Raw genomic sequence first — 115,343 nt, 5'->3', positions numbered from 1 at the left:
TTATGCTGGCAATGGGACTTTTTTTGTTTATCTCCGATTAAATACAGAATATTATCTGTGCTTAATCGCCTGAAAAATAGAGGATTTAGTCTGGTTTTTGCCAAAAAACTGCGCTAAACCATTAAAGGCGCTGGTAAAAATAGCGTTGTGCATTAAAAGTACAGAATGCTTTTTAACCATAAAAAAACAAAATTATTACACGACATCACGAATGGGGATTTACAACAATGAGAAGGAACGCGAAGACATTAATCGCGGGAATGGTTGCACTTGCGATGTCTCACGCGGCCGTGGCGAAGGATATTAAAGTGGCGGTTGTTGGGGCGATGTCCGGTCCTGTTGCGCAGTGGGGCGACATGGAATTTAACGGCGCGCGCCAGGCTATCCACGATATCAACGCCAAAGGCGGAATCAAGGGCGACAAACTGGTTGCTGTTGAGTACGACGACGCCTGTGACCCGAAACAAGCCGTTGCCGTAGCGAACAAAATCGTTAACGACGGTGTGAAATATGTAATTGGCCATCTCTGCTCCTCCTCCACGCAGCCTGCATCTGATATCTACGAAGACGAAGGTATTCTGATGATCACGCCAGGCGCGACGAATCCGGAACTGACTCAGCGCGGCTATCAGCACATTATGCGCACCGCCGGGCTGGACTCTTCGCAGGGGCCGACCGCCGCGAAATACATTCTGAATTCGGTTAAACCGCAGCGTATCGCCATCATTCACGATAAGCAGCAGTACGGAGAAGGTCTTGCTCGTTCCGTGCAGGAAGGGCTGAAAGCTGGCGGCGCAAACATTGTCTTTTTTGATGGCATCACCGCCGGGGAGAAAGATTTCTCCGCGCTTATCGCCCGTCTGCAAAAAGAAAATATCGATTTTGTCTACTACGGTGGTTATTACCCGGAGATGGGACAAATGCTGCGCCAGGCGCGCGCCAGCGGACTGAAAACCCAGTTTATGGGGCCGGAAGGCGTGGGTAACGCTTCTCTGTCTAACATCGCGGGCAATGCGGCGGAAGGCATGCTGGTGACGATGCCGAAGCGCTATGACCAGGATCCGGCGAACCAGAGCATCGTCGATGCCCTGAAAGCGCAGAAGAAAGATGCGAGCGGGCCATATGTGTGGATCACATACGCTGCCGTGCAATCGCTGGCGACCGCGCTGGAGCGTACCGGCAGCGACGATCCGCTGACGCTTATCAAAGATTTAAAAGCCAACGGGGCTAAAACCGTGATTGGGCCGCTGAACTGGGATGAAAAAGGCGATCTGAAAGGATTTGAGTTTGGCGTCTTCCAATGGCACGCCGATGGTTCGTCCTCTGTGGCGAAATAACTGTCATCCCGCTTCCTGGGCGCAATGTCCGGGAAGTTTTAAGAAGGTTAAGTTATGTCCGAGCAGTTTCTCTATTTTGTGCAGCAGATGTTTAACGGCGTAACGCTGGGAAGCACCTATGCATTGATCGCCATTGGTTACACCATGGTTTACGGCATCATCGGCATGATCAACTTCGCCCACGGCGAGGTTTACATGATCGGTAGCTATGTCTCCTTTATGATCATCGCCGCGCTGATGATGATGGGCATCGACAGCAGCTGGCTGCTGGTCGCCGCCGGTTTTGTTGGCGCCATCGTGATCGCCAGCGCATACGGCTGGAGCATCGAACGGGTGGCCTATCGCCCGGTGCGTAACTCCAAGCGTCTGATTGCGCTGATCTCCGCCATCGGCATGTCCATCTTCCTGCAAAACTACGTCAGCCTGACCGAAGGTTCGCGCGATGTGGCGCTGCCGAGCCTGTTCAACGGCCAGTGGGTTGTCGGCAGCAGCGAAAACTTCTCTGCTTCTGTCACCACCATGCAGTTGGTGATCTGGATTGTGACTTTCGTGGCGATGCTGGCGCTGACGCTGTTTATCCGTTACTCCCGTATGGGTCGCGCCTGCCGCGCTTGTGCAGAAGACCTGAAAATGGCCAGCTTGCTGGGCATTAACACCGACCGCGTTATCGCGCTGACCTTCGTGATCGGTGCGGCAATGGCGGCGGTGGCTGGTGTGTTGCTGGGCCAGTTCTACGGCGTGATCAACCCCTACATCGGCTTTATGGCCGGGATGAAGGCGTTCACCGCAGCGGTGCTGGGCGGTATCGGCAGCATTCCTGGCGCGATGATTGGCGGGCTGATCCTCGGTGTTACCGAATCGCTCTGCTCTGCGTATCTCAGTACGGAATATAAAGATGTGGTTTCGTTCGCGCTGTTGATCGTGGTGCTACTGGTAATGCCTACCGGTATCCTGGGCCGCCCGGAGGTGGAAAAAGTATGAAACCGATGCATTTTGCGATGGCGCTGCTTTCCGCCGCGATGTTCTTCGTGCTGGCTGGCGTCTTTATGGGTGTCCAGCTTGAGCTGGATGGCACCAAACTGGTGGTGAACACCGCTGCGGATATCCGCTGGCAGTGGATCATCATCGGTACTGCCGTGGTCTTTTTCTTCCAGTTGCTGCGACCGCTGTTACAGAAAGGCCTGCGCGGCGTTTCCGGTCCGAAATTCGTTCTGCCGGCTATCGATGGCTCAACGGTAAAACAGAAACTGTTCCTGCTGGCGCTGCTGGTTATCGCCGTGGCGTGGCCGTTTGTGGTGTCGCGCGGCACGGTGGATATCGCCACTATGACGATGATTTATATCATCCTCGGCCTTGGACTGAACGTAGTGGTGGGGCTTTCCGGCCTGCTGGTGCTGGGCTACGGCGGTTTTTACGCCATCGGTGCCTATACCTTCGCGCTGTTGAACCACTATTACGGGCTGGGTTTCTGGACTTGCCTGCCGCTGGCGGGGCTGGTTTCCGCGGCTGCCGGGTTCCTGCTGGGCTTCCCGGTTCTGCGTCTGCGCGGCGACTATCTGGCGATTGTGACGCTCGGCTTCGGTGAAATCGTCCGCATCTTGCTGTTGAATAACACCGAAATTACCGGCGGCCCGAACGGCATCAGCCAGATCCCGAAACCAACGCTGTTCGGCCTGGAATTCAGCCGCACTGCGCGAGAAGGCGGCTGGGATACCTTCAGCAACTTCTTCCATGTGTCCTATGATCCGAATGACCGCGTGGTTTTCCTCTATCTGGTCGCGCTGTTGCTGGTCGTGGTCACGCTGTTTGTCATTAACCGCCTGCTGCGTATGCCGCTTGGCCGTGCGTGGGAAGCGCTGCGTGAAGATGAAATCGCCTGTCGCTCGCTGGGCCTGAATCCGACGCGCATCAAGCTGACCGCTTTTACCATCAGCGCCGCGTTTGCCGGTTTTGCCGGGACGCTGTTCGCTGCCCGCCAGGGTTTTGTCAGCCCGGAATCCTTCACCTTTGCCGAATCTGCCTTTGTGCTGGCGATTGTGGTGCTGGGCGGTATGGGCTCGCAGTTTGCGGTTATTCTCGCGGCCATCCTGCTGGTGGTTTCCCGCGAGTTGATGCGTGATTTCAATGAATACAGCATGTTGATGCTGGGTGGTTTGATGGTACTGATGATGATTTGGCGTCCGCAAGGCTTGCTGCCGATGACCCGTCCGCAGTTGAAATTGAAAAACGGGCAAGCGAAAGGAGAGCAGGCATGAGTCAGCCATTGTTATCCGTAAACGGTCTGATGATGCGCTTCGGTGGTCTGCTGGCGGTGAACAACGTCGCGCTGGATCTGCATCCACAAGAGATCGTTTCGCTGATTGGTCCGAACGGCGCGGGGAAAACCACCGTATTTAACTGCCTCACTGGTTTCTATAAACCGACCGGCGGCACCATTATGCTGCGTGATAAGCACCTCGAAGGGTTGCCGGGCCAGCAAATCGCGCGGATGGGCGTGGTGCGTACTTTCCAGCACGTGCGCCTGTTCCGTGAAATGACGGTGATTGAGAACCTGCTGGTTGGCCAGCATCAGCAACTGAAAACCGGCGTCTTCTCCGGCCTGCTGAAAACTCCGTCATTCCGCCGCGCACAAAGTGAAGCGCTGGATCGCGCCGCAGTGTGGCTGGAGCGTATCGGTTTGTTAGCCCACGCTAACCGCCAGGCCAGTAACCTGGCTTACGGCGACCAGCGTCGTCTGGAGATCGTCCGCTGCATGGTAACGCAGCCGGAGATCCTGATGCTCGACGAACCTGCGGCCGGCCTGAACCCGAAAGAGACCAAAGAGCTGGACGAATTGATCGTCGAGCTGCGTAACAACCACAACACCACCATTCTGCTGATTGAGCACGATATGAAACTGGTGATGGGGATTTCCGACAGGATTTATGTGGTGAACCAGGGGACGCCGCTGGCGAACGGGACGCCGGAAGAGATCCGTAACAATCCGGACGTGATCCGCGCATACCTGGGTGAGGCATAAGATGGAAAAAGTGATGTTATCTTTTGACAAAGTCAGCGCCCACTACGGCAAGATTCAGGCGCTGCACGATGTCAGTCTGCACATTAATCAGGGGGAAATCGTGACCCTGATCGGCGCTAACGGCGCGGGCAAAACCACCCTGCTGGGCACCCTGTGCGGCGATCCGCGTGCGAGCAGCGGGCACATTATATTTGACGGCAAAGAGATCACCGACTGGCAGACCGCGAAAATCATGCGTGAAGCGGTGGCGATTGTGCCGGAAGGGCGTCGTGTCTTCTCACGAATGACTGTGGAAGAGAACCTGGCGATGGGCGGTTTCTTCGCCGATCGTGAACAGTTCCAGAGCCGCATTGAGCGGGTTTATGCGCTGTTCCCGCGTCTGCATGAACGGCGTATTCAGCGTGCGGGCACCATGTCCGGCGGCGAACAGCAGATGCTGGCGATTGGCCGCGCGCTGATGAGCCAGCCGCGTTTGTTGCTGCTGGATGAACCGTCGCTGGGCCTGGCACCTATCATCATTCAGCAAATCTTCGACACCATCGAGCAACTGCGTAAAGAAGGGATGACCATCTTCCTGGTGGAGCAGAACGCCAACCAGGCGCTGAAGCTCGCCGATCGCGGTTACGTGCTGGAAAACGGCCACGTGGTGCTGGAAGATACCGGCGACGCGCTGCTGGCGAACGAAGCGGTGCGCAGCGCTTATCTCGGCGGGTAACTCCTTGAGGTAACAGTATTTAAACCGGCCTCCAGGGGCCGGTTTTTTTATCAAATTTTATGCGGGCAAGTATCCTGGCGGCTTGTCGATATACCTGACAAGCTGAGTCGCCGGGCGATTCATGTAATAAAAAGGCTTCTCTGCGACAGAGAAGCCTTTTTACCTTTACGGGCGGCATCATCGAATCGCCGATGAGCCGCCATTTTTCCGTCACCGTACCATCATCTCTTCGACATTTTCCTGACGCCTGGCTGTCATCTGATTGTAATTAAAAGGTTATTTTTCTGTAATTCGAGCGTGTCATGTTACCTCGCGAGCATAAAAACGCGTGATATCGCGCATCCCGCATAACAAGAGAGATCACAATGACAACGTTACGGCATACCGCTTTGGGTCTGGCTATGGGGTTAGTTTTTGCAGGCAACGCCATGGCTGCAACCACCATTCCGTTCTGGCATTCGATGGAAGGGGAGTTAGGTAAAGAAGTTGACTCCCTGGCGCAACGTTTCAATGACACACACCCGGATTACAAAATTGTTCCGGTCTACAAAGGCAACTATGAGCAGAGCCTGAGCGCAGGTATCGCTGCGTTCCGTACCGGTAACGCGCCTGCCATTTTGCAGGTTTATGAAGTGGGTACCGCCACCATGATGGCGTCCAAAGCTATCAAGCCGGTGTATCAGGTGTTTAAAGATGCCGGTATCAACTTTGATGAAAGCCAGTTCGTACCGACCGTTGCCGGTTATTACACCGATTCTAAATCCGGTCATCTGCTTTCTCAGCCGTTTAACAGCTCCACGCCGGTGCTGTACTACAACAAAGATGCCTTCAAAAAAGCCGGTTTAGATCCGGAGCAGCCGCCGAAAACCTGGCAGGATCTGGCCGCTTACACCGAGAAGCTGAAAGCGGCCGGAATGAAATGCGGTTACGCCAGCGGCTGGCAGGGCTGGATCCAGATTGAAAACTTCAGCGCCTGGCACGGTCTGCCGGTGGCGACCAAAAATAACGGTTTCGACGGTACTGATGCGGTGCTGGAGTTCAACAAGCCGGAGCAGGTGAAACATATCGCCATGCTGGAAGAGATGAACAAGAAGGGCGATTTCAGCTACTTCGGGCGTAAAGACGAATCCACCGAGAAGTTCTACAACGGTGATTGCGCCATTACCACGGCTTCTTCTGGCTCGCTGGCGGATATTCGTCACTACGCCAAATTCAACTACGGCGTGGGCATGATGCCTTACGACGCTGACGTGAAAGGCGCGCCGCAGAACGCCATCATTGGCGGAGCCAGCCTGTGGGTGATGCAGGGCAAAGATAACGCGACCTACAAAGGCGTGGCGCAGTTCCTCGACTTCCTGACGAAACCGGAAATTGCTGCCGAATGGCACCAGAAAACCGGTTACCTGCCGATCACCACTGCCGCTTACGATTTGACCCGCAAGCAGGGTTTCTATGACAAAAATCCGGGGGCTGATATCGCTACGCGTCAGATGCTGAACAAGCCGCCGTTGGCGTTCACCAAAGGTCTGCGTCTGGGCAACATGCCGCAGATCCGCAGTGTTGTCGATGAAGAGCTGGAAAGCGTGTGGACCGGTAAGAAAACCCCGCAACAGGCGCTGGATTCTGCCGTTGAGCGTGGTAACCAGCTGCTGCGCCGTTTCGAGCAGTCAACGAAGTCCTAATGTAGAAATGCCGGGTGGCGTCTTTGCCTTACCCGGCCTGCACATGCTTGCAGGCTGAATAAGCGGAGCGCCACCCGACACGGTTCAGGAAGCAAATCGCAATGTCATCATCCCGTCCGGTGTTCCGCTCGCGCTGGCTGCCCTATTTGCTGGTTGCCCCGCAACTGGTTATCACCATTATTTTCTTTATCTGGCCTGCGGGCGAAGCGTTGTGGTACTCGGTACAAAGCGTGGATCCGTTCGGGCTTTCCAGCCAGTTTGTCGGGCTGGACAACTTTATCGCGCTGTTTCATGACGGCTATTATCTGGATTCGTTCTGGACCACGATGCGTTTTAGCGCGCTGGTGACCTTTAGCGGCCTGTTTGTCTCGCTGTTTTTTGCGGCGCTGGTGGACAACGTGGTGCGCGGCAGCCGTATCTACCAGACGCTGATGCTGCTGCCTTATGCGGTTGCGCCAGCCGTTGCCGCCGTACTGTGGATCTTCCTGTTTAACCCCGGGCGCGGGTTGATTACCCATTTTCTGGAACAGTTCGGCTACAACTGGAACCACGCGCAAAACAGCGGCCAGGCGATGTTTCTGGTGGTTTTCACCTCGGTGTGGCAGCAGATCAGCTACAACTTCCTGTTCTTTTTCGCTGCGCTGCAATCGATTCCCCGCTCGCTGGTCGAGGCGGCGGCTATTGACGGCGCCGGGCCGGTTCGCCGCTTCTTCAAACTGTCGCTGCCGCTCATCGCGCCGGTCAGTTTCTTCCTGCTGGTGGTGAACCTCGTTTACGCCTTCTTCGATACCTTCCCGGTGATTGATGCCGCGACCGCTGGTGGCCCGGTGCAGGCAACCACGACGTTGATTTATAAGATCTACCGTGAAGGGTTTGTCGGCCTGGATCTTTCTGCTTCGGCGGCGCAGTCGGTGGTGCTGATGGTGCTGGTAATTGTGCTGACGGTTATCCAGTTTCGCTATGTTGAACGTAAGGTGCGCTACCAATGATTGAGAATCGCCCCGGACTGGCGCTGTTCAGCCATATCATGCTTATTCTCGGTGTCGTCGTGGTGCTGTTTCCGCTGTATGTCGCCTTCGTGACCGCGACGCTGGATATCAACGCCGTCTATGACACGCCGATGACCTTAATTCCTGGCACTCACCTGTGGGAAAACCTGCGCAACATCTGGATGAACGGCGTCGGCGTAAACAGCGCGCCATTCTGGCTGATGCTGACCAACAGCTTCATCATGGCGCTGGCGATCACGGTGGGCAAAATCACGGTGTCGATGCTGTCGGCTTTCGCCATCGTCTGGTTTCGCTTTCCGCTGCGTAACCTCTTCTTCTGGATGATTTTCATCACCTTAATGCTGCCGGTCGAGGTGCGTATTTTCCCGACGGTGGAAGTGATCGCCAACCTGAAGATGCTCGACAGCTACACCGGCCTGACGTTGCCACTGATGGCGTCGGCCACCGCGACATTCCTGTTCCGCCAGTTCTTTATGACCCTGCCGGATGAGCTGCTGGAAGCCGCGCGCATTGATGGCGCCTCGCCAATGCGTTTTTTCCGCGACATTGTGCTGCCGCTTTCCAAAACCAACCTGGCTGCACTGTTCGTGATCACTTTTATCTACGGCTGGAACCAGTATTTGTGGCCGCTGCTGATTATCAACGACGTTAACCTCGGCACAGCCGTAGCGGGCGTGAAAGGCATGATTGCCAGCGGTGAAGGCACCACGCAATGGAACCAGGTGATGGCAGCGATGCTGCTGACGTTGATCCCCCCGGTCGTTATCGTTTTAGCCATGCAGCGCGCGTTTGTGCGTGGTTTAGTGGACAGTGAGAAATAAGATGGCAGGTTTAAAATTACAGGCTGTAACCAAAAGCTGGGACAGCGGCAAAACGCAGGTGATTCAACCGCTGACGCTGGACGTCTCGGATGGTGAATTTATCGTGATGGTTGGCCCGTCGGGCTGCGGGAAATCAACGTTGCTGCGTATGGTTGCCGGGCTGGAGCGCGTCTCCAGCGGCGATATCTGGATCGACACCCAGCGCGTGACCGAAAAGGAGCCGAAAGATCGCGGTATTGCGATGGTGTTCCAGAACTATGCGCTCTACCCGCATATGAGTGTGGAAGAGAACATGGCGTGGGGGCTGAAAATCCGCGGTATGGGCAAAGCGCACATTGCCGGTCGGGTGGCGGAGGCGGCGCGTATTCTTGAACTAGATGGTTTGTTGAAGCGCCGTCCGCGCGAGTTGTCCGGCGGTCAGCGCCAGCGCGTGGCGATGGGGCGCGCTATTGTGCGCGATCCGGCGGTGTTTCTCTTTGATGAACCGCTGTCGAACCTCGATGCTAAATTGCGCGTGCAGATGCGGCTGGAGTTACAACAACTGCACCGCCGCCTGAACACCACTTCGCTGTATGTCACGCACGATCAGGTTGAAGCGATGACGCTGGCGCAACGTGTGCTGGTGATGAATAAAGGTGTTGCTGAACAAATCGGAACGCCAGTGGAAGTGTATGAAAAACCCGCCAGCCGTTTTGTGGCGAGCTTTATCGGCAGCCCGGCGATGAACCTGCTGGAGGGCCGCATCAATAGCGAGGGCACCCATTTTGAACTGGGAAGCGGTATGGCATTGCCGATCAACTGGTACTACCGCGGCTACGCCGGGCGCAAAATGACGCTGGGTATCCGCCCGGAACATATTGCGTTAAGCTCACAGGCCGAAGGTGGCGTTCCGCTGGTGATGGAGACGCTGGAGATGCTCGGCGCAGACAACCTGGCGCACGGCCGCTGGGGCGAGCAGAAGCTGGTGGTTCGCTTATCGCATTACGAACGCCCGGCTGCGGGCAGCACGTTGTGGCTGCATCTGCCGGAAAATCACCTGCACTTATTTGATGGTGAAACAGGACAACGCGTATGAGTAACTGGCCTTATCCCCATATTGTCGCCCATCGCGGCGGCGGGAAACTGGCTCCGGAAAACACGCTGGCGGCAATCGACGTCGGCGCGAGTTACGGGCATACCATGATTGAGTTCGATGCCAAATTGTCGAAAGACGGCGAGATTTTCCTGCTGCATGACGACAACCTTGAGCGTACCAGCAATGGCTGGGGCGTGGCGGGCGAACTGGCGTGGAGTGATTTGCTGAAAGTGGATGCCGGCGGCTGGTTTAGCGGCGAATTCAAAGGCGAGCCGCTGCCGCTGCTTTCGCAGGTAGCGGAGCGTTGCCGCCAGCACGGCATGATGGCGAATATCGAAATCAAACCCACCACCGGCACCGGTCCGCTGACCGGCAAAGTGGTGGCGCTGGCCGCCCGCGAATTGTGGGCAGGCATGACCGCGCCCTTGCTCTCTTCGTTTGAAATCGATGCGCTGGAAGCCGCTCAGCAAGCCGCGCCGGAACTGCCGCGCGGCCTGTTGCTTGACGAGTGGCGCGATGACTGGCAGGAACTGACCACACGCCTCGGATGCCTCTCCATCCATCTCAATCACAAACTGCTGGATGAAGCGCGGGTGCGCATGTTGCGCGACGCGGGCTTACGCATTCTGGTTTACACCGTAAACCAACCCGCGCGCGCTGCCGAGCTGTTGCGCTGGGGTGTGGACAGCATCTGCACCGATAAAATCGACGATATCGGGCCGAACTTCCGTTATTGAGAGGTGGTCGACGGCGGCGTGCTTTGCAGCATGTTGCCGTTTTGACTCTGCGGCAGCATATGCTGCTGCGTCGTCATCCCGCCAGAAGCCGTTCCGCCGCTTAACATTCCGCTACCGGTATTTGGCAGCACTTGCTGGCCCTGGTTAAGCGCGCCGGGCTGCGCCTGTTTAATCCGCTGTGAGTTGTTATTCATTTGCGTTTGCAGATTTTGCTGTTGCAGGCGGCTTTGCGTCTGCTGTTGCTGCCTCAGCATGCCCTGCTGCTGTTGCTGCTGGTTGAGCATTTGCGTCTGCATCCGCTGCTGGCTGGGGATCACATATCCCGGCTGGTTTGGGTTATTCGTCGGGTTTAGCGGCTGTGCAAAGGCGCTAAAAGGCAGCAGAGCCGCCAGAATCAGTAAATGTTTCATCGTTGTTCCCTCCTGTTGAGGCTTCCTTTCAGTTTACTTGCTTTCATTCATGAAAATGATTTTTTAAGAGTTGTGAACCAGGCTTAAGCGGGAACTGTAGCCCCTTACCTGGGAGTAACGACGATGATGAAACAGAAGTTTGCGCGTTGGATGCTGATTGCCGCGCTGACAGCGGGAGGGTGTTTTAGCGTTGCGGCTGCGCCGCCAGAAGGGCAGGCAACCGCGCCGCCGCCGGTCTCGTACGGTGTTGAAGCCGATGTCTTCCACCCGGTGGTTGCGAAGCAAGGCATGGTGGCTTCGGTAGATGAAGCCGCGACGCGCGTTGGCGTCGATATTCTGAAGCAGGGTGGTAATGCTGTTGATGCGGCCGTCGCGGTGGGATATGCGCTGGCGGTCACGCATCCGCAGGCCGGTAATCTCGGCGGCGGCGGTTTTATGTTGATTCGTACCAAAGAGGGGAAGGTCACGGCGATCGATTTCCGGGAAATGGCGCCCGCCGCCGCCACGCGCGATATGTTCCTCGACGATCAGGGTAACCCGGACAGCAAAAAATCCCTGACCTCACATCTGGCATCCGGGACGCCCGGCACGGTGGCAGGTTTCTCAATGGCGCTGGAAAAGTACGGTACGCTGCCGCTGAAGAAAGTGGTGCAGCCGGCCATTAAACTGGCGAAGCAGGGTTTTGTGGTCAACGATGCGCTGGCGAACGATCTGAAAACCTACGGCAGTGAAGTGCTGCCAAATCATGAAAACAGTAAAGCGATCTTCTGGAAGGATGGCGAACCGCTGAAAAAGGGCGACAAACTGGTGCAGAGCAATCTGGCCAGAAGCCTGGAGATGATTGCGGAAAAAGGGCCGGACGCCTTCTACAAAGGCGCTATCGCTGAGCAAATCGCCCAGCAGATGAGCAAAAACGGCGGGCTTATCACCAAAGAAGATTTAGCCAATTACAAAGCCGTGGAGCGCACGCCGATCAGCGGCGACTACCGCGGCTATCAGGTTTACTCCATGCCGCCGCCCTCTTCCGGCGGGATCCATATCGTTGAGATCCTCAATATTCTGGAGAACTTCGATCTGGCGAAATATGGCTTTGGTAGCGCCGATGCCATACAGGTGATGACCGAAGCGGAGAAATACGCCTATGCTGATCGCTCCGAATATCTCGGCGATCCGGACTTCGTCAAAGTGCCGTGGCAGGCGCTGACCAACAAAGCGTATGCCAAATCGATCGCCGCACAGATTGATCTCAATAAAGCCCGCCCTTCCAGCCAGATCCGCCCTGGCAAGCTCGAACCCTACGAGAGCAACCAAACCACGCACTATTCGGTGGTGGATAAAGAGGGCACGGCGGTGGCCGTCACCTATACCCTGAATACGGTTTTTGGCACCGGTATTGTGGCCGGTAATACCGGCATCCTGATGAACAACGAAATGGATGACTTCTCCGCCAAACCCGGTGTGCCAAACGTGTATGGTCTGGTAGGCGGCGATGCGAACGCAGTTGGGCCTGGCAAACGGCCGCTGTCGTCGATGTCGCCAACCATTGTGCTGAAAGACGGTAAAACCTGGCTGGTGACCGGCAGCCCTGGCGGCAGCCGGATTATTACCACGGTGCTGCAAATGGTGGTGAATTCCATTGATTTCGGGATGAACGTCGCGGAAGCCACCAACGCACCGCGCTTCCACCATCAATGGTTGCCGGATGAGCTGCGCGTCGAAAAAGGCTTTAGCCCGGATACGCTGAAACTGCTGGAACAGAGGGGGCAAAAAGTGGCGGTGAAGGAGGCGATGGGCAGCACGCAGAGCATTATGGTGGCGCCGGACGGTACACTGTATGGCGCGTCGGACCCGCGCTCGGTGGATGATTTAACGGCCGGATATTGAATGATTTCCCTCTCCCGCAGGGAGAGGGAATGGCTTAGGCTTTCATGCGCGCCATAAAGTACGAATCGACAAACTCACCGTTACGCAGCGCATAACGTTTTCCGGTGCCTTCAATTTCAAAACCGAATTTACGGTACACCGCCAGCGCCGGAGCATTATCGACAAACACGGTTAGCTCAATTCTGTCGATGCGCAGCCAGTTGTCGCACAGGTTGATCATCTCGCGCATCAACGCGCTGGCGACGCCACGGTTATGAAACGCCGACGAAACCGCCATGCCAAAGGTGGCAACGTGGCTGCGGCGCGGGTTTTGTTCCACCATCAGCGTCAGGTTTCCGGCCAGTTGATTATCAATGCAGGCGACCAGTTGACGGCGTCCTGGCTGTGGTTTCAGGCGATCTTCCCAGAGTTCTGCAGGTGGATGCGGTAGCTGTAGCAGGTTGTGATACACCTCAGGTAGCGCATAGAACTGACGTAAATCTTCGGCATCGCGCGCTTCGGCATGGCGTATCACTATCTCACTCATCCTGCTTCTCCATTTGGTTAGGTTTACCCATACCTTCCGGGCTTTCATAAAAAGCGTCAACTGCCATTTTTTGCAAAAAGGTGTAGACAAGTGCGAATGATAATGATTATTATTGCCATGCATTCAGGGAAACCGTTGCGGTAATCCTGAAAGCACGACATTGCTCACATTGCTTCCAGTATTTCTTAGCCAGCCGCGTGCTGGCTTTTTTTTGCCTGTCATTTGCCGAAGGCGGCCTTTTGAGAAAAGGGCGAGGGGCACGGCTTTCGAAGTTGCGCTATGGTAGTGACAGTCACCTCAACAAGGACTGGATCATGACTCTACATTGCGCATTTATCGGGTTTGGCAAAAGCACGACCCGTTATCATCTTCCTTATGTTCTCAACCGGAAAGCGAGCTGGAATGTGGCGCACATCTTTCGCCGCCATGCAAAACCGGAAGAACAACATCCCGCGTATCAACATATTCATTTCACCAGCGATCTGGACGACATCCTGCTCGATCCGCAGGTAAAACTGGTGATTGTCTGTACTCACGCCGACAGCCATTTCGACTATGCGAAGCGCGCGCTGGAAGCAGGGAAAAACGTGCTGGTGGAGAAGCCGTTTACCCCGACGATGGCGGAAGCGATCGCGTTGTTTGAACTGGCGAAAAGCAAGGGTCTGACGGTCTCTCCGTACCAGAACCGCCGTTTTGACTCCTGCTTCCTGACCGCTAAAAAAGCGATCGAAAGCGGTAAGCTCGGCAATATTATTGAAATTGAAAGCCACTTTGACTATTACCGCCCGGTGGCGGAAACCAAACCCGGCTTGCCGCAGGATGGCTCATTTTATGGCCTCGGCGTGCACACCATGGACCAGATTATCTCGCTGTTTGGTCGTCCCGATCATGCGGCCTACGATATTCGCAGCCTGCGCAACAAGGCCAATCCGGACGATACCTTTGAAGCTCAGCTCTTCTACGGCGATTTAAAAGCCATCGTGAAAACCAGCCATCTGGTAAAAATCGATTACCCGAAATTTATTGTGCATGGCACGAAAGGGTCGTTTATCAAATACGGTATCGATCAGCAGGAAACCAGCCTGAAAGCCAATATCATGCCGGGGGAACCAGGCTTTGCCGCTGACGACAGTATTGGCATTCTGGAGTATGTGAATGCGGCGGGCGAAACGGTTCGCGAAGAGGTTGCGCCGGAAACCGGCGACTATGGCCGCGTCTATGATGCGCTCTATCAAACGTTGACAACCGGGGCGCCAAATTACGTCAAGGAATCTGAAGTTCTCACCAACCTTGAGTTGCTCGAACGCGCCTTTGAGCAGGCCTCTCCGGCCACGATAACCCTCGCGAAATAAGTACAAATGGCTCCTCTGTGATTGTTCATTTTTTTTGAACAGAGGAGTCAATTTTCACCCTCTATGATTGCCTGTCGTTTGCGTCCACACTTACCCCATCGAAAACATACGGGGGTAAAAAAGATGATCTATTTACGTAAAGCAAACGACCGCGGCCACGCAAATCATGGTTGGCTGGATTCCTGGCATAGCTTCTCTTTTGCCGATTATTACGATCCGAATTTCATGGGTTTCTCGGCTCTTCGCGTGATTAACGATGACGTGATCGATCCGGGCCAGGGGTTTGGCACGCATCCGCACAAAGACATGGAAATCCTGACCTACGTGCTGGAAGGCGCAGTTGAACACCAGGACAGCATGGGCAATAAAGAGCAGGTGCCCGCCGGTGAATTCCAGATTATGAGTGCTGGTACCGGGGTGCGTCACTCTGAGTACAACCCGAGCGACACCGATCGTCTGCGTCTGTACCAAATCTGGATCATTCCGGAAAAAACAGGTATCACGCCACGTTACGAACAGCGCCGCTTCGACGCCCTGCAGGGCAAACAGCTTGTGCTTTCGCCGGATGCCCGCGACGGTTCGCTGAAAGTGAACCAGGATATGGAACTGTACCGCTGGGCGCTGTTGAAAGATGAGCAGTCTGTCCATCAGATTGCCGCTGAACGCCGCGTCTGGATCCAGGTGGTGAAAGGCAGCGTGACCATTAATGGCACTAAAGCGACCACCAGCGATGGTCTGGCAATCTGGGACGAGCAGGCTATTTCGGTTCATGCCGACAGCGACAGTGAAATTCTGCTGTTCGATTTGCCGCCGGTTTGATCTGATTTAGTTGAATAAATAACGCAACCTTTCGGTTATTACCGGAAGGTTGCGCATTGTCCGTGATAAACTGAGAAACTCTCACTCAGATAAAAATGTCAGGACGATGAAAAAGAAAAGACCCGTACTTCAGGATGTGGCCGATCGCGTTGGCGTGACCAAAATGACGGTCAGCCGTTTCTTACGTAACCCGGAGCAGGTTTCCGAGGCATTACGTGGCAAAATCGCCGCTGCGCTTGATGAACTGGGTTATATTCCCAATCGCGCTCCCGATATTCTCTCCAATGCCACCAGCCGGGCTATTGGTGTTCTGCTTCCCTCTTTGACCAACCAGGTTTTCGCTGAAGTGTTACGCGGTATTGAAAGCGTGACCGATGCGCACGGCTATCAGACGATGCTTGCCCACTACGGTTATAAACCGGAGATGGAAGAAGAACGTCTGGAATCGATGCTTTCGTGGAATATCGACGGGCTGATCCTCACTGAACGCAAACACACCGCGCGCACGCTGAAGATGATTCAGGTTGCGGGTATTCCGGTGGTGGAGCTGATGGACAGCCGCTCGCCGTGCATTGATATCGCCGTGGGTTTTGACAACTTCGAAGCCGCGCGGCAGATGACCGCCGCTATTCTCGCACGCGGCCACCGGCGCGTGGCATATCTCGGCGCACGTCTGGACGAACGTACTATCATCAAACAGAAGGGTTACGAGCAGGCGATGCTGGATGCCGGGCTGACGCCGTATAGCGTCATGATGGAGCAGTCATCCTCTTATACGTCAGGGATAGAACTGATGCGTCAGGCGCGCCGCGAGTACCCGCAACTGGACGGGATTTTCTGTACCAACGATGACCTTGCCGTCGGCGCCGCGTTCGAGTGCCAGCGTCTGGGGCTGCGGATCCCGGAAGATATGGCGATTGCCGGGTTCCACGGTCACGATATCGGCCAGGTGATGGAGCCACGTCTGGCGAGCGTCCTGACGCCACGTGAGCGCATGGGACGCATTGGCGCAGAGCGCTTACTGGCGCGCATTCGCGGTGAAGCAGTTACGCCGAAAATGTTAGATTTAGGTTTCACTTTGTCACCAGGTGGATCTATTTAGTCTGACAAATTTGAAGTAGCTCACACTTATTTATCTCTGGCACGAATGGATATTGCTTCTCCCAGACCCCGGCAGGACAATGTTACCGATAACAGTTACCCGTAACAATTCACTCTTGCACTTTGTGGGGGCTACCCTTGAGCACGACGAACTTTGATCACCACATTTATGTCCTGATGGGCGTTTCAGGCAGTGGCAAATCTGCTGTCGCCAGCGAAGTGGCGCATCAGTTACATGCCGCGTTTCTCGATGGCGATTTCCTCCATCCGCGCAGCAATATCATGAAAATGGCTTCCGGCGAGCCGCTCAATGACGATGACCGCAAACCGTGGTTGCAGGCGCTGAACGATGCCGCTTTCGCCATGCAGCGCACCAATAAAGTGTCGCTGATTGTTTGCTCGGCACTGAAAAAGCACTATCGCGATCTGCTGCGCGACGGTAACCCGAACCTCTCTTTCATCTATCTGAAAGGGGATTTCGAGGTTATCGAAAGCCGTCTGAAGGCGCGTAAGGGCCACTTCTTTAAAACGCAAATGCTGGTCACGCAGTTTGACACCCTTGAAGAGCCGGGTGCAGACGAGCGCGATGTTCTGGTCGTTGATATCGACCAGCCGCTGGAAGGTGTTGTTGCCAGCACCATTGAGATTATTAACAAAGGCAATGTGCAGTGAGTACATTAACACTGGTTTTAACAGCAGTCGGCTCCGTGCTGTTGCTGCTGTTTTTAGTGATGAAAGCGCGTATGCACGCTTTCGTCGCTTTGATGGTGGTTTCTATTGGTGCAGGGCTCTTTTCCGGTATGCCGCTGATTAAAATCGCGCAGACCATGGAAAAAGGGATGGGCGGAACGCTCGGCTTTCTGGCCATTGTGGTCGCGCTTGGCGCAATGTTCGGCAAAATTCTGCATGAAACCGGGGCGGTGGACCAAATCGCCGTCAAGATGTTGAGATCTTTCGGCCACAGCCGCGCGCATTATGCGATTGGTCTGGCCGGGCTGATTTGCGCATTGCCGCTCTTTTTTGAAGTGGCGATTGTGCTGCTGATCAGCGTTGCTTTCTCAATGGCGCGCCATACGGGCACCAACCTGGTGAAACTGGTGATTCCTCTGTTTGCCGGTGTTGCGGCAGCGGCGGCGTTTCTGCTGCCGGGGCCTGCGCCGATGCTGCTGGCTTCGCAGATGCACGCTGATTTCGGCTGGATGATCCTGATCGGCCTGTGCGCAGCCATTCCGGGCATGCTGATTGCCGGCCCGCTGTGGGGCAACTTCATCAGCCGTTATGTCGAACTGCATATTCCTGATGACGTGAGCGAGCCACATCTTGGCGAAGGCAAAATGCCGTCATTCGCGTTCAGCTTGTCGTTGATCCTGCTGCCGCTGGTGCTGGTGGGAATGAAAACCATCGCTGCGCGTTTCGTTACCGAAGGCAGCAACCTGTATGACTGGCTGGAATTTATCGGTCACCCGTTCACGGCGATCCTCGTGGCGTGCCTGGTGGCGATTTACGGCCTGGCGATGCGCCAGGGGATGCCGAAAGATCGCGTGATGGAAATCTGCGGCCATGCGCTGCAACCGGCGGGCATTATTCTGCTGGTGATCGGTGCAGGCGGTGTGTTCAAACAGGTGCTGGTGGACTCAGGCGTAGGCCCGGCTTTGGGTGAAGCGCTGACCGGTATGGGCCTGCCTGTCGCTATTACCTGCTTCGTGCTGGCGGCGGCGGTGCGCATCATTCAGGGTTCTGCAACCGTTGCCTGTCTGACGGCGGTCGGCCTGGTGATGCCGGTTATCGAACAACTGCACTTCAACGGCGCGCAGATGGCGGCACTCTCCATCTGTATCGCGGGCGGTTCCATCGTGGTGAGCCACGTGAACGACGCCGGTTTCTGGCTGTATGGCCGTTTTACCGGTGCAAGCGAAGCGCAAACGCTGAAGACCTGGACCATGATGGAAACCATCCTCGGCACCACCGGTGCAATTATCGGGATGATTGCTTTCACGTTGTTGAGTTAAGTTCTTCGTAAAGAAAAAGGCAGCGCCGTTTGGTCGCTGCCTTTTTTATGAATGTGTTTAGCTGTCTCGTCGATTGTTATCAATATCTGTAGGCCAGATAAGGCAAAACCACCACCCGGCGTTTCAGTCGTTAACCCTTCATCCACACCCGAATGCCGTCGAGGAACATCTGGGTGGCGAGCATCACCAGAACCAGCCCCATCAGGCGTTCCAGCGCGTTCACCCCTTTCTCGCCGAGCAGGCGTAAAAACAGCGTCGATTGCAGCAGAATGGCGACCGTTCCGCCCCAGGCGATTAACAGCGCAATCACCAGATGACTCATTTGGTTTGGATACTGATGTGAAAGCAGCATCAGCGTTGCCAGCAGCGTAGGGCCAGCAACCAGCGGAATCGCCAGCGGCACGATAAACGGTTCTTCACCGGCCGGCAGGCCGGAGCTGCTGCCGGTTTCGCTGGGGAAAATCATCTTAATGGCGATCAGGAACAGAATGATGCCGCCGGAAATCGACACCGTTTCCGCGCGTAAATTGAGCAGTGCGAGGATTTTCTCCCCGGCAAACAGGAAGATAAACATCACCAGCAGGGCGATCAGCAGTTCGCGGATCATGATCGCCCGGCGGCGTTTCGGCTCGGTATGTTTTAACACCGACATAAAAATGGGCAGGTTGCCTAACGGATCCATTATCAGGATCAACAACACCGCTGCGGAGATGATTTCACTCATTTATTATTATCCCTGACGCTGGCGGCCAACTTGCAGTAATTAGCCGCATTTCTGATGCATTCGCTATCATTGATTAATTTCACTTGCGACTTTGGCTGCATTTTGTAATGTGAGCACTGGCCCAGTGGGATACTGGTACACATCTTCAGCACATACCTCTGCAGGAACTTTCGCTATGAAAAATGTTGGTTTTATCGGCTGGCGTGGAATGGTCGGCTCTGTACTCATGCAACGCATGGTTGAGGAGCGCGATTTCGACGCCATTCGCCCTGTCTTCTTTTCCACTTCCCAGTTTGGGCAGGCTGCACCCGCGTTTGGCGGCCATGCAGCAGGTACGCTTCAGGACGCGTTCAACCTGGAAGCGCTGAAGGCACTCGACATCATTGTCACCTGCCAGGGCGGCGATTATACCAACGAAATCTATCCAAAGCTCCGTGAAAGCGGCTGGCAGGGTTACTGGATCGACGCAGCATCTTCTTTACGCATGAAAGATGACGCCATTATTATCCTCGACCCGGTTAACCAGGCGGTGATCAATGACGGCCTGAACAATGGCATCAAAACCTTTGTTGGCGGCAACTGTACCGTCAGCCTGATGCTGATGTCGCTGGGCGGTCTGTTCGCTAACGATCTGGTGGAATGGGTCTCTGTAGCGACCTACCAGGCGGCTTCTGGCGGCGGCGCGCGTCATATGCGCGAACTGCTGACGCAGATGGGCCAGTTGCACAGCCATGTGGCGGCAGAACTGGCGGATCCGGCTTCCGCTATCCTCGACATCGAGCGCAAAGTGACAGCATTGACCCGCAGCGGCGAACTGGCGGTTGATAACTTCGGTGTACCGCTGGCGGGCAGCCTGATCCCGTGGATCGACAAACAGCTCGATAATGGCCAGAGCCGCGAAGAGTGGAAAGGCCAGGCCGAAACCAACAAAATTCTCAACACGGCGTCCACCATCCCGGTTGACGGTCTGTGCGTACGTATCGGCGCGCTGCGCTGCCATAGCCAGGCGTTTACCATCAAACTGAAAAAAGATGTGTCAATTCCGACCGTGGAAGAGCTGCTGGCTGCGCACAACCCGTGGGCCAAAGTGGTGCCAAACGATCGCGAAATCAGCATGCGCGAACTGACGCCTGCGGCTGTCACCGGTACGCTGACCACGCCGGTTGGCCGTCTGCGCAAACTGAATATGGGGCCGGAGTTCCTCTCCGCCTTTACCGTTGGCGACCAGCTATTGTGGGGCGCAGCGGAACCATTGCGTCGAATGTTGCGCCAACTGGCGTAAGAGAAAAATAAAAAAAGGGTGCTTCGGCACCTTTTTTTATGAGTTTTTACCGGAAAATGTGGTTGATGTGTTTATTTTCTCAGGAGTTGAAAAGTGTTGGCTATGCTTTAAGTAAGGTGTCTGAACACCTTACCTGAAAGCGGGACGGAGCATAGAGGATGCGCACATTTGTGCTGCTCCGTTCAGGTTCAAAAAGTATCGCAACCGCGTGAAACGGCGGTGGAAAGCGCGATACCACCATAACAGGATGAAAGCCATGTCTGTTCATATCGACAGAGACGTGATTAACGCACTAATTTCCGGCTGTTTTGCCGACCCTTTCTCCGTTCTTGGCATGCATTGTACCGATGCCGGTATTGAAGTTCGCGCTCTGTTGCCTGACGCCACTGAAGTGTGGGTCATTGAGCCGAAAACCGGGCGCAAAGTAGGACAACTGGAGTGCCTGGATTCACGGGGCTTCTTCAGCGGCGTAATGGAGCGCCGCAAAAATCCTTTCCGTTATCAATTTGCTGTGATCTGGCATGGCCAGCAGAATCTGATTGATGATCCCTATCGTTTCGGCCCGCTGTTGCAGGATATGGATAGCTGGCTGCTCAGCGAAGGAACACATATGCGTCCCTATGAAACGCTGGGTGCGCATGCTGATACGATGGATGGCGTGGTGGGAACGCGATTCGCCGTCTGGGCGCCGAATGCACAACGAGTTTCGGTGGTTGGGCAGTTCAACTACTGGGACGGCCGCCGTCATCCTATGCGCTTGCGTCGTGAAAGCGGGATCTGGGAGCTGTTCATTCCTGGCGCGCTCAACGGTCAGCTCTACAAATTCGAGATCCGTGATGCAAACGGCAGGTTGAAGATTAAGGCCGATCCTTACGCCTTTGAAGCCCAGATGCGTCCGGACAGCGCCTCGCTGATCTGCGGTCTGCCGGGCAAGAAAACCCAGAGCGATGAGCGCAAACGGGCAAACCAGTTTGATGCACCAATCAGTATTTATGAAGTGCATCTTGGTTCCTGGCGTCGCCATACCGACAACAACTTCTGGCTCAGCTATCGTGAACTGGCCGATCAACTGGTGCCGTATGCCAAATGGATGGGATTTACCCACCTTGAATTGATGCCGGTGAATGAGCACCCCTTTGATGGCAGTTGGGGCTATCAGCCGACCGGGCTGTACGCGCCGACCCGCCGCTTTGGCACCCGCGATGATTTTCTGCACTTCATTCATACCGCTCATGCTGCCGGGCTGGGGGTGATCCTCGACTGGGTACCGGGGCATTTTCCGTCGGACGATTTTGGCCTGGCAGAGTTTGACGGGACGAAGTTGTATGAGCACAGCGATCCGCGCGAAGGCTATCACCAGGACTGGAACACGCTGATCTATAACTACGGGCGTCGCGAAGTGAGTAACTATCTGGTAGGCAACGCGCTCTACTGGATCGAACGCTTCGGTATTGATGCGCTGCGCGTCGATGCGGTGGCCTCAATGATCTACCGCGACTACAGCCGCAAAGAGGGTGAGTGGATCCCCAATGAGTATGGTGGGCGCGAGAACCTGGAAGCGATTGAATTTCTGCGCAACACCAACCGCATTCTCGGCGAGCAGGCGCCGGGCGTTGTCAGTATGGCGGAAGAGTCCACCGATTTTGCCGGTGTTTCGCGGCCGCCTTCTCAGGGCGGGCTGGGTTTCTGGTACAAGTGGAATCTGGGCTGGATGCACGACACGCTGGACTACATGAAGCTCGATCCGGTGTATCGCAAGTACCACCACGATAAACTCACCTTCGGCATTCTCTACAACTACAGCGAAAACTTTATCCTGCCGCTGTCCCATGACGAAGTGGTTCACGGCAAGAAATCGATCCTCGACAGAATGCCCGGCGATGCCTGGCAAAAGTTTGCCAATCTGCGTGCTTACTACGCGTGGATGTGGGCTTTCCCTGGTAAAAAATTACTGTTTATGGGCAACGAATTTGCCCAGGGACGCGAGTGGAACCACGACGGCAGCCTGGACTGGCATCTTCTTGAGGGTGGCGACAACTGGCACCACGGCGTACAGCGGCTGGTGCGCGACATGAACCATCTCTACCGTCACCACAAAGCGCTGCATGAGGTGGATTTTGACCCGTACGGTTTTGAGTGGCTGGTGGTGGATGATCATGAAGCGTCGGTGTTTGTCTTTGTCCGGCGCGACAAACAGGGCAACGAAATCATTGTCGCCAGTAACTTTACGCCGGTGCCGCGCTACGATTATCGCTTTGGTATCAATCAGCCCGGCCGCTGGCGCGAGGAGTTAAACACCGATTCGATGCACTACCACGGCAGCAATACCGGTAATGGCGGCGTGGTACACAGCGATGCAATTGCTAACCGGGGGCGTGAACACTCGCTACTGCTGACGTTACCGCCGCTGGCGACTATATGGCTGGTGCGGGAGGGGGAATGACGAAGCTGACGGTGGGGCAATCGTTGCCGCCCGGCGCAGAAGTGCAGGCGGACGGCGTTAATTTTACGCTGTTTTCCGCCCATGCGGAGCGCGTCGAGTTGTGCCTGTTCGATGACGAAGGTAACGAACAGCGCGTCGATCTGCCTGGCCGCACCGGGGATATCTGGCACGGTTTTCTCAGCGGCGCAAAGCCCGGCCTGCACTATGGCTACCGCGTACATGGCCCCTGGGAACCGGCGCGAGGCCACCGTTTTAATCCAGCAAAACTTTTGCTCGACCCCTGCGCGAAACGCGTCGACGGCGAAGCCGTTGACAGCCCGCTGTTCCATGACGGCTATGATTCGCCGGATCCTCACGATAATGCCTCGCTTGGCTTGCGCAGTGTGGTAGTACATGACGCGTTCGACTGGCAAGACGATGTGCCGCCGCGCACGCCGTGGGGCAACACCGTCATTTACGAAGCGCACGTCAAAGGGCTCACCTGGCTTCATCCTCAGTTACCGGAAAATATCCGTGGCACCTATAAGGCGCTGGGGCATCCGTTGATGATTGCCTGGTTTAAGCAGCTTGGCATCACCGCGCTGGAGCTGATGCCCGTCGCTCATTTTGCCAGTGAGCCGCGCCTGCAACGGCTGGGGCTTTCTAATTACTGGGGCTATAACCCGCTGGCGCTGTTTGCGCTCCATCCGCACTATGCCAGCGATCCGCAACAGGCCATCAATGAGTTCCGCGAAGCGGTGAGGGCGCTGCATCAGGCGGGCATCGAAGTGATCCTCGATATTGTGCTTAATCACAGCGCCGAAACCGATCTCGATGGGCCGACTTTCTCCCTGCGCGGCATTGATAACAGTACCTATTATTGGATCAGAAACGATGGCGATTACCACAACTGGACCGGATGCGGCAACACGCTGAACCTGAGCCATCCTGCAGGCGTGGACTATGCGCATGCCTGCCTGCGTTACTGGGTGGAGACATTCCACATTGACGGTTTCCGCTTCGATCTGGCGACAGTAATGGGGCGCACACCGGGTTTCGATCCGCAGGCGCCGCTGTTTAGCGCGATCAAAAACGATCCGCTGCTTTGCGATCTGAAACTGATAGCCGAGCCGTGGGATATCGGCCCTGGCGGCTACCAGGTGGGGAATTTCCCCGCACCGTTTGCCGAATGGAACGATCATTTCCGCGACGCGACGCGTCGTTTTTGGCTGGAACAGTCGTTGTCGCTGGGCGAGTTGGCCGGGCGGTTTGCTGCCTCCAGCGATCTGTTTAAACGTGCGGGCCGTTTGCCGTCGGCTTCGGTCAATCTGATCACCGCGCACGATGGTTTTACTTTGCGTGATTGCGTCTGCTTCAGCCACAAGCATAACGAGGCGAACGGCGAGGATAATCGCGACGGCACCGATAAAAACCACAGCAATAATCATGGACACGAGGGCCTGGGCGGCAGTTTTGATGTGGTAGAACGGCGGCGCGCCAGCGTGCATGCGCTGCTGACCACGCTGCTACTTTCTCAGGGAACGCCGATGCTGCTGGCCGGAGATGAACTGGGGCACAGCCAGCACGGTAACAATAATGCGTACTGTCAGGATAACGCGCTGACATGGCTGAGCTGGCAGCATGCGGATAGCGGGCTAATGCACTTCACTGCTGCGCTTATCCAGTTACGTCAACGGATCCCCGCTTTGACGCGCGACGTCTGGTGGGAAGAAGGAGACGGCAGCGTAGCCTGGCTGGATCACGCCGGACAACCGTTGACGGCGCAGGCGTGGCAGCACGGGGCTCTGCGCTTACAAATTCTGCTCTCCGATACGGTTTTAATCGCCATTAACGCAACCAGCGATGTTGCAGAAATGGTTTTGCCCCGAGGAGGATGGCACGCCATTCCTCCCTTTGCCGGAGAGGACAATCCGGTAGTGATAACTGCCTGGCATGGGCCTGCGCATGGAGTATGCGTATTTCAGCGGTCATAAAAACGGAGTCTGTCATGGTGAGATTAGATAAGAACGACCCTACAATGTTAGCGCGCCAGTTGCCCTTGAAATCCGTCGCCCTGATTCTGGCGGGCGGGCGCGGGACGCGCCTGAAAGATTTAACAAAAAAACGCGCCAAGCCGGCGGTTCACTTCGGCGGTAAATTCCGCATCATCGATTTTGCGCTCTCCAACTGCATCAACTCCGGTATTCGCCGTATTGGGGTGATAACTCAGTACCAATCCCACACACTGGTTCAGCATATTCAGCGCGGCTGGTCTTTCTTCAATAACGAGATGAACGAGTTTGTCGACTTGTTGCCTGCCCAGCAGCGTGTGCATGGCGAAAACTGGTATCGCGGCACGGCAGATGCGGTGACGCAGAACCTCGATATTATTCGCCGTTATCGCGCGGAATATATCGTCATTCTGGCGGGCGACCACATTTACAAGCAGGATTACTCGCGCATGCTGCTCGACCATGTCGAAAAAGGGGCGCGTTGCACCGTGGCCTGCCTGCCGGTGCCCATTCACGAAGCAACCGCTTTTGGCGTGATGGCGGTTGATGAGCAGGACAAGGTAGTCGACTTCGTCGAAAAACCGGCGAATCCACCCTCTATGCCCGGCGATGACAGCAAGGCGCTGGCCAGTATGGGGATCTATATTTTTGATGCCGAATATCTGTACGACCTGCTGGAGGAGGATGATAAAAACGAGAACTCCAGCCATGACTTCGGCAAAGACATCATTCCGCAAATCGTCAAATCTGGCATGGCCTATGCACATCCTTTCCCGCAATCCTGTGTGCAATCGGATCCGAATTCAGAACCATATTGGCGCGATGTGGGAACGCTTGAAGCTTACTGGAAAGCGAACCTCGATTTAGCGTCGGTGATGCCAGAACTGGATATGTACGATCAAAACTGGCCTATCCGTACCTATAATCAATCTCTGCCTCCGGCGAAATTTGTTCAGGATCGATCGGGCAGCCACGGCATGACGCTGAACTCGCTGGTGGCTGGCGGGTGCGTTATTTCAGGCTCGGTCGTTGTGCAGTCGGTGTTGTTCTATCGCGTACGCGTCAACTCCTTCTGCAATATCGATTCGTCGGTGGTATTGCCGGAGGTCTGGATAGGGCGCTCCTGCCGCTTGCGCCGCTGCATTATCGACAGAGGATGTGTGATCCCGGAAGGCACAGTGATCGGTGAAAACGCAGAAGAAGACGCGCGCCGATTTTACCGCTCCGAAGAGGGTATCGTGCTGGTAACGCGAGAGATGCTACGCAAACTGCAAGGCTGATAAGTGAATTGAAACCTTGCGCGGAAGAGGTCCGCGCGCTGTTTCCCCCCTGACGGCCATCCTTGCCGTATGGATTTGAACAGGAGCGATAATGCAGGTTTTACATGTCTGTTCTGAAATGTTTCCGTTGCTGAAGACCGGAGGTCTGGCGGACGTTATTGGTGCATTGCCTGCGGCGCAAATCGCCGGTGGTGTTGATACACGCGTACTGTTGCCTGCATTCCCGGATATACGCCGCGGCGTGAGCGATGCTCAGGTGGTCTCCCGCCGGGAGACCTTTGCCGGGCCCATCACGTTGCTGTTTGGGCATTTCAATGGAGTAGGGATCTACCTGATCGACGCGCCGCATTTATATGCGCGCCCCGGCAGTCCTTATCACGATACCAATTTATTTGCCTATACTGACAACGTATTGCGTTTTGCGCTGCTCGGTTGGGTGGGCAGCGAGATGGCCACCGGGCTGGATCCTTTCTGGCGTCCGGATGTGGTTCATGCGCACGACTGGCATGCGGGGCTGGCTCCGGCCTATCTGGCGGCGAAAGGGCACCCGGCAAAGTCGGTTTTTACCGTCCATAACCTTGCCTACCAGGGGATGTTTTTTGCCCATCATATGAATGACATCCAGTTGCCATTGTCATTCTTTAACATGCACGGGCTGGAGTTTAACGGACAGATTTCATTTCTGAAGGCGGGGCTGTATTACGCGGATCATATTACCGCCGTTAGCCCCACCTACGCCCGGGAGATCACCGAGCCGCAATATGCCTATGGCATGGAAGGATTACTGCGCCAGCGCCAGCAGGAGGGCCGCCTCAGCGGCATTCTGAATGGTGTGGATGAGAAGATTTGGGATCCGGCGACGGATCTGCTTCTCGGCGCGCGCTACACGCGGGATACGCTGGAAGAGAAAGCGGAGAACAAACGTCAGTTGCAAATCGCCATGGGGCTGAAGGTCAACGACAAAGTTCCGCTGTTCTCCGTGGTCAGCCGCCTGACCAGCCAGAAAGGGCTGGATCTGGTGCTGGAAGCTTTGCCAGGCCTGCTGGAACAGGGCGGCCAACTGGCGCTGCTGGGCGCGGGCGATCCGGTCTTGCAGGAAGGTTTCCTCGCGGCGGCGGCGGAGCATCCGGGTCAGGTTGGCGTACAGATTGGCTATCACGAAGCGTTCTCCCACCGCATTATGGGCGGCGCGGATGTCATTCTGGTGCCGAGCCGTTTTGAGCCGTGCGGCTTAACGCAGTTGTACGGTCTGAAGTACGGGACGTTGCCGCTGGTGCGGCGAACCGGCGGGCTGGCGGATACTGTTTCCGACAGTTCGCTGGAAAATCTGGCGGATGGCATCGCTACCGGTTTTGCTTTTGAAGACAGTAATGCCTGGTCGCTGTTAAGGGCGATCAGGCGTGCTTTCGTGTTGTGGTCCCGACCTTCGCTTTGGCGTTTTGTACAGCGCCAGGCGATGGCCATGGATTTTAGCTGGCAGGTCGCAGCGCAGTCTTATCGCGATCTTTATCTTCGGTTGAAATAGTTTTCCAGGAATCACTTATATGAATGCGCCATTTACTTATGCCTCACCGACGTTGAGCGTTGAGGCATTAAAACATTCGATTGCCTATAAACTGATGTTCACCATCGGTAAAGATCCAGCTATTGCTAACCGCCATGAATGGCTGAACGCCACGCTGTTCGCCGTTCGCGATCGTCTGGTGGAGCGCTGGCTGCGTTCCACCCGCGCGCAACTTTCCCAGGAAGTCCGCCAGGTCTACTACTTATCGATGGAGTTTCTGATTGGCCGCACGCTCTCCAACGCCATGCTTTCACTGGGTATTTATGACGACGTGAAAAACGCGCTGGAAGAGATGGGGCTCGATCTTGAAGAACTGATTGATGAAGAGAACGACCCCGGCCTCGGTAATGGCGGCCTCGGGCGGCTGGCGGCCTGTTTCCTGGATTCGCTGGCGACGCTGGGCTTGCCCGGTCGCGGCTATGGCATCCGTTATGACTACGGCATGTTTAAGCAAAATATCGTCGACGGTCGGCAGAAGGAATCGCCGGATTACTGGCTGGAATACGGCAACCCGTGGGAATTCAAACGCCACAATACGCGCTATAAAGTGCGCTTTGGCGGGCGTGTTCAGCAGGAAGGCAAGCGGAGTCGTTGGGTGGAAACCGAGGAGATCCTCGCGGTAGCCTACGACCAGATCATTCCCGGCTACGACACCGATGCGACCAACACTCTACGCCTATGGAATGCGCAGGCCAGTAGCGAAATCAACCTCGGTAAATTTAACCAGGGCGACTACTTTGCGGCGGTGGAAGATAAAAACCACTCGGAAAACGTCTCCCGCGTGCTCTACCCGGATGACTCCACCTATTCCGGGCGTGAACTGCGTCTGCGGCAGGAGTATTTCCTCGTTTCAGCGACCGTGCAGGATATCCTCAGCCGCCACTATCAATTGCATCAAACCTTCAGCAATCTGGCGGATAAAATCGCCATTCACCTCAATGACACCCATCCGGTGCTGTCGATTCCGGAGCTTATGCGCCTGTTAATCGACGAACATAAATTCGAATGGGATGAAGCGTTTGAAGTCACCTGTCAGGTCTTCTCTTACACCAACCATACGTTGATGAGTGAAGCGCTGGAAACCTGGCCGGTGGATATGCTGGGCAAAATTTTGCCGCGTCATCTGCAAATCATTTTCGAAATTAATGATTATTTCCTGAAAACGTTGCAGGAGCAGTACCCGAACGACACCGCGCTGCTGAGCCGGACGTCGATCATTGACGAATCCAGCGGCCGCCGTGTGCGCATGGCATGGCTGGCAGTGGTGATCAGCCATAAAGTCAACGGCGTGTCTGAGCTGCACTCCAACTTGATGGTTCAGTCGCTGTTTGCCGATTTCGCTGCTATTTTCCCGATGCGTTTTCTCAACGTCACCAACGGCGTGACGCCGCGACGCTGGCTGGCGCTGGCCAACCCTTCACTTTCCGGCGTGCTGGATGAACATATTGGGCGTACATGGCGTACCGATCTCAGCCAGTTGAGCGAGCTGGAGCAGCATATTGATTATCCGCTGGTTAACCAGGCTGTGCGGCAGGCCAAGCTGGAGAACAAAAAGCGGCTGGCGGAGATCATTGCCCATCAGCTTAATGTGGTGGTGAATCCAAAAGCGCTGTTCGATGTGCAGATCAAGCGTATCCATGAATATAAACGTCAGTTGATGAACGTTCTGCATGTCATCACGCGTTATAACCGTATCAAAGAAGATCCCACCGCTCAGTGGGTGCCGCGCGTCAATATCTTCGCAGGGAAAGCCGCTTCGGCGTATTACATGGCAAAGCATATTATTCACCTGATCAACGATGTGGCGCAGGTGATCAATAACGATCCGCAAATCGGCGACAAACTGAAAGTGGTGTTTATCCCGAACTACAGCGTTAGCCTGGCGCAGGTGATCATTCCGGCGGCGGATCTGTCAGAGCAGATTTCCCTGGCGGGTACGGAAGCCTCCGGTACCAGTAATATGAAGTTCGCCCTTAACGGCGCGCTGACAATTGGTACGCTGGATGGCGCCAACGTTGAGATGCAGGAGCATGTCGGCGCGGAGAATATCTTTATCTTCGGCAATACGGCGGATGAAGTTGAGGCGCTGCGACGCAAAGGTTATTCGCCGCGCGAATACTACGAGAAAGATCAAGAACTGCATCAGGTGCTGACGCAAATCGCCACCGGCCAGTTCAGCCCGAACGAGCCCGGACGCTATCGCGATCTGGTGGATTCGCTCATCAACTTTGGCGACCATTACCAGGTGTTGGCGGATTTCCGCAGTTATGTTGATTGCCAGGATAAGGTGGATGAGCTGTACCTCCACCCGGAAGAGTGGGCCACCAAAGCGATGCACAATATCGCCAATATGGGGTATTTCTCGTCGGATCGTACGATTCAGGAGTACGCCGAATATATCTGGCATATCGATCCGGTACGATTGTAACGATGCAGGCCCGGTAGCGTGATGCTTACCGGGCCTGCAAACATGCAGAACTCAGGCCGGATAAGGCGTAGCCTCCATCCGGCACAACCATTACGACGCCAGCGATAATTCCGCTTTGTTATGACGCGTTAACCACTGCGCCACGCGGGATTGCTCTTCGGCATTCAGCCACATTCCCAGCTTCGTTCGACGCCAGATCACATCATCAAGGCGGCGCGCCCATTCATGTTCAACCAGGTAACGCAGTTCGGCTTCATACAGCTCGTGACCGAAGTGTTCTCCCAAATCTTCAATGCGGGTGGCGTTTGCCAGCAGCAGTTCGCTGTTGCTGCCGTAGGTGCGGGCAAAATGGCGCGCCAGCGATTCGCTGATAAACGGATAGCGACGGCGCAGTTTCGCCGCGTAGTCGTCGCGATCGCCGCTGATATCGCCGCCTGGCAGTACGCAATTTTTTGTCCACGCCGGGCCAATGCCTTTGTAGTACGGCGTCAGTTTTTCCAGCGCATGCTCGGCAAGTTTGCGGTAGGTGGTCAGCTTGCCGCCGAACACCGACAGCAGCGGAGCCTGGCCGTTCTCATCATGAATATCCAGCGTATAGTCGCGGGTGATGGCCTGCGGCGAATCGGATTCGTCGTCGCACAGCGGGCGCACGCCGGAGTAAGTCCAGGCGATATCGTCGCGCGTGAGCTGTTTTTTAAAGTGCGCGTTATAGACTTTCAGCAGGTAGTTGATTTCGTTTTCATCGATCTCAACGTGTTTCGGATCGCCTTTGTACTCTACATCGGTGGTACCGATAATGGAGAACTCATCCATCCACGGAATAACAAAGACAATACGCTTGTCTTCGTTTTGCAGAATATAGGCCTGCTTCTGCGAGTGTACGCGCGGCACCACAATATGGCTGCCTTTGATCAGGCGGATACCGTACGGCGAAGGCAGATGCATACCGTCGTCAAAGAACTGTTTGACCCACGGACCGGTGGCGTTCACCAGACCGCGCGCCTTCCAGCTATATTTTTCTCCGGTGTCGATATCTTCCGCTTCAACAATCCACAGACCATTTTCACGGCGCGCGCTGGTGGCGCGGGTGCGGGTCAGTACTTTGCCGCCTTTACGCTCCACCATCTGCGCATTCGCCAGTACCAGACGCGCATCGTCCACCCAGCAGTCGGAATATTCGAAACCGCGCACGATTTCCGGTTTCAGCACCGATTCTGAGCCAAAACGCAAACCGGCTGAGGCCGGCAGGCTGGTGCGTTTTCCAAGGTGGTCGTACATAAACAGACCAATGCGGATCATCCACGCCGGACGCAGATGCGGGCGGTGCGGCAGACGAAAACGCATCGGGAAAGCGATATGCGGTGCCATTTTCAGCAGCACTTCGCGCTCGGCAAGCGCTTCGCTCACCAGGCGGAATTCGTAGTGTTCAAGGTAGCGCAAGCCACCGTGAATCAGTTTGGAGCTGTTGCTGGATGTCGCGCAGGCCAGATCCTGCGCTTCCAGCATCAGCACGGATAAACCACGCCCTGCGGCGTCTACCGCGATGCCGGCACCGTTGATGCCCCCGCCTATCACAATCAGATCTTTGGTTTCCATGCTGCCCTCACGCACTTTCGTTAAAGCTCATAAATGTTCGTTATCGCTCATGATAGCAAAGGAACGCGCTTTTGGTAACATCAAAAAAACAATTTAGAGTGATATGCATAACATAATGGCGTTTACCCGCCGTCACGACGTACACTTGACGGCAGAATAGCCATTTCCTGTGTCAATTAAGAGAACGTCATGGATCACTTTGAATGCATTAACGTAGAAGAAACCCATCAGAAATTGCATCAGCAGCAGGCGGTGCTGGTGGATATCCGCGATCCACAAAGCTTCGCGATGGGGCATACGCCGGGCGCATTCCATCTGACCAACGATACGCTGGGCGCGTTTATGCGCGACAACGACTTCGATACCCCGGTGATGGTGATGTGCTACCACGGCAATAGCAGCAAAGGTGCAGCGCAATACCTGCTCCAGCAGGGATACGATCAGGTCTACAGCGTTGACGGCGGTTTCGACGCCTGGCAACGTCATTTCCCGGCGGAAGTGGCGCACGGTACGCTTTAGGCATCCGTCCCGTGCCGCTATACTGTCTCTCTTTGTATGGATTAAGCGACGCCCGCCATGTTGATGATTACCTCTTTTACTAACCCTCGCGTCGCCCAGGCGTTTGTCGATTATATGCAGACCCAGGGCGTGATCCTCACCATTCAACATCACGAGCAAAGCGATATCTGGCTGGCAGATGAGAGCCAGGCTGAGCGCGTCAAAAATGAATTGGCGCGCTTTATCGAAAATCCTGCCGACCCGCGTTATCTGGCGGCGAGCTGGCAATCCGGGCAGGTCGACAGCGGTCTGCGCTATCGTCGTTTTCCCCTGACGGCGGCTATTCGCGAACGCGGCGGGCCATTGACGTTACTGATGACCGCGCTCTGCGTGTTTGTCTTCGTGGTGATGAGCGTGATTGGCGATCAGACCGTGATGATGTGGCTCGCCTGGCCGTGGGATGCCAGCGTACAGTTTGAGATCTGGCGTTACTTCACTCACGCAATAATGCATTTTTCGCTGGTGCACATCCTCTTCAACCTGTTCTGGTGGTGGTATCTTGGCGGAGCGGTGGAAAAGCGTCTCGGCACCGGCAAACTGGTGGTCATTACCCTGATTAGCGCCTTATTAAGCGGTTTTGTGCAGCACCAACTTACCGGCCCGTGGTTTGGCGGTTTATCCGGCGTGGTGTATGCGCTGATTGGTTATGTCTGGCTGCACGGTGTACGCGATCCGATTCCTCAGGTGGCGTTACCGAATGGGCTGTTTATTTTTACGGTCGCGCTGATGGTCGCCGAGTGGTTCGGCGCTATGGGCTTTGAGATTGCTACCGGTGCGCACACGGCTGGCATGGTGATTGGGCTGGCGATGGCGCTGGTGGACACGCAGAATGTGCGGAAACGAACATAATTATCCAGGGACATTTCATGAAACAAACACAGCGTCATGACGCGATTATTGAACTGGTTAAACAACAAGGATATGTCAGTACCGAAGAGCTGGTTGAACAATTTTCCGTCAGCCCGCAGACCATTCGCCGCGATCTGAATGACCTCGCGGATCAAAACAAAATCTTGCGTCACCACGGCGGTGCGGCGCTGCCTTCGAGCTCGGTGAACACCTCCTGGCACGATCGCAAATCAACGCTGACGGCGGAAAAAGAGCGCATTGCCCGCAAGGTAGCAGAACAGATCCCGAACGGTGCAACACTGTTTATCGATATTGGCACTACGCCGGAAGCCGTCGCCCATGCGCTGCTGGAACACAGCGATCTGCGCATTGTGACCAACAACCTGAACGTCGCGAATACTCTGATGAAGAAAGAGGATTTCCGCGTGATCCTCGCGGGCGGCGAACTGCGCAGCCGCGACGGCGGCATCGTTGGCGAGGCGACCCTCGATTTTATCTCTCAGTTCCGCCTCGATTTCGGCATCCTCGGTATTAGCGGGATTGATGCGGACGGCTCGCTGCTGGAGTTCGACTACCACGAAGTGCGCACCAAACGCGCGATCATTGAAAACTCGCGTCACGTCATGCTGGTGGTGGATCACTCGAAATTTGGCCGTAACGCGATGGTGAATATGGGCAGCATTGGCCTTGTGGATGCGGTGTATACCGATGCCATGCCGCCTGCCGGGGTATTACAGGTGATCAACCACAACAATGTGCAACTGGAGCTGTGCTAATTACACGCCGTAGCCCATCATTTTTAGCAGCCGCTGTGCGTGTTGCACGGCATCCTGACGATGGGCGACGCCCAGTTTCTGATAAAGATTGCGGATGTGAGTTTTAATGGTCGTCGCGGCAACATCCAGCTCGCCTGCAATCTGTTCATTGCTGTAGCCAGAGTAGATCAGCCCCAGCACCTGCCACTCGCGCTGGGTCAGCGGGCTGGTGCGGATAAGCTCCGGCACATCCGGGTGCGTCAGTAGGCGTTCGACGAAATTCTCATCGAAATGCGCAAACTTATGCCGGTGATGCTGGTTGATGTCGCGCAAAATACGCTGGGCGCGATGCTGTTCGAGCTCCGGCAGCGTATTCAACTGGATCAACTGGCGCAACTGCTGCGCCATCGCTTCGCCTTCAATCACAAAATGACTGATAAATCCGGTGCGGTTAGCCAGTTGCAGCGCTTCCAGCAGCACGCGCTGCGCGTCGTTTTTGCGCCCGGCCTGCCAGTAAAGCTGGTTGAGCAGCAACAAATTGCGGTTGATGTCGCTCATCAAACGCAGGCTGCGCGCGTTTTCATTTAACTCTTCCAGCACCATCTCTGCGGGATCAAACTCGCCCAGCAGGATCTGCGCACGGGCGATGTTGCGCCACTGGCTCTGCAGGAAATGGTTATTGGCAAACTCCGGTTTTGGCGTCAGGCGCAGCCACTGCGCGGCGGCCTTTTTGTCGCCGGTCATCTGCCAGTAGATCACCCGTACTTTATCGGCATTCGACACCCAGTCGCTGTGGTATTGACCGTTGCCGAGCAGATTCTCCAGGCGGTTCAAATGGCTGCGGGCATTATCCAGATCGCCGCGTGCCAGCGAGTTTTGCACCAGCAGCGCCAGACATTGCAACTGCTGCTGCGGCTGCATGGCAGAGAGCACTTCCATCCCCTGGCGCGCCGCCGCTTCGGACTCATCAAGCCGCGCCCACGCCCACAGTAACTGGGCGCGAATGCGCAGCAAAAATTCATGCATCGGCAGTTGCTCAAGGTGCTGCTCGCGGATCAGCGTAAAGGCTTTTTCCTGTGTCTCCCAGGCCGCCTGCAGAAACCCCTGCGCGAACAGGATTTCGCTTTGCTGGATCAAGCTCCACAGCGCGTAGTGCCAGACATCGTGACGACGCGCCATCTGTTCAGTTTGCTGCATCACCGACAGCGAACTGGTCAGTTCGCCTTTGCAGTGCAGCACTTCACCATGAACAGAGGTCGCCACGATACGGCTGTAATAGTTCGCCAGCGGCAACTCGTCGAGCGCCACCATCGCCAGCCGCTCTGCTTCCACCGGATCGCCATCATTAATCGCTACCTGGGCGCGCAGGGCGTTGAAATCACCGTGCAGCGAGGCGTCCATTTGTGTGGTCATCTCCTGCTCGGCGCGCGCCAGCAGCGTATTCACTTCGCTGTAGCGATGCTGGCTTTGCATCAGCCAGGCCTGCAACAGTACCAGACGTGGATTCTCCAGAAGGCTTTCCCACGGCAGCGCTTTCAGCGACTCTTCCAGCACGCTCAGCTCGCTGTGATTAAACAAACCCCAGGCGTGATGCAGCAGAATATCGCGCAGCATAATGCCGTCTCCGGCCGCCAGCGCGTGATGAATGGCTTCACTGGGGAAGCCTTGCGCCATCCAGCTTTCCGCTGCGGCGCGGTGAATATCCGGCAGCTCGGTTGCCAGTTCCCACTGACATCGCTGGCGCAGGAAATTGCCGAACAGCGGGTGGTAGCTGAACCATTCGCCGGAATCGTCCATACGTTGTAAAAACAGCCCCTGACGCTCAATCTCTTCGAGCCGCATTTGCCCATTCTCTTCACCGGTCACGCGGACGATCAGCGCGTCGTTCATCGAGCGCAGCAGGGCGCTTTTCAGCAGGAACTTACGCGTGTCGATATCGACATTATCCAGCACTTCATCCACCAGATAATCGGAGAGATGGCTGGCATTAATGCCGGAAAGGCGGCGTGCGGACTGATGCGGTGCGCTGTGGTTTTGCCGAGCGGAGAGGGCGATAAGCTGCAGCGCTGTCGCCCAGCCGGCAACGTCGTCGCACAGGCGGCTGCTTTCCGCTGCTTCAATCGGCGAGGTCAGGCGGCAGTCAAAAAATTGTTTTGCTTCCTGATGGGTAAAGGCGAGTTGCTGGCTACCCACTTCCAGCAGTTGTTCACGTACGCGCAGGTTGGCTATACCTAACTGCGGCAAATTACGTGACAGCACAATCAGCGTCAGGTTTTCCGGCTGATGGCGTAAAAAGAACCGCATTGCATCATGGATCACCGGGTTGGTGATCAGATGATAATCGTCGATGACCAGAAACAGCGGACGTTGCCACTCCATCAATTCAACGAACAACTGGGAAAAGAGTGACGGCAGGCTGGCGTACTGGCGTTTTTGCGCCATCGCCTCGCTGCGGGCGCAATGCCCGCCCGTCGCCTGCTGAACCGCAGCGATAAAGTAGCTGGCAAAACGTTCCTGCTGGTTATCACCTTCATCCAGAGAGAACCAGCCGACATCATTTTTTCCGGCTGCCCATTGCGAAATGAGCGTGGTTTTTCCGTAACCCGCAGGGCTGGTCACCAGCGCAAGGCGATAATTGTTAGCGCCGGAAAGTTTAGCCAGCAGGCGTTCCCGAACCACGGTGTGGTCGAGACGAACCGGGCGACTTAATTTTGACGGAATCAACATAGTTATCACTTCACTGTGCGAAAACGGAGGGTGTGATTTTTTTTGCGCTTCGTAATTAATCCTAATAAGGTCGGTCAGATGAGGAAATATTGCAAGTTATGTCCGGATCTAACGATTGTGAATTTGCACTATGTCACATTTCTATTTATTTCATGAATAGTTAAGGACAAAAAAGGGGAAAAATAGCCGGGGCACGGCTGGCGCGCTGCGCATGGCAGAAGGCTTAATAGCTATACATGTAGTAAGGGTTTGTTCGCATTATTAACCGGCATATCAGACAAAACGCACAAATAGCAAAAATTGATTAGTGATAGTGCAGTGAATATTATTTTTTCTGCTTTTAACGCGTTACTAAAATTAATTTCCTCCGAAACGATATTTCATTTTTACTGAACAATTTCCAGTCAATTTGATTGAATAACGTGCGAAAAAAACGCTACCTTTAGGTGGCGGCGATCACACTTTTTGCTCATCCCCGCTGCTCCTCCCCGGCTAATCCCTGGCAGGATGAGGAAGTCATAAACCGAGCCAGGCACACTAACGCAAACGTCGATTTACTTCATTACAGGACCCGGATTCTTTATGTCAAAGCCAACGTTTAATAAAGCGGAATTTGCAGCGGCGCTCACGCGCCAGCAGCAGCGTTTAGGGATTCAGGTTGCCGGTGACATGACAACCCGACAGTGGTGGCAAGCGGTGAGCGGTGCGCTGGCAGAACTGCTGGCGGCGCAGCCCGCGCCGAAAGCGGCGAAAGGGCAGCGCCACGTTAACTATATCTCAATGGAATTTCTGATTGGCCGCCTGACGGGCAATAACCTGTTGAACCTGGGCTGGTATCAGGATGTTGGCGCGGTATTGCAGGAACACAACATCAACCTGACCGACCTGCTGGAAGAGGAGATCGATCCGGCGCTGGGTAACGGCGGTCTGGGGCGTCTGGCGGCCTGTTTCCTTGACTCGATGGCGACGGTTGGCCAGTCGGCGACCGGCTACGGCCTGAATTATCAGTACGGCCTGTTCCGCCAGTCTTTTGTTGATGGGCAACAGCATGAAGCCCCGGACGACTGGCATCGCCGCAGCTACCCGTGGTTCAGCCATAACGAGCAGTTAGATGTGCAAGTGGGGATTGGCGGCAAAGTGAGCAAATCCGGACAGTGGCAGCCCGCTTTTACGCTGATTGGCGAAGCCTGGGATTTACCGGTTATTGGCTACCGTAACGGCGTGACGCAGCCGCTGCGTTTATGGCAGGCGACACATGCTCATCCCTTTAATCTGACCAAATTCAACGACGGTGATTTTCTGCGCGCCGAGCAAACCGGGATCGACGCGGAAAAGCTGACGAAAGTACTCTACCCGAACGACAACCACCAGGCCGGGAAAAAGCTGCGTTTGATGCAGCAATACTTCCAGTGCGCCTGTTCAATTGCCGATATTCTGCGTCGTCACCATCTGGAAGGCCGCAAACTGGCGCAGTTGCCGGATTTCGAAGTGATCCAGCTTAACGACACGCACCCGACTATCGCCATTCCGGAACTGCTGCGCGTGCTGCTCGACGAACACCAGCTAAGCTGGGACGATGCCTGGGCGATCACCAGCCGGACGTTTGCCTATACCAACCATACGCTGATGCCGGAAGCGCTGGAGTGCTGGGATGAAACGTTAGTCAAAGCGCTACTGCCGCGGCACATGCAAATCATCAAACAGATCAACGACAAATTTAAGCTGCTGGTCGAGAAAACCTGGCCGGGCGACGACGCAGTATGGGCAAAACTGGCGGTGGTGCATCACAAACAAGTACGCATGGCGAACCTTTGCGTGGTGGGCGGATTTGCGGTTAACGGCGTGGCGGCGCTGCATTCGGATCTGGTGGTCAAGGATCTGTTCCCGGAATATCACCAGCTCTGGCCGGGCAAATTCCATAACGTCACCAATGGCATCACGCCGCGTCGCTGGATCAAACAGTGCAACCCGCTACTGGCCGCGCTGCTCGACAAGACGTTGAAAAAAGAGTGGGCCAACGATCTCGATCAGTTGATCAATCTGGAGAAGTACGCCGACGACGCGGCATTCCGCAAGCAGTATCGCGAGATTAAACAGCAGAACAAAGTGCGACTGGCGGCGTTTGTCAAAGCCCGTACCGGTATTGAGATCAATCCGCAGGCGTTATTCGATATCCAGATCAAACGTCTGCATGAATACAAACGTCAGCATCTGGGGCTGCTGCACATTCTCGCCCTGTACAAAGAAATTCGCGAAAACCCGAAAGCCGACCGCGTGCCGCGTGTCTTCCTGTTTGGCGCCAAAGCTGCGCCGGGCTACTACCTGGCGAAAAACATTATCTTTGCCATCAATAAAGTGGCGGAAGTGATTAACAACGATGCGAAGGTCGGCGACAAGCTGAAAGTAGTATTCCTGCCGGATTATTGTGTCTCGGCAGCGGAGAAGCTGATCCCGGCGGCGGATGTATCCGAGCAGATCTCCACGGCGGGCAAAGAAGCTTCCGGTACCGGCAACATGAAGCTGGCGCTGAATGGCGCGCTGACGGTCGGTACGCTGGACGGCGCGAACGTTGAAATTGCCGAACAGGTTGGCGAAGAGAATATCTTTATCTTCGGCCACACGGTGGAGCAGGTGAAAGCGCTGAAAGCCAAAGGCTATGAACCGCTGAAATGGCGTAAAAAAGACAAGCTGCTGGATGCGGTGCTGAAGGAGCTTGAAAGCGGGAAGTACAGCGACGGGGATAAACATGCTTTTGACCAGATGCTGCACAGCATTGGCAAACAGGGGGGAGATCCTTATCTGGTGCTGGCGGACTTTGCGGCCTATGTGGAGGCGCAAAAGCAGGTGGATGTGCTCTATCGCGACCAGGAAGCCTGGACCCGTGCGGCGATCCTGAACACGGCGCGCTGCGGTATGTTTAGTTCTGACCGCTCAATCCGCGATTATCAAACCCGCATCTGGCAGGCAAAACGCTAAGGAAGCGCGATGGAGAGTAAACGTCTGGAACAGGCCGCACTGGCGGCGGGGATCAGCCCAAATTACATCAATGCGCACGGTAAACCGCAGTCCATTACGGCGCAGACAAAACAGCGTTTGCTGGCGGCAATGCACGCCGCAAACGCAACGGCGCTCAGCGTACCGCCGGTTCCTGCCGTGCAGGTGTTTATTCACGGCAAAAAGAAAACGTTGCCGGTGGCAGGCAAAGGGAGTTTCCAGTGGCAACTGGTCACAGAAGCTGGCAAGCAGTACCAGGGCCAGGTCAACGGCGGAGAAAATCTGCCGTTGCCAGGCGGTCTGGCGCTGGGCTATCACACACTGACGCTGGAACAGCAGACGCAGCGCTGGCAGTGCCGGTTGATCATCGCGCCCGCCCGCTGCTATGAGCCTCAGGCTCTGCTGGAAGGTAAAAAGTTGTGGGGCGCCTGTGTGCAGCTCTACACCCTGCGTTCAAATGATAACTGGGGGATAGGGGATTTCGGCGACCTGAAAAAGATGCTCGGCGATGTGGCGCAGCGCGGCGGGGCATTTATTGGCCTCAACCCGATCCACGCGCTCTACCCGGCAAATCCGGAGAGCGCCAGCCCCTATAGCCCTTCATCACGGCGCTGGCTGAATATTATCTACATCGACGTTAACGCAGTGGCGGATTTCCGCGACAGCGAAGAGGCGCAGGCGTGGTGGCAACTTCCCACTACTCAACAAACCTTGCGCGCCGCGCGCGATGCGGAGTGGGTGGATTACGCCTCGGTGACGGCGCTGAAACTGGCGGCGCTGAGCCTTGCATGGCGGCGTTTCCGCCAGCGTGCGGACGATGACGCGCAGCAAGCCGCTTTCCGCCGCTTTGTTGAGCAGCAGGGTGAAAGCCTCTACTGGCAGGCTGCATTTGACGCGCTGCATGCGAATCAGATGAAAGAAGATGCGCTGCGCTGGGGCTGGCCGGTATGGCCGGAAGGGTATCAATCTACCCGCAGCCCGCAGGTGAAAGCCTTCTGCAAGGCGCATGCTGACGAGGTCGATTTTTATCTCTGGTTGCAGTGGCTGGCTTACACCCAGTTTGCTGAGTGCTGGGAAACCAGCCAGTACAATGGGATGCCCATCGGCCTCTACCGCGACCTGGCGGTCGGTGTGGCGGAAGGTGGCGCAGAAACCTGGTGCGATCGCGAGTTGTACTGTCTGAAAGCTTCCGTCGGCGCGCCGCCGGATATTCTGGGGCCGCTCGGGCAAAATTGGGGGCTGCCGCCCATGGATCCGCACGTGATGCGGGCGCGCGCCTATGCGCCATTTATCGATCTGCTGCGTGCCAATATGACCAGCTGCGGCGCGTTACGTATCGACCATGTTATGTCGATGCTGCGTCTGTGGTGGATCCCGTACGGCGAAACGGCGGATCACGGCGCTTACGTGCAGTATCCGGTGGATGACCTGCTGGCCATTCTGGCGCTGGAAAGCCAGCGGCATCAGTGCATGGTGATTGGCGAAGATCTGGGAACTGTACCGGTAGAGATTGTCGGCAAGCTGCGCAGCAGCGGCGTCTACTCCTACAAAGTGCTCTACTTCGAAAACGATCATCAGAAAAACTTCCGCGCGCCGCAGGCCTGGCCGCAGCAGTCGATGGCGGTAGCGACGACGCACGATCTTCCGACCCTGCGCGGTTACTGGGAGAGCGGCGATTTAACCCTCGGCAAAACGCTGGGGTTATATCCCGACGAAGAGGTACTGCGCGGTTTGTATCAGGATCGCGAGCGGGCGAAGCAGGGGCTGCTGGATGCGCTGCATCAGCACGGTTGCCTGCCGAAACGCGCTGGTCATAAAGCGTCGCGCATGCCGATGACGGCGATCCTCAATCGCGGTATGCAACGCTATATTGCCGACAGCAACAGCGCATTACTGGGGTTGCAGCCGGAAGACTGGCTGGACATGCCGGGGCCGGTGAACATTCCGGGCACCAGTTATCAGTACAAAAACTGGCGACGTAAGCTGCCGGTGTCGCTGGAAGCGATGTTTAGTGATGAGAAGGTTAACAAGCTGATTAAAGATCTCGACCGTCGGCGCAAAGCCGGAAGAAAACGTTAATAAAAAAGCCCGGATATCCGGGCTTTTTGTTGTCCTGTAAGCGTTAGCGCCACCGGGCAATTGAAAATCAGACCACCATTCCCAGCAGCAGACAACCCACCAGGCCGCACACCGAGATAATGGTTTCCAGTGCCGACCATGAACGCATGGTCTCACCGATGGTCAGGTTGAAATACTCTTTGAACAGCCAGAAGCCCGGATCGTTAACGTGAGAGAAAATTACGCTACCGGAGCCAACGGCAATCACCATCAGTTCCGGGCTGACGCCCGTGGTGGCAATCAGCGGCGCGGCAATACCGCCTGCGGTAATCGCCGCAACGGTTGCGGAACCCAGCGCAATACGCAGTACCGCAGCAATCGACCAGGCCATAAACAGCGGAGAGAGGTTAGTGGCATGCATCATGGAAGCGATGTATTTATCCACGCCGCTATCAACCAGCACCTGTTTGAATGCGCCGCCGCCGCCGATGATCAACAGCATCATGGCGATGATTTTGATGGATGAAGTCAGCGTGTCATTGATGTCATCCATAGAACGGCCGCGGTTCAGACCGAAAGTGAAGACCGCAATCAGTACCGCGATCATGGTCGCCATCACCGGGTCGCCGAAGAACTCTGCATAAGGCAGAATCGCATGGCCTTTCGGCAGCAGCATTTCCGCGACCGCGCGCAGCGCCATCAGAATCACCGGCACCAGGGAAGTCCAGACGCTGACGCCGAAACCTGGCATCTCTTCTTCGGTAAAGGTTTTGGAGTTGTAAAGACCTTCCGGGATCGGCTTATCAATGCTTTTCAGGAAACGCGCATAGACCGGGCCTGCGAGGATCACGGTCGGAATACCGAGCAGCGTACCGTACAGCAGTGTTTTACCCATATCCGCGTGGAAGATGGTGGCGATAGCTGTCGGGCCCGGGTGCGGCGGCAGGAAGCCGTGTGTCACAGAGAGGGCTGCCGCCATCGGTACGCCAACATACAGCAGCGGAATGCGTGCAGAGGCGGCGATAGTAAATACCAGCGGCAGCAACAGCACGAAACCGACTTCATAGAACAGCGCGAAACCGACGGTGAAACCGGTCAGCACAACGGCCCATTGAATATGTTTACGACCGAACTTTTCGATAAGCGTAGTGGCGATGCGCTGTGCGCCGCCGCAGTCTGCCAGCAGTTTGCCGAGCATGGCGCCAAAGCCCATGATCAGCGCAAGACTGCCCAACGTACCGCCCACGCCCGCTTTAATCGATTTGATAACGGCATCCAGTGGCATGCCCTGCATCATCCCGACGGCGAGCGCCACCAGAATCAGAGCGATAAATCCGTTGAGTTTGAAACGGATCATTAACAGGAGTAAGAGGACAACACCGATAGCGACAATGACTAATGGCATGATTTACCTGGCCTTTAATTTGTTATGGGTAACGTCAGTGTTTCTTGGCAGCCGCTAAAAGCTCCCGAACCGGGAAGGGCGAACTGCGGCACCATTACGGCTGGACATCCATTGCTAAAAATTGTAGTCGGATGTTTTTATCTTGTTGGTGCTGGCTGGAATGATACGGGTAACATCTGTGAAAAGAGAATCACCCTGCCGATCTAAATGTGAGATCTGAGACCTGTGTCATATTAACGCCGGGAAACTAGTTTGCTTTAAAGGGCAGGAAACGCGCGCAAAGATACGGGTAACGTCTTGAGATGACAGGCACAAAAGGGATAGCGGGCGCAGGGAAGATCTTGCGAATACAACAATGGCCGGAGATTAACGGGCGGGTCAGCCGGGAATGAAAACGGGCAGGTGAAACAGGCCCGGCATGCTGTTACGCCACCGGGCAATGCTCTGCGGAACAGGCTTAGTAGTAGGAGTGCTCGCCGCGCTGGTGCTCAGTGAGATCGCGCACGCCTTTCAGTTCCGGGAATTCAGTCAGCAGTTGCTTCTCGATCCCTTCTTTCAGCGTTACGTCGACCATGGAGCAACCGTTACAGCCGCCGCCAAATTGCAGAATGGCGTAGCCTTCATCGGTGATCTCCATCAGCGTCACGCGGCCGCCGTGGCCAGCCAGCTGCGGGTTGATTTGCGATTGCAGCAGGTACTCAACGCGCTCCATCAGCGGCGCGTCGTCGGAAACTTTACGCATTTTAGCGTTTGGCGCTTTCAGCGTGAGCTGAGAACCTAATTGATCGGTTACAAAATCAATTTCCGCATCTTCCAGATACGGCGCGCTCAGTTCATCGACATAGGCAACCAGTTGTTCAAATTTCAGCGCGGTATCGGTCGCTTCAACTGCATCTGGCGGACAATAAGAGACGCCGCATTCAGCGTTTGGCGTGCCAGGGTTAATCACAAATACGCGAATTTGTGTCCCTTCTTCCTGATTTGCCAGCAGTTTGGAAAAGTGCGCCTGGGCAGCGTCGGAAATACGGATCATAGCAATGGCCTAATAGTTGACTATTTTACTTGGTTATAATACGCCCATCATCGAGGGTCTACAAGGTTCGACACAGGCACCAGACCTGAACAGTCGCTGCGCCGCTGCGCAAAAGCAGCCGGGAGATCTCCGCAACAGTACTGCCGGTCGTGACGACATCATCCACCAGAACGATATGGAGCCCGGCTATTGGCAATTCAAGGCGAAAAGCATTTTTCAGGTTCTGCCTGCGCAGCCTGGCGCTTAAATGATGCTGCACCGGCGTTGCCCGCAGACGCTTAAGCGCCACGCGCGAATAGCGGCACGACAGCCAGCGCGCCAGCGGTCGGCACAGCAAATCGCTTTGATTAAACCCGCGCCGCCACTGGCGTCGGGCATGCAGCGGAACGCTGAGGAGCAGGTCCGGTAACGGACGTTTACCGCGCTGTACCACCCTGAGCAGCAATAGCCGCGCCAGTGCGCTGGCAAGCTCCGGGCGAGGATGAAATTTAAACTGCTGTACCAGCGTACTGAGCGGCGGCGCGTAGTCACCCACAGCGATGAGCCGTTGCCAGGGCGGCGGTTTTTGCAGACAACGGCCGCAGGGCACATTTTCATGGGCAGCAGGTAAACCGCACAAAGGGCAAACTTTTCCCTGCGTTTGCATCGCGCGGGCGCAGCCCGAACAGATTCCCCAGTGGCTGAGCATTAACGGCATTCGGCATAGCCAGCACAAGCCCGGCACTGTTAGCATGTTCCACCTCCTTGTGTGAAGAAAGAGAACGATAGCGGATGAAAGACATCTGGTGGCAAACCAAAGGTGAAGGCGATTGTCATCTTGTGCTGTTGCACGGCTGGGGACTGAATGCCCAGGTATGGGATTGCATAACTCCGGAACTGAGTGCGCATTTTACGCTGCATCTGGTCGATTTGCCGGGCTACGGCAGAAGTACGGGATTTAGCCCTTTGTCGCTTGGGCAGATGGTTGATATTGTTCTGGCACAGGCGCCGGAACGGGCGATTTGGCTGGGCTGGAGCCTTGGCGGGCTGGTGGCCAGCCGCGTGGCGTTGCAGGCACCCGAGCGTGTAAGCACGCTGGTGACGGTTGCTTCCTCGCCGTGCTTCAGCGCACAGGGCGAATGGGCGGGCATTAAACCCGAAGTGCTGGCCGGTTTTCAGCATCAGTTGAGTGAAGATTTTCAGCGTACCGTCGAGCGTTTTCTCGCGCTGCAAACGCTGGGAACGGAAACCGCAAGGCAGGACGCGCGTCAGCTAAAAAACGCAGTGTTGTCGCTGGAAATGCCTTCTGCTGAGGTGCTGAACGGCGGGCTGGAGATCCTGAAGACAGCGGATTTGCGCGAAGCATTATCATCGCTGACGCTGCCGTTTTTACGCCTCTACGGGCGGCTCGATGGGCTGGTGCCGCGCAAAATCGTGCCGGTGCTGGATGAGATGTGGCCTGCAAGCGAATCGATTGTGTTTGCAAAAGCAGCGCATGCGCCTTTTATCTCGCATCCGGTTGAATTCTGCGAAACCCTGCTGGCGTTAAAAGCGAAGCTGTGAAAGCAGCCCGGTAGTGTGCTGCTTATCGGGCCTTCAGCACAGCGTCCACCACTCCTGCTGGCAGGCGCTTTTCCCTTCCGGACACTGTTTACAGCTACCGGTTAAACAACCGGTAGCATCTTCCTGAACACGCATCACTTTACCCATCGCTTCCATACGACCCAGCATGGCATCAATCATCGCTCTGGGCGTGCGCAGCGTGCTGCTCAACTGCTGCGCATCCATTCTTCCCCGAAGCGCCAGCAGATCGCGAATCTCAAGTAATGATGCCATCGCTTCACTCCTTAATGGCAGTCGCCCGCCGGGCTGTCACAGCAACTGGCGACAGTTTTACGTGTAGCCAGCGTACTGATATCCACCCGGCTTCTGGCCCGGCGCAGCGCGCCAATGACCACCACGTTAAACAGGAGAACCGCCAGAATGCAGGTCAGGCTGTAGAGTGGATGCTGGTTAAAGGTGACACTTTGATAGAACAACGTTGCCAGTGAGTAGGCGATATTCAGCCCCCACAGCACCGAGAATCCCATCCAGCCGCGGCTCGATTCGCGGGCGATTGCGCCCATCGCGGTAATGCACGGCACGTAGAGCAGGACGAAAATCAGGTAGCTATAGGCGGCGGCCGCGCTGCCGAATTTCTGGCTCATTACGCCCATCGTACCCGTCGCCATTTCACCGTCGCCTTTACTGGCTTCGATTGGGTTGGCCAGCACGCTCAGGCTGAAGGTATCGCGCACGCTTTTCACGGTGTCTTCCAGCGCGGCAATCAGCTCGTCGCTCAGGCTGAATTCCGCCGGATTAAAGCCAGCTTGCTCAATATTTTCGGCGGTATAGAGCGTATTCAGTGTACCCACCACCACTTCTTTCGCCATCGCGCCAGTGACCAGGCCGACAGTGGCCTGCCAGTGATCGCCATGCACGCCAATCGGCTCCAGCAGCGGTGTAAATACCCGGCTGATCGACGCCAGCGCAGATTCATCGATTTTATGTACCGTCCGGCCATCCAGCGAGAAACTGTTCATTGCGCTGAGGAAAATGCTGACGATGATGATGACTTTACCCGCGCGGATCACAAAGCCTTTCAGGCGCTGCCAGGTTTGCAGCAGCAGGCTTTTCAGATGCGGTACGTGATAGACCGGAAGCTCCATCACGAACGGCGAGGCTTCACCGCGCAGCAGGGTAAATTTCAACATCAGCCCGGTGAGGATCGCCATTACAATCCCCAGCACGTAGAGTGAGAAGACGGTGATCGCACCATGCTGGCCGAAAAAAGCCGCCGAGAAGACAGCGAAAATGGCCAGACGTGCGCCGCAGGACATAAACGGCGCCATCATGATAGTAATTAACCGTTCACGCGGGGCATCCAGCGTACGGGCGCCCATCACTGACGGCACGTTGCAGCCGAAACCAACAATCAGCGGCACAAAGGATTTTCCTGGCAGCCCCAGCGATTGCATCAGCCGGTCCATCACAAAGGCCGCGCGCGCCATATAGCCGGAATCTTCAAGGAACGACATAAACAGGTACATCATGCCAAGCTGCGGCACCAGCGGCAGTACGGTATTCACCCCGCCGCCGAGCCCCTGAGCAAGGAAGATTGTCAGCCATTCCGGAAAGTGCAGCGTGGCGCCCAGCCACTGAATGCCATGGATAAAAATCGCTACTGAACCGGCGTCGAAGATCGGCTGGAACGCGCCACCAATGTTGATGGCGAACAGAAACATCAGATACATGACAAACAGAAAGATCGGCAGACCCAAAAAGCGGTTGATCACAATGCGGTCAACGGCGGCGGTAAACTGGCTCGGCTCGGCCGTTAACGTGTTGCTGACGGTGTCGCAGATGGCGGCAATCGACTGGTAACGCGCATCGGCAATATGCAGCGCCGGATCGTCCATCCCGTCTTTCAGACGGGAGAGTGCAGCGTCGAATTGCTGGTTGTTGATGCCCGAGTTCGCGCGGCTGTAGATATCACCCTCGAGTATTTGCAGACCCATCCAGCGGCGCTGCTGTTGCGGAAGCTCCTCCGGCATCTGCGCGGCCAGCGCGTCGGCTTCACGGGAAAGCGGTTGGGCGTAATGCACCAGTTCGATATTGTCATTGGCGCGATGACGATCCACCGCCAGCTTCAGCGCTTCAATACCGCGACCACGTGTGGATACCAGCGGGATAACCGGGCAGCCAAGGCGGGCTGAAAGGGCATCAACATCGATGCGCACTTTTTGTTTTTCAGCGATATCCAGCATGTTGAGCGCGATGATGCATGGCACGCCCAGTTCCAGCAGTTGGAGTGTCAGATAAAGATTGCGTTCAAGGTTCGAAGCATCCACCACGTTGATCAGCAGATCGGCATCGCCACTCAAAATGTAGTGACAGGCAATCTGCTCATCCAGCGATGTTTGCGCCGAAATGGTGGTCAGCGAATAGGTGCCAGGCAGGTCAACCAGCGTAACCTGGTGATCGGTTGTGGTGAAAAAACCCTCTTTGCGCTCTACCGTCACGCCAGACCAGTTTCCCACCCGCTGGCGCGCTCCCGTTAACTGATTGAATAATGTCGTCTTGCCGGAATTAGGATTACCAATTAAACCAATGGTCAATTTTTTCATTTTACTTAGCACTCTATGTCATAGCTGACCGGTTAACGGGACATCGCTTCCAGTTCGAGAAAAGCGAGATCTTTTTTCCGTAACACTAAATTAACGCGGCGGGTCTCGATATGAATGGGATCGCCTAATGGCGCCACCCGCACCACATTAAAAGATGAGCCGGGCAACATACCTAATGACAGGAGTTTTTGCCGCCAGGCCGGGCTTATTTGCTGTGAGAAGCCGGTAATTTTCCACACACTGTCAGGAGAGAAATGCATAGTGCCTACTTATTTTTGCTGCGAGCCGATGTTTGCCGTACGTCATCACGACGCACCGTGAACCCATGAAGAGTAAAGAACAGCCAACGAGAACAATGATAATGAGAATAGTTTTTATCATCAATAATAAAAATGCGTCAGGACGGGAGAGGAAATAAAAATTCGATTTTGTTTTGACGTAGCTCAAAAATAAGTTGGGTTCTGAATTTTGCGCGGCGCAGTAACACATTAATGAGAAATAAATAATTGTTATTTATATCGGGATCTTAATCTTTTATTCATATTTGAAATGGTGCGCGGGCCGTAAGTCCGCTGATGTAAATTCCGATAAATAAATACGATATCAGTAAATTGATTAATAATTTTGAATATCAATAACCAGCAAAAATAATAGGTTAATAATTCTCTATGATTAACAGCACTAAGAAAAAGGCGCTTTTTCGACGGTGTTGCACCAAAAATAACCCCTCTCCCGCAGGCGCAAGAGAGGGGAGAGGATTAGCGTTTTTTACCCATCGCCGCCGCCAGTGCATCCATCATTGCGCTGTTGCCGCCGGGTTGAGGGCTGCGATCCCGCGGTGATTTTGCCGGACGCGCGCTACTCCGGTTACCAGCATCGCGACTACCGCCATTGCCACTGCCGCGACGGCTGTTACTGTCGCCTGGTTGTTCGTCCAGACGCATGGTCAACGCAATACGTTTACGCGGCAGATCGACTTCCAGCACTTTCACCTTCACGATATCGCCTGCTTTCACCACCGTATGCGGATCTTCAACGAACTTATCCGCCAGCGAGGAGATATGTACCAGCCCGTCCTGATGCACGCCGATATCAACGAACGCGCCAAAGTTGGTGACGTTGGTCACTGCGCCTTCCAGCACCATACCTGGCAACAGATCGTTCATGGTTTCGATGCCTTCGGCGAAGGTCGCGGTTTTGAACTCCGGACGCGGGTCGCGGCCCGGTTTCTCCAGCTCTTTGATGATGTCGGTGACGGTCGGCACGCCGAACTGCTCGTCGGTAAACTCGGACGGTTTCAGCTTACGTAACTCGGCGCTGTTGCCCATCAGATCGCGCAGGGACTGTGCGGTTGCCGCCAGAATTCGCTCGACCACCGGATAGGTTTCCGGGTGAACGGTGGAAGCATCCAGCGGGTTGTCGCCGTGGTTAATACGCAGGAAGCCCGCGCACTGTTCAAAGGCTTTCGGCCCAAGGCGGCTCACTTTTAGCAGTTGCTGACGGTTCTGGAACTGACCGTTTTCATCGCGCCAGGAGACAATATTTTGCGCCATCATGCGGGTTAAACCGGCCACGCGCGTCAGTAGCGGCACCGAGGCGGTATTCAGATCAACGCCGACGGCGTTCACGCAGTCTTCAACGACGGCGTCCAGTTTACGCGCCAGCTGTGTCTGGCTGACGTCATGCTGATACTGGCCAACGCCGATTGATTTCGGGTCGATTTTCACCAGCTCAGCCAGGGGATCCTGTAAACGGCGGGCGATAGACACCGCACCGCGCAGAGAAACGTCGAGATCCGGGAATTCCAGCGCCGCCAGTTCGGAGGCGGAGTAGACTGACGCCCCCGCTTCGCTGACAATCACTTTCTGCGCGGTCACTTTCGGGAACTGTTTCTGCACATCCAGGTAGAAACGTTCGGTCTCGCGCGATGCTGTACCATTACCGATCGCCACCAGTTCGACGTTGTGTTTCTCGCACAGCGCCGCCACGGCAACCGCCGCTTTCGCTGCCTGCCCGGTGTGCGGATAAATCGTGTCGGTTGCGACCAGTTTGCCGGTGGCATCGACTACTGCCACTTTTACGCCGGTACGCAGGCCCGGATCGAGCCCCATCGTTGCACGCAGCCCGGCCGGTGCGGCCATCAGCAGATCGTGCAGGTTGCGGGCGAAGACGTTAATCGCTTCATCTTCCGCGCGTTCGCGCACAGTACCCATTAATTCAGTTTCAAGGTGCATCAGGACCTTAATGCGCCACGTCCAGCTCACGACGCTGCGGCGCCAGCTATCTGCCGGGGCGTTATTCAGGCGCAGGCCGAGATGGTCGATAATAATCTGCTCGCAGTGGCTCTCTTTCGGCGGCTCGTCAAACTGCGGATCGGCATTCAGCGCCAGTTGCAGCACACCCTCATTACGCCCACGGAACATGGCCAGCGCGCGGTGCGAAGGAACGGTAGAAATCGGTTCGTGATGATCGAAATAGTCGCGGAATTTCGCGCCTTCTTCCTCTTTGCCACTGACCACCGTCGCCACGAGATGGGCGTTTTTCCACAGATAGTCACGGACTTTCGCCAGCAGGGCCGCATCCTCAGCGAAGCGCTCCATCAGGATATAACGCGCGCCATCAAGCGCCGCTTTGCTGTCGGCAACACCTTTATCTGCATCCACAAACGTGGCGGCCAGCGTTTCCGGATCCTGCGACGGGTCATTCCACAGTTGGTCTGCCAGCGGTTCGAGACCGGCTTCAATCGCGATTTGCCCGCGCGTGCGACGCTTCGGTTTGTAGGGAAGATAGAGGTCTTCGAGTTCGGTTTTGCTCAGCGTACCGTTGATGGCTTTCGCCAGCTCTTCGCTGAGTTTGCCCTGCTCGCCAATCGATTTCAGGATTGCCTGGCGGCGCTCTTCCAGCTCGCGCAGGTAACCAAGGCGGGTTTCGAGCTGACGCAATTGCGTGTCGTCCAGACCGCCGGTGACCTCTTTACGGTAGCGCGCGATAAACGGCACGGTATTCCCTTCATCAAGCAGGCGAACGGCGGATTCCACCTGTTCGGTCCGTGCCTGAAGTTCACCCGCAATAATGCGGCAGAGCGAATCATTCATCATTTCTTTCATCATCTTCTGAACAAAATCAGCGGATAGTTATACGGACTGGCACTGTAAAATGCCAGCCGCCGGGGTGGTTCCTGGATTGTTCTGTGGCGGTTATTTCACATATTCGATTTCATTGACGTACCAGGTAGCTTCGCCGCCCGGTGTTTGTACGACCGCCACATCACCAGCTTCTTTTTTCAGCAGGGCGCGGGCCATCGGTGAATCGATGGAGATGTAATCCTTGCGGCCAAAGATCTCATCGTAGCCGACGATGCGAAAGCGCAGAGTATCGCCATCATCGTTTTCGATCTCCACCCATGCGCCAAAGAAAACTTTGCCTTCCTGTTGCGGTGAATAATCAACGATTTTCAGGTTTTCCAGACATTTCGTCAGATAACGTACCCGGCGGTCTATTTCGCGCAGGCGTTTTTTGTTGTACTGATAATCAGCGTTTTCGCTGCGATCGCCCAGGCTTGCCGCCCAGGTCACTTTTTTCGTGACTTCCGGGCGCTCCTGACGCCAGAGAAAATCGAGTTCCTGCTTCAGTTTGTCATAACCTTCGCGGGTGATCAGGGGCGTTTTCATACTTCTGCCTTCTCTTTGTGACAGCTTTGATGTACAGACTTTACAAACGGTATTGCGTAAAGTGCGGATTAATCATGTTTTATGTGATGTTGAATGCATATAACTTGCTGTTAAATATGCTTTGTAACAATTTAGACTAGAATTTATACCAGATTTCGCTGGTCGTTAACGCGCACTTTTTTAGAATACGGAAACAGAAATTTCGGAACCTTTGGGAGTATAAACAATGCAAGAGAATTATAAGATTCTGGTAGTGGATGACGACATGCGTCTGCGCGCATTACTTGAGCGTTACCTTACCGAGCAGGGCTTCCAGGTTCGTAGCGTGGCTAACGCCGAACAAATGGATCGGTTGTTAACCCGTGAATCTTTCCACCTGATGGTGCTGGATCTGATGCTGCCGGGCGAAGATGGCCTCTCCATCTGCCGCCGCCTGCGTAGCCAGAGCAACCCGATGCCGATCATTATGGTGACGGCAAAAGGGGAAGAAGTGGACCGTATTGTTGGCCTGGAAATCGGCGCCGACGACTATATTCCGAAACCGTTTAACCCACGTGAATTGCTGGCGCGTATCCGCGCGGTACTGCGTCGTCAGGCGAATGAGCTGCCGGGCGCGCCGTCGCAGGAAGAAGCAGTAATTGCGTTTGGTAAGTTCAAACTGAACCTCGGTACGCGCGAGATGTTCCGTGAAGATGAGCCGATGCCGTTAACCAGCGGTGAGTTTGCCGTGCTGAAAGCACTGGTTAGCCACCCGCGCGAGCCGCTCTCTCGTGACAAGCTGATGAATCTGGCGCGCGGTCGTGAGTATTCAGCGATGGAACGTTCCATCGACGTGCAGATCTCCCGCCTGCGCCGCATGGTGGAAGAGGATCCGGCGCATCCGCGCTATATTCAGACCGTTTGGGGCCTGGGCTACGTATTTGTGCCGGACGGTTCTAAAGCATGATGCGCGTGCGCTTCTCGCCGCGAAGTTCATTTGCCCGAACGCTGTTGCTTATCGTCACCTTGCTGTTCGTCAGCCTGGTGACGACATACCTTGTGGTGCTGAATTTCGCCATTTTGCCCAGCCTCCAGCAATTTAATAAGGTACTCGCCTACGAAGTTCGTATGCTGATGACCGACAAACTGCAACTGGAGGATGGGACGCAACTGGTGGTGCCACCTGCGTTTCGTCGTGAAATTTACCGTGAACTGGGTATTTCTCTCTATTCCAATGAAGCGGCGGAAGACGCGGGCCTACGCTGGGCGCAGCACTATGAATTCTTAAGTCAGCAGATGGCGCAGCAGCTCGGTGGCCCGACCGAAGTGCGCGTTGAAGTGAACAAAAGCTCTCCGGTGGTGTGGCTGAAAACCTGGCTGTCGCCCAATATCTGGGTGCGCGTGCCGCTGACGGAAATCCATCAGGGCGATTTTTCGCCTCTGTTCCGCTACACGCTGGCGATTATGCTGCTGGCGATAGGCGGCGCCTGGCTCTTTATTCGTATTCAGAACCGACCGCTTGTTGACCTTGAACACGCGGCGCTGAAGGTTGGGCGAGGGCATATTCCGCCGCCGCTGCGTGAGTACGGCGCATCAGAAGTCCGTTCCGTCACCCGCGCTTTCAACCAGATGGCCGCCGGGGTGAAACAATTGGCGGACGATCGCACGCTGCTGATGGCCGGGGTGAGCCACGATTTACGCACGCCGCTGACGCGTATCCGTCTGGCGACGGAGATGATGGCGGAAGAAGATGGTTATCTCTCTGAATCGATTAATAAAGATATCGAAGAGTGTAACGCGATCATCGAGCAGTTTATCGATTACCTGCGTACCGGCCAGGAGATGCCAATGGAAGTGGCAGATCTGAATGCCGTGCTGGGCGAGGTCATCGCCGCCGAAAGTGGTTACGAACGTGAGATCGAAACCGGTCTGAACGACAGTGAGATTTTTGTACGCATGCATCCGCTCTCTATTAAGCGCGCAGTCGCCAATATGGTGGTGAATGCGGCGCGCTACGGTAACGGCTGGATCAAGGTCAGCAGCGGTACTGAACTGAATCGCGCCTGGTTCCAGGTTGAGGATGACGGGCCGGGGATTAAACCAGAACAGCGTGAACATCTGTTCCAGCCGTTTGTTCGCGGCGACAGCGCGCGTAGCACCAGCGGCACCGGTTTAGGGCTGGCTATCGTGCAGCGAATCATCGACAACCATAACGGCCTGCTGGAGCTGGGTACCAGCGAGCGTGGCGGGTTGTCGATTCGCGCCTGGTTGCCAATCCCGGTTGTTCGCCTGAATGGGCCCACCAAAGAAGCATAAAAAAACCCGCCGGAATATGGCGGGTTTTGTTTCTCTTGCGTAGCCGAATTACAGTTTCGGTCCGGCGCTGACCAGCGCGGCTCCGGCTGCGGTATCGGTATACTTATCAAAGTTCTCAATAAACAGCTTCGCCAGCTGTGTCGCTTTCTCCTGCCACTGTTCTGGCGATGCGTACGTATTGCGTGGATCGAGAATGCGCGAATCCACGCCATGTAATGATGTCGGCACGGCCAGGTTGAACATCGGCAGGGTGAAGGTTTCCGCATTATCCAGCGAACCATCCAGAATTGCGTCGATAATCGCCCGCGTATCTTTGATGGAGATGCGTTTGCCGGTCCCGTTCCAGCCCGTGTTTACCAGATACGCCTGCGCACCGGCAGCCTGCATCCGTTTCACCAGCACTTCGGCATACTGCGTCGGGTGCAGCGACAGGAATGCTGCGCCGAAGCAGGCGGAGAAGGTTGGCGTCGGCTCATTCACGCCGCGCTCTGTTCCGGCCAGTTTGGCGGTAAAGCCAGAGAGAAAATGGTACTGCGTCTGGCTGGCCGTCAGGCGGGAAACCGGCGGCAATACGCCGAACGCATCAGCAGTCAGGAAGATCACTCGCGTGGCGTGACCGGCTTTCGACACGGGTTTGACGATGTTATGAATATGGTAAATCGGATACGACACGCGGGTATTTTCCGTTTTCGACGCATCATCAAAATCGATGCTGCCGTCGTCGCGGACGCTGACGTTTTCCAGCAGCGCATCGCGGCGGATGGCGTGGAAGATATCCGGTTCAGCCTCTTCCGAGAGCCGGATGGTTTTGGCATAACAGCCGCCTTCAAAGTTGAAGACGCCGTCGTCATCCCAGCCGTGCTCGTCATCGCCAATCAGGCGGCGCTTCGGATCGGTGGACAACGTCGTTTTGCCGGTGCCGGAAAGGCCGAAAAAGACCGCAACGTCGCCTTTCTCGCCAACGTTAGCAGAACAGTGCATCGAGGCGATCCCCTGCAACGGCAGCAGGTAGTTCATGATCGAGAACATCCCTTTTTTCATTTCGCCGCCGTACCAGGTTCCGCCGATCAGCTGGATGCGTTCGGTCAGATTGAAGGCAACGAAATTCTCCGAATTGAGGCCCTGTTCCTGCCACTGCGGATTGGTGCATTTCGCCCCGTTCATCACGATAAAGTCGGGTTTGAAGCCTGCCAGCTCCTCATCCGTCGGGCGAATAAACATGTTTTTGACGAAGTGCGCCTGCCAGGCGACCTCGGTGATAAACCTGACTGAAAGACGGCTGTCCGGGTTAGCGCCGCAAAACGCATCGATAATAAACAGGCGCTTGCCGGAGAGTTGCTCCGTCACAAGGCCTTTTAAATGCTTCCAGACTTCCGGCGAGAGCGGTTTGTTGTCGTTCTTGCCTTTGCCTTTATCGGCCCACCACACGGTGTCGCGGGTGGTTTCATCTCGGACAATGTACTTATCTTTTGGCGAACGGCCGGTAAAAATACCGGTGTCGACGGCGACAGCACCAGAATTCGTCAGCACACCACGCTCATATCCTTCCAGATCTGGACGGAGCTCTTCCTGATACAGCGTATCGTAATCGGGGTTGTAGACGACTTCCTGAACATCGTTGATACCATAAGCCTTGAGATCTTGCGGGGTTAAGCTCTTAACGCGCATGTCACTACTCCTTAGCCAATTGTACTGCCTGAAATTGTAGGGTTGTTTATCGCCGCTTACCCGGACGATGTTCATAGATTTTCGAATCCCGATAAAGCTGACTTCCGCAAAACGCTGTCATTTGCGTCACTTAGCGAGATGTATTGTGGCAAAAACAGTGACAATAATCGGGAAAATGTCCCCAAAAGGCTATAAACCGATATTTTTAACCGTCACTTTGTGACTGTAATCGCTTTCATGAAAGAAAATTACGTAAGAATTACATTGAGGATTTTAGCGGAAACGTGACGTGTAATGCAAAAAATGCCGCCCGAAGGCGGCATGAGGGAAGGGGGAATTAATGAACTTGCGGGTCGGCCGGGGAGGCGTTATTACGGATCTCCGCAATATCCATCGCATTAAACAGATAGTGATTGCCGCAGTAATCGCAGTGCATGTCGATTTCACCTTCTTCGGCAATAATGCTGTCCACTTCTTCATCCGGCAGCGTTTTCAGCGCCGCAGCGCAGCGCTCGCGCGAACAGGTGCATTTAAATTCAACGTCCTGTGGATCGTACAGCGTGACCTCTTCTTCATGGTACAAACGCCATAACACATCTTCTGCCGCCAGGGAGAACAGCTCTTCCGCTTTTACCGTTTCGGTCAGTACCGCCAGGTGTTCGAAATCGTTGGCCTGGGTTTCCTGCGCTGGTAGCACCTGCAACAGCATCCCGCCGGCTGCCGGCTGGCCATCCACTTCACCCGTGCGGATGAACAGGCGGGTCGGCAGCTGTTCTGAACGCATAAAGTAATCTTCCAGGCACTCCGCCAGCGTATCGCCTTCGAGGCCAACCACGCCCTGATAACGCTCGCCCTCTTCCGGCGTAATGGTGATCACCAGATAGCCGTTACCCACCAGCGTTTTCAGATCGGCATCCGCCGGGACATCGCCCTGCACGCGGGCAACGCCGCGCATTTGCTGGCGGTTGTTACCGTTGATCACTGCAAGATTCATCGGACCGTCACCCTGCAACTGCACGGTAATATCGCCGGCAAATTTCAGGGTTGCGGTCAGCAGGCTGGTCGCAACCAACAGTTCACCGAGCAGCGTTTTTACCGGCAGCGGATAGTTATGGTTTTCCAGTACCTGCTTCCAGGTGTTGGAAACAGTCACCAGTTCGCCGCGCACGGCATAATTTTCAAACAGATAGCGGTGTAATTGGTCTTGATTGGCCATGATTATCTCTCTTGCAGGTGCGCGTTACTCGCTGCCACCAGATTTAAATTTCAGCAGATCGCGGCGCTCTTTTTTGTCCGGTCGGCGATCGGGGTGCGGCATTGTAAGCGCGTTCAGCTTACGCGCCAGCGCCATTTTTTCACGTTTCTCAATACTTTCTGCCGTTTCCTCATACAGCTCAACGGCTTCGGTTGCCGGACGGCGCTGATCCGTAACGCCTTTGACGACGACAGTACGTTCGTCATTTCCCTGGCGCAACGTGAGCGTGGCATTCAGCTCGACGATTTTACTCGGCTTGCTGCGCTGACCGTTGTAATGTACTTTGCCGCCTTCAATCATCTCGCGGGCGAGGGCGCGAGTTTTATAAAAACGCGCCACCCACAGCCACTTATCCAGACGGACTTCTTGTGCGGGCTGCTGTTTCATCACATCTCCTTGAGAAGTGAGGGGATCAGATAACGGTAGTCATTGGTTCCCGGGTGACGCAGATAGTGTTTATCTGCCAGCCCGGAATCCGGGTTCGTCACGCCAAGGCAGTAACGAATGCCAAAGGTTGCTGCCGCATCGAGAATCGGTTCGCTGTCGTCGATAAACAGCGTCCGTTCGGCGCATAGCCCGGTCTCTTCCGCTACGGCCTGCCACAGGCGCTGATCCTCTTTCGGATAACCAAATATATGGGTGGAAAGTAATAAATCAAGGTGCGACGCCAGGCCCGTGTGCTCAAGCTTGACGGCAAGATTATGTGGATGCGCATTGGTCAGCAGAATACGGCGCTTACCGCTTTTTTTCAGCGCATCCAGAAAAGGCACCGTATCTTCGCGCAGCACTGCGCGCGGCCCTTGCTGTGTCGTCATCGCACAAATATCCAGCCCGAGACGTTCGCTCCAGTAATCCAGACAGTACCAGTTTAGCGTATGCTGCACCGCGTGATACTCCTGGCGAAGAACGTTCTGTGCTTCCTCTGGCGTCAGCCCCTGTTGAGCGGCGAAAGTTTCTGGCACCAGTTTTTGCCAGAAAAAGTTATCAAACGCCAGATCAAGCAAAGTGCCGTCCATATCCAGCAGAACGGTATCAACGTCCTGCCATGCAATATCAAGGTGCATTAAAACTCCAGCCAGGGGAAAACGTGCGCGACAGATTAACACAGCTCACGTTGCGGGTGGTTATCAGGTAAGGCTGTCCTGCGTAGGAAGCAGGCGCGGATTCAGGCAGCTTTCGTAATACTGCGCAATCTCTTCGAGGCGTGTACGGTTACGCTGGTAGCGACGCAGCGCTAGCACACCGTTGTAGAGGCAACAAATGACCATGGCAAATAGTAACAGCGTTATACCGGTGTAACGCCACAAGCCCGTGGCATCCGGCATGCGGTGCAGGCTAATGTGTCGGGTACCGTTGGCATCGGTATAGATGTTGGTAATGATCCCTTCAGCGTGGAACGGCGTCTGCATCAGCATTTGCGCCAGCCGTTGGAACTCGGTCCACTGCTCTTGCGCCGGGTAGTCATACAGCGCGATTGGCGGCCACGGCTGATCCACCAGTTCGTTACCCTCTTCGCTAATAATCAGGAACCCGCCCGGCGCCGGGCTGTTCAGCGCCTGTGCGGCACGGGTTGTCTCGCGCAGGATAAAGGGCGCGGTTGAGGTGGTCACCAGATTATCCAGCGATTCGGCGCTTACCGGGCGCAGCAGCACGTTAACACCGGTCAGCTTGCCATCGCTGGCGCGTTTGGTCAGCGTATCCCAGTCTTTACTGTTTCCGAGGTTTACCAGTGCATTTTTCAACCTCAGACAATCGTCTTCTGCTGAGCATAAATCTTTTGTTTTCAGTACGATATCGGCAAAGTCGTCCAGCAAGACCATACCCGACTTTTGAATGGCTGAGCGTAACACCGGGCTAACGCGTGAATCATCTTCGGCTGTAGGGTGTAACTGACGGCTCACCGCTTGCGCAAGCGCAGTGGCTCTGGTCACGGTATCCGATTCCGGCAAGGGCAACGGAGGGGCGTTATTCCAGATAATCTGCGAACAGTCGAACGGCGTAAATGGCGATATCTGGCGCGATGACCAGTTTTGCGTGTGGATGTTGCACATTCCTGTACCGCTGATCCGCAGCGTATCGCCGATGCGCAACCCGGCGGATTCAAGTTGATTAACGCTACTGGCTTCGATAGTTTGCGCGCCTTTAATCCACGAAACGGTGAATTTGATCGGCATGTCCAGCGGCACCCAAATCAGCAGCATCGCCACCACCACCAGCGAACCGGTGGCGATTACCGCGCTGCGCACCCAGTGCTGCAACGGGAAATTTTTCACTTCGTCATGCAGGGACAAAAAGCGCCCCTGGCGAACAACGTGGCGATCCAGATAAATATCGATATCCGTTTGCTGACCGAGATCGCGGGTGATAAAGGGCTGCCAGTGGCGGGGATAAATCAGATCGATAATCCCCAGAGAGATGTTATTCATCTGCTCCTGATTGTTTTCACCGAACAGCCCCCAGCGCTTTGGCGTACCGCGCAGACAATGAATTTCGCGCAGTGTGTTTTTCGCTGGCGGCGCATACAGCCCCCACATTCCCGCGGCGAACAGCATCACGGCGCCGCCCGCCAGCCACGGAACGAAAACCTCCGGCGCCGCGAGGCAGAAGAAAAAGAGTAAAAAAGAGGCGCAGATCAGCAACGCTTCGCGCATACCGTCCGGGCGGCTTAACGCATACTCTTCCGGTGTTTCGCGGCGAATATTCAGCAGCTCGATCTGTTCCGTCTCTTCGCCGCGAATAGCGGAGCGCGTGGAAGATACGCGCTCCAGCTCTCCGCTGCGCTCTTCCTGCATATATTCGCTAAGCGTATGGCCGTTTAACGAAATGATAAGCGGCATGGAATCGGTGCGGATCAGCTCAACATTGTTCTCATCGGTAATGTATTGCTCCCAGGAGGGCGGCAGATGCACTTCGACGGAATCGAGATAGTAGCGCCATTTGTTGGGAGCATCGGTGGTGATGCCATAGCGCGTGATCGAGTGCGCGACAAACAGGACGGTATTGCTCTGAGCATTGAGTTTGATGGAGATCGGCGCAGCCGTAGCGCCCGTTGGGCCTGGCGTATTTTGTATACGGGAAAGCGTGTCCAGATAGCGCTCAACAGCATCGCGCTCCTCTGGCAAGAGTTTACGGGTTGTCGCGCCGGCAAATGCCTGTAAATGAGGCAACCTGTACCGGCGTTGAGACCTGAACCTGAAAATCCATCCAGCGAGGAATGCGCAGGCCAGCATAGCAGCGAAAAAAATCAAAATGGTGCTCATGCTTTCCCCATCTTACTTTTTCTAACAGGTGTAGTCAGTTGCACCCTTCCTGTAAACATTTAATGTGGCTGGCCGCTGTAAGCAAGAAATTACTTGAGAATTTTTAAGCGCATACCATTGCGAGAAAGAATAGCAAAACCACCCAAGCGGGAATATCAGCAAATTCTTATTTTTATATCAACCTATTGACTTTTGTGATAAATTGGGATTGCTTTTGGAGAGGTTACAAGAATGTAAATTAGCGGCGAATGACATTGCCGAAACAGTGCGTAGTGTCGCACAATAACGTAAGTTTCTCTGCAAAGACCGATAATAATGAGCAAATCATTGCAAAAACCCACCATTCTTAACGTAGAAACGGTTGCCTCTTCACGACTTTTTAACGTTGAAAGCGTGGATCTGGAGTTCAGCAACGGTGTGCGCCGTGTTTACGAGCGCATGCGTCCTTCTACGCACGAAGCAGTGATGATTGTACCGATTGTGGACGAGCATCTGATTCTGATCCGCGAATACGCCGTTGGAACCGAATCTTACGAGCTGGGGTTTTCCAAAGGGCTTATCGATCCCGGTGAGAGTATATACGAAGCGGCGAACCGTGAGTTAAAAGAAGAAGTAGGATTTGGCGCAAAAGAGCTTACTTTCCTGAAAAAACTCAGTATGGCCCCCTCCTATTTCTCCAGCAAGATGAACATTATCGTAGCGGAAGACCTTTATCCGGAGTCGCTGCCGGGTGATGAACCGGAGCCGCTACCGCAGGTGCGCTGGCCGCTGAAGCACTTAATGGATTTGCTGGAAGACCCGGATTTCAATGAAGCCCGCAATGTCAGCGCGCTGTTTTTAGTGCGTGAATGGCTAAAAGGGCAGGGTCGGCTCTGAAGGCACAAAATTATAAATAAAAAGGGCGCCACAGCGCCCTTTTTGCTTCTCTGGGTTCACGCGCTATCAGAACAGCTCGTGCGTTTCCCCGTTATCAATGATGGTCGTGCCCACTTCATGTACTGCTTGCTGCGTCGGCTGAGTTCCTTCGATGAAGTACTCCTGACGGCTACTGCCACCACTTGCCAATTGCCCGGTGCTGCGGTCGATATTGACGGTGACCACGCCTGGCGGCGGCGTTAACGGATCTTCCGGCACACCGTCCAGCACCGCTTTCATGTATGCATCCCAGGCTGGCTGGGCGCTTTTCGCACCGCCTTCGTAGCCGGAAATCTGATCTTTGATCGCGCCGGAAGCAGTGGTTCGCCCCAGATCGCGACGATGATCGTCAAAACCGATCCACACGGAAGTGACAACGCCCGGACCATAACCGGAGAACCAGGCATCTTTCGAGCTGTTGGTGGTGCCGGTTTTACCGCCGATATCGTTACGCTTGAGATCGCGTCCCGCGCGCCAGCCCGTTCCCTGCCAACCGGGTTCGCCAAAGATGTTGCTGTTCAGCGCGCTTTTAATCAGGAACGACAGCGGCGTGCTAATCACATGCGGCGCATACTCTTCGCCACCGCTGCGCTGAACCAGCGCCTGGTTTGCCTGCTCCAGTTGCGGTTGCGGCACCGAGCTGTTTTGCTGCTCCTGCGACGTGGCGACGTTTTCCATATCTTTGTTTTCCAGCACATTTGATTTCGGCGTTTCGCCGTAAATCACCGGAATGTCGCAATCGGCACAGGCTACTTTCGGGCGCGCTTCAAACAGCACATTGCCCTGATCGTTTTCGATTTTCGTGATGTAGTACGGATCGATCAGGAACCCGCCGTTCGCCATCACCGAATAGCCTCTTGCTACCTGCATCGGCGTAAATGAGGCTGAGCCCAGCGCCAGGGATTCGGTATGCACAATGTTTTGTGCCGGGAAACCGAAACGCTGCAAATACTCTGCGGCATAATCGACGCCCATCGCGCGCATCGCACGTACCATCACTACGTTCTTCGATTGCCCCAGCCCCTGGCGCAGACGGATTGGACCGGCATATTCATCCGGCGAGTTCTTTGGCCGCCAGTCGGAACCTGCACCCACATCCCAGCGGGAAATCGGGGCATCATTGAGGATGCTTGCCAGCGTCAGGCCTTTATCCATTGCCGCCGTGTAAAGGAACGGCTTGATGTTCGAACCCACCTGGCGCAGCGCCTGAGTTGCACGGTTAAACTTGCTCTGGTTAAAGTCAAAGCCGCCGACCAGCGCCAGTATCGCGCCATTATGCGGATTAATAGAGACCAGCGCAGAGTTCACATCCGGCACCTGCGCCAGCCACCAGGCGTTATCGACCTGGCGCACCCAAATCTGCTGCCCGGCCTGTATGGCATCCGTCACTTTACGTGGTGTGGCGCCTTGCTGCGTATCAGAGCGGTAAGGGCGAGCCCAGCGGACGCCGTCCATGCGCAATGAAACCGACGTGCCATCAGCCATCATCGCCACGGCTTCTTGCGGATTTGCGCTGGTGACGACCGCCGGAGAGAGCGGCCCGTACGTAGGCAGCGTTTTCAGCGAGTCAGTGATTTTTTTACTGCTCCATGCGGCTTCACCGATCTTCCACAACACATTTGACGGACCGCGATAGCCGTGGCGCATGTCGTAATCCATCACGTTATTGCGTACGGCATCCTGCGCAGCCTGCTGAACTTTACGCGTAATGGTGGTGTAAACGCGGTAGCCATCCTCATAGGCTTTGTCGCCATAACGGGCGACCATATCCTGACGCACCATCTCGGAAAGATAAGGGGCGGAGAAGGCGATTTCCGGCGCATGGTAGTTAGCGTCTATCGCCTCGCTGCGCGCCTGGTCGGCTTGCTGTTCGGTGATATAGCCTTCACTTTCCATACGCGCCAGCACAACGTTACGACGTGCGGTTGCCCGGTCAAGCGAGTAGAGCGGGTTAAAAGTCGATGGCGCTTTCGGTAAACCGGCAATCACCGCCATTTCACTTAGCGTCAGTTGATCGACCGACTTACCAAAATAGACCTGAGCTGCAGCGCCCACGCCGTAAGCGCGATAACCGAGATAGATTTTGTTGAGGTAAAGCTCAAGGATCTCGTCTTTGCTCAACAGTTGCTCAATGCGGATCGCCAGGAACACCTCTTTGATTTTACGCATCATGGTGCGTTCCGGGCTCAGGAAGAAGTTACGCGCTAACTGCTGCGTAATGGTACTGGCTCCCTGTGATGCATGGCCAGAGAAGAGCGCTACGCTGGCGGCACGGAAAATCCCCACCGGGTCAACACCGTGGTGCTCATAAAAACGGCTATCTTCAGTGGCGATAAACGCTTTTACCAGTTCTGGCGGAATTTGGCTCAGGGTCAGCGGGATGCGGCGCTTTTCACCATATTGCGCGATCAATTCGCCATCTGCGCTGTACACCTGCATTGGAATCTGTAACCGGACGTCTTTGAGCGTCGCGACATCGGGTAACTGTGGCTCAATATATTTGTACAGACCGTAAATCGAGCCTGCTCCCAGCAGAATGCAAAAGACTGCAAGGATGAATAAATACTTTACGAACTTCACTGGAGATTTCCCATTAAGAGTCATTTGGGCAGTTTATAAACAACCGCGCGGTAGTATAAAGGCAAGCCTGATGCATTGATATAGCGTCATCCCCGCAGACGATAAGGAGATCGTAACTTATGGCATTCAGGCACTGGCAAATTGGGCTGCATATTCAACAAGATGGAATCTTTATTGTGGCGCTTGCCGCCGCACGTGGCGGTCAGGCTTTACGCCGCTGGTGGCACTTTCCTTTACCTGCCGGAACGATTGTTCAGGGGCGTATTAAAACACCCGAGCCGCTTCTTGCCGCGCTGCGTCCCTGGCGACAATCTTTACCACAACGGCACTGTGTTCGACTGGCTTTTCCCGCCGTACAAACCCTACAAAAAAAGCTACCACGTCCGGCTATTGCATTGCGTGAAGAGGCGCTTAATCGCTGGGTATCACAGGCTATGGCGCGCGAACTGGAAATGGCGGAAAACGAGCTCTGCTTTGATTTTACGGAGGATGAGCCGGGAAAAACCTATGGCGTGACCGCAGCGCAGAATAAAGACGTGGCGGTGCTGCTCGATATGGCGCAGACCCTCTCACTACATCTCTCTTCTATTACGCCCGATGCCAGTGCATTGCAGGCTTTGCTGCCCTGGCTCGCGCCTCCTGCCCGTTGCCTGGTGTGGCGCGACGAACGGCAATGGTTATGGGCAACGAAAGAGAGCTGGGGTCGGCGTGCGCAGGAGGACGCCGATAGCGCTGTTCAGTTAGCCAGCGTGCTGGGGTTGCCTGCTGATGAAGTTGTGCAGTGCAGTGATTTACCCGGCGGCTTTGATTGCTGGAGTGCTGTACCTTCGCGTCAGCCGCCGTTGCCGACAGCAGGCGATCGCTATGCTGTCGCTCTCGGGCTGGCCGTCGCCAGGGGATATTGATGGCTGGCGTGAATTTTCTGCCCTGGCGGCAATACCGGCGGCGACGCAGCGTGCGTCTCTGGGCGAGCGTTTTTATCGCCAGCCTCCTGCTGACAGGTGGTGCTGGCTTGCTATGGCGAGCATCGGTAGCCGCCAATCTTCACGTGCGGGTTCTTTGGCAGCAAGCCGATGCCGCACTGCTGGCCTCGCTGAAGGCGGGTGAAAAAACTTTGCTGGCACGGCAAGACGCGTGGCGCAAGGCGCAGGTTCGCAGACAGCGGCGGCAGGATACGCAGGCCTGGCAGCCACGCTTGCTTAGCCTGGCCGCAAATCTTCCGCAGAATGCCTGGCTGACGCAACTGCGCTGGCAGCAAAACCAGTTGACGCTATCAGGCCTTGCCAGCTCGGTTCGGGCGTTAGGTGTGCTTGAACAGCAATTGCGCAACATCGCGGGGTTTCAGTTACAACAAACCGGCGCAATGGAACGGGATGCGCAGGGGCGCTGGCAATTCCACTACCAGCTTAATAAGGAGAACAGGGATGTCCCTGAACGCTGATTTCTGGTTTGCATTATCGCCGTGGCAACGTACGGCATGCTGGCTGCTGAGCGTTTTTTGCGGCTTGCTTTTGGTGTGGTGGTTAGCCATTTCCCCGCTTAGTGCGGCACAGGCGCAGTTAAATATTCAGCAAAGCGGTCAACAGGCCGCATTACAGGCTCAGTGGCGCACGCTACGTGCATTATTCCCGCCGACAGAAAGTGCGCCCTTACCCACAGCGCAGCCTTTTAGTCCTCTGGATTTTCAGGAGACCAACAGGCAACTCATCCGCTGGCAACCCGGAAAAAATGGGGGGGAGTTGGTACTGGAAACTCGCTGGGAACCGGTGACGGAAACTTTTGCGCGCCTTGCCAGTTGCGACATGCAGGTTCCGGCATTTTCGCTGGCAGTGGGCGCTGATTTGTTGCGTTTTACCCTGCAACTGGAGCATGACGATGATCGTTGAACGCGTGGTTTTTGCCTGTGCGTTATGCCTGTTGCTGAGCGGTATGCGCGACCCCTTCCAGCCGCCGCCGGATACCTGTCAGCTTACCCAACTGAACCAATGGCAGTTTCGCGGCATGATTCAGGGCAAGCAGGCGGTGGGCATATTGCGTGATGCCGGTGAACGCTGGCATCGGGTCGCTGCTGGCGAGTTGCTGCCAACGGGCTGGCTCGTTGTTTCTGTCACAGTGGATGAGCTGCAAATTTCCACGGGTAAAGATTGCATCCCGGCGCAGTGGCGCTGGAAACGAGAAGGAACTCAGAATGAAAAAATGGATAACGGGCCTCATGCTCTTCGCCCTGTCTTACGTCAGCACAGCGACAACGCAGCTCGTCACGCTGACCGTCGATGATGTGCCGCTGGTACAGGTGCTACAGACGCTGGCCGCGATTGAAAAGCAAAATCTGGTGATCCAGAAAGATGTCAGTGGCACGTTGTCGCTGCATTTAACCGATGTTCCCTGGCGGCAGGCATTGCAAACCGTGGTGGAAAGTGCCGGATTAACGCTCAGTCAGAAGGGGACAATCTGGCAGGTTCACTCCGCGTCGTGGCAGCAACAAAAACAGGCGGAACAGGATGCCCGGCAGGCCCGACAAAAACAGAATGCCCCGCTGCAAACGCGCAGTATCGTGTTGCGTTATGCGGACGCCGAAGAACTGGCAAAAGCGGGCGGAAAACTGCTTAGCCCGCAAGGTGCAATAACCGTGGACTCGCGGCTTAACCGCCTGCTGATCCGGGATAATAAAGAGGGGCTGGCAACACTCGAAAAATGGGTGGCGCAAATGGATTTACCGGTCGAGCAGGTTGAGCTGGCGGCGCATATTGTGACCATCAATGAAAAAAGCCTGCGCGAGCTGGGTGTGAAATGGGGTCTGGCGCAGAGCGCCGAAACAGCGCGTGGGCAGATAAACGCGCTATCTGCGGATCTCTCCGTTCCCGATGCCAGTACGCGCGTGGGGTTCAATATCGGCAGTATTAATGCCCGCTTGCTCGATCTGGAGCTTTCCGCGCTGGAGCAAAAGCAGCAGTTGGAGATTATCGCCAGTCCACGTCTGCTGGCTTCACACCGGCAGCCTGCCAGCATCAAACAGGGGAGCGAAATTCCTTATCAGGTCGCCAACGGCGAAAATAATACCTCGGTCGAATTTCGCGAGGCTGTGCTGGGGATGGAAGTGACGCCAACTGTGCTGCCTGATAAACGCGTTCGTCTGAAGCTGCGTATCAGTCAGAATATGCCTGGTCAGGTGCTGCAACAGTCCGGAGGCGAAGCCCTGGCGATTGATAAACAGGAAATTGAAACGCTGGTGGAGGTGAAAAGCGGTGACACGCTGGCGCTTGGCGGAATTTTTTCGCAAAAGCGCACCACGAATAAAAACCAAATTCCGGGGCTTGGGTCTCTGCCTGGCATTGGTCAGCTGTTTCGTCAGGATGGTAAGGATAGCGAACGGCGAGAACTGGTCGTATTTATTACCCCAAGGTTGGCGGCGGTACATTAAACCTGCCGTAATCCCCCTTTTTCTTCGGAACTTGGTTCAGGTGTTTGACGTGAGAGATGATTTAGCTTACAAGGAGTACCGATTTGAGCGTCAGTGGTCTCCGTCGTATAGCAAGCAGCGTGAAGGATAACGTGTTTATTCAGTTGCCAAACAAGCCGGAGTACTGAGATAATTTTCGATCTGACTCTCGCACTATCGCATATGAGGTTTCAGTTCATGTCCTGCTACGCTGGGTATCTGTGAAGCGGGTTTATCATCAACGAATAGTCTTAGTAGTACCGAAAAAATGGCAGAGAAACGCAATATCTTTCTGGTTGGGCCTATGGGTGCCGGCAAAAGCACTATTGGGCGTCAGTTAGCTCAACAACTCAATATGGAATTTTACGATTCTGATCAAGAGATTGAGAAACGAACCGGAGCTGATGTGGGCTGGGTCTTCGATGTTGAAGGTGAAGAAGGCTTCCGCGATCGCGAAGAAAAAATCATCAATGAGCTGACGGAAAAACAGGGCATCGTTCTGGCGACTGGCGGTGGTTCTGTGAAATCTCGCGAAACCCGTAATCGTCTCTCCGCCCGTGGCGTAGTGGTGTATCTGGAAACCACTATCGAAAAGCAATTGGCTCGCACTCAACGTGATAAAAAACGCCCGCTTCTGCAAGTGGACGCGCCGCCGCGTGAAGTACTGGAAGCACTGGCTGACGAACGCAATCCTCTGTACGAAGAGATTGCAGACGTGACCATTCGCACCGACGACCAGAGCGCTAAAGTGGTCGCAAACCAGATTATCCATATGCTGGAAAGCAACTAATTCTGGCTTAATACACAGGCCTGCGGGTTTAAGCAACTAAGGTGGATGTCGCGTCATGGAGAGGATCACAGTCACTCTTGGGGAACGTAGTTACCCTATCACCATCGCGGCTGGTTTGTTTAACGATCCAGCTTCCTTCTCGCCCCTGAAGTCTGGTGATCAGGTCATGCTGGTCACTAATGAAACACTGGCTCCGCTCTATCTTGATAAGGTTCGCCACGTTCTTGAACAGGCTGGCGTGAAGGTCGATAGCGTGATTCTTCCCGACGGCGAGCAATACAAAAGCCTGGCGGTGATGGATACCGTATTTACTGCTTTGTTGCAAAAACCGCACGGGCGTGACACGACGCTGGTTGCGCTGGGAGGCGGCGTAATCGGTGATTTAACCGGTTTTGCAGCGGCCAGCTATCAGCGCGGCGTACGCTTTATTCAGGTTCCAACCACGCTTCTGTCTCAGGTTGATTCCTCCGTTGGCGGTAAAACGGCGGTAAACCACCCCCTTGGCAAAAACATGATCGGCGCATTCTACCAGCCAGCGTCTGTCGTTGTTGACCTTGATTGCCTCGCAACCCTTCCCGCCCGTGAACTCTCCTCCGGTCTCGCGGAAGTGATCAAATACGGCATTATTCTTGACGGTGAGTTTTTTGACTGGCTGGAACAGAATATGGATGCGCTTTTGCGTCTCGACGGCCCGGCGATGGCATACTGCATTCGGCGTTGTTGTGAGCTGAAAGCCGAAGTTGTTGCTGCCGATGAGCGGGAAACCGGCTTACGTGCTTTACTGAATCTGGGGCATACCTTCGGCCATGCTATCGAAGCAGAAATGGGCTACGGTAACTGGCTGCACGGCGAAGCTGTTGCAGCTGGCATGGTGATGGCGGCACATGCTTCTGAGCGTCTGGGCCAGTTCAGCAAAGCAGACACGCAGCGTATCAAAACGCTGCTCAAACGTGCTGGCCTGCCAGTTCAGGGGCCGCATGAAATGGCGGCGGAAGCCTATCTGCCACATATGATGCGCGATAAAAAAGTGCTGGCGGGGGAAATGCGCTTAGTGCTCCCGTTGGCCATAGGGAAGAGTGAAGTTCGCGGCGGAGTGTCGCACGACGTAGTACTTGGCGCTATTGCTGATTGTCAGCAGGCGTAACTATTAGAAAGGTCTGGTCACCTGTTGCGTGACGTTTAACTTCGGGCGCTATGCATGTCGTGGCATACGCCTTTGTGTGGGGTGTTAAATGGATGAATACAAACCAGAAGACGAGCTGAAAACCGATCCCAGCGATCGTCGTACTGGTCGTTCTCGTCAATCTTCCGATCGTGTCGATGAACCGCAGATCAATTTCGATGATATTGATCTCGATGCCGACGACCGCCGTCCTTCGCGTACCCGCCGGGCGCGTGATGAGCGCGAAGAAGAGGGCTACGACGAAGAAGATGAAGCTCTGGACGAAGAGCGTGAAGAACGTCGTCCGCGCAAGCGTAAGAAAGCGGCTGCCGCGAAACCTGCTTCGCGCCAGTACATGATGATGGGCATTGGCGTTCTGGTTCTGTTATTGCTCATTATCGGTATCGGTTCCGCGTTGAAATCCCCTGCGCCCTCCACGGCCAATGAACAGAATGCTCCGGCAGAGAAGAATATCGATCTCTCCGGTAACAATGGCAGTGCGGACAGCTCCGCCGCCGCTAACCAGGCGAATAACGCACAGCCCGCTGCCGGTACATCGCCTGTCCAGCAACCTGCTGGCAATGTGCCTGCGCCGCAGGATGTTACCTTACCGCCGATCTCCTCGACGCCATCTCAGGGTGAATCGCCTGCAACGCCTGCGGGCCAGCAGCGTGTGGAAGTTCAGGGCGATCTGAACACCGCGCTGTCGCAGCCGCAAAGCCAGGCGCAGATTGACAATGCGGTAAGCTCCACGTTGCCAACAGAACCTGCAACGGTAGCACCGGTACATAACGGCAATGCACGGCAGACGGCAGAAAGTCATTCGGCGGCAACGCGTCCTGAGCGCAAGCAGATGGTGATTGAGCCGAAACCGGTCGTTAAAGCGCCGGTCGCGAAAGCCGAGTCAAAACCGGTTGCCCAGCCGCCAAAACGCACTGAAACTGCGGTAACCGCTCCGGTGAAAGCACCGGCGACAACGACAACTGCTGCGACTGCTGCGCCGGTACAACAGCCGAAAGCCGCCGCGCAGGCTACTGCACCCGCTGCAAGCAGCGCAGTCTCAACCGGGAATGTTGGCGCGCTGAAATCGGCTCCGGGCAGCCACTACACGCTGCAACTGAGCAGTTCCTCGAATTACAGCAACCTGAATTCGTGGGCGAAGAAAGAAAATCTGAAAAACTTCGTGGTTTATCAGACTACGCGTAACGGCCAGCCGTGGTATGTGCTGGTAAGCGGCGTATATGCATCAAAAGATGATGCAAAACGCGCAGTTGCTACGCTTCCCGCTGATGTACAGGCGAAAAACCCGTGGGCTAAGCCGCTGCATCAGGTTCAGGCCGATCTGAAGTAATGTTTAAAGCGCAGGATGCTGTCGGAGCTTTCTCCACAGCCGGAGAGAGTGTAAGTAATCAGTCAGCATGAAAAAGAATCGCGCTTTTTTGAAATGGGCAGGGGGGAAATACCCCCTGCTGGACGATATCGGAAGGCATCTGCCAGAGGGTGAATGCCTGATCGAGCCGTTCGTCGGCGCGGGTTCGGTGTTTCTTAACACCTCGTTCTCCCGCTATATCCTCGCTGATATCAACAGCGATTTGATTAGCCTCTATAACATCGTCAAAGACCGCCCTGATGAATACGTTCAGTATGCGCGGGAATTGTTCATGCCTGCGACGAACCAGTCGGTGATTTACTATCAGTTGCGCGAGGAATTTAACCAGTGCCAGGATCCGTTCCGGCGCGCGTTGCTGTTTTTGTACCTCAACCGGCATGGTTATAACGGCCTGTGCCGTTATAATCTGCGCGGCGAATTTAATGTGCCGTTCGGTCGCTATAAAAAACCCTATTTTCCGGAAGCGGAGTTGTATCACTTCGCGGAAAAAGCGCAGAATGCCTTTTTTTACTGCGAATCCTACGCCGACAGCATGGCGCGCGCTGACGAGAATTCAGTCGTCTACTGCGATCCGCCTTATGCCCCGCTTTCTGCAACGGCAAACTTTACGGCGTACCACACAAACAGCTTCAGTCTGGAGCAGCAGGCGCACCTGGCCACCATTGCCGAGAACCTGGTGCAGAACCGGATCCCAGTATTGATTTCCAACCACGACACCGCGTTGACGCGTGAGTGGTATCATCAGGCAAAATTGCATGTGGTGAAAGTGCGCCGCAGTATCAGCAGTAACGGCGGCACACGTAAAAAGGTGGATGAATTGCTGGCGCTCTATCGCCCGGCGACACCTTAACTCGCTTTCGCCGCGTTGCCAGGCCCTATTTTCTCAAGGAGATGCGGATGAAACAGTATTTGATTGCCCCTTCGATTTTATCGGCTGACTTTGCTCGCCTGGGTGAAGACACTGCCAACGCGCTGGCCGCTGGTGGCGACGTTGTCCACTTCGATGTAATGGACAACCATTACGTACCGAACCTGACTATCGGGCCTATGGTGCTTAAAGCGCTGCGCAACTACGGCATCACCGCACCTATCGACGTGCATTTGATGGTGAAACCGGTTGACCGTCTGGTGCCGGATTTCGCCGCCGCGGGTGCGAGCATCATTACATTTCATCCTGAAGCTTCCGAGCATGTTGACCGCACGCTGCAACTGATCAAAGAGCAGGGTTGTAAAGCGGGGCTGGTGTTTAACCCGGCGACGCCGCTGAGCTACCTGGATTATGTAATGGACAAGCTGGATGTGATCCTGCTGATGTCGGTGAACCCCGGTTTTGGTGGTCAATCCTTTATTCCGCATACGCTGGATAAACTGCGCGAAGTTCGCCGCCGCATTGATGCTTCCGGTTTTGATATTCGTCTGGAAGTTGATGGCGGGGTTAAAGCCAGCAATATCGGCGAGATTGCCGCTGCTGGTGCGGATATGTTCGTGGCGGGGTCGGCGATTTTTGATAAGCCGGATTACAAACAGGTTATTGATGAAATGCGTAGCGAACTGGCGAAGGTAAGTCATGGATAAATTGCAGTCGATTCAAGGTGTGGCTTTCGATCTGGATGGTACGCTGGTGGATAGCGCGCCGGGTTTGACGGCCGCCGTAGACAGCGCGTTGTATGCGCTGGAACTCCCCCAGGCCGGTGAAGCGCGCGTGGTGACCTGGATTGGTAACGGCGCGGATGTGCTGATGGAGCGAGCATTCAACTGGTCGCGCCAGGAACGTGCTATCCAGCGTGCGGCGCAGGGCAAGCCAGACATTGAAGAGCATGTTCCGCAGGAAGAGCAGATTCGCATGCTGCGTAAGCTGTTTAACCGCTATTACGAAGATACGGTGGAAGAGGGCAGTTTCCTGTTCCCGGACGTGGCAGACACCCTGGCTGCACTGCACGCTCAAGGTCTGCCGCTGGCGCTGGTGACCAACAAACCGACGCCGTTTGTCGCTCCGCTGCTGGAAGCGCTTGATATCGCACAATTCTTCTCTTTTGTCGTCGGCGGCGACGATGTGGTGAACAAAAAGCCGCACCCGGAACCGTTGCTTCTGGTGTGTAAAAAGCTCAATATTCAGCCTCACGAGCTACTTTTCGTGGGTGATTCGCGTAACGATATCCTGGCTGCGAAAGCGGCAGGCAGCGTTTCTGTGGGCCTGACTTACGGTTATAACTACGGCGAAGCGATCACCCTGAGCGAACCAGATCTCGTATTTGATCACTTTAAGGACTTACTGCCCGCATTTGGGCTTTCGCATATTGAACATCAGGAAATGAAACATGACTAAGCCCATCGTCTTTAGTGGCGCACAGCCCTCAGGTGAACTAACCATTGGCAACTATATGGGTGCGCTGCGTCAGTGGGTAAACATGCAGGACGACTACCACTGTATCTATTGCATCGTTGACCAGCACGCGATTACCGTGCGTCAGGACCCGCAGGCGCTGCGTAAAGCGACGCTGGATACGCTGGCGCTGTATCTGGCCTGTGGTATTGATCCGCAGAAAAGTACCATTTTCGTTCAGTCGCATGTGACTGAACATGCCCAGTTGGGCTGGGCGCTGAACTGCTACACCTATTTTGGTGAGCTGAGCCGTATGACGCAGTTCAAAGACAAATCCGCTCGCTATGCGGAAAACATCAACGCCGGTCTGTTTGATTATCCGGTACTGATGGCGGCAGATATTTTGCTGTACCAGACCAATCAGGTGCCGGTTGGGGAAGATCAGAAGCAGCATCTGGAACTGAGCCGCGATATCGCCCAGCGTTTTAACGCGATCTACGGCGATATCTTTAAAGTGCCGGAGCCGTTCATTCCGAAATCCGGTGCGCGCGTGATGTCGCTGCTGGAACCAACGAAGAAGATGTCCAAGTCGGACGATAATCGTAATAACGTGATTGGCCTGCTGGAAGATCCGAAATCCGTGGTGAAGAAAATCAAACGCGCGGTGACCGATTCCGACGAGCCGCCGGTTGTGCGTTATGATATCGCCAACAAAGCGGGCGTTTCCAACCTGCTGGATATTCTCTCCGCCGTTACCGGCCAGAGCATTCCGGAGCTGGAACAGCACTTCGAAGGCAAAATGTATGGACATCTGAAAGGCGAAGTGGCGGAAGCGGTTTCCGGTATGCTGACCGAGTTGCAGGAGCGTTATCATCGCTACCGCAATGACGAAGCCTTCCTGCAGCAGGTGATGAAAGAGGGGGCTGAGAAAGCCAGTGCACGCGCCTCTGAAACGCTGAAAAAAGTCTACGAAGCGATTGGCTTTGTCGCCAAACCGTAATTGATGATTGCCGGATGAGCGAAGCCGCCATCCGGCAATTTATTTCAAAACCATTTCAGTTTATCGCGTAGCGCCACGACGCGACCCACAATAATCAGCGCCGGGCTTTCCACCTGCTGCGCCAGTTCGCCGAGTTGCGATAAATCACCGCTCACCACACGCTGCTGCACCGAGGTGCCGTTTTCCACCAGCGCAACCGGCATATCGGCCTGCATGCCGTGTGCAATCAATTGAGCCTGAATGGTGGTGGCCTGATTTAAGCCCATATAAAACACCAGTGTCTGTTTTTCTGCCGCCAGGTTGGCCCAGTCCAGCTCGCTGCCGGTTTTCAGATGCCCCGTTACCAGCCGTACGCTTTGTGCATAATCGCGGTGCGTCAGGGGAATGCCTGAATAGGCCGAACAGCCGGAGGCTGCGGTAATCCCCGGTACAACGGAGAAGGGAATTCCTGCATGGCACAAGGTTTCCAGCTCTTCGCCGCCGCGGCCGAAAATAAACGGATCGCCGCCCTTCAGACGCACAACGCGTTTGCCCTGCTTCGCTTCTCGCAGCAGGATCTGGTTGATCTCTTCCTGCGGTACACAGTGATAACCTGCGCGTTTACCGACAAAGACACGATCGGCGTCGCGGCGCACCAGGTTCATGATCTCATCCGAAACCAAACGATCGTAGACCACCACATCGGCTTGCTGGATCTGCTGCAAACCTTTCAACGTCAGTAATCCGGCATCGCCAGGGCCCGCACCCACCAGCACAACTTCGCCGCGGTTATCCAGCGGCTCGGCCAGCAGCTGTTCGGTGATTTTTTCTACCGCTGGAGTGTTCTGGTTCGCCAGAGATTGCGCCAGCCGATCGTTAACAAACAGTTTTTCCCAGAAACGGCGGCGTTCACCGACGCTGGCGAACTGGCGCTTTACACGACCGCGTAGCTTGCCAGCAAAGTGTGCAACATGGCCGAGATGTTGCGGTAGCAGCGATTCCAGCTTCTCACGCAGCAAGCGTGCCAGTACCGGCGAAGTACCGCCGGAGGAGACGGCCACCATTAGCGGTGAGCGGTCAATAATTGACGGCATGATAAAACTCGCCTGCGTGGGAGCATCGACCACATTACAGAAGATGCGGCGCGCTTCAGCCGCAGTGCTGACCTGCTGGTTAACGGCTTCGTTGTCCGTGGCGGCGATCGCCAGCCAGCAATCATCAAGCAGCGTCTCTTCGAATGCGCCTTCCGCCAGCGTCAGCATGCCTTCTGCCGCCCAGACGGTAAACTGTGGCGTAAACGCGAGAGCGTTAACGGTCAGCCGGGCGCCTGCGTCCATCAGCAGCCGGGCTTTGCGTTCGGCGACATCGCCGCCGCCAACCAGCAGGCATGCGCGATCGCGTAATTGACAGAAAATGGGCAAATGATCCACGACATTACCTCGGTATTGTTGTTGTTCGACGTAGCATACCAGCAAGAGAACTGCGGAAGTTAAGGGAATCTTGAAGGAGCGGGAGCGTTGCGCTCCCGCTGGAGAGTCAGGCTTTGATCTGGACTTCACCTTCTTTGACTCGCGCGTCGAAATGCGCGATAGAACGGCTTTCATCCTCCATACACAGGCCATCACGCAGACGGAAGCGCTGTTTTTTCAGCGGGCTTGCCACCCACAGATCGCCCTGATGTTCGGCGATAATCCCACGAGAGAGCACACTGGCTTCAAAGAAGGGATCGATATTGCTGATGGCAAAAACCTGATCGTCATGGCGCGGGCGGAAAACGGCGACTTGTTTGCCGTTTACCAGCGCGCAAACACCGGTGACAGGCACAATGTCATCGATTTTGCAGATAGTGTTCCACTGGCTCATGCGTTTTCCTCCACTAATACGACCGGAATACGTTCATAGGGCGTTGCCGGGCGATGTTGTTCGCGTTCCGGCACCACTTGCACATTCGGGTCGCGGCGATCGCTGTTGATAAAGTGTTTGAAGCGCGTCTGGGCGGCAGGTGTGTTCACGGTTTCTGTCCATTCGCAAATTACTGCTTCACGCAGGCGGGTCATCTCTTCTTCCAGTTGCGCGTCAAAGCCCAGCTTGTCGTCGATAATCACGCTTTTCAGGTACTCAATGCCGCCTTCCATGCTTTCCAGCCAGGAGGCGGTACGGGTCAACTTGTCAGCGGTGCGGATGTAAAACATCATAAAGCGATCGAGGTAGTGCAGCAGGGTTTCGCGGTCGAGATCGGCAGCCAGCAGATCCGCATGGCGTGGTTTCATACCGCCGTTACCGCAAACATACAGGTTCCAGCCCTTTTCGGTGGCAATGATACCGACATCTTTCCCCTGGGCTTCCGCACACTCGCGGGTACAACCGGAAACGCCGAATTTCATTTTGTGCGGCGTACGGATGCCTTTGTAGCGATTCTCCAGTTCGACGCCAAAGCCAACGCTGTCGCCAACGCCGTAGCGACACCAGGTGGAGCCGACGCAGGTTTTCGCCATACGTAATGCTTTAGCGTACGCATGGCCCGTTTCGAAACCGGCGTCGATAAGTTGACGCCAGATTTCCGGCAGATCGTCTTTTTGCGCGCCGAACAGGCCGATACGCTGCGAACCGGTGATTTTGGTGTACAGGTTAAATTCACGGGCGATACGGCCCACTTCCATCAACCCTTCCGGTGTGATTTCGCCGCCTGCGGAGCGCGGGATCACCGAATACGTACCGTCTTTCTGGATATTGGCGAGGAAGTTGTCGTTGGTGTCCTGCAATGGCGTATGTTGCGGTTTCAGGATGTACTCGTTCCAGCAGGAAGCGAGCAGCGAACCAATGGTCGGTTTACATACTTCGCAGCCGTAGCCTTTACCGTATTTCGCCAGCAGCTCGTCGAAGGATTTAATCCCTTCCACACGGATCAGGTGATACAGCTCCTGGCGCGAGTAGGCAAAGTGCTCGCATAGGTTGTTGGTAACCTCGATACCCTGTTTTGCCAGCTCGGCGTTCAGCACGTGCGTCACCAGCGGGATACAACCGCCGCAGCCGGTACCGGCTTTGGTTTCAGCTTTCAGCGCAGCAACGGTATGACAGCCTTTATTGATGGCGGCGATCAGAGCGCCTTTGGTCACGTCGAAACAGGAGCAGATTTGCGCGCTGTCCGGCAGCTTATCGACACCGATTGACGGTTTGCCGCTGCTGGCATGTGCAGGCAGGATCAGCGCATCCGGATTTTCTGGCAGTTCGATGGCGTTAAGCACCAGTTGCAGCAGGTTGCCGAAATCGCTGGTGTCGCCCACCAGCACCGCGCCGAGCAGGGTTTTGTTATCCGGGCTGACGATCAGACGTTTGTAGACCTCTTTGCTTTCGTCGAGATAAACATAGCTGCGCGCGCCTGGCGTACGGCCATGCGCATCGCCGATACCGCCCACATCGACACCGAGCAACTTCAGTTTGGCGCTGAGATCCGCGCCTTCAAAGGCGTTTTGCGTACCCAGAATATGATCTACAGCGACCTGCGCCATTTTATAACCCGGCGCGACCAGGCCATACACGCGGTTATTCCAGTTGGCGCATTCACCGATGGCGTAGATGTTCGGATCGGAGGTCTGGCAGTTATCGTTGATCACGATACCGCCACGTTGCGCCACTTCCAGGCCGCACTGAGTCGCCAGCTTGTCGCGCGGGCGAATACCGGTTGAGAAGACGATAAAGTCCACTTCCAGCTCGCTGCCGTCGGCAAAGCGCATGGTTTTGCGCGCTTCTCTGCCTTCCTGCACGATCTCTTTGGTGTTTTTGCTGGTGTGAACGCGCACGCCCATGCTTTCAATTTTACGCTTCAGCTGTTCGCCGCCCATCTGATCGAGCTGCTCGGCCATCAGCATCGGGGCGAATTCGATCACATGCGTTTCGACGCCGAGGTTTTTCAGCGCGCCAGCAGCTTCCAGGCCCAGCAGACCGCCGCCGACCACGGCACCACGACGGCTACGACGCGCGCAGGCTTCAATAGCGTTTAAATCTTCAATGGTGCGGTAGACGAAGCAGTCCTGCGTTTCGGAACCTTTGATCGGTGGGATCCACGGATAGGAGCCGGTCGCCATGATCAGCTTGTCGTAATAGACCGTGCGCCCGGCGCTGGAGTGAATTACTTTTTCCTGCCGATTGATAGTGATGGCGCGTTCGCCTACCAGCACTTTCACACCGTGTTTTTCGTAAAAGCCTTCGCGAACCAGCGACAACTCTTCGGCGGTATGATGAGAAAAATAGGAAGAGAGATGGACGCGGTCGTAGGCTTTACGCGGCTCTTCACAAAAGACAGTAATATCGAACTGAGCGGCGTCGGTTTTATCGAGGAGATCCTCAATAAAACGGTGGCCGACCATGCCGTTACCGATAATAGCGAGTTTGACTTTGCTCATTTTTGCCTCGATTTCTTTTCTATTACCTCCTACCTTAACGATTCAGCCCCCCCACTTATTGATGTGCATCAAATACATCTTCGCCTACCACTTAATGAGTAGCTTATTGATTTTTCTTAGTTTTTATAAGTTGTGGATATCAATGGCTTTTATGGTTTGCGTTAAATGTGTGCAAAAAAAAGCGGGTTTTTGCTCGCGTCTCTGATACAAGATATCTGATGAAAACACGGAGGCATGCTATGTCGGCAACACCGCTTTGGTTGGTTCAGAATGTGCATTTACCCGATCGCGAAGGGCTGTGGCAAATCGCCATCGAGCAAGGGCGCTTTGGCGAAATTACGCCGATGGGCGCAACGCACAGCGATAGCCTCGAAGTACTGAATGCCCGCGGCGGCCTGGCGCTGCCACCTTTTATCGAACCGCATATCCACCTTGATACTACGCAAACCGCCGGTGAGCCGAACTGGAACCAGTCCGGTACGCTGTTTGAGGGGATTGAACGCTGGGCGGAACGCAAGGCGTTGCTTAGCCATGAGGATGTGAAAGCACGCGCCTGGCAGACGCTGAAGTGGCAAATGGCTAATGGCGTGCAGCATGTGCGCACCCATGTTGATGTCTCCGATCCCTCCCTGACTGCGCTGAAAGCGATGCTGGAAGTGAAAGCGGAGGTCGCGCCGTGGATCGATTTGCAGATTGTTGCGTTTCCACAGGAAGGCATTCTCTCTTACCCCAATGGTGCGGAGTTGCTGGAAGAGGCGTTACGTCTGGGCGCCGATGTTGTCGGCGCGATCCCGCATTTTGAGTTTACCCGCGAGTACGGCGTGGAATCGCTGCACATTGCCTTTGAACTGGCGCAAAAATATGACCGCCCGCTGGATATTCACTGTGATGAAATCGATGACGAACAGTCGCGTTTTGTTGAGACGGTGGCTGCACTGGCGCTGAAAATGGGGATTGGCCCGCGTGTGACGGCCAGTCATACCACCGCCATGCACTCTTATAACGGTGCTTACACCTCGCGGCTGTTCCGCCTGCTGAAGCTTTCCGGCATTAACTTCGTCGCCAATCCACTGGTCAATATTCATCTGCAAGGGCGTTTTGATGATTATCCGAAACGTCGGGGCATCACGCGCGTGAAAGAGCTGCTGGCGGCGGACATCAACGTCTGCTTTGGTCATGATGATGTGTTTGATCCCTGGTATCCGCTTGGTACGGGCAATATGTTGCAGGTGCTGCATATGGGGCTGCATGTCTGCCAGCTGATGGGCTATCAGCAAATTGATCAAGGGCTGCGTTTAATCACCCATAACAGCGCCAGAACTTTCGGTCTGACACAGTACGGTATCGTCCCCGGCAACCCGGCCAATATGATTATTTTGCCGGTGGAAAGCGGGTTTGATGCTGTGCGTTGCCAGGTGCCTGTGAGATGGTCTATTCGCCAGGGGCGAGTGATTGCCAGTACGCAGCCTGCGCAAAGTTGGGTGAAGATGGACAGCGGCGGTGAAGAGGTGCAGTTCAGCCGTTATCACGCACGATAACCTGCGGCGTCAGGCCGTATTCTTGCGGTTGTGAGCGACCTGACGTTACATATGTTTCCAAATACGTAAAATTAAGTAAAAGGCTGGCCTGCTGGCTGACTGCTCTTTAGAATCAAGCCACTCGCTTTCTTTACTGCACTTCGTTAAGGAAACCCTATGGTTAAATCGACTCTGGCGGCTGTTGTGGCTGTGTTTGCCCTTTCTGCTCTTTCCCCTGTTGCGCTGGCGGCAAAAGGCGACCCCCATGTTCTGCTCACCACCTCCGCAGGTAATATCGAACTGGAGCTGAACAACCAGAAAGCCCCTGTGTCGGTGAAAAACTTCCTTGATTACGTTAACAACGGTTTCTACAACAACACGACGTTTCATCGTGTGATCCCGGGGTTCATGGTGCAGGGCGGTGGTTTCAACGAGCAGATGCAGCAGAAACAGCCTAACCCGCCGATCAAAAACGAAGCTGACAACGGTCTGCGTAACACGCGCGGTACCATTGCAATGGCGCGCACTGCGGATAAAGACAGCGCGACCAGCCAGTTCTTCATCAACGTTGCGGATAACGCTTTCCTCGACCACGGCCAACGTGATTTCGGCTATGCGGTATTCGGTAAAGTTGTGAAAGGGATGGATGTGGCGGATAAAATTTCTCAGGTGCCCACGCACGATGTTGGCCCGTACCAGAATGTCCCGTCAAAACCGGTTGTTATCCTTTCCGCAAAAGTGCTGCCGTAACACCCCCTTCGCACGGGTTTTTCGCCCGTGCTTAGTTCGCTTCCCTGCGTAACGTTAAATTGCTGCTTATAATTTGGGCAACTACATGTGCCAACAGGGAGGCGCTATGCCGAAAAAACTCACCGACAGGCAAAAATCCCGTCTCTGGGAGCAGCAGCGCAATGTTAACTTTCAGGCCAGCCGACGACTGGAAGGCGTTGACAGCGCGCTGGTGACGCTCACCGCCGAAGAAGCCAACATCCGACTTGCAGAACTCCGGAGGCACTATGAGCGATAAATTTGGCGATGGCCGCGATCCTTACCTCTATCCAGGCCTGAATGTGATGCGCAACTTACTGGGTATCCGCCAGGCGCAGCGCCTTGAACAAGCTGCTTATGAGCTGACGGCATTACGTGCAGCGACGCTTGGACTGGGGCCGCTGGCACGCGGGCTTCCGCATCTTTGCGCTATTCATCATCACCTTTATCAGGATGTGTTCGACTGGGCCGGGAAGTTTCGGGAAGTAGACATCTACGAGGGCGATACGCGTTTTTGCCATTTCGAATACATCGAAAAAGAGGGCAACGCGCTGATGCAGCAACTGGAAGAAGAAGAGTGGTTGTGCGGCCTGTCTGCGGATGCGTTTATCGAACGACTTGCGCACTACTACTGTGAGATCAATGTGCTGCATCCATTCCGCCTCGGCAATGGCATCGCACAGCGCATCTTTTTTGAGCAGCTTGCGCTGCACGCTGGCTATATTCTGGACTGGCGCGGTATCGCTCCTGAACGCTGGAGCGCGGCGAACCAGGCCGGAGCGATGGGTGATTTAGATCCACTGTGCGCTATCTTCCGTAAAGTGGTAAGCGAAGCTGTCGAAAGCGAGTAAACTAGCGCGGTTTATTTTACCGAGGCCGCTATGATCCTGCTTATCGACAATTACGACTCCTTCACCTGGAACCTGTATCAATACTTTTGCGAACTGGGCGCAAGGGTGGAGGTGAGGCGTAACGATGAGCTTTCGCTTGAGGATATTGCCGCGCTGGCACCGCAAAAAATCGTTATCTCGCCAGGCCCTTGTACGCCCGATGAGGCCGGTATTTCACTGGAAGTCATTCGCCATTATGCAGGCAAACTTCCTGTGCTGGGCGTCTGTCTTGGTCATCAGGCGATTGCCCAGGCCTTTGGCGCGACGATCGTCCGTGCGGCAAAAGTGATGCACGGCAAAACATCGCCCATTACCCATAACAATAGCGGCGTGTTTACCGGGCTTAATAATCCGTTAACCGTCACCCGTTACCATTCTTTGGTGATTGATCCACCTACGCTACCCGCCTGCTTTGAAGTCACTGCGCGCACGGAAAGCGGGGAAATAATGGGGATTCGCCATCGGCAGTGGGATCTGGAAGGCGTACAGTTTCACCCGGAAAGTATTCTTAGCGAGCAGGGCCACCAGTTACTGGAAAACTTCCTCAAACGGTGATTTCTGGTTGCCATGCAGTGATTTTTTATGCATATTTCGTGATTATATTTTCATAATCAATGCAACAAAAAATTGGATGGGCAAGACATGGCAACTCAGCAAGACGCGGTAACGCGTGCAAACTTCGATGAAGTGATTCTGCCAATTTACGCACCGGCCGAGTTTATCCCGGTGAAGGGAAAAGGCAGTCGTGTGTGGGATCAGCAGGGTAAAGAGTATGTTGATTTTGCAGGTGGAATTGCGGTAACTGCTTTAGGACACTGCCATCCCGCGCTGGTAGAAACGTTGAAAACGCAGGGTGAAACGCTGTGGCATATCAGCAATGTATTCACCAACGAACCGGCTCTGCGTCTGGCGCGTAAACTGATTGACGCGACTTTTGCCGAGCGCGTGGTGTTTATGAACTCCGGCACGGAAGCGAACGAAACCGCCTTTAAGCTGGCGCGTTTTTATGCATCCACTCGCCATAGTCCGTATAAAACCAAAATTATTGCCTTCCACAATGCTTTCCACGGTCGTTCGCTGTTTACCGTCACGGTTGGTGGTCAACCGAAATATTCCGACGGTTTTGGCCCGAAACCAGCCGATATCATTCATGTGCCGTTCAACGATCTGCACGCGGTGAAAGCTGTCATGGATGATCATACCTGCGCGGTGGTGGTCGAGCCGATCCAGGGGGAAGGCGGTGTTACGGCAGCAACGCCGGAGTTTTTGCAAGGGCTGCGCGAACTGTGCGATCAGCACAAAGCGCTGCTGGTATTTGATGAAGTGCAATGCGGCATGGGCCGTAGCGGCGATCTGTTTGCTTATATGCACTATGGCGTGACGCCGGACATTCTGACCAGTGCGAAAGCGCTGGGGGGCGGTTTCCCGATCAGCGCGATGCTGACGACCAATGAGATCGCCAGCGTGTTCCACGCCGGTTCGCACGGTTCCACCTATGGCGGCAACCCGCTGGCCTGCGCGGTAGCGGGAACGGCTTTTGACATTATCAACACGCCAGAAGTGCTCAACGGTGTGAATGCTAAACGCCAGCTTTTCGTTAAGCATTTGCAGCAGATCGGCGAAAAATATCAACTCTTCAGCGAAGTTCGCGGCATGGGGTTGTTGATTGGCGCTGAATTGACTGCGCCGTTCAAAGGCCGCGCGCGTGATTTTCTCTATGCTGCCGCAGATGCGGGCGTAATGGTGCTGAACGCCGGTCCGGACGTAATGCGCTTTGCGCCGTCGCTGGTTATTGACGAGCAGGATATTGATGAAGGGATGCGCCGCTTTGCCAGCGCGGTAGAGAAAGTGGTTAATGGTTAAGGCGTCGGCTTAGCCAGATGCCATGATGCGGGCGCTGACGCCATGCCACTGACGAAATGGTGTGCATGGTGTTCAGATGCCCGATAACCCGTTGTAAATGCTGTTCAAGCGTGCTCATTGGCCCGTGGGTCAACGTTTCCGGCGCTTCAAGAATATTCACATCACCGGACTCTCCCGGTCCGTCATACTCCAGCCGCTGCTGACAACGTTGCAGCGCAATTTCGCAGGACTGTAAATAGCGCTGCGCCAGCTCCGGCGTCAGCATCGTATGCTCACGCGCCAGCGTGGTCATCGCATTGATATGTTCGACAATAAATTGACTGTGCGTCACCCACAACTTCATATCTTCCAGATAACGGGTGTTAAAGCCCGGTTCCTGCATTGCCTGATTGAGCGAGTTAAAAAGTGCATTATGTGCCTGGTTGACGCGCATACGCTGCCAGGCGAGCGGCGTGGGCTGCGGGTCATCGCTGAGGATCAGGCGAATCGCCTGCTGGTCTGTTTCCAGCGCGTCGTGGGCATTCTGGCGCAGCAAACCGCTTTGCCATTGCGGCCACAGCCAGACCATACCGCCAAAGGCGATCAGGCAGCCAATTAAGGTATCGATTAGCCGCGCGACAATAAATTCTTCGCCGTTTAAGGTCAGCAGTTGCAATGAGTACACCGCGGTAATGGTAAAGCCGACCATCGCCCAGCCGTAGTTTTTGCGGATAATCAGATAGCTGACCAGCGTAATCAATAACATGGCCGTCAGCGTAAAGCCGAGCGGAACATGAAAGTGCAACGTGATCCCGGCGATCACCAGCCCGGCAATGGTTCCTGCCGCCCGGTGGACAATGCGCACGCGTGTCGCGCCATAACCATTTTGCGTAACAAACATAATCGTCATCATGATCCAGTAGGGCTTTGGCAGATGCAGGGCGCTGCCCATCAGGCCGGCAATACTGAGCATCACACTGATGCGCGCCGCATTACGCAGCGCGGCGGATTTCAGGGACAAATAGCTTTTCAGCGCCGGGAGCAATGGCAATCGACGCTGCTTCTCTGCCATCAAATCGCGGATGTACAGAGGACGCTGCGTACGCAGTACGCGGGCGATGCGGCTAAAGTGCCAGGCGCAGAACTGGCCTACCGGATTGTCCGGATGCTGGCGGGCGATTTTTTCCAGCGCGCCAATTTGCTTCTCCATCGTGAAACGCGTCGGATACCGATGGTAGAGAATATCGTCCGCCAGCACGCGTAAACGGGCGGCAACGGTCTGCGCATTCCAGCGGATCACCTGCTCGGCATGGGTTTGTTCAACCAGTTTTTGTACCTCTTCCGGCTGGTGCAGGCTAACGGAAATATGCTCTTGCAAATCCAGCGCGACCTGGAAAACGCGCAGCAGGCGTTTGTAGTCGTTATGCTGATTGGCCGCCAGCATATGCAATTGTTGATAGCACTGGCTTATCATATCCACCGCTTTTTGCTGGCGTGCAAGCAGCGGCGGCAGGGCTTTTTCCGGATCGGCGTGCTGCGTCAGCAGGCTGTATTTGGCCTCGCAATAATCAGCCAGTTGCCGGTAGAGCAGGCTTAATGATTCGCGCAGCGGTTGTTCCCGCCACATCCAGAACCAGAACCAGTTAAACAGCCCGTACCACAGCGTGCCCAGCGCGTAGATCAGCAGTGGTTCCCACACCGGCATATTCCCGGCGAGGCTGAGCGTGAAGATGGCGGCAATCAGCGAGGCGGGCAGTAAGCGCGCGTGCAATGCGCTGATCTCGGCCGTGACGCCCAGTAGCAGGGTCAGCATGGTAAAGATCAGCGGCAGCGGAAGATCTTCCGCCAGCAGCAATTGCACAGCCAGGCTGCTACCCGCAAACAGACAGCCGCCAATAATCAGGCGTTTAAAGAAACGCTTATGCGGCGTGTCGAGACCGGCAATATTGCAGCAAGCGGGAACGAGTGAGAAAAGCAGACCCTGTTGCAGATGGCCGACGAGCAGGCCAATCGCCACAGGCAGACATAACACCAGCGTTTGTCGCAGTGCGTAGTTGATTTCGGGGTGATAAATCAGCCTGCGCCACATGAGGAGAGAAAAACGGCGCGCCGGGTAAACGATGCGCCGTTTTACGGATTAACGTGTTCCGTATACCACGATGGTTTTACCGTGGGCGGAGATCAGGTTCTGATCTTCCAGCATTTTCAGGATGCGGCCGACAGTCTCACGGGAGCAGCCAACGATTTGGCCAATCTCCTGGCGAGTGATTTTAATCTGCATGCCGTCCGGGTGAGTCATTGCGTCCGGCTGTTTTGCCAGATTCAGCAGCGTCTGCGCGATACGGCCCGTTACGTCCAGGAACGCCAGGTTGCCGACTTTCTCCGAGGTCACCTGAAGGCGACGCGCCATCTGTGCGGAGAGGCGCATCAGAATATCCGGGTTCACCTGGATAAGCTGACGGAATTTTTTGTAGGAAATCTCGGCGACTTCACAAGCGGTCTTGGCGCGTACCCAGGCACTGCGCTCCTGACCTTCTTCGAACAAGCCCAGTTCACCGATAAAATCACCCTGATTAAGGTAAGAGAGAATCATCTCTTTACCTTCCTCATCCTTGATTAGCACTGCCACTGAGCCTTTAACGATGTAGTACAGCGTTTCCGCTTTTTCACCCTGGTGAATCAGCGTGCTCTTCGACGGGTACTTATGAATGTGGCAATGAGACAAGAACCATTCGAGAGTCGGGTCTGTTTGCGGTTTGCCAAGCACCATGCGCGGTTATCCTCTGTTATAAGCTGGCTCCGAAAGCGGGGATGTAGTTTCAGCCTGCTTCCGGGGTTGCAATCAAAGCTTCTCATGTCCTGAGAAGTAGGCCGTCAGCGTTATCTGCGGCCTCTAATCTACGATGTCATGCATACATGCGTAACATCCATTTATCTCTGTAGCATCCAGATTGTTTTAGCATAGGTTTTCACGCCTGTCTCCTGGTGTCTCGCTTCAGCATGACGCAGGTCGCCTTCCGTTGCGAGTTTTGTTATGTACGCGTAATCTGTGGAGAAAATTACTACTCCGGAGTGAATAAAATGCAGGCACGAGTGAAATGGGTTGAAGGGTTAACCTTCCTGGGTGAGTCCGCATCTGGCCACCAAATTCTGATGGACGGTAATTCCGGGGATAAAGCGCCAAGTCCGATGGAGATGGTGCTGATGGCAGCGGGCGGTTGCAGCGCAATTGACGTCGTTTCCATCCTGCAGAAAGGGCGCCACGACGTGACCGACTGCGAAGTGAAGCTGACTTCCGAGCGCCGTGAAGAAGCGCCGCGTCTGTTTACGCACATCAATCTGCACTTTATCGTCACCGGTAAGGCGCTGAAAGACGCGGCGGTTTCCCGCGCGGTGGATCTGTCGGCAGAAAAATATTGCTCCGTAGCGTTGATGCTGGAGAAGGCCGTGAAGATCACCCACTCCTACGAGGTTATCGAAGCCTGATGCCCTGGCCCGGCGATCGGTTTGCCGGGCTACTTAATCTTTTTCCCTTCCATCAGCCGTTGCACCAGCGGCGTCATAATCAATTCCATCGCCAGCCCCATCTTGCCGCCCGGTACCACCAGCGTATCCATATGGGAAATAAACGAACCTTGCAGCATCGCCAACAGCCACGGGTAATCAATGCCCTGCAAATTCTGGAAGTGAATGACCACAAAGCTTTCATCGAGTGACGGAATGCCTTTTGCGGCAAAAGGGTTAGAAGTATCGACCGTCGGCACACGCTGGAAGTTGATGTGCGTACGGGAAAACTGCGGGGTGATAAAGTTGATGTAATCTTCCATCGAGCGAACCACCGAATCCATCACTGCTTCACGGGAGTGTCCGCGTTCGCTGGTGTCGCGAATCAGTTTCTGGATCCACTCCAGGTTGACGATCGGCACCACGCCAACCAGCAAATCAACGTGCCGCGCCACGTCATTTTGCGGTGTCACTACGCCGCCGTGCAACCCTTCGTAAAACAGCACGTCGGTGGGTTCCGGCAGCGGTTGCCAGGGCGTAAACGTGCCCGGAACCTGATTCCACGGCACCGCTTCATCGTAGGTATGCAGATATTTACGCGTTTGCCCGGTTCCGCTCTGGCCATATTCGCTAAAGGTTTGTTCGAGCAGGCCAAAGTCATTGGCATCCGGGCCAAAGTAACTGATATGCCGCCCAAGATCGCGGGCTTTGCGGATCGCCATATCCATTTCCGGACGGGTATAGCGATGGAAGCTGTCACCTTCCACTTCTGCGGCATGCATATCGAGCTGGGCGAAGATTTTACGGAAGGCGACGCTGGTCGTGGTGGTTCCCGCGCCGCTGGAGCCAGTAACGGCGATGACCGGATGTTTGGCGGACATAGCAACTCCCTGAATAAAACTGTGTTTGCAGTATAGTCAGCCGCCATCTACCCGGTTAATCGTGGAACTGCCCCCGCGGCATAATATTTACTGTCTCGTGCAGTTCCGACCACACCAGTACAGCTTCACCGCGTTGCAGTTGACGTTTAACGTCAGCGACTTTTTGTTCTAGCGAACGTTCATGTTCACCATAATCGGTGCCTTCGCGCAAGACAAAGCTCTCAATCAGATTGTTCAGCGTGTCGGCGTCAATCTCTTGCCAGGGAATAATCATGATGTTCTCAGCCAGGTGGAAAGCCAGTCCGGAATGCGCTTTTCCAGCCACATTTCCGGTCGGCGCAGTGTACCGCCGACAAACCCGACATGACCGCCGTGCTCTGTCAGTTGGTACTCAATATTTGGCGGTAAATGCCCGGCGTCGGGAATGACGTTGTGATCCATAAACGGATCGTCTTTGGCGTGAATGATCAGCGTCGGTTTGCGGATCAGCGGCAACTGCGGCATGGCGCTACAGCGGCGATAGTAATCCAGCGCATCCGCAAAGCCGTGGATTTTGGCGGTGATCAAATCGTCAAATTCACGGATACGCCGCACTTTCCGCAGCGCTGGCAGCGTTGTCGGCAGCGAGCCGGGATAGGCTCTTAATTTGCGTGCGGCGTTCGCTTTCAGCAAATTCAGCAGGTAACGCTGATAGAAGCGGGAAAACCCTTTTTCCATATGATAGCTGCACGCTTCCAGCATCAATGGCGCAGAGACAATCACGGCTGCATCAACGGGAAGAGAATCATCGGCTTTGGCCAACAGACAGCCAAGCATATTGCCGCCCAGCGAATACCCTACCGCCGCGGTCGGCGCCGGGCCGAAGGTTTCTGGCAGCCAGCGCAAAAACCAGGTGCCATCTTCGGTTTCGCCGGAGTGGTAGATGCGGTTCAGGCGGTTGGGAATGCCGCTACACCCGCGAAAATGCATCACCACGCCCAGCCAGCCGCGCTCTTTTGCCGCATGGATAAGACCATGCGCATACGGACTGTGCAGGCTTCCTTCCAGGCCGTGAAACACGACCAGACGCGGTTTGTGTTTTGCTTGCCCGGGCTCTTCGCTCCAGGCGAGATCGACGAAGTCGCCGTCCGGCAACTCCAGGCGCTGCCACCAGGGATCAAACTGTAAGCGGCGGCGTAGAATGCGAGGCAGCATCGTTTGTAGATGCGGATTCCGCGCACCCGGCATCGGATGAAAGTTGTGCGAATCTTCCTGATTTTCAAGAAGATTTGCAGGGGTAATATCTGCCATCGTGTTAAATCATCTCAAGAAACTGACGCTTATTATACTTGCGAATATTTAAGCTGTTTAATACTTTGCTGCTGTTGTACCGTATTACGCTCTATGGACAGCCTTATAACGATTTAATAAATCAGCAATTTCATTCCATTACTGCTGTCCGCTTTTCACTCATTGAGGACTCATTGGATGACGGAAAATACCTCGCTTGACCTTGCGGCGCCACAGCAGCTCAATCAGGCAATTAACGACTTACCCGGCAGTGAAAATTTAACCCCAGCCGAGCAAACGCAAATCCAGAATATCGTTGAAGAAATTAATATTAACGATCCGGTGTTCTCGCTGGCCTTTGGCGCCAAAACCATGAACAGCATCTCGCAGTTTTCTGAATCGCTGATGCAGGAAGTCCGGGCGAAAGACGCTGGCGTGATTGGCGCACAGCTGACCGATCTGCTGATGAAAATCAAGCAGGTGGATATCAGCGCTTTTGAGCAAAAACCGGGTTTCCTCGCTTCACTACCGCTGTTGGGATCGCTGTTTAACCGGATCGAGCGCACTATGCTGGAATACCAGACGCTGGCGAAGCAGGTAGATACCATCACCGAAAAGCTGAACGAAGCGATGGTGGATCTGCTGCGCAATATCTCGGTCCTGGAGATCCTGTTTGATCGTAACCGCGACGTTTTTCAGCAAATCACGTTGCATATCATTGCCGGTAAGCAAAAGCTGGAGCAGATCAAACAGAACGAACTACCCGCTTTGCAGGCGCAGGCGGCAACTGATCCGATGAACGCACAGCGCCTTCGGGATCTGCTGGAGGGCATTCAGCGCTTTGAGCGTCGTCTGCATGATTTGATGCTGTCGCGCACCATTGCGATGCAGTCCGCGCCGCAAATCCGCCTGATGCAAAGTAACAGCCAGTCCCTGGCGGAAAAGATCCAGAGCAGCATTCTTTCCACTATTCCTGTCTGGAAGAGCCAGATTGCGCTGTCGATGTCATTACAGACTCAGCGTCAGGCGGCAAAACTGCAAAAAGACGTTGCCGATACGACCAACGACTTACTGCGCCGCAATGCAGAAATGTTGCAAACCGGAACGCTGGAAACAGCGCGTGAAGTGGAGCGTTCGGTCGTGGATATCGAAACCCTGCGTGAGGTGCAGACGCGGTTGCTCAGCACCATTGAAGACTCCGTGAAGATCGCTATCGACGCGCGCCAGCGCAGAGCCGAGGTGGAAAAAGAGTTGGTCACGATGGAAAACGATCTGCGTAGCCGCCTGGCGTCTATTGCCAACGGCGCGGTGCGTCAGCAGTAAGGCGGGAGAAAGACGATGTTCGATAAAGCAGGAACGCGGCTGGATACTATTTACAGCAAGCGTTTGAATCGGGTCGCTCTCCAGCTACTTATGTTTTTCATTGGAGCGATGTATGCCACTTATTTTGCTCCGTACGCCACGCAGGCTAATACAGGGCTGGGTAGTGAAGCGGGCGGGATAGAAACGAGCTTCGCTGCGGTGGACTGGTTTTGTTTTATTTTGCTCTGCCGCACGTTGTTCTTCGATTGTATCGCGCTGTGTGTCGGGATGCTGGCGGGCTTTTGCTGGCTTTTTGTGGGCGATGCGGTAGCGCTGCCATTTTGGGCAGGAACAATGGCGCTGTTGGTGCACATCTACAGAAGCGGGTGGAGCAAACTGGGTAAAATCCACATCTGGTATCTGTTTTTATGGTTCTCGGCCGCGTTGAAGTATGGCTCGATCTATGAATACACCGCACATCCTGTTTACCTGACGCTGTTTGCCTTGTTATTTGCCGGATACCTCCTGTACGAGCTGGCGCTGAAAGTTAACGCCCGCAGGCAACAGGACCGGTTGGCAATGTTTGCCGAAGCGGAAAGAGAGAAAGAAAAACTGGCTGATTCGGATAAAGTGCTGGTGCAGCGGATATCTCGTCTGGAACAAATCAGCGATTTGCCAGGGCCGCTACTGGTCGAGCTCGCTCAAATCATTCATTCGGCGCAGCAGATTGTGGTGTGCATGAAGACTGACGAGCGAGATGAAGTGTCCGGACGGAGATTTTTGGAGCGCTACTTGCCGGGCGTTGAAATGATCGTCACGCAGGGGCAGTCCCTTTCAAAGCAGTTGATAGACGATGAGTTGCGCCGAAAGACGACAGAAGATCAACTGGATATGTTGATCCGCTTAAGAAGTGCTTTTCATCAGCAGCATCAGGCGCTACTGGAAAACGACACGGACGATTTTGATTCAGAGCTCAGAACGCTGGACAAACTTCTTAAAACAGACGGCTATGTGAAATAAAAGCGCGCCTGCACCCGCAATAGCGTGGGTGCAGGTATGTTACCCATCCGCCAGTAAATTCCGTGTAAAAAGATGAATGTCGGCGTCCGGTTTGCGTCGCCACAAACGCGCTTTACGCGCGCCGGTCGCCACGCTCTGACCCGTCTCTTCAAACATGCCAGAAGCTTCAAAGCGGCGGATCAAACTTTTACGCTGAATAGGCTGACCAAGAATGATTTCGGTCGCTTCCTGCAATTGCGCCTGGGTAAACGTCTCCGGCAAACAATAAACCGGCAGTAACGAGTACATGGTTTTCTGACGCAGCCGGTGCAGCGCCGCCTGAATAATATCGCGGTGATCAAATGCCAGCTCAATGGTATCCAGCTCGCTGACGGGCGCCCATTTCGCATCACTCACACTGGCAATATGCGGCGCACAAGAAACCCATGAAATCAGCGCGTACCAGGCGATAGTCAGGCTCCAGCCGCGTGGATCTCGCTGTGGGCCGGAAAAGGTATCGAGCTGTTCCAGCCAGGAGGGAGAGACGCCGGTTTTTTCCGTGAGTTTGCGCAGCGCTGTGGTGCGCGTGGAATCATCCTGTGCCATGTCGATAAACCCACCGGGCAATCCCCAGCGCCCTTGCTGCGGCTGGCTTGCACGCTTTACCAATAGCACGCAAAGCACCTGCTGATGCACGGTAAACAGCACACTATCCACCGTCACCAGTGGTGAGGGAAAACGGCTGGCATCATAAGCTTCCAGGTACTCTGCTTCGCTGATCATGGCTCTCTCGCTCCTTTTTACACGTCACAAGTTTATCAGCCTGCCCTGGAGCGGCAAGCTAACTTTTATCAGCTTAATTTTCAGCGAGTTAACTTGTTATTTCGTGGTAATTGGAAAAAACGCTTGCCTTAATAGTGTCTCATGGACAATATTAAAAGTGTCCAAGGGACATTAATGAGTTAAAGCGAGGTGAATGATGGCGAGCAGAATCGAATTAGTGATTGATAATGAGCAGGTTGAGATTAGCCATGGCGTCTTTCCCGATGGCGCTGTATGGCTAAAAGTGGCCGGTAAACTTCCCTCATTCGCCCTGCATATGCGGGTACGTGTCGCCGCCATGCGCGATATGAACGACTTTATGTTACTGGCACAACTGGTGGATGCCGTGCGCCATGTTACCGATATCGCAGTGAGCCATCTGGAGCTGGCATGGTTGCCGTGGGCACGTCAGGACCGCCATATGGTGGCAGGTGACAGCTTCGCACTGAAGGTTTTTGCCGACCAGCTCAATACCCTGAATTTCGACAAAGTGTATATCCTCGACCCGCACAGCGATGCTGCGGCGGCAGCCATCAAGAACTGCGTAGTGATTGCGCAGGAAAGTGGCCTAATGCAGAGCGAAACGCTGCGTCGCGCCATAGGCAAGGGCGAGCTGATGCTGGTCGCGCCGGACGCCGGTGCGCTGAAGAAAATCCACAACGTGGCAAAAGCCAGCGGCGCGCAAAGCTACGCCATCCTGACGAAAGAACGTGATGTTGCAACAGGAAATCTTACGGGGTTTGCGTTGGTGGCTGGTGATGTGGCGGGCAAAGATGTGCTGATCGTTGATGACCTTTGCGATGCGGGCGGCACCTTTATCGGCTCAGCGCAGGTGCTGCGCGATGCCGGGGCTCGCAGTGTCAGTCTGTATGTCACGCACGGCGTCTTCTCCAAAGGGGTCGAACACTTGCTGAATAATGGCATTGACGCAATTTACACCACCACCTCCTTCACCTCGCCTGAGCTTGCAGACCCGCGAGTTGAACTGATCGACATCAACACTATTTTCCGCGCTTAAGGGAGCCAACATTATGAAAATCAATCCCATTCTGGCTATCGACGGTTATAAAGTTTCGCACCGTGTGCAATACCCGCAGGGAACAACTCAGGTTTATTCCAACTTTACCCCGCGCAGCGACCGCTTTTTCCAGTCTCCCGTTGCGGATGGCAAGCTGGTGTTTTTCGGCCTGCAAGGCTTTCTGAAGTGGTTTATGGTTGATTTGTTCAATGCCGACTTTTTTACCCGCCAGGAAGATGACGTCGTCAATGAATATAAGCAGGTGATGGATAATTATCTCGGCAGGGATGTCGTGGCGGTCGATCATATTCGCGCGCTGCATCGTTTGGGGTATCTGCCGCTGCACATAAAGTCGCTGGATGAAGGCAGTAAAGTGCCAATGAAAGTCCCGGTTTTGACGATTACCAACACCCGTGAGGAGTTTTTCTGGCTGGTGAACTACCTGGAAACTGTGCTCTCCGCTGAATTATGGAAAGCCTCCACCAACGCCACCATTGCCCACCACTACCGTAAAATTTGTCAGCAGTGGGCAGAGAAAACCTGCACCGATTTATCGCATCTGGATTTCCAGTGTCACGACTTCTCTTTTCGCGGCATGGCCGGTCTCCACGATACGGCGCAGGCTGGGGCCGGTCACCTGCTGAGTTTCAAAGGTACCGACAGCATTCCGTCGCTGCTGTATGTCCGCGATCACTACACTGGCGGTGAAGAGTACTTTATTGGTGCCAGCATTCCCGCTACTGAACACAGCGTGATGTGCATGGGTGAACACGATCATGAAATCGAAACGTTCCGACGTCTGATTGCCGATATTTATCCGCAGGGATTTGTTTCTATCGTATCGGATACCTGGGATTACTGGCGTGTACTGACGGAATACACCAGGGAATTGAAACAGATCATTCTCCACCGTGAGGGACGCGTGGTGTTCCGCCCGGACAGCGGCGATCCGGTAGAGATCCTTTGCGGGACGGGGGCAGATAATGACATGCATCCGGAACGCAGCCCGGAAGAGAAAGGTTCGGTAGAGGTGCTGTGGGAAATCTTTGGCGGCACGATTAATGAGAAAGGTTACAAAGTGCTGGATCCGCATGTTGGCCTGATTTATGGGGACTCCATCACCCTGGCGCGTGCGAATGAGATCCTGCGCCGTCTGGAAGCCAAAGGTTTTGCCAGCTCCAACGTGGTGTTTGGCGTCGGTTCCTTTACTTATCAGTACAACACCCGTGACACCTTCGGTTTCGCGATGAAAGCGACCTGGGGAGCGGTAAACGGCGAAGGACGCATGATTTTTAAAGAGCCGAAAACCGATAATGGTCTGAAACGTTCGGCGCGGGGACTACTGCGCGTGGAGCGCGATGCGCAGGGGGAACTGCAACTGTATGATGAACAGCGTTGGGAGCAGGAAAAAGGCGGTGAACTGAAAACGCGCTTCCTTGATGGCAAACTCTATCAAACGGAGCATTTCGAGCAGATTCGCCAGCGTCTGGCCAGCCAGCGCTAATCTTTCGTTGGCGGTACGTTCCGTACCGCCATAATACTTTTCTTATCTGGCGAAACTGATCCACATCACAGATTGTTTCGTTGATTATTACTCCCAGGCTAATGATTTCGTCGCCTCCTTAATTGATGCCTTTCTCAGCAAAGCGCACACTGAGTTCAGTGTTAAGCAAGTCAAAATGATGAGCTGAATCAGGAGGTTAACAATGTTATCTGGGCAAACGCCAGCACAGGTATGGAACACGCGGCGCAGCGAGAAACAGCGTCGCCTGGCGTCCATTCCCGTGCAGGGCAAGGTACTGCCGACCGGCGACCTTGTCGCCATGCTGGAAAAACTGATCGCCCCCGGCGACCGTGTCGTTCTCGAAGGGAACAACCAAAAGCAGGCGGATTTTCTCTCCCGCTCGCTGGCTGAAGTCAATCCGCAGAAAGTGCATGATCTGCATATGATTATGCCGAGCGTCGGCCGTAGCGAACATCTTGATATCTTCGAAAAAGGCATCGCGCGCAAGCTCGATTTCTCTTTCTCCGGTACGCAGAGTCTGCGCATTTCGCAGCTGCTGGAAGATGGTCTGCTGGAAATCGGCGCCATCCACACTTACATCGAACTTTACTCCCGCCTGTATGTTGACCTGTGCCCGAATGTGGCACTGATTGCCGGTTACAAAGCCGACCGTAAAGGTAACCTCTACACCGGCCCCAGCACCGAAGATACGCCGGCGCTGGTGGAAGCCGCTGCGTTCCGCGACGGTATTGTCATTGCGCAGGTTAACGAACTGGTGGATGACGAATGCGATCTGCCGCGTGTCGATATTCCTGGCTCGTGGATCGACTACGTAGTGGTAGCGGACAAACCGTTCTTTATCGAACCGTTGTTTACCCGCGATCCGCGTTTGATCAAACAAGAACACATCCTGATGGCGATGATGGCGATTAAAGGCATCTACGCAGAGCATCAGGTGCAGTCGCTGAACCACGGTATCGGTTTCAACACCGCGGCGATTGAACTCCTGCTGCCGACTTACGGCGAACAGCTCGGCCTGAAAGGCAAAATCTGTAAACACTGGACGCTGAACCCGCATCCGACGCTGATCCCGGCGATTGAGAGCGGCTGGGTGGAAAGCGTGCACTGCTTCGGCGGCGAGCTGGGGATGGAAGAGTATATCCGCGCGCGTCCGGACGTGTTCTTCACCGGTTCTGATGGTTCAATGCGTTCCAACCGTGCGTTCTGCCAGTTAGCAGGTCAGTACGCGGTGGATATGTTTATCGGCTCCACGCTGCAGGTTGATGGCCTGGCGAACTCCTCCACGGTTACTCGTGGTCGTCTCTCTGGCTTCGGCGGCGCGCCAAACATGGGGCATGACCCGCACGGTCGTCGCCATGCAACACCTGCCTGGCTGAATATGATCACCGAACCGGATCCGATGCAACGCGGTAAAAAACTGGTCGTGCAGATGGTTGAAACCTTCCAGGCCGGGGCGAAACCGACCTTTGTGGAAAAACTCGACGCTGTTGAAGTGGCGAAAACCTCCGGCATGCCGTTGGCACCCGTCATGATCTATGGCGATGACGTGACTCACGTGCTCACCGAAGAGGGGATTGCTTACCTCTATCGTGCGGAAAGCATCGAAGAGCGCCGCGCGATGGTGGCGGCGGTGGCCGGTATCACCGATATCGGTCTGGGTGTTGACGCCAAACGCGTGGCGCAACTTCGTCAGAGTGGCAAAGTGGTTTACCCGGAAGATATGGGCATTCGTCGTACTGATGCCACCCGTTCGTTGCTGGCAGCCAGCAGCGTGGCGGATCTGGTGGAATGGTCCGGCGGTCTTTACAACCCACCTGCGAAATTCCGGAGCTGGTAATGAAACTTCTGCCACGGATTGAAGCTGAAGGCGGTGCCGATTGGCTGGCGCGAGCCGCCACGCAGAGTCTGATTGACGAAGCACGATTAAGCCCCAAGCCCGGTCTGGTGGACAGTCGGGGGAGCGGCGCGCACCACGATTTAACGCTTGAACTGATGGAGCGTTCCGCGCACAGCCTGACCCCCACGTTTCAGGCGCTGGCGCAACAGAGCTGGTTACGGCCGGTAGATGTGGCGCTCAGACAAACCATCGGGCGATTGGGCCGCGAAGGCGAGCAGCAGATGATGGCGGCAACTGGCGGTGTGAATACGCATCGTGGCGCGATTTGGGCGCTGGGGTTGCTGGTCAGCGCTGTGGCGATGCTCGGCGGCAGCGGCACGGCTGAGGCGATTACCGCCACCGCCGCAAAGCTGGCGCAACTGCCGGACGAGGCCGCGCCGAAAGTGTTCAGTAAAGGGCTGCGTGCTACCCATCGTTACCGGGTGCCCGGCGCGCGCGAAGAAGCGCAGCAGGCGTTTCCACACATCATGAAGCTGGCACTGCCGCAGTTGCAGCAAAGCCGCCAGCGCGGCGGCAGCGAAACTGCCGCACGGCTGGATGCGTTGATGGCGATCATGACCTCGCTCAGCGATACCTGTGTTTTATCGCGCGCCGGTCTGGAAGGGCTGGAGACGATGCGTGAAGGCGCACGGAATGTGTTGCAGGCAGGCGGTGTTGCCCATCCGCACGGCTGGCAAGCGCTGGTCAACCTCGACAGGCAAATGCTGGCGCTGAACGCTTCACCCGGCGGCGCGGCGGATTTACTGGCCGCCACACTGTTTCTCGATCGCCTGACCACGCCTTATTTAGCGAATTAAGAGGAAGTTATGGAACATATCACGATCACTGTGCCTGCCGGCCGCGTATTGCGCGGTAAAGCACTGGCAGGCGTTGTGGGCTCCGGGGATATGGAGGTGTTATTCACCGCCGACCAGGGGCAGACACTGACAATCGATATCACCACCTCCGTGGATAACAGCCGTGGACGTTGGGAAGCGCTGTTCACCCGTCTGGGGCTGGTCAGCACGTTACCTGCCGGCCAGCTTGTGATTCACGATTTCGGCGCGACGCCCGGTGTGGCGCGCATCCGTATCGAACAGGTATTCGAAGAGGTGAGCTATGCGTGACGATCGCAGTTTTATCGAACTCAAAGCGCGTCAACGCGCGCAGGCGCTGCTGGATGAAGGCAGCTACCGCGAATTGTTGGATCCGTTCGAGGGCATTATCTCCCCGTGGTTAGGGCCGCAGGGTATTGTTCCGCAGGCGGATGACGGCATGGTTGTCGCCAAAGGCACCATCAATGGTCAACCGGCTGTCGTCGTGGCGATTGAAGGCGCGTTCCAGGGCGGCAGCATGGGCGAAGTCTCCGGCGCGAAAATGGCGGCGGCGCTGGAACTGGCGGCAGAAGATAACCGCAAAGGGATCCCGACGCAGGCCGTTCTGTGTCTTGAAACCGGCGGCGTGCGCTTGCAGGAAGCCAACCTCGGCCTGGCGGCGATTGCCGATATTCATGCGGCGATCGTTGACCTGCGTCGTTATACCCCGGTTGTCGGTATTGTTGCCGGCACGGTGGGCTGCTTTGGCGGGATGTCTATCGCCGCCGCGCTGTGCAGTTATCTGATTGTGACCCGCGAAGCGCGTCTCGGTCTGAACGGCCCGCAGGTGATTGAGCAGGAAGCGGGGATTGAAGAGTACGACTCCCGCGACCGTCCGTTTATCTGGAGCATGACCGGCGGTGAAGTGCGTTATCGCAGCGGGCTGGTGGATGCGCTGGTCGGCGACGGCGTGAACGCGGTGAAAAACGCGATGAATGACGCCATTGCCAAAGGCGTTCCGGCGAAACACCGCACCGATAACTACGACGATTATCTGCAACGTCTGACCCGGTTCGACACCCGTAAACAAGCGGATGCTGAACAGATCAACGCGTTATTTGCCGGGGAGGGTAAAGCATGAGTACGACAGTCAGCCGTGGTGCCTTATGGCTGGAAAAACTGGCACCGAATGCGCAACGTCTGAGCGGGCTTTGCCCGTCCGTACAGGCCGCTGATGGTCAGGTGAACGGTGAAGCGGTGCGTTTTATCGCTGTGGTACCGGACGCCAACAACCACTATCCGCGCGCCGCGAAAGGCGAAGTCGGTTTGCTGGAAGGCTGGACGCTGGCGAAAGTGGTCAGCGAAACGGTCGCTGCCGATGCGAACAGCAGCGTGAAACGCCCGATCATTGCGGTGATTGACGTGCCAAGCCAGGCTTACGGCCGTCGTGAAGAGGCATTTGGTATTCACCAGGCGCTGGCTGGCGCGGCTGCGGCGTATGCCAATGCGCGCCTGGCGGGCCACCCGGTGATTGGTCTGATCGTCGGTAAAGCGATGTCCGGGGCGTTTCTGGCCCACGGCTACCAGGCCAACCGCCTGATCGCCTTTAACGATTCCGGTGTGTTGATCCACGCGATGGGTAAAGACTCGGCGGCGCGCATTACGCTGCGTACCGTGGAAGCGCTGGAAAAACTGGCGGCGACCATTCCGCCGATGGCCTACGACATTAGCAACTATGCCACGCTGGGGCTGCTGTCGGATCTGCTGAACATCAGCAATCCGGATGCGCCTTCAGAAAGCGATCTGACGCAGGTGAAGAACACTCTGCAACAGGCAATCAAAGACGCTCGTCAGGACACCACGTTGAAAAACCGTCTGGGTGCTGACAACCGCCGCAGCTCCGCTCTTGTGCGCGAACGCATGAAAGCAAGCTGGTAAGTAAAAAAAAGAAACCTGCCAGATAGCAAACCCGTGGGCGCGTACGCCGCGCCCACGCGGCATTCTGCATCTGAAAATAATAACCATCGCGCTATTTCTCTTTTTTCTTAAAGGCTTATAGGTGATCTATGACTTATGTAATTGTTCATGCCCTCGCACCCATTTTTGTCATCATGCTGTTGGGTTTCTGGGCAGGGAAGGCCAAAATGGTCGACAACAAGAACGTTTCCCTGCTGAATATCTTCGTAATGGACTTTGCCCTGCCCGCCGCGCTGTTTAGCGCGACCGTACAAACGCCGTGGGCCGGTATCATCGCCCAGTCGCCGCTGATTGTGGTGCTGGTTCTCGCTATGTGGATCACCTACGCGGCTATCTACTTCCTGGCGGTCTCTGTCTTCAAAAAATCGCCGCAGGATGCTGCAGTATTAACCCTGACAGTGGCGCTGCCGAACTACGCGGCGCTGGGTCTGCCGATCCTCGGTAGCGTTCTGGGCGAAGGGTCTGCAACGTCTCTTTCCGTCGCGGTTTCTATTGCCTGTGGTTCGGTACTGATGACGCCGTTCTGCCTGCTGATCCTCGAACGTGAAAAAGCGCGTGCAGAAGGCGGCAACACAGGTTCTACGCTGGCAATGCTGCCGGTGCTGATGTGGCGTTCGGTGAAAAAACCGATTGTCTGGGGCCCGCTGCTGGGGGTTGTGCTTTCAGCGTTTGGCCTCAAAATGCCGGAATTGCTGCTGGCTTCTATCAAACCGCTTGGCCTGGCTGCGACCGCTGCGGCGCTGTTCCTGACCGGTGTGATCCTCTCAGCGCGTAAACTCGCCATCAACACTATGGTTATTTCTGCCACGATCACCAAGCTGCTGATCCAGCCTGCTATTGCCTGGGGGATTGTGCTGGTGCTGGGCCTGCATGGCTCTGTCGCTATCACCGCGATCCTGATGATTGCGCTGGCGGCTGGTTTCTTCGGCGTGGTATTTGGTAACCGCTTTGGCGTGCAGTCGCCGGATGCGGAAGCGGTACTGCTGTTAAGTTCCGTACTGTGTATCCTGTCGCTGCCGCTGTTTATCTCGCTGACTTCAGGAATGTAATCATGACCACAACATTACGCCCGCACGATCTTCTCTGGCCTGGCGCACGCGATGCGCTGGAAGGGGTAACTGAACCCTGGGTCGATGAAGTGTGGCACGCCGGTTTACCGGTAGTGGTGCGGCGTGATGTTGTTCAGGGCGATCGAATCCCCGTTGGCGTGCGCGGTTTACGACGCGATCAGCGCGCTGCGGGGTGGGTGAGATCAGAGCGCATTACCCGCATTGTCTCACCAGAGCAGCTTGTCGCACCGCTGGCGCTGCTTCGTTCCCCCTTTATTTCTCAGCCGCCGGTGCAACTGGCTTTGCAACTGGCGCAGCAGAACTGGCCGTGGATATGGGGCGTGACCGGCAGCACCGGCTACGCGCTGGCGACAGGCATTCCGGTTATCCATGCGACCAGCGATCTTGACCTGCTGATCCGCGCTCCGCAGCCGCTTTCTCCCGATGATCTTTTACGCTGGCAACAGCAACTGAGCGGTGGATTGTGCCGGGCGGATACCCAGATTGAGACGCCGAATGGCGGTTTTGCGCTGGCGGAGTGGTTACGCGATGGGCGGGCAATGCTGAAAACCAATCATGGGCCGCGGCTGGTCAGCGATCCGTGGTACAGGGAGGCGTAATGAAAATTCTGTTTACCTTTCCGGGGCAGGGGACGCAGCGTCCCGGCATGTTACAGGGGCTGCCCGGCACAGAACTGGCGCAAGCGCGTGAAATATTAGGCGCGGAAGTGGATGCGCTTGATACGCCGCAGGCATTAGAACATACGCGTGCCGTACAACTGGCACTGCTGATTTCCGGTGTTGCCTGGGCGCGGGAATTACAGCGCCGGGGCATGATAGTGGATATCACCTGTGGATTATCGATTGGCGCATTTCCTGCCGCTGTGGTGGCTGGAGCGCTGGATTTCCACGATGCCTTGCAGCTTGTCGCGTTGCGCGGCGACTTAATGGAACAGGCCTGGCCGCACGGGTACGGTCTGACGGCGATTATGGGGCTGACGCTGCCTGTCGTGGAAACGCTGCTCGAAGGGAGCGGGGCGTATATTGCCAACCTGAACGCGGAAACGCAGATTGTTATCGCCGGTAGTGATGACGCGATGGCGCTGGTCGCGCAGCGTGCGCTGGCCAAAGGCGCGAACAAAGCGCAGCGTCTGGCGGTCAGCGTGCCTTCGCATTGTGAACTGCTGGCTGCGCCCGCGGAAAAACTGGCGCAGGCCTTTACTCACATCGCGCTGAACCGGCCGCAATGCGCTTATTTAAGCGGCAGTACTGGCCGTGTGCTGTGGCAGCCGGAAAAAATTGCTGACGATTTGGCGCGTAATATGGCGCGCACCGTGCGCTGGCAGGAGGCGATGGTTGCCGCGAATGAACGTGACGCAAGGCTGGCGATTGAGATGCCGCCGGGCGGCATTCTGACCTGTCTGACGCGCCAGGCGGCATGGAACGGTGAATGCATTTCGCTGGAAAGAAGTGGTGCGGATGTTGCGCTGCATCTGGCTAAGCGGCTTCGGGGGTAAGTTTGCGCTCCGCTTGTCGGGCCTGCAGGCTGGCGAACGGTTTACAGGGAAGATTGATTGCCTGATAGCGCCGATCTTTGCCGGATAAGGTGCAGGCGCTATCCGGCAAAGATCAGGCGCTATCTCCCAGACTGCGGGCGTACATTCGCCCTTCGGCTGCCAGCGCCAGTAAATTGGGATCGTGCTCGCGGTTGCGGGCGAAGACAATAGCGATCAACTGCTGCATCTGATACGGCTCGGCGAGACGCAGTAACTGCAAGGAGCTTTCGTATACTTTTTTCATTCTTCCCGGCATCAGGGAAAAACCCACGCCCGCCTGCACCAGGCTGAGCATGGAAAAGATGTCGTTAACACGGGTGACGATTTCCGGCTCGAACCCGGCAATATGAAACGCTTCCTGAAACCCGGCGTAAGTGGCGAACCCTTCGGCCAGCGAGACAAATTTTTGCGTACGATAATCGCGCAGATCGGCAAAGTCGTCGCTCTTCAGCGTGGCGCTGGCTGGCGCAGCAAGAAAGATATCGTCATGAAACAGCGGCAGCATTTCGAAATTATTGTGGTCGAGTTCGCTGCCGGAGATTGAGATGAGGATGGCATCGAGCGTCCCCTCTTCCAGCATATGCAGCAGCGCCTCGTTTGACCCCATGGTCAGATCCATTTCCAGGTCCGGACGGCGCAACTTCATGCCCATAATAAGCCTCGGCACGGTTTCCAGCGTCAGCGAGTAAAGCGTACCGACACGTAAACGACCCTGACCGACGCCCGCCGTTTTCCGCGCTTCATCCAGCCCGCGCTCCATCAACTGCATGACTTCCTGGCAATACTCCATAAGCGTCCAGGCGGCAGGAAGGGGGATCAGATTGCGCCCTTTATGCACGAATAGCGGGCAACGCACATTTTCTTCCAGCGTGTGCAGCGCGCGATGCACACTGACGCCGCTCAGGTTAAGGGTTTCCGCCGCGCGGGCGATATTTCCCTTTTCCATAAACGCCATGAAAATGCCCAGCTTGCGAAACGTAATGTCGTTGGTGATATCCAGATTCATAACTCTCTCGCCCGCTGTTATCGCCAGTTATTCCCCTTGCAGCATCGCTTCCAGCTGCTCGTGCGCTTCAAGCCATGCCATTTCACACTCTTCCAGACCGGCTTTCGCCGTCGCCTGTTGTTGCAGGCAGGTGGTCAGTTCGGCTTTACGGCTTTGATCGTACAACCCGCTATCGCCGAGCTTCTCTTCGGCTTGCGCCAACTGTGCATTCAGCTTTTCCATCTCTTTTTCCAGCCGGGCGATCTCTTTACGCAGCGGCTGGGTTTGTGTGCGCAGTTCCGCTTCGCGGCGTTTTTGATCTTTACGTGCCTGAGCGCTGTTGCCGTTATCTTTTGCACCTTCCGCGGGCTGACTTTCCTGCTTCTGCACGTCGCTCAGCCATTGCTGGTAATCTTCCAGATCGCCTTCAAACGGCTCCACTTTGCCGTCGTGTACCAGGTAGAGATCGTCAGTGGTGGAGCGTAACAGGTGACGATCGTGCGAGACGACGACCAGCGCGCCTTCGAACTCGATCAACGCTTCGGTCAGCGCCTGGCGCATATCAAGATCCAGGTGGTTGGTCGGTTCATCAAGCAGTAGCAGGTTCGGGCGCTGCCAGACGATCAGCGCCAGCACCAGCCGCGCTTTTTCGCCTCCGGAGAAGCGTTCCGTCACTTCGGTAACCTTGTCGCCCTGAAAGCCGAAACCGCCGAGATAATCGCGCAGCTTCTGTTCCAGCTCCTGCGGTGCCAGGCGCGCCAGGTGTTGCAGCGGCGACTCATCCGCGCGTAAAAATTCCAGTTGATGCTGGGCGAAATAACCCAGTTTGATGCCTTTCGCCAGGCCGATTTCACCGCTTTGCGGCACCAGTTCACCGGCTAACATTTTGATCAGCGTCGATTTACCTGCACCGTTGCGCCCCAGAAGGCCAATACGCGAACCGGGTACCAGGTTCAGTTTGATGGCATTCAGAATGGTGCGATCGCCATAACCCGCGCTCACTTTTTCCATTTTCAATAACGGGTTCGGCAGGCTTTCCGGCGCGCGGAAGCTGAAATGGAACGGATTATCGACGTGCGCTGGCGCAATCAGCTCCATGCGTTCAAGCATTTTGATACGGCTCTGCGCCTGTTTGGCTTTGCTGGCTTTCGCTTTGAAGCGATCAATAAAGCTTTGCAGGTGCGCCACGCGTAGCTGCTGGCTTTCGTAAGTGGCCTGCTGCTGGGCGAGACGCGTTGCACGCTGACGCTCGAACGAACTGTAGTTGCCGGTATATTCGAACAGGCTTTGTTGTTCAATATGCAGAATTTTGTCGACCACCGGATCGAGGAAATCGCGGTCGTGGGAGATCAGGATCAGCGTGCCCTGATAGCTCTTCAACCACTTCTCCAGCCAGATCACTGCGTCCAGATCCAGGTGGTTCGTCGGTTCATCGAGCAGCAGTAAATCTGAACGGCAAATCAGCGCCTGCGCGAGGTTCAGACGCATGCGCCAACCGCCGGAGAAGTCGCTCACCGGGCGATCGAGTTGCTCGTTGGTAAAGCCCAGCCCGTGCAACAGGCTGGAAGCGCGGGAACGAATAGTCCAGGCGTCAATGGCATCGAGTTTGCCGTGTACCGTGGCGATGGCATGGCCGTCGTTGCGCTCGTTGGCACTGTTCAGCTCGGCTTCCAGTTTGCGATATTCACGATCGCCGTCTATCACATAGTCTATCGCCGCCTCGTTCAGGGCCGGGGTTTCCTGATTCACCCACGCCAGTTGCCAGGTGCCGGGAAACGTGACGCTGCCGCCATCGGCGCTCATCTCGTTTTTCAGCAGCGACAGCAGCGTTGATTTGCCGCAGCCGTTTTTACCCACCAGACCGACTTTCTGGCCCGGGTTAATGGTGGCCGTGGCGTTATCCAGCAGGACACGCACACCGCGACGAATTTGTAACGAGGAGAAAACAATCATAAGGCGCCGTATGTTCAGACTATGTTAATTTGTCATTATGATAATGTAAGGTTACGGCCTAATGCCGTACCGGGGCCGCAATGGTAGCCCAAAATGAAGGCGATAGACAAAATCATTCTGGGCGGGCAAAAGCGGCCGCGCCGGAAGAATAACAGGTACGACACCCGGGAGGGGAATGATGTCGCAGACAGCCAAAGTGTTGCTGCTGTATGCCCATCCGGAATCTCAGGACTCGGTGGCTAATCGGGTTTTGCTTAAACCGGCAATGCAGCTCCAAAACGTCATGGTGCACGATCTCTACGCGCGCTATCCTGATTTCTTTATCGATATTCCTCGTGAACAGGCGTTGTTGCGCGAGCATGACGTGATCGTCTTCCAGCACCCGCTGTATACCTACAGCTGCCCGGCATTACTCAAAGAGTGGTTGGATCGCGTGTTAAGCCGCGGTTTTGCCAGCGGTATTGGTGGGAATCAACTGGCGGGAAAGTACTGGCGTAGCGTGGTCACCACCGGTGAGCCGGAGGCGGCTTATCGTCATGATGGCCTGAATCGCTACTCAATGAATGACATTCTGCGCCCGTTTGAGCTGACCGCCGCCATGTGCCGTATGCACTGGCTTAGCCCGATCATTGTTTATTGGGCGCGCAGGCAGCCGCCGCAGGAACTGGCAAATCATGCCAAAGCTTACGGCGACTGGCTGGCTTCGCCCCTGCCGCCAGGAGGCCGCTGATGGAAGGTTCCACGCTGTTACTGGCTGGTGTGCTGTTTCTCTTCGCTGCCGTCGTCGCCGTACCGCTGGCCGCCCGGCTTGGTATTGGGGCTGTGCTTGGTTATTTGTTGGCGGGGATAGCCATTGGCCCGTGGGGGCTGGGGTTTATCAGCGACGTTGACGAAATCCTTCATTTCTCCGAGCTGGGCGTGGTGTTCCTGATGTTTATCATCGGGCTGGAGCTGAATCCGGCCAAGCTCTGGGAATTGCGGCGCTCGATTTTCGGCGTCGGTGCCGCGCAGGTGCTGCTGAGCGCGGCGATTCTGGCCGGATTGCTGATGTTGACGCAATTCGCCTGGCAGGCCGCTGTGATTGGCGGTATTGGTCTTGCGATGTCATCGACGGCGATGGCGCTGCAGCTGATGCGCGATAAAGGCATGAATCGCAGCGAATCCGGGCAACTGGGTTTTTCTGTGTTGCTGTTTCAGGATCTGGCGGTGATCCCGGCGCTGGCGCTGGTGCCGCTGCTGGCAGGAAATGGCGACGATCACCTTGACTGGATGAAGGTCGGAATAAAGGTGCTGGCCTTTGCGGGTATGTTGATTGGCGGGCGTTACCTGCTGCGCCCGGTATTTCGCTTTATCGCCGGTTCAGGTGTACGCGAGGTTTTTACTGCAGCAACGCTGTTGCTGGTGCTCGGTTCGGCGCTGTTTATGGATGCACTGGGGCTGTCGATGGCGCTAGGCACCTTTATTGCCGGAGTGCTGCTGGCGGAGAGTGAATATCGCCACGAACTGGAAATCGCTATTGAGCCGTTTAAAGGTTTACTGCTCGGTCTGTTCTTTATTTCTGTCGGTATGGCCCTGAATCTGGGTGTGCTTTACACCCACTTGCTATGGGTGGTGATGAGCGTCGCAGTGCTGGTGGCGATCAAAACGCTGGTGCTGTACGTGCTGGCGCGTGTGTATGGGCTGCGCAGCTCGGAGCGGATGCAGTTTGCTGGCGTGCTTAGCCAGGGGGGAGAGTTTGCGTTTGTGCTCTTCTCTTCGGCATCGTCCCAGCGCTTGTTTCAGCACGATCAGATGGCGCTGTTGTTGGTGACCGTCACCCTGTCGATGATGACCACGCCGTTGCTGATGCGCGGCATCGATAAGCTGCTCTCATGGCGCTTTAACACGCCGGAAGATGAAGACGAAGCGCCGTGGGTGGAAGATGACAAACCGCAGGTGATTGTCGTCGGGTTTGGTCGCTTTGGTCAGGTGATTGGCCGCCTGCTGATGGCGAACAAGATGCGTATTACCGTGCTGGAACGGGATATCAGCGCCGTTAACCTGATGCGTAAGTACGGTTATAAAGTTTATTACGGCGATGCGACGCAGGTGGAGCTGTTGCGCTCGGCGGGCGCGGAATCAGCGCAATCCATCGTCATTACCTGCAACGATCCGCTGGATACGATGAAACTGGTGGAAATCTGTCAGCAACATTTCCCGCATCTGGCTATTTTGGCGCGGGCGCGTGGACGCGTGGAAGCGCACGAGCTGTTGCAGGCCGGTGTGACGCAGTTTTCCCGCGAAACCTTCTCCAGCGCGCTTGAACTGGGGCGTAAGGCACTTATTTCGCTGGGGATGCACCCTCACCAGGCGCAGCGCGCGCAACTGCATTTTAAACGGCTGGATATGCGTATGCTGCGCGAACTGATGCCGGTGCATACCGATACGCTACAAATTTCCCGCGTACGCGAAGCGCGGCGCGAGCTGGAGGAGATTTTCCAGCGTGAAATGCAACAAGAGCGTCGCCAGCTGGATGGCTGGGACGAGTTTGAATAAGGGGATTCGAATGGCTGTACGTAAACGTTTTATTGCCGGGGCGGTCTGTCCGTCATGCCAGGCGAAGGATTCGCTGGCGATGTGGCGTGAAAATAATGTCGATATAGTTGAGTGTGTTAAGTGCGGACACCAGATGCGTGAAGCCGATAAAGAGGCCCGCGATCATGTTCGCAAAGATGAGCAAGTTATTGGGATTTTTCATCCGGACTAGCCATATCGGGCAGCTTTTTTTAAGCTAAAGGGTACACGGGTGCAGAATTCCGCTACAATCTGCGCCAGTAATTTTCCCACGCTCAGGAGATATCATGAAAGTAGCAAAAGACCTGGTGGTCAGCCTGGCTTACCAGGTACGTACAGAAGACGGTGTGTTGGTTGATGAGTCTCCGGTGAGTGCGCCGCTGGACTACCTGCACGGTCACGGTTCCCTGATCTCTGGTCTGGAAAACGCGCTGGATGGTCACGAAGTCGGCGATAAATTCGATGTGGCGGTTGGCGCGAACGACGCTTACGGTCAGTACGATGAAAACCTGGTGCAGCGCGTACCGAAAGACGTCTTTATGGGCGTTGATGAATTGCAGGTTGGCATGCGCTTCCTGGCGGAAACCGACCAGGGTCCGGTACCAGTAGAAATTACCGAAGTCGAAGACGACCACGTTGTGGTTGATGGCAACCACATGCTGGCTGGCCAGAACCTGAAATTCAACGTTGAAGTTGTCGCGATCCGCGAAGCGACTGAAGAAGAACTGGCTCATGGCCACGTTCACGGTGCGCATGGCCACGATCATGACCACGACCACGATCACGACGGTTGCTGCGGTGGTCACGGCCACGATCATGGTCACGACCATGGTAAAGGCGGTTGCGGTGGTAACGGCGGCTGCGGTTGCCACTAATAAAATCCCATCGTCTTTCGCACTGCTGGTGCGTTGGTTTCACTTTCAAACCCCGGTCACATAGTTTTCTATGCTCCCGGGGATTTCAAGTTTGCCGCCTGCCTGCAACACGAAATATTAGGGATTTATGCACTGAGCGGGGAAACCCGCTTTTTTTACGCCCTAATAATGGGGCGGCGGTGTTTCTTCTGATGGCGACGCCATATGGGAAGGCTGGCTGGCCTTGAGTTTTTCTGCCATTAGTCGCAGATGCTCGCGCAGCTTTGCCATCTCCAGTTCGTGGGCAATAACCGTCTGGTTTAGCTCTTCGATTGTCATCTCCTGAAAAGCCAGTCTGCTCTCCAGTTCAGCCAGTCGCGCTTCTGTTGTTAGCTCTTGCATTCTTCACCTCGGGTCTGCTTCCGGCTCAAATTTCATAAACCGGGCGAATTTTACTGAAGTTTGTCATGCGGTACAGCATTACGTCAGAAAATCAGAAACTAATTTAAACAAAAATAGTCAGAAAACAGGTGAATTCGGGTAGTGTCCTTATGTTGATTTCTACCGCAACGCTTTATAGTACGCTTCTTACTTAATGTTTAACCCTGGGGCGAGATGCCCCGACCCCTGGAGAAATGGATGAAATCACTGTTTAAAGTCACGCTGCTGGCGACCACAATGGCCGTTGCCCTTCATGCGCCGATCTCTTTCGCTGCGGAGACTGCGAAGAAAGAGACTGCCACTGCAGCTGACAGCAAAGCGGCATTTAAAAATGACGACCAGAAATCTGCTTATGCGCTGGGCGCATCTCTGGGCCGCTACATGGAAAACTCCCTGAAAGAGCAGGAAAAACTGGGCATCAAACTGGACAAAGCCCAGTTGATCGCTGGCGTTCAGGACGCGTTTGCTGATAAGAGCAAACTGAGCGACCAGGAAATTGAACAAACGCTGCAAGCGTTCGAAACGCGTGTGAAAACTGCCGCGCAAGAACGTATGGAGAAAGACGCTGCTGACAACGAAGCGAAAGGTAAAACCTTCCGTGACACCTTCGCCAAAGAGAAAGGTGTGAAAACGTCTGATACCGGCCTGCTGTACAAAGTCGAAAAAGAAGGGACTGGTGATGCGCCGAAAGACAGCGACACTGTCGTTGTAAACTACAAAGGTACGCTGATTGACGGTAAAGAGTTCGATAACTCCTATACCCGTGGCGAACCGCTCTCCTTCCGCCTCGACGGCGTGATCCCGGGCTGGACTGAAGGTCTGAAAAACATCAAGAAAGGCGGCAAAATCAAGCTGGTGATCCCACCGGCTCTGGCTTACGGTAAAACTGGCGTTCCGGGTATTCCGGCTAACTCCACGCTGGTGTTTGACGTAGAGCTGCTGGATATCAAACCGGCTCCGAAAGCTGATGCCGCAGCGCCGAAAGCGGAAGCTGGCGCGTCAGATGCGGCTCCGGCCGCTGCAGATCAGCCTGCTGATGCGAAGGCTGCCGATACTGGCACGAAGTAACAGTATGAAAAAACGCCGCCTCCGGGCGGCGTTTTTTTTTGTAGTAAGGATATAATCTTAACGTACGATGTATTAATTTATATCCCCATATAAATAATGAGCCTGCCCTGAAAAGTTAACGACAGGCTCCTGAAAAGGAGTGTTTTTTTTCATGTCCAGGTCGCTATTAACCAACGAAACCAGTGAACTTGATTTACTGGATCAACGTCCTTTCGATCAGACCGACTTCGATATCCTTAAATCCTACGAGGCGGTGGTGGACGGGTTAGCGATGCTCATTGGCTCACACTGCGAAATCGTTCTGCACTCCCTGCAAGACCTGAAATGTTCCGCTATCCGCATTGCGAACGGCGAACACACAGGACGTAAAATTGGCTCGCCGATTACCGACCTTGCCCTGCGCATGCTGCACGATATGACCGGTGCCGACAGTAGCGTCTCCAAATGCTACTTCACGCGCGCGAAAAGCGGCGTGCTGATGAAGTCAGTGACTATCGCTATCCGTAACCGCGATCATCGGGTGATTGGCCTGCTGTGCATCAACATGAACCTTGATGTGCCGTTCTCGCAAATCATGAACACCTTTATTCCGCCGGAAACTCCGGATGTTGGCTCGGCCGTTAACTTTGCATCCTCGGTAGAGGATCTGGTGATGCAGACGCTGGAGTTCACCATCGAAGAGGTTAATGCCGATCGCAACGTTTCCAATAATGCCAAGAATCGCCAGATTGTGCTGAACCTTTATGAGAAAGGCATCTTCGACATTAAAGACGCGATTAACCAGGTTGCCGATCGCCTGAATATCTCGAAACATACTGTTTACCTTTACATCCGCCAGTTCAAAAGCGGTGATTTTTCCGGACAGGATCGTTAATGCGTTTTGCCCTGATGGTCACCGGCCCGGCGTACGGCACTCAGCAAGCCAGTAGCGCTTATCAATTTGCGCTGGCGTTGCTGGAAGCCGGACATACGCTGAGCAGCGTTTTCTTCTATCGTGAAGGGGTGAATAACGCGAATGCGCTTACGGCACCTGCCAGCGATGAGTTTGACCTTGTGCGCGCCTGGCAGCGCTTGCATGATGAACAGCAGGTTGAACTGCATATCTGTGTCGCTGCCGCACTGCGCCGTGGTGTGGTTGATGATAATGAAGCTGAGCGATTAGCGCTGCCTGCCGCGAATTTACAGGCAGGTTTTTCACTTACCGGGTTGGGCGCGCTGGCCGAAGCCGCGATCTCCTGTGATCGGGTGGTGCAGTTTTGATGAAGCGCATCGCATTTGTCTTTACTTCCGCGCCGCACGGTTCATCCTCCGGGCGCGAAGGGTTGGATGCCTTACTCGCTACCTCAGCATTCACTGACGAGATTGGCGTATTTTTTATCGGCGATGGCGTGTTTCAGCTATTAGCCGGGCAGCAGCCGGATGCGATTCTGGCGCGCGATTACATCGCCACCTTTAAAGTCCTTCCTTTGTACGACATCGAACAGTGTTGGCTGTGTGCGGCCTCGCTACGCGAACGCGGTCTCGGCGAGGAGACGGCTTTCGTCTTGCCTGCGCAACAGCTGGAGCCGGAAGCGCTGCGTGAACAGCTTGATGAGTACACTGTCGTACTGACGTTTTGAGGCGCCTATGCTGCATACTCTGTCCCACTCTCCCTGGCAATGCGATATGACGGCGCTGTTGCGCATGTTGCGCTCTGGCGATGATGTACTGCTGTTATCGGATGGCGTCACGGCGGCGCTGGAAGGCAGTCGTTATATTGCTTTATTGCTAAATGCCCCCATAACCATTCATGCGTTAAATGATGATGTGCACGCACGCGGATTGAGTGGTCAAATTTCGAGCAGTGTTGTCAGGGTTGGCTATACTGATTTCGTTAGCCTGACGGTAAAACACGCCGTTCAGATGCATTGGTAATGTGGGATCGCTGTATATTTCTTGACACCTTTTAAGCACAGCCATAAAATTCTGCGTCCTCATATTATATGAGGTCGTTTTATTACGTGTTTACGAAGCAAAAGCTAAAACCAGGAGCTATTTAATGGCAACAGTTAACCAGCTGGTACGCAAACCACGCGCTCGCAAAGTTGCAAAAAGCAACGTGCCTGCGCTGGAAGCATGCCCGCAAAAACGTGGTGTATGTACTCGCGTATATACTACCACCCCGAAAAAACCGAACTCCGCACTGCGTAAAGTATGCCGTGTTCGTTTAACTAACGGTTTCGAAGTGACTTCCTACATCGGTGGTGAAGGTCACAACCTGCAGGAGCACTCCGTGATCCTGATCCGTGGCGGTCGTGTTAAAGACCTCCCGGGTGTTCGTTACCACACTGTTCGTGGCGCGCTCGACTGCTCTGGTGTTAAAGACCGTAAGCAGGCTCGCTCCAAGTACGGCGTGAAGCGTCCTAAGGCTTAATGGTTCTCCGTTAAGTAAGGCCAAACTGTTTTAACTTTAATGTCAAACTAAACTCTTAGAGTTTTGGACAATCCTGAATTAACAACGGAGTATTTCCATGCCACGTCGTCGTGTTATTGGTCAGCGTAAAATTCTGCCGGATCCGAAGTTCGGATCAGAACTGCTGGCTAAATTTGTAAATATCCTGATGGTAGACGGTAAAAAATCTACTGCAGAAGCAATCGTATACAGCGCGCTGGAGACCCTGGCTCAGCGTTCTGGTAAAAATGAACTGGAAGCTTTCGAAGTAGCCCTCGAAAACGTGCGCCCGACTGTCGAAGTTAAGTCTCGCCGCGTTGGTGGTTCTACTTATCAGGTTCCGGTTGAAGTTCGTCCGGTTCGTCGTAATGCCCTGGCAATGCGTTGGATCGTTGAAGCTGCTCGTAAACGCGGTGATAAATCCATGGCTCTGCGCCTGGCGAACGAACTTTCTGATGCTGCGGACAACAAAGGTACCGCAGTTAAGAAACGTGAAGACGTTCACCGTATGGCCGAAGCCAACAAGGCGTTCGCACACTACCGTTGGTAATCCCTTCGGAGTTTTAGTCACCAGGCGGGCGCTTCCAGTAAGTCGCCCGCCGTTTGGCAACTTAAATCTGAGCGCCTAAGAGACAAACGAGGAATCAAATGGCTCGTACAACACCCATCGCACGTTACCGTAACATCGGTATCAGTGCGCACATCGACGCCGGTAAAACCACGACTACCGAACGTATTCTGTTCTACACCGGTGTAAACCACAAAATCGGTGAAGTTCATGACGGCGCCGCAACCATGGACTGGATGGAGCAGGAGCAGGAGCGTGGTATTACCATTACCTCCGCAGCAACTACTGCATTCTGGTCTGGTATGGCGAAGCAGTATGAACCGCATCGCGTAAACATCATCGACACCCCGGGGCACGTTGACTTCACTATCGAAGTAGAACGTTCCATGCGTGTTCTTGACGGTGCGGTAATGGTTTACTGCGCAGTTGGTGGTGTTCAGCCGCAGTCTGAAACCGTATGGCGTCAGGCTAACAAATATAAAGTTCCGCGCATCGCGTTCGTTAACAAAATGGACCGTATGGGCGCCAACTTCCTGAAAGTTGTTGGTCAGATCAAAACCCGTCTGGGCGCGAACCCGGTTCCGCTGCAGCTGGCAATTGGTGCTGAAGAAGGTTTCACCGGTGTTGTTGACCTGGTGAAAATGAAAGCCATCAACTGGAACGATGCAGACCAGGGCGTAACCTTCGAATACGAAGATATCCCGGCTGACATGCAGGATCTGGCTGACGAATGGCACCAGAACCTGATCGAATCCGCTGCTGAAGCTTCTGAAGAGCTGATGGAGAAATACCTGGGTGGTGAAGAACTGACTGAAGCGGAAATCAAATCTGCTCTGCGTCAGCGCGTTCTGAACAACGAAATCATCCTGGTAACCTGTGGTTCTGCGTTCAAGAACAAAGGCGTTCAGGCGATGCTGGATGCGGTAGTTGACTACCTGCCGTCCCCGACTGACGTACCTGCGATCAACGGTATTCTGGATGACGGTAAAGATACTCCGGCTGAGCGTCACGCAAGCGACGAAGAGCCGTTCTCTGCTCTGGCGTTCAAAATTGCTACCGACCCGTTCGTTGGTAACCTGACCTTCTTCCGCGTGTACTCTGGTGTGGTTAACTCTGGTGATACCATCCTGAACTCCGTGAAATCTGCACGTGAGCGTTTCGGTCGTATCGTTCAGATGCACGCTAACAAGCGTGAAGAGATCAAAGAAGTTCGTGCAGGCGATATCGCTGCTGCTATCGGTCTGAAAGACGTGACCACTGGTGACACTCTGTGTGACCCGGATCACCCGATCATTCTGGAACGTATGGAATTCCCGGAACCGGTAATCTCCATCGCAGTAGAACCGAAAACCAAAGCTGACCAGGAAAAAATGGGTCTGGCTCTGGGCCGTCTGGCGAAAGAAGACCCGTCATTCCGCGTATGGACTGACGAAGAATCTAACCAGACCATCATCGCCGGTATGGGTGAGCTGCACCTCGACATCATCGTTGACCGTATGAAACGTGAATTCAACGTTGAAGCGAACGTCGGTAAACCTCAGGTTGCTTACCGTGAAGCGATTCGCGCGAAAGTTACCGATATCGAAGGTAAACACGCGAAACAGTCTGGTGGTCGCGGTCAGTACGGTCATGTTGTTATCGACATGTACCCGCTGGAGCCGGGCTCTAACCCGAAAGGTTACGAGTTCATCAACGACATCAAAGGTGGTGTAATTCCTGGCGAATACATCCCGGCCGTTGATAAAGGCATCCAGGAACAACTGAAGTCTGGCCCGCTGGCTGGTTACCCGGTAGTAGATATGGGTGTTCGTCTGCACTTCGGTTCTTACCATGACGTTGACTCCTCTGAACTGGCGTTTAAACTGGCTGCGTCTATTGCCTTTAAAGAAGGCTTTAAGAAAGCAAAACCAGTTCTGCTTGAGCCGATCATGAAGGTTGAAGTAGAAACTCCGGAAGAGAACACCGGTGACGTTATCGGTGACTTGAGCCGTCGTCGCGGTATGCTGCGCGGTCAGGAATCTGAAGTCACTGGCGTTAAGATTCATGCTGAAGTGCCGCTGTCTGAAATGTTCGGATACGCAACCCAACTGCGTTCTCTGACCAAGGGTCGTGCATCATACACTATGGAATTCCTGAAGTATGATGATGCACCGAACAACGTTGCTCAGGCCGTAATCGAAGCCCGTGGTAAATAAGCCTCAGGGTTAAAACCAAAGTCCGTGCTCTCTCCTGAAGGGGAGAGCGCTATAGTAAGGAATAAAGCCGTGTCTAAAGAAAAATTTGAACGTACAAAACCGCACGTTAACGTCGGCACAATCGGCCACGTTGACCATGGTAAAACTACCCTGACTGCTGCAATCACTACCGTTCTGGCAAAAACCTACGGTGGTTCTGCCCGCGCATTCGATCAGATCGATAACGC

At 55.0% G+C, this 115,343-nt stretch carries 106 protein-coding genes; 75 read left to right on the top strand and 31 right to left on the bottom strand.

The features are described from left to right. Positions 1-227: 227 nt before the first annotated feature. From livK to ugpQ, 10 genes are all read left to right on the top strand, one after another. On the top strand, positions 228-1,337 hold the full coding sequence (livK, locus tag DK872_RS12800) for a high-affinity branched-chain amino acid ABC transporter substrate-binding protein LivK (RefSeq protein WP_007369700.1): 1,110 nt from the start codon (positions 228-230) through the stop codon (positions 1,335-1,337). 54 nt (positions 1,338-1,391) lie between these two features. Continuing rightward, positions 1,392-2,318, top strand: a complete 927-nt coding sequence (livH, locus tag DK872_RS12795) for a high-affinity branched-chain amino acid ABC transporter permease LivH (protein WP_007369701.1) — start codon at positions 1,392-1,394, stop codon at positions 2,316-2,318. Beyond that, positions 2,315-3,592: a high-affinity branched-chain amino acid ABC transporter permease LivM gene (locus DK872_RS12790; protein ID WP_007369702.1), complete on the top strand. Its 1,278-nt coding sequence runs from the start codon at positions 2,315-2,317 to the stop codon at positions 3,590-3,592. The genes livH and DK872_RS12790 overlap by 4 nt, the downstream gene beginning before the upstream one ends. Further along, positions 3,589-4,356, top strand: a complete 768-nt coding sequence (gene livG, locus DK872_RS12785; protein WP_007369703.1) for a high-affinity branched-chain amino acid ABC transporter ATP-binding protein LivG — start codon at positions 3,589-3,591, stop codon at positions 4,354-4,356. The genes DK872_RS12790 and livG overlap by 4 nt, the downstream gene beginning before the upstream one ends. Position 4,357: 1 nt before the next feature. Beyond that, positions 4,358-5,071 (top strand): high-affinity branched-chain amino acid ABC transporter ATP-binding protein LivF, encoded by a 714-nt coding sequence (livF, locus tag DK872_RS12780; RefSeq protein WP_035888915.1) that lies wholly within the window; start codon positions 4,358-4,360, stop codon positions 5,069-5,071. A 365-nt stretch (positions 5,072-5,436) separates the two neighbouring features. After that, positions 5,437-6,753: a sn-glycerol-3-phosphate ABC transporter substrate-binding protein UgpB gene (ugpB, locus tag DK872_RS12775; RefSeq protein WP_035941994.1), complete on the top strand. Its 1,317-nt coding sequence runs from the start codon at positions 5,437-5,439 to the stop codon at positions 6,751-6,753. A gap of 101 nt (positions 6,754-6,854) precedes the next feature. Next, the gene (gene ugpA / locus DK872_RS12770) at positions 6,855-7,742 is read left to right on the top strand and encodes a sn-glycerol-3-phosphate ABC transporter permease UgpA (RefSeq protein ID WP_007369706.1); all 888 of its coding nucleotides are present in this window, start codon (positions 6,855-6,857) and stop codon (positions 7,740-7,742) included. Continuing rightward, positions 7,739-8,584: a sn-glycerol-3-phosphate ABC transporter permease UgpE gene (gene ugpE, locus DK872_RS12765; protein WP_007369707.1), complete on the top strand. Its 846-nt coding sequence runs from the start codon at positions 7,739-7,741 to the stop codon at positions 8,582-8,584. The genes ugpA and ugpE overlap by 4 nt, the downstream gene beginning before the upstream one ends. 1 nt (position 8,585) lies before the next feature. Then, positions 8,586-9,659: a sn-glycerol-3-phosphate import ATP-binding protein UgpC gene (locus tag DK872_RS12760; protein ID WP_079517264.1), complete on the top strand. Its 1,074-nt coding sequence runs from the start codon at positions 8,586-8,588 to the stop codon at positions 9,657-9,659. Beyond that, complete coding sequence (gene ugpQ / locus DK872_RS12755; RefSeq protein ID WP_071921634.1) at positions 9,656-10,396, top strand: glycerophosphodiester phosphodiesterase; 741 nt, start codon at positions 9,656-9,658, stop codon at positions 10,394-10,396. Before DK872_RS12760 ends, ugpQ begins: the two co-directional genes overlap by 4 nt. Here the strand turns inward: ugpQ and DK872_RS12750 are convergent. After that, positions 10,390-10,806 (bottom strand): DUF2756 family protein, encoded by a 417-nt coding sequence (locus tag DK872_RS12750; protein ID WP_007369710.1) that lies wholly within the window; start codon positions 10,804-10,806, stop codon positions 10,390-10,392. The two genes, ugpQ and DK872_RS12750, sit on opposite strands and share 7 nt — an antisense overlap. A 126-nt stretch (positions 10,807-10,932) precedes the next feature. On the opposite strand from DK872_RS12750, the gene ggt reads away from it, so the two are divergent. Beyond that, positions 10,933-12,690: a gamma-glutamyltransferase gene (gene ggt / locus DK872_RS12745; RefSeq protein ID WP_370520908.1), complete on the top strand. Its 1,758-nt coding sequence runs from the start codon at positions 10,933-10,935 to the stop codon at positions 12,688-12,690. A gap of 34 nt (positions 12,691-12,724) precedes the next feature. Here ggt and yhhY read toward each other — a convergent pair whose 3' ends face one another. Next, complete coding sequence (gene yhhY / locus DK872_RS12740; RefSeq protein ID WP_007369712.1) at positions 12,725-13,216, bottom strand: N-acetyltransferase; 492 nt, start codon at positions 13,214-13,216, stop codon at positions 12,725-12,727. Between the two features lie 314 nt (positions 13,217-13,530). On the opposite strand from yhhY, the gene DK872_RS12735 reads away from it, so the two are divergent. The 5 genes from DK872_RS12735 to gntU all read left to right on the top strand — a co-directional run bounded on the left by DK872_RS12735 (position 13,531) and on the right by gntU (position 18,497). Then, positions 13,531-14,568, top strand: a complete 1,038-nt coding sequence (locus tag DK872_RS12735; protein WP_007369713.1) for an oxidoreductase — start codon at positions 13,531-13,533, stop codon at positions 14,566-14,568. 123 nt (positions 14,569-14,691) lie between these two features. Next, complete coding sequence (locus DK872_RS12730) at positions 14,692-15,387, top strand: pirin family protein (RefSeq protein ID WP_007369714.1); 696 nt, start codon at positions 14,692-14,694, stop codon at positions 15,385-15,387. A 106-nt stretch (positions 15,388-15,493) separates the two neighbouring features. Then, positions 15,494-16,489, top strand: coding sequence for a gluconate operon transcriptional repressor GntR (gene gntR, locus DK872_RS12725; RefSeq protein WP_007369715.1), 996 nt, complete (start codon positions 15,494-15,496; stop codon positions 16,487-16,489). Positions 16,490-16,626: 137 nt separating this feature from the next. Beyond that, positions 16,627-17,160 (top strand): gluconokinase, encoded by a 534-nt coding sequence (gene gntK, locus DK872_RS12720; protein ID WP_007369716.1) that lies wholly within the window; start codon positions 16,627-16,629, stop codon positions 17,158-17,160. Next, a complete protein-coding gene (gene gntU / locus DK872_RS12715) occupies positions 17,157-18,497 on the top strand; it encodes a gluconate transporter (RefSeq protein ID WP_007369717.1) in 1,341 nt (446 codons plus the stop codon). Before gntK ends, gntU begins: the two co-directional genes overlap by 4 nt. Before the next feature lie 130 nt (positions 18,498-18,627). Here the strand turns inward: gntU and DK872_RS12710 are convergent, their stop codons facing one another. Beyond that, positions 18,628-19,221, bottom strand: coding sequence for a YhgN family NAAT transporter (locus tag DK872_RS12710; protein ID WP_007369718.1), 594 nt, complete (start codon positions 19,219-19,221; stop codon positions 18,628-18,630). Positions 19,222-19,396: 175 nt separating this feature from the next. Between DK872_RS12710 and asd the strand changes: the two genes are divergently transcribed. From asd to glgP, 6 genes are all read left to right on the top strand, one after another. Further along, on the top strand, positions 19,397-20,503 hold the full coding sequence (gene asd / locus DK872_RS12705; RefSeq protein WP_035888935.1) for an aspartate-semialdehyde dehydrogenase: 1,107 nt from the start codon (positions 19,397-19,399) through the stop codon (positions 20,501-20,503). Positions 20,504-20,759: 256 nt separating this feature from the next. Further along, complete coding sequence (gene glgB / locus DK872_RS12700) at positions 20,760-22,946, top strand: 1,4-alpha-glucan branching enzyme (RefSeq protein ID WP_007369720.1); 2,187 nt, start codon at positions 20,760-20,762, stop codon at positions 22,944-22,946. Continuing rightward, positions 22,943-24,919 (top strand): glycogen debranching protein GlgX, encoded by a 1,977-nt coding sequence (gene glgX, locus DK872_RS12695; RefSeq protein WP_071921629.1) that lies wholly within the window; start codon positions 22,943-22,945, stop codon positions 24,917-24,919. Before glgB ends, glgX begins: the two co-directional genes overlap by 4 nt. 14 nt (positions 24,920-24,933) lie before the next feature. After that, on the top strand, positions 24,934-26,217 hold the full coding sequence (gene glgC / locus DK872_RS12690) for a glucose-1-phosphate adenylyltransferase (RefSeq protein ID WP_035888941.1): 1,284 nt from the start codon (positions 24,934-24,936) through the stop codon (positions 26,215-26,217). Between the two features lie 91 nt (positions 26,218-26,308). Next, the gene (gene glgA, locus DK872_RS12685) at positions 26,309-27,742 is read left to right on the top strand and encodes a glycogen synthase GlgA (protein ID WP_007369723.1); all 1,434 of its coding nucleotides are present in this window, start codon (positions 26,309-26,311) and stop codon (positions 27,740-27,742) included. 19 nt (positions 27,743-27,761) lie between these two features. After that, positions 27,762-30,209: a glycogen phosphorylase gene (gene glgP, locus DK872_RS12680; protein WP_007369724.1), complete on the top strand. Its 2,448-nt coding sequence runs from the start codon at positions 27,762-27,764 to the stop codon at positions 30,207-30,209. Positions 30,210-30,299: 90 nt separating this feature from the next. On the opposite strand, the gene glpD is transcribed toward glgP, so the two are convergent. Next, complete coding sequence (gene glpD / locus DK872_RS12675; RefSeq protein ID WP_007369725.1) at positions 30,300-31,805, bottom strand: glycerol-3-phosphate dehydrogenase; 1,506 nt, start codon at positions 31,803-31,805, stop codon at positions 30,300-30,302. Positions 31,806-31,994: 189 nt separating this feature from the next. Here glpD and glpE point away from each other — a divergent pair, with 189 nt between their 5' ends. From glpE to DK872_RS12660, 3 genes are read left to right on the top strand one after another with little or no spacing between them, the layout of a single operon-like run. Continuing rightward, a complete protein-coding gene (gene glpE / locus DK872_RS12670; protein WP_007369726.1) occupies positions 31,995-32,324 on the top strand; it encodes a thiosulfate sulfurtransferase GlpE in 330 nt (109 codons plus the stop codon). A 57-nt stretch (positions 32,325-32,381) separates the two neighbouring features. Further along, positions 32,382-33,212 (top strand): rhomboid family intramembrane serine protease GlpG, encoded by an 831-nt coding sequence (glpG, locus tag DK872_RS12665; RefSeq protein WP_072439578.1) that lies wholly within the window; start codon positions 32,382-32,384, stop codon positions 33,210-33,212. A 17-nt stretch (positions 33,213-33,229) separates the two neighbouring features. Then, positions 33,230-33,988 (top strand): DeoR/GlpR family transcriptional regulator, encoded by a 759-nt coding sequence (locus DK872_RS12660; RefSeq protein WP_007369728.1) that lies wholly within the window; start codon positions 33,230-33,232, stop codon positions 33,986-33,988. Here the strand turns inward: DK872_RS12660 and malT are convergent, their stop codons facing one another. Beyond that, complete coding sequence (gene malT / locus DK872_RS12655; protein ID WP_007369729.1) at positions 33,989-36,694, bottom strand: HTH-type transcriptional regulator MalT; 2,706 nt, start codon at positions 36,692-36,694, stop codon at positions 33,989-33,991. Between the two features lie 582 nt (positions 36,695-37,276). Between malT and malP the strand changes: the two genes are divergently transcribed. Together malP and malQ are read left to right on the top strand one after the other, a co-directional pair. Next, positions 37,277-39,670, top strand: a complete 2,394-nt coding sequence (gene malP, locus DK872_RS12650) for a maltodextrin phosphorylase (RefSeq protein ID WP_161518415.1) — start codon at positions 37,277-37,279, stop codon at positions 39,668-39,670. Positions 39,671-39,679: 9 nt separating this feature from the next. Continuing rightward, a complete protein-coding gene (malQ, locus tag DK872_RS12645) occupies positions 39,680-41,767 on the top strand; it encodes a 4-alpha-glucanotransferase (RefSeq protein WP_161518414.1) in 2,088 nt (695 codons plus the stop codon). 67 nt (positions 41,768-41,834) lie between these two features. Here malQ and gntT read toward each other — a convergent pair whose 3' ends face one another. The 3 genes from gntT to gntX form a co-directional block, all read right to left on the bottom strand. Beyond that, positions 41,835-43,151: a gluconate transporter gene (gene gntT, locus DK872_RS12640; protein ID WP_007369732.1), complete on the bottom strand. Its 1,317-nt coding sequence runs from the start codon at positions 43,149-43,151 to the stop codon at positions 41,835-41,837. Positions 43,152-43,608: 457 nt separating this feature from the next. Beyond that, positions 43,609-44,184, bottom strand: a complete 576-nt coding sequence (gene nfuA, locus DK872_RS12635; RefSeq protein WP_007369733.1) for a Fe-S biogenesis protein NfuA — start codon at positions 44,182-44,184, stop codon at positions 43,609-43,611. 58 nt (positions 44,185-44,242) lie between these two features. Beyond that, entirely contained in the window at positions 44,243-44,917 is a 675-nt protein-coding gene (gene gntX, locus DK872_RS12630) for a DNA utilization protein GntX (RefSeq protein WP_035888946.1), read from the bottom strand. Between the two features lie 38 nt (positions 44,918-44,955). Between gntX and bioH the strand changes: the two genes are divergently transcribed. Then, the gene (bioH, locus tag DK872_RS12625; RefSeq protein WP_035888948.1) at positions 44,956-45,726 is read left to right on the top strand and encodes a pimeloyl-ACP methyl ester esterase BioH; all 771 of its coding nucleotides are present in this window, start codon (positions 44,956-44,958) and stop codon (positions 45,724-45,726) included. A 33-nt stretch (positions 45,727-45,759) separates the two neighbouring features. On the opposite strand, the gene feoC is transcribed toward bioH, so the two are convergent. The 5 genes from feoC to greB all read right to left on the bottom strand — a co-directional run bounded on the left by feoC (position 45,760) and on the right by greB (position 52,000). Further along, complete coding sequence (gene feoC, locus DK872_RS12620) at positions 45,760-45,999, bottom strand: [Fe-S]-dependent transcriptional repressor FeoC (RefSeq protein WP_007369736.1); 240 nt, start codon at positions 45,997-45,999, stop codon at positions 45,760-45,762. Positions 46,000-46,010: 11 nt separating this feature from the next. Next, positions 46,011-48,329 (bottom strand): Fe(2+) transporter permease subunit FeoB, encoded by a 2,319-nt coding sequence (gene feoB, locus DK872_RS12615; RefSeq protein ID WP_007369737.1) that lies wholly within the window; start codon positions 48,327-48,329, stop codon positions 46,011-46,013. Positions 48,330-48,361: 32 nt separating this feature from the next. Further along, positions 48,362-48,589 carry a ferrous iron transporter A gene (gene feoA / locus DK872_RS12610; RefSeq protein WP_007369738.1) on the bottom strand — a complete coding sequence of 76 codons (228 nt, stop codon included), beginning with the start codon at positions 48,587-48,589 and terminating at the stop codon, positions 48,362-48,364. Between the two features lie 498 nt (positions 48,590-49,087). Continuing rightward, positions 49,088-51,427: a Tex family protein gene (locus DK872_RS12605; protein WP_035888988.1), complete on the bottom strand. Its 2,340-nt coding sequence runs from the start codon at positions 51,425-51,427 to the stop codon at positions 49,088-49,090. Between the two features lie 99 nt (positions 51,428-51,526). Continuing rightward, the gene (greB, locus tag DK872_RS12600) at positions 51,527-52,000 is read right to left on the bottom strand and encodes a transcription elongation factor GreB (RefSeq protein ID WP_035888949.1); all 474 of its coding nucleotides are present in this window, start codon (positions 51,998-52,000) and stop codon (positions 51,527-51,529) included. A 226-nt stretch (positions 52,001-52,226) separates the two neighbouring features. Between greB and ompR the strand changes: the two genes are divergently transcribed. Together ompR and envZ are read left to right on the top strand one after the other, a co-directional pair. Continuing rightward, positions 52,227-52,946, top strand: a complete 720-nt coding sequence (gene ompR, locus DK872_RS12595) for a two-component system response regulator OmpR (protein ID WP_001157751.1) — start codon at positions 52,227-52,229, stop codon at positions 52,944-52,946. Further along, positions 52,943-54,295, top strand: coding sequence for a two-component system sensor histidine kinase EnvZ (gene envZ, locus DK872_RS12590; RefSeq protein ID WP_007369741.1), 1,353 nt, complete (start codon positions 52,943-52,945; stop codon positions 54,293-54,295). Before ompR ends, envZ begins: the two co-directional genes overlap by 4 nt. A gap of 48 nt (positions 54,296-54,343) precedes the next feature. On the opposite strand, the gene pckA is transcribed toward envZ, so the two are convergent. The 5 genes from pckA to DK872_RS12565 form a co-directional block, all read right to left on the bottom strand. Further along, positions 54,344-55,963 (bottom strand): phosphoenolpyruvate carboxykinase (ATP), encoded by a 1,620-nt coding sequence (gene pckA / locus DK872_RS12585; protein WP_072439586.1) that lies wholly within the window; start codon positions 55,961-55,963, stop codon positions 54,344-54,346. A 337-nt stretch (positions 55,964-56,300) separates the two neighbouring features. Continuing rightward, positions 56,301-57,179, bottom strand: a complete 879-nt coding sequence (gene hslO / locus DK872_RS12580; protein WP_161518413.1) for an Hsp33 family molecular chaperone HslO — start codon at positions 57,177-57,179, stop codon at positions 56,301-56,303. Between the two features lie 24 nt (positions 57,180-57,203). Next, a complete protein-coding gene (hslR, locus tag DK872_RS12575) occupies positions 57,204-57,605 on the bottom strand; it encodes a ribosome-associated heat shock protein Hsp15 (RefSeq protein WP_007369744.1) in 402 nt (133 codons plus the stop codon). After that, positions 57,605-58,282 (bottom strand): GMP/IMP nucleotidase, encoded by a 678-nt coding sequence (gene yrfG, locus DK872_RS12570; RefSeq protein ID WP_161518412.1) that lies wholly within the window; start codon positions 58,280-58,282, stop codon positions 57,605-57,607. Before yrfG ends, hslR begins: the two co-directional genes overlap by 1 nt. 63 nt (positions 58,283-58,345) lie before the next feature. Next, the gene (locus tag DK872_RS12565; protein ID WP_007369746.1) at positions 58,346-60,478 is read right to left on the bottom strand and encodes an intracellular growth attenuator family protein; all 2,133 of its coding nucleotides are present in this window, start codon (positions 60,476-60,478) and stop codon (positions 58,346-58,348) included. Positions 60,479-60,793: 315 nt separating this feature from the next. Here DK872_RS12565 and nudE point away from each other — a divergent pair, with 315 nt between their 5' ends. Beyond that, positions 60,794-61,354, top strand: a complete 561-nt coding sequence (gene nudE / locus DK872_RS12560; protein WP_007369747.1) for an ADP compounds hydrolase NudE — start codon at positions 60,794-60,796, stop codon at positions 61,352-61,354. A gap of 66 nt (positions 61,355-61,420) precedes the next feature. Here the strand turns inward: nudE and mrcA are convergent, their stop codons facing one another. Then, a complete protein-coding gene (mrcA, locus tag DK872_RS12555) occupies positions 61,421-63,973 on the bottom strand; it encodes a peptidoglycan glycosyltransferase/peptidoglycan DD-transpeptidase MrcA (RefSeq protein ID WP_035942000.1) in 2,553 nt (850 codons plus the stop codon). 119 nt (positions 63,974-64,092) lie between these two features. Here mrcA and DK872_RS12550 point away from each other — a divergent pair, with 119 nt between their 5' ends. From DK872_RS12550 to trpS, 12 genes are all read left to right on the top strand, one after another. Continuing rightward, positions 64,093-64,878 (top strand): hypothetical protein, encoded by a 786-nt coding sequence (locus DK872_RS12550; RefSeq protein ID WP_007369749.1) that lies wholly within the window; start codon positions 64,093-64,095, stop codon positions 64,876-64,878. Then, a complete protein-coding gene (locus tag DK872_RS12545; protein ID WP_007369750.1) occupies positions 64,878-65,414 on the top strand; it encodes a PilN domain-containing protein in 537 nt (178 codons plus the stop codon). Before DK872_RS12550 ends, DK872_RS12545 begins: the two co-directional genes overlap by 1 nt. After that, the gene (locus DK872_RS12540; protein ID WP_007369751.1) at positions 65,398-65,859 is read left to right on the top strand and encodes a hypothetical protein; all 462 of its coding nucleotides are present in this window, start codon (positions 65,398-65,400) and stop codon (positions 65,857-65,859) included. Before DK872_RS12545 ends, DK872_RS12540 begins: the two co-directional genes overlap by 17 nt. After that, complete coding sequence (locus tag DK872_RS12535; RefSeq protein WP_007369752.1) at positions 65,849-66,250, top strand: HofP DNA utilization family protein; 402 nt, start codon at positions 65,849-65,851, stop codon at positions 66,248-66,250. Before DK872_RS12540 ends, DK872_RS12535 begins: the two co-directional genes overlap by 11 nt. After that, a complete protein-coding gene (hofQ, locus tag DK872_RS12530; protein WP_071921625.1) occupies positions 66,162-67,394 on the top strand; it encodes a DNA uptake porin HofQ in 1,233 nt (410 codons plus the stop codon). The genes DK872_RS12535 and hofQ overlap by 89 nt, the downstream gene beginning before the upstream one ends. A gap of 286 nt (positions 67,395-67,680) precedes the next feature. Next, the gene (gene aroK, locus DK872_RS12525) at positions 67,681-68,202 is read left to right on the top strand and encodes a shikimate kinase AroK (protein ID WP_002920267.1); all 522 of its coding nucleotides are present in this window, start codon (positions 67,681-67,683) and stop codon (positions 68,200-68,202) included. Positions 68,203-68,257: 55 nt separating this feature from the next. Then, positions 68,258-69,346 (top strand): 3-dehydroquinate synthase, encoded by a 1,089-nt coding sequence (gene aroB, locus DK872_RS12520; protein WP_035888962.1) that lies wholly within the window; start codon positions 68,258-68,260, stop codon positions 69,344-69,346. A gap of 88 nt (positions 69,347-69,434) precedes the next feature. Then, positions 69,435-70,715: a cell division protein DamX gene (gene damX, locus DK872_RS12515; RefSeq protein ID WP_071921624.1), complete on the top strand. Its 1,281-nt coding sequence runs from the start codon at positions 69,435-69,437 to the stop codon at positions 70,713-70,715. Between the two features lie 67 nt (positions 70,716-70,782). Further along, positions 70,783-71,604, top strand: a complete 822-nt coding sequence (gene dam / locus DK872_RS12510) for an adenine-specific DNA-methyltransferase (protein ID WP_007369756.1) — start codon at positions 70,783-70,785, stop codon at positions 71,602-71,604. 47 nt (positions 71,605-71,651) lie between these two features. Next, positions 71,652-72,329 (top strand): ribulose-phosphate 3-epimerase, encoded by a 678-nt coding sequence (gene rpe, locus DK872_RS12505; RefSeq protein ID WP_007369757.1) that lies wholly within the window; start codon positions 71,652-71,654, stop codon positions 72,327-72,329. Beyond that, positions 72,322-73,080, top strand: a complete 759-nt coding sequence (gene gph / locus DK872_RS12500) for a phosphoglycolate phosphatase (protein WP_035888963.1) — start codon at positions 72,322-72,324, stop codon at positions 73,078-73,080. The genes rpe and gph overlap by 8 nt, the downstream gene beginning before the upstream one ends. Then, positions 73,073-74,077 (top strand): tryptophan--tRNA ligase, encoded by a 1,005-nt coding sequence (gene trpS / locus DK872_RS12495; protein WP_007369759.1) that lies wholly within the window; start codon positions 73,073-73,075, stop codon positions 74,075-74,077. The genes gph and trpS overlap by 8 nt, the downstream gene beginning before the upstream one ends. 44 nt (positions 74,078-74,121) lie before the next feature. Here the strand turns inward: trpS and cysG are convergent, their stop codons facing one another. The 3 genes from cysG to nirB form a co-directional block, all read right to left on the bottom strand. Continuing rightward, positions 74,122-75,486 (bottom strand): siroheme synthase CysG, encoded by a 1,365-nt coding sequence (gene cysG, locus DK872_RS12490; RefSeq protein ID WP_007369760.1) that lies wholly within the window; start codon positions 75,484-75,486, stop codon positions 74,122-74,124. 106 nt (positions 75,487-75,592) lie between these two features. Further along, positions 75,593-75,919, bottom strand: a complete 327-nt coding sequence (nirD, locus tag DK872_RS12485) for a nitrite reductase small subunit NirD (protein WP_161518411.1) — start codon at positions 75,917-75,919, stop codon at positions 75,593-75,595. After that, the gene (gene nirB / locus DK872_RS12480; protein WP_071921622.1) at positions 75,916-78,459 is read right to left on the bottom strand and encodes a nitrite reductase large subunit NirB; all 2,544 of its coding nucleotides are present in this window, start codon (positions 78,457-78,459) and stop codon (positions 75,916-75,918) included. The genes nirD and nirB overlap by 4 nt, the downstream gene beginning before the upstream one ends. A 239-nt stretch (positions 78,460-78,698) precedes the next feature. Here nirB and DK872_RS12475 point away from each other — a divergent pair, with 239 nt between their 5' ends. The 6 genes from DK872_RS12475 (at position 78,699) to DK872_RS12450 (ending at position 83,497) form a co-directional block, all read left to right on the top strand. Further along, the gene (locus DK872_RS12475; protein WP_071921621.1) at positions 78,699-79,997 is read left to right on the top strand and encodes a cytosine deaminase; all 1,299 of its coding nucleotides are present in this window, start codon (positions 78,699-78,701) and stop codon (positions 79,995-79,997) included. 156 nt (positions 79,998-80,153) lie between these two features. Further along, a complete protein-coding gene (gene ppiA / locus DK872_RS12470) occupies positions 80,154-80,726 on the top strand; it encodes a peptidylprolyl isomerase A (RefSeq protein WP_007369765.1) in 573 nt (190 codons plus the stop codon). Between the two features lie 106 nt (positions 80,727-80,832). Further along, positions 80,833-81,003 (top strand): YhfG family protein, encoded by a 171-nt coding sequence (locus DK872_RS12465; protein ID WP_007369766.1) that lies wholly within the window; start codon positions 80,833-80,835, stop codon positions 81,001-81,003. Next, on the top strand, positions 80,993-81,595 hold the full coding sequence (locus DK872_RS12460) for a putative adenosine monophosphate-protein transferase Fic (protein WP_035888966.1): 603 nt from the start codon (positions 80,993-80,995) through the stop codon (positions 81,593-81,595). Before DK872_RS12465 ends, DK872_RS12460 begins: the two co-directional genes overlap by 11 nt. Before the next feature lie 30 nt (positions 81,596-81,625). Beyond that, positions 81,626-82,189: an aminodeoxychorismate synthase component 2 gene (gene pabA / locus DK872_RS12455; protein ID WP_007369768.1), complete on the top strand. Its 564-nt coding sequence runs from the start codon at positions 81,626-81,628 to the stop codon at positions 82,187-82,189. A gap of 87 nt (positions 82,190-82,276) precedes the next feature. Then, complete coding sequence (locus tag DK872_RS12450; protein WP_007369769.1) at positions 82,277-83,497, top strand: aspartate aminotransferase family protein; 1,221 nt, start codon at positions 82,277-82,279, stop codon at positions 83,495-83,497. On the opposite strand, the gene DK872_RS12445 is transcribed toward DK872_RS12450, so the two are convergent. Both DK872_RS12445 and crp read right to left on the bottom strand, forming a co-directional pair. Beyond that, entirely contained in the window at positions 83,487-85,565 is a 2,079-nt protein-coding gene (locus tag DK872_RS12445) for a YccS/YhfK family putative transporter (RefSeq protein WP_072439604.1), read from the bottom strand. The two genes, DK872_RS12450 and DK872_RS12445, sit on opposite strands and share 11 nt — an antisense overlap. 48 nt (positions 85,566-85,613) lie before the next feature. Continuing rightward, positions 85,614-86,246, bottom strand: a complete 633-nt coding sequence (crp, locus tag DK872_RS12440) for a cAMP-activated global transcriptional regulator CRP (protein WP_000242755.1) — start codon at positions 86,244-86,246, stop codon at positions 85,614-85,616. A 311-nt stretch (positions 86,247-86,557) separates the two neighbouring features. Between crp and DK872_RS12435 the strand changes: the two genes are divergently transcribed. Then, complete coding sequence (locus DK872_RS12435; RefSeq protein WP_007369771.1) at positions 86,558-86,962, top strand: OsmC family protein; 405 nt, start codon at positions 86,558-86,560, stop codon at positions 86,960-86,962. Between the two features lie 29 nt (positions 86,963-86,991). Here DK872_RS12435 and DK872_RS12430 read toward each other — a convergent pair whose 3' ends face one another. Genes DK872_RS12430 through DK872_RS12420 form a run of 3 tightly spaced genes read right to left on the bottom strand, consistent with a single transcriptional unit; the run spans position 86,992 to position 89,151 of the window. Next, positions 86,992-87,861, bottom strand: coding sequence for a phosphoribulokinase (locus DK872_RS12430; protein WP_007369772.1), 870 nt, complete (start codon positions 87,859-87,861; stop codon positions 86,992-86,994). A 55-nt stretch (positions 87,862-87,916) separates the two neighbouring features. Next, positions 87,917-88,135, bottom strand: a complete 219-nt coding sequence (locus DK872_RS12425; protein ID WP_043956310.1) for a YheU family protein — start codon at positions 88,133-88,135, stop codon at positions 87,917-87,919. Next, entirely contained in the window at positions 88,132-89,151 is a 1,020-nt protein-coding gene (locus DK872_RS12420) for a hydrolase (RefSeq protein ID WP_007369774.1), read from the bottom strand. The genes DK872_RS12425 and DK872_RS12420 overlap by 4 nt, the downstream gene beginning before the upstream one ends. Before the next feature lie 177 nt (positions 89,152-89,328). Here DK872_RS12420 and DK872_RS12415 point away from each other — a divergent pair, with 177 nt between their 5' ends. Together DK872_RS12415 and DK872_RS12410 are read left to right on the top strand one after the other, a co-directional pair. Further along, positions 89,329-90,453 carry a toxic anion resistance protein gene (locus tag DK872_RS12415; RefSeq protein WP_071921617.1) on the top strand — a complete coding sequence of 375 codons (1,125 nt, stop codon included), beginning with the start codon at positions 89,329-89,331 and terminating at the stop codon, positions 90,451-90,453. A 15-nt stretch (positions 90,454-90,468) separates the two neighbouring features. Then, positions 90,469-91,452 (top strand): 5-bromo-4-chloroindolyl phosphate hydrolysis family protein, encoded by a 984-nt coding sequence (locus DK872_RS12410; RefSeq protein WP_161518410.1) that lies wholly within the window; start codon positions 90,469-90,471, stop codon positions 91,450-91,452. A 39-nt stretch (positions 91,453-91,491) separates the two neighbouring features. On the opposite strand, the gene DK872_RS12405 is transcribed toward DK872_RS12410, so the two are convergent. Continuing rightward, entirely contained in the window at positions 91,492-92,214 is a 723-nt protein-coding gene (locus DK872_RS12405; RefSeq protein ID WP_072439608.1) for an NUDIX domain-containing protein, read from the bottom strand. A 196-nt stretch (positions 92,215-92,410) separates the two neighbouring features. Here DK872_RS12405 and prs point away from each other — a divergent pair, with 196 nt between their 5' ends. The 10 genes from prs (at position 92,411) to mdcH (ending at position 102,029) form a co-directional block, all read left to right on the top strand. Then, positions 92,411-93,271 carry a ribose-phosphate diphosphokinase gene (gene prs, locus DK872_RS12400; RefSeq protein WP_007369779.1) on the top strand — a complete coding sequence of 287 codons (861 nt, stop codon included), beginning with the start codon at positions 92,411-92,413 and terminating at the stop codon, positions 93,269-93,271. A 13-nt stretch (positions 93,272-93,284) separates the two neighbouring features. Next, positions 93,285-94,775: a nicotinate phosphoribosyltransferase gene (locus DK872_RS12395; RefSeq protein WP_161518409.1), complete on the top strand. Its 1,491-nt coding sequence runs from the start codon at positions 93,285-93,287 to the stop codon at positions 94,773-94,775. 202 nt (positions 94,776-94,977) lie between these two features. After that, positions 94,978-96,633: a malonate decarboxylase subunit alpha gene (gene mdcA / locus DK872_RS12390; protein WP_043956313.1), complete on the top strand. Its 1,656-nt coding sequence runs from the start codon at positions 94,978-94,980 to the stop codon at positions 96,631-96,633. Next, positions 96,633-97,490 (top strand): triphosphoribosyl-dephospho-CoA synthase, encoded by an 858-nt coding sequence (locus DK872_RS12385; protein ID WP_161518408.1) that lies wholly within the window; start codon positions 96,633-96,635, stop codon positions 97,488-97,490. Before mdcA ends, DK872_RS12385 begins: the two co-directional genes overlap by 1 nt. Positions 97,491-97,499: 9 nt before the next feature. Beyond that, positions 97,500-97,799, top strand: a complete 300-nt coding sequence (gene mdcC / locus DK872_RS12380; protein ID WP_035888973.1) for a malonate decarboxylase acyl carrier protein — start codon at positions 97,500-97,502, stop codon at positions 97,797-97,799. Then, positions 97,792-98,628 carry a biotin-independent malonate decarboxylase subunit beta gene (locus DK872_RS12375; protein ID WP_035888974.1) on the top strand — a complete coding sequence of 279 codons (837 nt, stop codon included), beginning with the start codon at positions 97,792-97,794 and terminating at the stop codon, positions 98,626-98,628. Before mdcC ends, DK872_RS12375 begins: the two co-directional genes overlap by 8 nt. Next, positions 98,625-99,425 (top strand): biotin-independent malonate decarboxylase subunit gamma, encoded by an 801-nt coding sequence (gene mdcE, locus DK872_RS12370; protein WP_007369785.1) that lies wholly within the window; start codon positions 98,625-98,627, stop codon positions 99,423-99,425. Before DK872_RS12375 ends, mdcE begins: the two co-directional genes overlap by 4 nt. A gap of 128 nt (positions 99,426-99,553) precedes the next feature. Beyond that, positions 99,554-100,513: an AEC family transporter gene (locus DK872_RS12365; protein ID WP_035888975.1), complete on the top strand. Its 960-nt coding sequence runs from the start codon at positions 99,554-99,556 to the stop codon at positions 100,511-100,513. 2 nt (positions 100,514-100,515) lie between these two features. Then, a complete protein-coding gene (locus DK872_RS12360; RefSeq protein WP_007369787.1) occupies positions 100,516-101,133 on the top strand; it encodes a malonate decarboxylase holo-ACP synthase in 618 nt (205 codons plus the stop codon). Continuing rightward, positions 101,133-102,029 carry a malonate decarboxylase subunit epsilon gene (gene mdcH, locus DK872_RS12355; protein ID WP_007369788.1) on the top strand — a complete coding sequence of 299 codons (897 nt, stop codon included), beginning with the start codon at positions 101,133-101,135 and terminating at the stop codon, positions 102,027-102,029. Before DK872_RS12360 ends, mdcH begins: the two co-directional genes overlap by 1 nt. Positions 102,030-102,141: 112 nt before the next feature. Here mdcH and DK872_RS12350 read toward each other — a convergent pair whose 3' ends face one another. After that, entirely contained in the window at positions 102,142-103,074 is a 933-nt protein-coding gene (locus DK872_RS12350) for a LysR family transcriptional regulator (RefSeq protein ID WP_007369790.1), read from the bottom strand. A gap of 27 nt (positions 103,075-103,101) precedes the next feature. Further along, a complete protein-coding gene (locus DK872_RS12345) occupies positions 103,102-105,006 on the bottom strand; it encodes an ABC transporter ATP-binding protein (RefSeq protein ID WP_149288222.1) in 1,905 nt (634 codons plus the stop codon). A gap of 175 nt (positions 105,007-105,181) precedes the next feature. On the opposite strand from DK872_RS12345, the gene kefG reads away from it, so the two are divergent. The 4 genes from kefG to slyD all read left to right on the top strand — a co-directional run bounded on the left by kefG (position 105,182) and on the right by slyD (position 108,434). Next, positions 105,182-105,736 carry a glutathione-regulated potassium-efflux system ancillary protein KefG gene (gene kefG, locus DK872_RS12340; RefSeq protein WP_161518407.1) on the top strand — a complete coding sequence of 185 codons (555 nt, stop codon included), beginning with the start codon at positions 105,182-105,184 and terminating at the stop codon, positions 105,734-105,736. Then, positions 105,736-107,541 (top strand): glutathione-regulated potassium-efflux system protein KefB, encoded by a 1,806-nt coding sequence (kefB, locus tag DK872_RS12335; RefSeq protein WP_035888979.1) that lies wholly within the window; start codon positions 105,736-105,738, stop codon positions 107,539-107,541. Before kefG ends, kefB begins: the two co-directional genes overlap by 1 nt. A 10-nt stretch (positions 107,542-107,551) precedes the next feature. After that, positions 107,552-107,752 (top strand): YheV family putative zinc ribbon protein, encoded by a 201-nt coding sequence (locus tag DK872_RS12330; RefSeq protein ID WP_007369794.1) that lies wholly within the window; start codon positions 107,552-107,554, stop codon positions 107,750-107,752. 94 nt (positions 107,753-107,846) lie between these two features. After that, positions 107,847-108,434: a peptidylprolyl isomerase gene (slyD, locus tag DK872_RS12325; protein WP_007369795.1), complete on the top strand. Its 588-nt coding sequence runs from the start codon at positions 107,847-107,849 to the stop codon at positions 108,432-108,434. Between the two features lie 162 nt (positions 108,435-108,596). Here slyD and DK872_RS12320 read toward each other — a convergent pair whose 3' ends face one another. After that, positions 108,597-108,815, bottom strand: a complete 219-nt coding sequence (locus tag DK872_RS12320; protein ID WP_007369796.1) for a protein SlyX — start codon at positions 108,813-108,815, stop codon at positions 108,597-108,599. 237 nt (positions 108,816-109,052) lie between these two features. Between DK872_RS12320 and fkpA the strand changes: the two genes are divergently transcribed. From fkpA to DK872_RS12275, 9 genes are all read left to right on the top strand, one after another. Next, positions 109,053-109,922 carry an FKBP-type peptidyl-prolyl cis-trans isomerase gene (gene fkpA / locus DK872_RS12315; protein WP_035888980.1) on the top strand — a complete coding sequence of 290 codons (870 nt, stop codon included), beginning with the start codon at positions 109,053-109,055 and terminating at the stop codon, positions 109,920-109,922. A gap of 151 nt (positions 109,923-110,073) precedes the next feature. Continuing rightward, the gene (locus DK872_RS12310; RefSeq protein ID WP_007369798.1) at positions 110,074-110,796 is read left to right on the top strand and encodes a transcriptional regulator; all 723 of its coding nucleotides are present in this window, start codon (positions 110,074-110,076) and stop codon (positions 110,794-110,796) included. Then, on the top strand, positions 110,796-111,182 hold the full coding sequence (gene tusD / locus DK872_RS12305) for a sulfurtransferase complex subunit TusD (protein WP_072439624.1): 387 nt from the start codon (positions 110,796-110,798) through the stop codon (positions 111,180-111,182). Before DK872_RS12310 ends, tusD begins: the two co-directional genes overlap by 1 nt. Continuing rightward, the gene (gene tusC / locus DK872_RS12300; RefSeq protein ID WP_007369800.1) at positions 111,182-111,541 is read left to right on the top strand and encodes a sulfurtransferase complex subunit TusC; all 360 of its coding nucleotides are present in this window, start codon (positions 111,182-111,184) and stop codon (positions 111,539-111,541) included. The genes tusD and tusC overlap by 1 nt, the downstream gene beginning before the upstream one ends. 7 nt (positions 111,542-111,548) lie before the next feature. Continuing rightward, a complete protein-coding gene (gene tusB, locus DK872_RS12295; protein WP_035888982.1) occupies positions 111,549-111,836 on the top strand; it encodes a sulfurtransferase complex subunit TusB in 288 nt (95 codons plus the stop codon). A gap of 124 nt (positions 111,837-111,960) precedes the next feature. After that, on the top strand, positions 111,961-112,335 hold the full coding sequence (gene rpsL / locus DK872_RS12290) for a 30S ribosomal protein S12 (protein ID WP_000246815.1): 375 nt from the start codon (positions 111,961-111,963) through the stop codon (positions 112,333-112,335). A gap of 97 nt (positions 112,336-112,432) precedes the next feature. Next, positions 112,433-112,903, top strand: a complete 471-nt coding sequence (gene rpsG / locus DK872_RS12285; RefSeq protein ID WP_007369802.1) for a 30S ribosomal protein S7 — start codon at positions 112,433-112,435, stop codon at positions 112,901-112,903. 98 nt (positions 112,904-113,001) lie between these two features. Next, entirely contained in the window at positions 113,002-115,116 is a 2,115-nt protein-coding gene (gene fusA, locus DK872_RS12280; RefSeq protein WP_007369803.1) for an elongation factor G, read from the top strand. Between the two features lie 69 nt (positions 115,117-115,185). Continuing rightward, the coding region (locus DK872_RS12275; protein WP_227507214.1) for a GTP-binding protein at positions 115,186-115,343 on the top strand (158 nt) is incomplete at its 3' end.

Source organism: Kosakonia sp. MH5 (assembly GCF_009935945.1).
GTDB lineage: Bacteria > Pseudomonadota > Gammaproteobacteria > Enterobacterales > Enterobacteriaceae > Kosakonia > Kosakonia radicincitans.
Note: the sequence above shows the minus strand (reverse complement) of the source record. Positions and strands in the feature narration are given on the sequence as shown.

Coding starts and splice junctions, on each gene's coding strand:
- DK872_RS12375 (WP_035888974.1), top strand. CDS start 97,792: ATGCGTGACGATCGCAGTTTTATCGAACTCAAAGCGCGTCAACGCGCG.
- livG (WP_007369703.1), top strand. CDS start 3,589: ATGAGTCAGCCATTGTTATCCGTAAACGGTCTGATGATGCGCTTCGGT.
- crp (WP_000242755.1), bottom strand. CDS start 86,246: ATGGTGCTTGGCAAACCGCAAACAGACCCGACTCTCGAATGGTTCTTG.
- fusA (WP_007369803.1), top strand. CDS start 113,002: ATGGCTCGTACAACACCCATCGCACGTTACCGTAACATCGGTATCAGT.
- feoA (WP_007369738.1), bottom strand. CDS start 48,589: ATGCATTTCTCTCCTGACAGTGTGTGGAAAATTACCGGCTTCTCACAG.
- feoC (WP_007369736.1), bottom strand. CDS start 45,999: ATGGCATCATTACTTGAGATTCGCGATCTGCTGGCGCTTCGGGGAAGA.
- rpsL (WP_000246815.1), top strand. CDS start 111,961: ATGGCAACAGTTAACCAGCTGGTACGCAAACCACGCGCTCGCAAAGTT.
- DK872_RS12460 (WP_035888966.1), top strand. CDS start 80,993: ATGAGCGATAAATTTGGCGATGGCCGCGATCCTTACCTCTATCCAGGC.
- malT (WP_007369729.1), bottom strand. CDS start 36,694: ATGTTGATTCCGTCAAAATTAAGTCGCCCGGTTCGTCTCGACCACACC.
- DK872_RS12605 (WP_035888988.1), bottom strand. CDS start 51,427: ATGATGAATGATTCGCTCTGCCGCATTATTGCGGGTGAACTTCAGGCA.
- DK872_RS12425 (WP_043956310.1), bottom strand. CDS start 88,135: ATGATTATTCCCTGGCAAGAGATTGACGCCGACACGCTGAACAATCTG.
- ugpA (WP_007369706.1), top strand. CDS start 6,855: ATGTCATCATCCCGTCCGGTGTTCCGCTCGCGCTGGCTGCCCTATTTG.
- DK872_RS12320 (WP_007369796.1), bottom strand. CDS start 108,815: ATGCAAGAGCTAACAACAGAAGCGCGACTGGCTGAACTGGAGAGCAGA.
- malQ (WP_161518414.1), top strand. CDS start 39,680: ATGGAGAGTAAACGTCTGGAACAGGCCGCACTGGCGGCGGGGATCAGC.
- rpe (WP_007369757.1), top strand. CDS start 71,652: ATGAAACAGTATTTGATTGCCCCTTCGATTTTATCGGCTGACTTTGCT.
- livH (WP_007369701.1), top strand. CDS start 1,392: ATGTCCGAGCAGTTTCTCTATTTTGTGCAGCAGATGTTTAACGGCGTA.
- malP (WP_161518415.1), top strand. CDS start 37,277: ATGTCAAAGCCAACGTTTAATAAAGCGGAATTTGCAGCGGCGCTCACG.
- ugpB (WP_035941994.1), top strand. CDS start 5,437: ATGACAACGTTACGGCATACCGCTTTGGGTCTGGCTATGGGGTTAGTT.
- glpG (WP_072439578.1), top strand. CDS start 32,382: ATGTTGATGATTACCTCTTTTACTAACCCTCGCGTCGCCCAGGCGTTT.
- glgB (WP_007369720.1), top strand. CDS start 20,760: ATGTCTGTTCATATCGACAGAGACGTGATTAACGCACTAATTTCCGGC.
- glgX (WP_071921629.1), top strand. CDS start 22,943: ATGACGAAGCTGACGGTGGGGCAATCGTTGCCGCCCGGCGCAGAAGTG.
- rpsG (WP_007369802.1), top strand. CDS start 112,433: ATGCCACGTCGTCGTGTTATTGGTCAGCGTAAAATTCTGCCGGATCCG.
- yrfG (WP_161518412.1), bottom strand. CDS start 58,282: ATGCACCTTGATATTGCATGGCAGGACGTTGATACCGTTCTGCTGGAT.
- ggt (WP_370520908.1), top strand. CDS start 10,933: ATGAAACAGAAGTTTGCGCGTTGGATGCTGATTGCCGCGCTGACAGCG.
- hslO (WP_161518413.1), bottom strand. CDS start 57,179: ATGGCCAATCAAGACCAATTACACCGCTATCTGTTTGAAAATTATGCC.
- DK872_RS12550 (WP_007369749.1), top strand. CDS start 64,093: ATGGCATTCAGGCACTGGCAAATTGGGCTGCATATTCAACAAGATGGA.
- mdcC (WP_035888973.1), top strand. CDS start 97,500: ATGGAACATATCACGATCACTGTGCCTGCCGGCCGCGTATTGCGCGGT.
- envZ (WP_007369741.1), top strand. CDS start 52,943: ATGATGCGCGTGCGCTTCTCGCCGCGAAGTTCATTTGCCCGAACGCTG.
- DK872_RS12310 (WP_007369798.1), top strand. CDS start 110,074: ATGTCCAGGTCGCTATTAACCAACGAAACCAGTGAACTTGATTTACTG.
- DK872_RS12475 (WP_071921621.1), top strand. CDS start 78,699: ATGTCGGCAACACCGCTTTGGTTGGTTCAGAATGTGCATTTACCCGAT.
- livF (WP_035888915.1), top strand. CDS start 4,358: ATGGAAAAAGTGATGTTATCTTTTGACAAAGTCAGCGCCCACTACGGC.
- aroK (WP_002920267.1), top strand. CDS start 67,681: ATGGCAGAGAAACGCAATATCTTTCTGGTTGGGCCTATGGGTGCCGGC.
- pabA (WP_007369768.1), top strand. CDS start 81,626: ATGATCCTGCTTATCGACAATTACGACTCCTTCACCTGGAACCTGTAT.
- DK872_RS12545 (WP_007369750.1), top strand. CDS start 64,878: ATGGCTGGCGTGAATTTTCTGCCCTGGCGGCAATACCGGCGGCGACGC.
- DK872_RS12535 (WP_007369752.1), top strand. CDS start 65,849: ATGATCGTTGAACGCGTGGTTTTTGCCTGTGCGTTATGCCTGTTGCTG.
- DK872_RS12420 (WP_007369774.1), bottom strand. CDS start 89,151: ATGGCAGATATTACCCCTGCAAATCTTCTTGAAAATCAGGAAGATTCG.
- DK872_RS12710 (WP_007369718.1), bottom strand. CDS start 19,221: ATGAGTGAAATCATCTCCGCAGCGGTGTTGTTGATCCTGATAATGGAT.
- DK872_RS12345 (WP_149288222.1), bottom strand. CDS start 105,006: ATGATTGTTTTCTCCTCGTTACAAATTCGTCGCGGTGTGCGTGTCCTG.
- kefG (WP_161518407.1), top strand. CDS start 105,182: ATGATGTCGCAGACAGCCAAAGTGTTGCTGCTGTATGCCCATCCGGAA.
- dam (WP_007369756.1), top strand. CDS start 70,783: ATGAAAAAGAATCGCGCTTTTTTGAAATGGGCAGGGGGGAAATACCCC.
- DK872_RS12465 (WP_007369766.1), top strand. CDS start 80,833: ATGCCGAAAAAACTCACCGACAGGCAAAAATCCCGTCTCTGGGAGCAG.
- tusD (WP_072439624.1), top strand. CDS start 110,796: ATGCGTTTTGCCCTGATGGTCACCGGCCCGGCGTACGGCACTCAGCAA.
- nudE (WP_007369747.1), top strand. CDS start 60,794: ATGAGCAAATCATTGCAAAAACCCACCATTCTTAACGTAGAAACGGTT.
- kefB (WP_035888979.1), top strand. CDS start 105,736: ATGGAAGGTTCCACGCTGTTACTGGCTGGTGTGCTGTTTCTCTTCGCT.
- ugpQ (WP_071921634.1), top strand. CDS start 9,656: ATGAGTAACTGGCCTTATCCCCATATTGTCGCCCATCGCGGCGGCGGG.
- glgA (WP_007369723.1), top strand. CDS start 26,309: ATGCAGGTTTTACATGTCTGTTCTGAAATGTTTCCGTTGCTGAAGACC.
- livK (WP_007369700.1), top strand. CDS start 228: ATGAGAAGGAACGCGAAGACATTAATCGCGGGAATGGTTGCACTTGCG.
- mdcE (WP_007369785.1), top strand. CDS start 98,625: ATGAGTACGACAGTCAGCCGTGGTGCCTTATGGCTGGAAAAACTGGCA.
- DK872_RS12790 (WP_007369702.1), top strand. CDS start 2,315: ATGAAACCGATGCATTTTGCGATGGCGCTGCTTTCCGCCGCGATGTTC.
- DK872_RS12430 (WP_007369772.1), bottom strand. CDS start 87,861: ATGTCCGCCAAACATCCGGTCATCGCCGTTACTGGCTCCAGCGGCGCG.
- DK872_RS12730 (WP_007369714.1), top strand. CDS start 14,692: ATGATCTATTTACGTAAAGCAAACGACCGCGGCCACGCAAATCATGGT.
- trpS (WP_007369759.1), top strand. CDS start 73,073: ATGACTAAGCCCATCGTCTTTAGTGGCGCACAGCCCTCAGGTGAACTA.
- DK872_RS12350 (WP_007369790.1), bottom strand. CDS start 103,074: ATGAATCTGGATATCACCAACGACATTACGTTTCGCAAGCTGGGCATT.
- DK872_RS12415 (WP_071921617.1), top strand. CDS start 89,329: ATGACGGAAAATACCTCGCTTGACCTTGCGGCGCCACAGCAGCTCAAT.
- ugpE (WP_007369707.1), top strand. CDS start 7,739: ATGATTGAGAATCGCCCCGGACTGGCGCTGTTCAGCCATATCATGCTT.
- slyD (WP_007369795.1), top strand. CDS start 107,847: ATGAAAGTAGCAAAAGACCTGGTGGTCAGCCTGGCTTACCAGGTACGT.
- DK872_RS12735 (WP_007369713.1), top strand. CDS start 13,531: ATGACTCTACATTGCGCATTTATCGGGTTTGGCAAAAGCACGACCCGT.
- gntR (WP_007369715.1), top strand. CDS start 15,494: ATGAAAAAGAAAAGACCCGTACTTCAGGATGTGGCCGATCGCGTTGGC.
- mdcH (WP_007369788.1), top strand. CDS start 101,133: ATGAAAATTCTGTTTACCTTTCCGGGGCAGGGGACGCAGCGTCCCGGC.
- hslR (WP_007369744.1), bottom strand. CDS start 57,605: ATGAAACAGCAGCCCGCACAAGAAGTCCGTCTGGATAAGTGGCTGTGG.
- DK872_RS12540 (WP_007369751.1), top strand. CDS start 65,398: ATGTCCCTGAACGCTGATTTCTGGTTTGCATTATCGCCGTGGCAACGT.
- aroB (WP_035888962.1), top strand. CDS start 68,258: ATGGAGAGGATCACAGTCACTCTTGGGGAACGTAGTTACCCTATCACC.
- DK872_RS12330 (WP_007369794.1), top strand. CDS start 107,552: ATGGCTGTACGTAAACGTTTTATTGCCGGGGCGGTCTGTCCGTCATGC.
- DK872_RS12385 (WP_161518408.1), top strand. CDS start 96,633: ATGAAACTTCTGCCACGGATTGAAGCTGAAGGCGGTGCCGATTGGCTG.
- DK872_RS12760 (WP_079517264.1), top strand. CDS start 8,586: ATGGCAGGTTTAAAATTACAGGCTGTAACCAAAAGCTGGGACAGCGGC.
- DK872_RS12565 (WP_007369746.1), bottom strand. CDS start 60,478: ATGAGCACCATTTTGATTTTTTTCGCTGCTATGCTGGCCTGCGCATTC.
- damX (WP_071921624.1), top strand. CDS start 69,435: ATGGATGAATACAAACCAGAAGACGAGCTGAAAACCGATCCCAGCGAT.
- glgP (WP_007369724.1), top strand. CDS start 27,762: ATGAATGCGCCATTTACTTATGCCTCACCGACGTTGAGCGTTGAGGCA.
- nirD (WP_161518411.1), bottom strand. CDS start 75,919: ATGAGCCAGTGGAACACTATCTGCAAAATCGATGACATTGTGCCTGTC.
- gntT (WP_007369732.1), bottom strand. CDS start 43,151: ATGCCATTAGTCATTGTCGCTATCGGTGTTGTCCTCTTACTCCTGTTA.
- glpE (WP_007369726.1), top strand. CDS start 31,995: ATGGATCACTTTGAATGCATTAACGTAGAAGAAACCCATCAGAAATTG.
- DK872_RS12360 (WP_007369787.1), top strand. CDS start 100,516: ATGACCACAACATTACGCCCGCACGATCTTCTCTGGCCTGGCGCACGC.
- pckA (WP_072439586.1), bottom strand. CDS start 55,963: ATGCGCGTTAAGAGCTTAACCCCGCAAGATCTCAAGGCTTATGGTATC.
- glgC (WP_035888941.1), top strand. CDS start 24,934: ATGGTGAGATTAGATAAGAACGACCCTACAATGTTAGCGCGCCAGTTG.
- DK872_RS12445 (WP_072439604.1), bottom strand. CDS start 85,565: ATGTGGCGCAGGCTGATTTATCACCCCGAAATCAACTACGCACTGCGA.
- prs (WP_007369779.1), top strand. CDS start 92,411: ATGGCGAGCAGAATCGAATTAGTGATTGATAATGAGCAGGTTGAGATT.
- yhhY (WP_007369712.1), bottom strand. CDS start 13,216: ATGAGTGAGATAGTGATACGCCATGCCGAAGCGCGCGATGCCGAAGAT.
- ompR (WP_001157751.1), top strand. CDS start 52,227: ATGCAAGAGAATTATAAGATTCTGGTAGTGGATGACGACATGCGTCTG.
- feoB (WP_007369737.1), bottom strand. CDS start 48,329: ATGAAAAAATTGACCATTGGTTTAATTGGTAATCCTAATTCCGGCAAG.
- DK872_RS12405 (WP_072439608.1), bottom strand. CDS start 92,214: ATGATCAGCGAAGCAGAGTACCTGGAAGCTTATGATGCCAGCCGTTTT.
- nfuA (WP_007369733.1), bottom strand. CDS start 44,184: ATGATCCGTATTTCCGACGCTGCCCAGGCGCACTTTTCCAAACTGCTG.
- ppiA (WP_007369765.1), top strand. CDS start 80,154: ATGGTTAAATCGACTCTGGCGGCTGTTGTGGCTGTGTTTGCCCTTTCT.
- DK872_RS12750 (WP_007369710.1), bottom strand. CDS start 10,806: ATGAAACATTTACTGATTCTGGCGGCTCTGCTGCCTTTTAGCGCCTTT.
- tusC (WP_007369800.1), top strand. CDS start 111,182: ATGAAGCGCATCGCATTTGTCTTTACTTCCGCGCCGCACGGTTCATCC.
- fkpA (WP_035888980.1), top strand. CDS start 109,053: ATGAAATCACTGTTTAAAGTCACGCTGCTGGCGACCACAATGGCCGTT.
- gntX (WP_035888946.1), bottom strand. CDS start 44,917: ATGCTAACAGTGCCGGGCTTGTGCTGGCTATGCCGAATGCCGTTAATG.
- nirB (WP_071921622.1), bottom strand. CDS start 78,459: ATGAGCAAAGTCAAACTCGCTATTATCGGTAACGGCATGGTCGGCCAC.
- asd (WP_035888935.1), top strand. CDS start 19,397: ATGAAAAATGTTGGTTTTATCGGCTGGCGTGGAATGGTCGGCTCTGTA.
- greB (WP_035888949.1), bottom strand. CDS start 52,000: ATGAAAACGCCCCTGATCACCCGCGAAGGTTATGACAAACTGAAGCAG.
- glpD (WP_007369725.1), bottom strand. CDS start 31,805: ATGGAAACCAAAGATCTGATTGTGATAGGCGGGGGCATCAACGGTGCC.
- gph (WP_035888963.1), top strand. CDS start 72,322: ATGGATAAATTGCAGTCGATTCAAGGTGTGGCTTTCGATCTGGATGGT.
- DK872_RS12435 (WP_007369771.1), top strand. CDS start 86,558: ATGCAGGCACGAGTGAAATGGGTTGAAGGGTTAACCTTCCTGGGTGAG.
- DK872_RS12395 (WP_161518409.1), top strand. CDS start 93,285: ATGAAAATCAATCCCATTCTGGCTATCGACGGTTATAAAGTTTCGCAC.
- mdcA (WP_043956313.1), top strand. CDS start 94,978: ATGTTATCTGGGCAAACGCCAGCACAGGTATGGAACACGCGGCGCAGC.
- hofQ (WP_071921625.1), top strand. CDS start 66,162: ATGAAAAAATGGATAACGGGCCTCATGCTCTTCGCCCTGTCTTACGTC.
- tusB (WP_035888982.1), top strand. CDS start 111,549: ATGCTGCATACTCTGTCCCACTCTCCCTGGCAATGCGATATGACGGCG.
- DK872_RS12450 (WP_007369769.1), top strand. CDS start 82,277: ATGGCAACTCAGCAAGACGCGGTAACGCGTGCAAACTTCGATGAAGTG.
- DK872_RS12365 (WP_035888975.1), top strand. CDS start 99,554: ATGACTTATGTAATTGTTCATGCCCTCGCACCCATTTTTGTCATCATG.
- bioH (WP_035888948.1), top strand. CDS start 44,956: ATGAAAGACATCTGGTGGCAAACCAAAGGTGAAGGCGATTGTCATCTT.
- DK872_RS12660 (WP_007369728.1), top strand. CDS start 33,230: ATGAAACAAACACAGCGTCATGACGCGATTATTGAACTGGTTAAACAA.
- DK872_RS12410 (WP_161518410.1), top strand. CDS start 90,469: ATGTTCGATAAAGCAGGAACGCGGCTGGATACTATTTACAGCAAGCGT.